General features: G+C 58.9%; 97 protein-coding genes, 12 pseudogenes and 1 other annotated feature (1 of these 110 only partly in view). Of the genes and pseudogenes, 41 read left to right on the forward strand and 68 right to left on the reverse strand.

Features of this window, described 5'->3' with window-relative positions; genetic code table 11:
* The 5 genes from A6U98_RS11845 to A6U98_RS11865 all read right to left on the reverse strand — a co-directional run.
* Window positions 1-124, reverse strand: the 5' portion of a protein-coding gene (locus A6U98_RS11845; protein ID WP_064649946.1) for a GGDEF domain-containing protein. 614 nt of this gene lie to the left of the window's left edge; 124 of the gene's 738 nt are visible here — the first part of the coding sequence; its start codon is at window positions 122-124; its stop codon lies beyond the left edge, outside the window.
* A 160-nt stretch (window positions 125-284) separates the two neighbouring features.
* Entirely contained in the window at window positions 285-1,049 is a 765-nt protein-coding gene (locus A6U98_RS11850; RefSeq protein ID WP_064649947.1) for a glutamine amidotransferase, read from the reverse strand.
* Between the two features lie 65 nt (window positions 1,050-1,114).
* Entirely contained in the window at window positions 1,115-2,119 is a 1,005-nt protein-coding gene (locus A6U98_RS11855; RefSeq protein ID WP_064649948.1) for a rhamnose ABC transporter substrate-binding protein, read from the reverse strand.
* A gap of 51 nt (window positions 2,120-2,170) precedes the next feature.
* Complete coding sequence (locus tag A6U98_RS11860; protein ID WP_064649949.1) at window positions 2,171-3,181, reverse strand: ABC transporter permease; 1,011 nt, start codon at window positions 3,179-3,181, stop codon at window positions 2,171-2,173.
* On the reverse strand, window positions 3,181-5,766 hold the full coding sequence (locus A6U98_RS11865; RefSeq protein WP_064649950.1) for an ATP-binding cassette domain-containing protein: 2,586 nt from the start codon (window positions 5,764-5,766) through the stop codon (window positions 3,181-3,183). The genes A6U98_RS11860 and A6U98_RS11865 overlap by 1 nt, the downstream gene beginning before the upstream one ends.
* A 295-nt stretch (window positions 5,767-6,061) precedes the next feature.
* On the opposite strand from A6U98_RS11865, the gene A6U98_RS11870 reads away from it, so the two are divergent.
* Both A6U98_RS11870 and A6U98_RS36750 read left to right on the forward strand, forming a co-directional pair.
* Window positions 6,062-7,294, forward strand: coding sequence for an ROK family transcriptional regulator (locus A6U98_RS11870; protein ID WP_064649951.1), 1,233 nt, complete (start codon window positions 6,062-6,064; stop codon window positions 7,292-7,294).
* A 170-nt stretch (window positions 7,295-7,464) separates the two neighbouring features.
* The gene (locus A6U98_RS36750) at window positions 7,465-7,611 is read left to right on the forward strand and encodes a hypothetical protein (protein ID WP_156667835.1); all 147 of its coding nucleotides are present in this window, start codon (window positions 7,465-7,467) and stop codon (window positions 7,609-7,611) included.
* Between the two features lie 224 nt (window positions 7,612-7,835).
* Here the strand turns inward: A6U98_RS36750 and htpG are convergent, their stop codons facing one another.
* The 16 genes and pseudogenes from htpG to A6U98_RS11940 all read right to left on the reverse strand — a co-directional run bounded on the left by htpG (window position 7,836) and on the right by A6U98_RS11940 (window position 23,208).
* Window positions 7,836-9,728: a molecular chaperone HtpG gene (htpG, locus tag A6U98_RS11875; RefSeq protein WP_064649952.1), complete on the reverse strand. Its 1,893-nt coding sequence runs from the start codon at window positions 9,726-9,728 to the stop codon at window positions 7,836-7,838.
* Between the two features lie 532 nt (window positions 9,729-10,260).
* Window positions 10,261-10,424: pseudogene (locus A6U98_RS35785) on the reverse strand (LysR family transcriptional regulator); the annotation flags it as partial.
* Between the two features lie 131 nt (window positions 10,425-10,555).
* Window positions 10,556-10,843 (reverse strand): type II toxin-antitoxin system RelE/ParE family toxin, encoded by a 288-nt coding sequence (locus tag A6U98_RS35790; RefSeq protein WP_156667836.1) that lies wholly within the window; start codon window positions 10,841-10,843, stop codon window positions 10,556-10,558.
* Window positions 10,843-11,148: pseudogene (locus A6U98_RS11880) on the reverse strand (type II toxin-antitoxin system RelB/DinJ family antitoxin); the annotation flags it as partial. The pseudogene A6U98_RS11880 and the gene A6U98_RS35790, both read right to left, overlap by 1 nt.
* A 171-nt stretch (window positions 11,149-11,319) precedes the next feature.
* A complete protein-coding gene (locus A6U98_RS11885) occupies window positions 11,320-12,681 on the reverse strand; it encodes an amidase (protein ID WP_064649954.1) in 1,362 nt (453 codons plus the stop codon).
* Between the two features lie 12 nt (window positions 12,682-12,693).
* On the reverse strand, window positions 12,694-13,914 hold the full coding sequence (locus tag A6U98_RS11890; protein WP_064649955.1) for an extracellular solute-binding protein: 1,221 nt from the start codon (window positions 13,912-13,914) through the stop codon (window positions 12,694-12,696).
* Complete coding sequence (locus tag A6U98_RS11895; protein WP_064649956.1) at window positions 13,914-14,984, reverse strand: GTP-binding protein; 1,071 nt, start codon at window positions 14,982-14,984, stop codon at window positions 13,914-13,916. The genes A6U98_RS11890 and A6U98_RS11895 overlap by 1 nt, the downstream gene beginning before the upstream one ends.
* Entirely contained in the window at window positions 14,974-15,309 is a 336-nt protein-coding gene (locus tag A6U98_RS11900; RefSeq protein WP_064649957.1) for a hypothetical protein, read from the reverse strand. The genes A6U98_RS11895 and A6U98_RS11900 overlap by 11 nt, the downstream gene beginning before the upstream one ends.
* Window positions 15,310-15,366: 57 nt before the next feature.
* Window positions 15,367-16,248, reverse strand: a complete 882-nt coding sequence (locus A6U98_RS11905) for a polysaccharide deacetylase (RefSeq protein WP_060637550.1) — start codon at window positions 16,246-16,248, stop codon at window positions 15,367-15,369.
* 41 nt (window positions 16,249-16,289) lie between these two features.
* Window positions 16,290-17,399 carry an ABC transporter ATP-binding protein gene (locus A6U98_RS11910; protein WP_064649958.1) on the reverse strand — a complete coding sequence of 370 codons (1,110 nt, stop codon included), beginning with the start codon at window positions 17,397-17,399 and terminating at the stop codon, window positions 16,290-16,292.
* A 75-nt stretch (window positions 17,400-17,474) separates the two neighbouring features.
* Complete coding sequence (locus tag A6U98_RS11915) at window positions 17,475-18,707, reverse strand: extracellular solute-binding protein (RefSeq protein ID WP_064649959.1); 1,233 nt, start codon at window positions 18,705-18,707, stop codon at window positions 17,475-17,477.
* A 110-nt stretch (window positions 18,708-18,817) separates the two neighbouring features.
* Complete coding sequence (locus A6U98_RS11920; protein WP_064649960.1) at window positions 18,818-19,585, reverse strand: SDR family NAD(P)-dependent oxidoreductase; 768 nt, start codon at window positions 19,583-19,585, stop codon at window positions 18,818-18,820.
* 13 nt (window positions 19,586-19,598) lie between these two features.
* The gene (locus tag A6U98_RS11925; protein ID WP_064649961.1) at window positions 19,599-20,345 is read right to left on the reverse strand and encodes a glucose 1-dehydrogenase; all 747 of its coding nucleotides are present in this window, start codon (window positions 20,343-20,345) and stop codon (window positions 19,599-19,601) included.
* Entirely contained in the window at window positions 20,342-21,187 is an 846-nt protein-coding gene (locus A6U98_RS11930) for an ABC transporter permease (RefSeq protein ID WP_064649962.1), read from the reverse strand. Before A6U98_RS11930 ends, A6U98_RS11925 begins: the two co-directional genes overlap by 4 nt.
* Window positions 21,188-21,189: 2 nt before the next feature.
* On the reverse strand, window positions 21,190-22,089 hold the full coding sequence (locus A6U98_RS11935; RefSeq protein ID WP_064649963.1) for an ABC transporter permease: 900 nt from the start codon (window positions 22,087-22,089) through the stop codon (window positions 21,190-21,192).
* A 45-nt stretch (window positions 22,090-22,134) separates the two neighbouring features.
* On the reverse strand, window positions 22,135-23,208 hold the full coding sequence (locus tag A6U98_RS11940) for an ABC transporter ATP-binding protein (RefSeq protein ID WP_064649964.1): 1,074 nt from the start codon (window positions 23,206-23,208) through the stop codon (window positions 22,135-22,137).
* Between the two features lie 596 nt (window positions 23,209-23,804).
* Here A6U98_RS11940 and A6U98_RS11945 point away from each other — a divergent pair.
* The gene (locus tag A6U98_RS11945; protein ID WP_064649965.1) at window positions 23,805-24,815 is read left to right on the forward strand and encodes a GntR family transcriptional regulator; all 1,011 of its coding nucleotides are present in this window, start codon (window positions 23,805-23,807) and stop codon (window positions 24,813-24,815) included.
* Window positions 24,816-24,886: 71 nt separating this feature from the next.
* On the opposite strand, the gene A6U98_RS11950 is transcribed toward A6U98_RS11945, so the two are convergent.
* From A6U98_RS11950 to A6U98_RS11970, 5 genes are read right to left on the reverse strand one after another with little or no spacing between them, the layout of a single operon-like run.
* Window positions 24,887-25,858 (reverse strand): biotin-dependent carboxyltransferase family protein, encoded by a 972-nt coding sequence (locus A6U98_RS11950; RefSeq protein ID WP_064649966.1) that lies wholly within the window; start codon window positions 25,856-25,858, stop codon window positions 24,887-24,889.
* A complete protein-coding gene (locus A6U98_RS11955) occupies window positions 25,848-26,723 on the reverse strand; it encodes a carboxyltransferase domain-containing protein (RefSeq protein WP_064649967.1) in 876 nt (291 codons plus the stop codon). Before A6U98_RS11955 ends, A6U98_RS11950 begins: the two co-directional genes overlap by 11 nt.
* The gene (locus A6U98_RS11960) at window positions 26,723-28,108 is read right to left on the reverse strand and encodes an acetyl-CoA carboxylase biotin carboxylase subunit (RefSeq protein ID WP_064649968.1); all 1,386 of its coding nucleotides are present in this window, start codon (window positions 28,106-28,108) and stop codon (window positions 26,723-26,725) included. The genes A6U98_RS11955 and A6U98_RS11960 overlap by 1 nt, the downstream gene beginning before the upstream one ends.
* Window positions 28,105-28,347, reverse strand: a complete 243-nt coding sequence (locus A6U98_RS11965) for an acetyl-CoA carboxylase (protein ID WP_064649969.1) — start codon at window positions 28,345-28,347, stop codon at window positions 28,105-28,107. Before A6U98_RS11965 ends, A6U98_RS11960 begins: the two co-directional genes overlap by 4 nt.
* A 21-nt stretch (window positions 28,348-28,368) precedes the next feature.
* A complete protein-coding gene (locus A6U98_RS11970; RefSeq protein ID WP_064649970.1) occupies window positions 28,369-29,145 on the reverse strand; it encodes a 5-oxoprolinase subunit PxpA in 777 nt (258 codons plus the stop codon).
* Between the two features lie 283 nt (window positions 29,146-29,428).
* Here A6U98_RS11970 and A6U98_RS11975 point away from each other — a divergent pair, with 283 nt between their 5' ends.
* Window positions 29,429-30,337, forward strand: a complete 909-nt coding sequence (locus A6U98_RS11975) for a LysR family transcriptional regulator (protein WP_064649971.1) — start codon at window positions 29,429-29,431, stop codon at window positions 30,335-30,337.
* 106 nt (window positions 30,338-30,443) lie between these two features.
* On the opposite strand, the gene A6U98_RS11980 is transcribed toward A6U98_RS11975, so the two are convergent.
* The 5 genes from A6U98_RS11980 to A6U98_RS37620 form a co-directional block, all read right to left on the reverse strand.
* Window positions 30,444-30,941, reverse strand: a complete 498-nt coding sequence (locus A6U98_RS11980) for a GNAT family N-acetyltransferase (RefSeq protein ID WP_064649972.1) — start codon at window positions 30,939-30,941, stop codon at window positions 30,444-30,446.
* On the reverse strand, window positions 30,938-31,234 hold the full coding sequence (locus tag A6U98_RS11985; protein WP_064649973.1) for a DUF1778 domain-containing protein: 297 nt from the start codon (window positions 31,232-31,234) through the stop codon (window positions 30,938-30,940). Before A6U98_RS11985 ends, A6U98_RS11980 begins: the two co-directional genes overlap by 4 nt.
* 349 nt (window positions 31,235-31,583) lie before the next feature.
* Window positions 31,584-31,952, reverse strand: a complete 369-nt coding sequence (locus A6U98_RS11990) for an antibiotic biosynthesis monooxygenase (RefSeq protein ID WP_064649974.1) — start codon at window positions 31,950-31,952, stop codon at window positions 31,584-31,586.
* 31 nt (window positions 31,953-31,983) lie between these two features.
* Complete coding sequence (locus A6U98_RS11995; RefSeq protein ID WP_064649975.1) at window positions 31,984-32,973, reverse strand: zinc-dependent alcohol dehydrogenase family protein; 990 nt, start codon at window positions 32,971-32,973, stop codon at window positions 31,984-31,986.
* A gap of 251 nt (window positions 32,974-33,224) precedes the next feature.
* On the reverse strand, window positions 33,225-33,500 hold the full coding sequence (locus tag A6U98_RS37620) for a hypothetical protein (protein ID WP_082933889.1): 276 nt from the start codon (window positions 33,498-33,500) through the stop codon (window positions 33,225-33,227).
* Window positions 33,501-33,912: 412 nt separating this feature from the next.
* Here A6U98_RS37620 and A6U98_RS12005 point away from each other — a divergent pair.
* Window positions 33,913-34,800 (forward strand): annotated as a pseudogene (locus tag A6U98_RS12005) (IS3 family transposase).
* Window positions 34,139-34,254 (forward strand) — a sequence feature (AL1L pseudoknot). Its footprint overlaps the pseudogene before it by 116 nt.
* A 164-nt stretch (window positions 34,801-34,964) precedes the next feature.
* Here the strand turns inward: A6U98_RS12005 and A6U98_RS12010 are convergent.
* Together A6U98_RS12010 and A6U98_RS12015 are read right to left on the reverse strand one after the other, a co-directional pair.
* The gene (locus tag A6U98_RS12010; RefSeq protein ID WP_064649976.1) at window positions 34,965-35,957 is read right to left on the reverse strand and encodes an LLM class oxidoreductase; all 993 of its coding nucleotides are present in this window, start codon (window positions 35,955-35,957) and stop codon (window positions 34,965-34,967) included.
* 62 nt (window positions 35,958-36,019) lie between these two features.
* Window positions 36,020-37,009: a zinc-dependent alcohol dehydrogenase family protein gene (locus A6U98_RS12015; RefSeq protein WP_064649977.1), complete on the reverse strand. Its 990-nt coding sequence runs from the start codon at window positions 37,007-37,009 to the stop codon at window positions 36,020-36,022.
* Window positions 37,010-37,154: 145 nt separating this feature from the next.
* On the opposite strand from A6U98_RS12015, the gene A6U98_RS12020 reads away from it, so the two are divergent.
* The gene (locus A6U98_RS12020) at window positions 37,155-38,081 is read left to right on the forward strand and encodes a LysR family transcriptional regulator (RefSeq protein ID WP_064649978.1); all 927 of its coding nucleotides are present in this window, start codon (window positions 37,155-37,157) and stop codon (window positions 38,079-38,081) included.
* Window positions 38,082-38,555: 474 nt separating this feature from the next.
* Here the strand turns inward: A6U98_RS12020 and A6U98_RS12025 are convergent, their stop codons facing one another.
* Window positions 38,556-39,296, reverse strand: a complete 741-nt coding sequence (locus tag A6U98_RS12025; RefSeq protein WP_064649979.1) for an SDR family oxidoreductase — start codon at window positions 39,294-39,296, stop codon at window positions 38,556-38,558.
* 157 nt (window positions 39,297-39,453) lie between these two features.
* Between A6U98_RS12025 and A6U98_RS12030 the strand changes: the two genes are divergently transcribed.
* The 10 genes from A6U98_RS12030 to A6U98_RS12080 all read left to right on the forward strand — a co-directional run bounded on the left by A6U98_RS12030 (window position 39,454) and on the right by A6U98_RS12080 (window position 51,133).
* Window positions 39,454-40,335 (forward strand): AraC family transcriptional regulator, encoded by an 882-nt coding sequence (locus A6U98_RS12030; protein WP_082933901.1) that lies wholly within the window; start codon window positions 39,454-39,456, stop codon window positions 40,333-40,335.
* Window positions 40,336-40,990: 655 nt separating this feature from the next.
* Window positions 40,991-42,754 carry a monovalent cation:proton antiporter-2 (CPA2) family protein gene (locus tag A6U98_RS12035; RefSeq protein WP_064649980.1) on the forward strand — a complete coding sequence of 588 codons (1,764 nt, stop codon included), beginning with the start codon at window positions 40,991-40,993 and terminating at the stop codon, window positions 42,752-42,754.
* Between the two features lie 59 nt (window positions 42,755-42,813).
* The gene (locus tag A6U98_RS12040; RefSeq protein WP_064649981.1) at window positions 42,814-43,827 is read left to right on the forward strand and encodes a homoserine dehydrogenase; all 1,014 of its coding nucleotides are present in this window, start codon (window positions 42,814-42,816) and stop codon (window positions 43,825-43,827) included.
* A 699-nt stretch (window positions 43,828-44,526) separates the two neighbouring features.
* Window positions 44,527-45,453, forward strand: coding sequence for an alpha/beta hydrolase (locus tag A6U98_RS12050; RefSeq protein WP_064649983.1), 927 nt, complete (start codon window positions 44,527-44,529; stop codon window positions 45,451-45,453).
* 314 nt (window positions 45,454-45,767) lie between these two features.
* Entirely contained in the window at window positions 45,768-46,805 is a 1,038-nt protein-coding gene (locus A6U98_RS12055) for an LLM class flavin-dependent oxidoreductase (RefSeq protein ID WP_064649984.1), read from the forward strand.
* A 33-nt stretch (window positions 46,806-46,838) separates the two neighbouring features.
* The gene (locus tag A6U98_RS12060; protein ID WP_064649985.1) at window positions 46,839-47,762 is read left to right on the forward strand and encodes a LysR family transcriptional regulator; all 924 of its coding nucleotides are present in this window, start codon (window positions 46,839-46,841) and stop codon (window positions 47,760-47,762) included.
* 108 nt (window positions 47,763-47,870) lie between these two features.
* Window positions 47,871-48,806 (forward strand): pirin family protein, encoded by a 936-nt coding sequence (locus A6U98_RS12065; protein WP_064649986.1) that lies wholly within the window; start codon window positions 47,871-47,873, stop codon window positions 48,804-48,806.
* A gap of 85 nt (window positions 48,807-48,891) precedes the next feature.
* Entirely contained in the window at window positions 48,892-50,175 is a 1,284-nt protein-coding gene (locus tag A6U98_RS12070; protein WP_064649987.1) for a DUF5996 family protein, read from the forward strand.
* Window position 50,176: 1 nt separating this feature from the next.
* On the forward strand, window positions 50,177-50,749 hold the full coding sequence (locus A6U98_RS12075; RefSeq protein WP_064649988.1) for a hypothetical protein: 573 nt from the start codon (window positions 50,177-50,179) through the stop codon (window positions 50,747-50,749).
* Window positions 50,750-50,785: 36 nt separating this feature from the next.
* Complete coding sequence (locus A6U98_RS12080) at window positions 50,786-51,133, forward strand: hypothetical protein (RefSeq protein ID WP_064650086.1); 348 nt, start codon at window positions 50,786-50,788, stop codon at window positions 51,131-51,133.
* Between the two features lie 305 nt (window positions 51,134-51,438).
* On the opposite strand, the gene A6U98_RS12085 is transcribed toward A6U98_RS12080, so the two are convergent.
* Window positions 51,439-52,335 carry a LysR family transcriptional regulator gene (locus A6U98_RS12085; RefSeq protein ID WP_064649989.1) on the reverse strand — a complete coding sequence of 299 codons (897 nt, stop codon included), beginning with the start codon at window positions 52,333-52,335 and terminating at the stop codon, window positions 51,439-51,441.
* Between the two features lie 531 nt (window positions 52,336-52,866).
* Between A6U98_RS12085 and A6U98_RS12090 the strand changes: the two genes are divergently transcribed.
* On the forward strand, window positions 52,867-54,249 hold the full coding sequence (locus A6U98_RS12090) for an alginate export family protein (RefSeq protein ID WP_245304519.1): 1,383 nt from the start codon (window positions 52,867-52,869) through the stop codon (window positions 54,247-54,249).
* An 83-nt stretch (window positions 54,250-54,332) separates the two neighbouring features.
* On the forward strand, window positions 54,333-55,148 hold the full coding sequence (locus A6U98_RS12095; protein WP_064649990.1) for a nitrilase-related carbon-nitrogen hydrolase: 816 nt from the start codon (window positions 54,333-54,335) through the stop codon (window positions 55,146-55,148).
* A 105-nt stretch (window positions 55,149-55,253) separates the two neighbouring features.
* On the opposite strand, the gene A6U98_RS12100 is transcribed toward A6U98_RS12095, so the two are convergent.
* The 4 genes from A6U98_RS12100 to A6U98_RS12115 all read right to left on the reverse strand — a co-directional run bounded on the left by A6U98_RS12100 (window position 55,254) and on the right by A6U98_RS12115 (window position 60,187).
* Complete coding sequence (locus tag A6U98_RS12100) at window positions 55,254-56,252, reverse strand: ankyrin repeat domain-containing protein (protein ID WP_064649991.1); 999 nt, start codon at window positions 56,250-56,252, stop codon at window positions 55,254-55,256.
* A 1-nt stretch (window position 56,253) separates the two neighbouring features.
* Window positions 56,254-57,243, reverse strand: coding sequence for an alpha/beta hydrolase (locus A6U98_RS12105; RefSeq protein ID WP_082933891.1), 990 nt, complete (start codon window positions 57,241-57,243; stop codon window positions 56,254-56,256).
* Between the two features lie 268 nt (window positions 57,244-57,511).
* Window positions 57,512-57,937, reverse strand: coding sequence for a nuclear transport factor 2 family protein (locus A6U98_RS12110; protein WP_064649992.1), 426 nt, complete (start codon window positions 57,935-57,937; stop codon window positions 57,512-57,514).
* 339 nt (window positions 57,938-58,276) lie between these two features.
* Window positions 58,277-60,187 carry an amidohydrolase gene (locus tag A6U98_RS12115; RefSeq protein ID WP_082933892.1) on the reverse strand — a complete coding sequence of 637 codons (1,911 nt, stop codon included), beginning with the start codon at window positions 60,185-60,187 and terminating at the stop codon, window positions 58,277-58,279.
* Window positions 60,188-60,919: 732 nt separating this feature from the next.
* On the opposite strand from A6U98_RS12115, the gene A6U98_RS12120 reads away from it, so the two are divergent.
* Together A6U98_RS12120 and A6U98_RS12125 are read left to right on the forward strand one after the other, a co-directional pair.
* A complete protein-coding gene (locus A6U98_RS12120; RefSeq protein WP_064649993.1) occupies window positions 60,920-61,519 on the forward strand; it encodes a nitroreductase family protein in 600 nt (199 codons plus the stop codon).
* Window positions 61,520-61,657: 138 nt separating this feature from the next.
* Complete coding sequence (locus A6U98_RS12125; protein ID WP_064649994.1) at window positions 61,658-62,074, forward strand: VOC family protein; 417 nt, start codon at window positions 61,658-61,660, stop codon at window positions 62,072-62,074.
* 133 nt (window positions 62,075-62,207) lie between these two features.
* Here A6U98_RS12125 and A6U98_RS12130 read toward each other — a convergent pair whose 3' ends face one another.
* Together A6U98_RS12130 and A6U98_RS12135 are read right to left on the reverse strand one after the other, a co-directional pair.
* Window positions 62,208-63,188 (reverse strand): dienelactone hydrolase, encoded by a 981-nt coding sequence (locus tag A6U98_RS12130; protein WP_064649995.1) that lies wholly within the window; start codon window positions 63,186-63,188, stop codon window positions 62,208-62,210.
* Window positions 63,185-63,979, reverse strand: a complete 795-nt coding sequence (locus A6U98_RS12135; RefSeq protein WP_064649996.1) for an SDR family oxidoreductase — start codon at window positions 63,977-63,979, stop codon at window positions 63,185-63,187. Before A6U98_RS12135 ends, A6U98_RS12130 begins: the two co-directional genes overlap by 4 nt.
* 96 nt (window positions 63,980-64,075) lie before the next feature.
* Between A6U98_RS12135 and A6U98_RS12140 the strand changes: the two genes are divergently transcribed.
* Window positions 64,076-64,975 carry an AraC family transcriptional regulator gene (locus A6U98_RS12140; RefSeq protein ID WP_064649997.1) on the forward strand — a complete coding sequence of 300 codons (900 nt, stop codon included), beginning with the start codon at window positions 64,076-64,078 and terminating at the stop codon, window positions 64,973-64,975.
* Window positions 64,976-65,315: 340 nt separating this feature from the next.
* Here A6U98_RS12140 and A6U98_RS12145 read toward each other — a convergent pair whose 3' ends face one another.
* The gene (locus tag A6U98_RS12145) at window positions 65,316-65,978 is read right to left on the reverse strand and encodes a hydrolase (protein ID WP_064649999.1); all 663 of its coding nucleotides are present in this window, start codon (window positions 65,976-65,978) and stop codon (window positions 65,316-65,318) included.
* Window positions 65,979-66,125: 147 nt separating this feature from the next.
* On the opposite strand from A6U98_RS12145, the gene A6U98_RS12150 reads away from it, so the two are divergent.
* The gene (locus A6U98_RS12150) at window positions 66,126-66,998 is read left to right on the forward strand and encodes a LysR family transcriptional regulator (RefSeq protein ID WP_064650000.1); all 873 of its coding nucleotides are present in this window, start codon (window positions 66,126-66,128) and stop codon (window positions 66,996-66,998) included.
* A 116-nt stretch (window positions 66,999-67,114) separates the two neighbouring features.
* Here the strand turns inward: A6U98_RS12150 and A6U98_RS12155 are convergent, their stop codons facing one another.
* Window positions 67,115-68,020, reverse strand: coding sequence for a LysR family transcriptional regulator (locus tag A6U98_RS12155; RefSeq protein WP_064650001.1), 906 nt, complete (start codon window positions 68,018-68,020; stop codon window positions 67,115-67,117).
* Between the two features lie 101 nt (window positions 68,021-68,121).
* On the opposite strand from A6U98_RS12155, the gene A6U98_RS12160 reads away from it, so the two are divergent.
* Both A6U98_RS12160 and A6U98_RS12165 read left to right on the forward strand, forming a co-directional pair.
* Window positions 68,122-68,862, forward strand: a complete 741-nt coding sequence (locus A6U98_RS12160) for an alpha/beta hydrolase (RefSeq protein WP_064650002.1) — start codon at window positions 68,122-68,124, stop codon at window positions 68,860-68,862.
* A gap of 144 nt (window positions 68,863-69,006) precedes the next feature.
* Entirely contained in the window at window positions 69,007-69,681 is a 675-nt protein-coding gene (locus A6U98_RS12165) for a response regulator transcription factor (protein WP_064650004.1), read from the forward strand.
* Between the two features lie 327 nt (window positions 69,682-70,008).
* Here A6U98_RS12165 and A6U98_RS12170 read toward each other — a convergent pair whose 3' ends face one another.
* The 7 genes and pseudogenes from A6U98_RS12170 to A6U98_RS12195 form a co-directional block, all read right to left on the reverse strand.
* Window positions 70,009-70,341: a hypothetical protein gene (locus tag A6U98_RS12170; protein ID WP_064650005.1), complete on the reverse strand. Its 333-nt coding sequence runs from the start codon at window positions 70,339-70,341 to the stop codon at window positions 70,009-70,011.
* Between the two features lie 648 nt (window positions 70,342-70,989).
* Entirely contained in the window at window positions 70,990-72,309 is a 1,320-nt protein-coding gene (locus tag A6U98_RS12175; protein WP_064650007.1) for a HAMP domain-containing sensor histidine kinase, read from the reverse strand.
* 277 nt (window positions 72,310-72,586) lie between these two features.
* The gene (locus tag A6U98_RS12180; protein ID WP_064650008.1) at window positions 72,587-73,531 is read right to left on the reverse strand and encodes a LysR family transcriptional regulator; all 945 of its coding nucleotides are present in this window, start codon (window positions 73,529-73,531) and stop codon (window positions 72,587-72,589) included.
* A gap of 433 nt (window positions 73,532-73,964) precedes the next feature.
* Window positions 73,965-74,876 carry an AraC family transcriptional regulator gene (locus A6U98_RS12185; RefSeq protein WP_064650009.1) on the reverse strand — a complete coding sequence of 304 codons (912 nt, stop codon included), beginning with the start codon at window positions 74,874-74,876 and terminating at the stop codon, window positions 73,965-73,967.
* Window positions 74,877-75,460: 584 nt separating this feature from the next.
* The gene (locus A6U98_RS38120; protein WP_348532678.1) at window positions 75,461-75,571 is read right to left on the reverse strand and encodes a transposase domain-containing protein; all 111 of its coding nucleotides are present in this window, start codon (window positions 75,569-75,571) and stop codon (window positions 75,461-75,463) included.
* Window positions 75,572-75,670: 99 nt separating this feature from the next.
* Window positions 75,671-76,622, reverse strand: a pseudogene (locus A6U98_RS12190) (IS66 family transposase); the annotation flags it as partial.
* A gap of 174 nt (window positions 76,623-76,796) precedes the next feature.
* Complete coding sequence (locus A6U98_RS12195) at window positions 76,797-77,258, reverse strand: helix-turn-helix domain-containing protein (RefSeq protein ID WP_064650010.1); 462 nt, start codon at window positions 77,256-77,258, stop codon at window positions 76,797-76,799.
* Between the two features lie 62 nt (window positions 77,259-77,320).
* On the opposite strand from A6U98_RS12195, the gene A6U98_RS12200 reads away from it, so the two are divergent.
* On the forward strand, window positions 77,321-78,346 hold the full coding sequence (locus tag A6U98_RS12200) for an NmrA/HSCARG family protein (RefSeq protein ID WP_082933894.1): 1,026 nt from the start codon (window positions 77,321-77,323) through the stop codon (window positions 78,344-78,346).
* A gap of 158 nt (window positions 78,347-78,504) precedes the next feature.
* Window positions 78,505-78,903 carry a nuclear transport factor 2 family protein gene (locus tag A6U98_RS12205; protein ID WP_064650012.1) on the forward strand — a complete coding sequence of 133 codons (399 nt, stop codon included), beginning with the start codon at window positions 78,505-78,507 and terminating at the stop codon, window positions 78,901-78,903.
* Between the two features lie 141 nt (window positions 78,904-79,044).
* Here the strand turns inward: A6U98_RS12205 and A6U98_RS37625 are convergent.
* A pseudogene (locus tag A6U98_RS37625) lies at window positions 79,045-79,191 on the reverse strand (IS5/IS1182 family transposase); the annotation flags it as partial.
* A gap of 175 nt (window positions 79,192-79,366) precedes the next feature.
* Here A6U98_RS37625 and A6U98_RS12215 point away from each other — a divergent pair.
* Window positions 79,367-79,816, forward strand: a complete 450-nt coding sequence (locus tag A6U98_RS12215; RefSeq protein ID WP_156667838.1) for a hypothetical protein — start codon at window positions 79,367-79,369, stop codon at window positions 79,814-79,816.
* On the opposite strand, the pseudogene A6U98_RS12220 reads toward A6U98_RS12215, so the two are convergent.
* Window positions 79,813-80,616, reverse strand: a pseudogene (locus A6U98_RS12220) (IS66 family transposase); the annotation flags it as partial. The gene A6U98_RS12215 and the pseudogene A6U98_RS12220 sit on opposite strands and share 4 nt — an antisense overlap.
* Before the next feature lie 567 nt (window positions 80,617-81,183).
* On the opposite strand from A6U98_RS12220, the gene A6U98_RS12225 reads away from it, so the two are divergent.
* Window positions 81,184-81,540, forward strand: coding sequence for a DUF3658 domain-containing protein (locus A6U98_RS12225; protein WP_280950226.1), 357 nt, complete (start codon window positions 81,184-81,186; stop codon window positions 81,538-81,540).
* Window positions 81,541-81,753: 213 nt separating this feature from the next.
* On the opposite strand, the gene A6U98_RS12230 is transcribed toward A6U98_RS12225, so the two are convergent.
* The 6 genes and pseudogenes from A6U98_RS12230 to A6U98_RS12245 form a co-directional block, all read right to left on the reverse strand.
* Window positions 81,754-81,936 carry a hypothetical protein gene (locus A6U98_RS12230; RefSeq protein ID WP_064650018.1) on the reverse strand — a complete coding sequence of 61 codons (183 nt, stop codon included), beginning with the start codon at window positions 81,934-81,936 and terminating at the stop codon, window positions 81,754-81,756.
* Window positions 81,937-82,034: 98 nt separating this feature from the next.
* Window positions 82,035-82,319 (reverse strand): hypothetical protein, encoded by a 285-nt coding sequence (locus A6U98_RS12235; protein ID WP_156667840.1) that lies wholly within the window; start codon window positions 82,317-82,319, stop codon window positions 82,035-82,037.
* Window positions 82,320-82,347: 28 nt separating this feature from the next.
* Window positions 82,348-82,941, reverse strand: coding sequence for a hypothetical protein (locus A6U98_RS38000; RefSeq protein WP_348627434.1), 594 nt, complete (start codon window positions 82,939-82,941; stop codon window positions 82,348-82,350).
* A gap of 45 nt (window positions 82,942-82,986) precedes the next feature.
* Window positions 82,987-83,442: pseudogene (locus A6U98_RS38005) on the reverse strand (NAD(+)/NADH kinase); the annotation flags it as partial.
* Between the two features lie 332 nt (window positions 83,443-83,774).
* Window positions 83,775-84,033: pseudogene (locus A6U98_RS35805) on the reverse strand (transposase domain-containing protein); the annotation flags it as partial.
* Window positions 84,034-84,415: 382 nt separating this feature from the next.
* A complete protein-coding gene (locus A6U98_RS12245; RefSeq protein ID WP_064650024.1) occupies window positions 84,416-85,327 on the reverse strand; it encodes an AraC family transcriptional regulator in 912 nt (303 codons plus the stop codon).
* Between the two features lie 368 nt (window positions 85,328-85,695).
* Here A6U98_RS12245 and A6U98_RS12250 point away from each other — a divergent pair, with 368 nt between their 5' ends.
* Together A6U98_RS12250 and A6U98_RS37630 are read left to right on the forward strand one after the other, a co-directional pair.
* Complete coding sequence (locus tag A6U98_RS12250) at window positions 85,696-86,808, forward strand: LacI family transcriptional regulator (protein ID WP_082933897.1); 1,113 nt, start codon at window positions 85,696-85,698, stop codon at window positions 86,806-86,808.
* 59 nt (window positions 86,809-86,867) lie between these two features.
* Window positions 86,868-87,043, forward strand: a pseudogene (locus A6U98_RS37630) (ABC transporter permease); the annotation flags it as partial.
* Between the two features lie 87 nt (window positions 87,044-87,130).
* On the opposite strand, the gene A6U98_RS12255 reads toward A6U98_RS37630, so the two are convergent.
* The 4 genes from A6U98_RS12255 to A6U98_RS12270 form a co-directional block, all read right to left on the reverse strand.
* The gene (locus tag A6U98_RS12255) at window positions 87,131-87,742 is read right to left on the reverse strand and encodes a hypothetical protein (RefSeq protein ID WP_064650026.1); all 612 of its coding nucleotides are present in this window, start codon (window positions 87,740-87,742) and stop codon (window positions 87,131-87,133) included.
* A gap of 106 nt (window positions 87,743-87,848) precedes the next feature.
* Complete coding sequence (locus A6U98_RS12260; RefSeq protein WP_064650027.1) at window positions 87,849-89,396, reverse strand: IS66 family transposase; 1,548 nt, start codon at window positions 89,394-89,396, stop codon at window positions 87,849-87,851.
* A 69-nt stretch (window positions 89,397-89,465) separates the two neighbouring features.
* On the reverse strand, window positions 89,466-89,819 hold the full coding sequence (tnpB, locus tag A6U98_RS12265) for an IS66 family insertion sequence element accessory protein TnpB (protein WP_064650029.1): 354 nt from the start codon (window positions 89,817-89,819) through the stop codon (window positions 89,466-89,468).
* Window positions 89,816-90,205, reverse strand: coding sequence for a transposase (locus A6U98_RS12270; RefSeq protein ID WP_064650031.1), 390 nt, complete (start codon window positions 90,203-90,205; stop codon window positions 89,816-89,818). The genes tnpB and A6U98_RS12270 overlap by 4 nt, the downstream gene beginning before the upstream one ends.
* Window positions 90,206-90,284: 79 nt before the next feature.
* Here A6U98_RS12270 and A6U98_RS37635 point away from each other — a divergent pair.
* A pseudogene (locus tag A6U98_RS37635) lies at window positions 90,285-90,414 on the forward strand (ABC transporter permease); the annotation flags it as partial.
* Window positions 90,415-90,421: 7 nt separating this feature from the next.
* Here the strand turns inward: A6U98_RS37635 and A6U98_RS12275 are convergent.
* Window positions 90,422-91,312 (reverse strand): LysR family transcriptional regulator, encoded by an 891-nt coding sequence (locus A6U98_RS12275; protein ID WP_064650033.1) that lies wholly within the window; start codon window positions 91,310-91,312, stop codon window positions 90,422-90,424.
* A gap of 125 nt (window positions 91,313-91,437) precedes the next feature.
* Here A6U98_RS12275 and A6U98_RS35815 point away from each other — a divergent pair, with 125 nt between their 5' ends.
* From A6U98_RS35815 to A6U98_RS12285, 3 genes are all read left to right on the forward strand, one after another.
* Entirely contained in the window at window positions 91,438-91,701 is a 264-nt protein-coding gene (locus A6U98_RS35815; protein WP_082933898.1) for a helix-turn-helix transcriptional regulator, read from the forward strand.
* A gap of 316 nt (window positions 91,702-92,017) precedes the next feature.
* Window positions 92,018-92,296 (forward strand): type II toxin-antitoxin system ParD family antitoxin, encoded by a 279-nt coding sequence (locus A6U98_RS12280; protein WP_017956985.1) that lies wholly within the window; start codon window positions 92,018-92,020, stop codon window positions 92,294-92,296.
* 2 nt (window positions 92,297-92,298) lie between these two features.
* Entirely contained in the window at window positions 92,299-92,592 is a 294-nt protein-coding gene (locus tag A6U98_RS12285) for a type II toxin-antitoxin system RelE/ParE family toxin (RefSeq protein ID WP_017956986.1), read from the forward strand.
* Between the two features lie 85 nt (window positions 92,593-92,677).
* On the opposite strand, the gene A6U98_RS12290 is transcribed toward A6U98_RS12285, so the two are convergent.
* A complete protein-coding gene (locus A6U98_RS12290; protein WP_064650035.1) occupies window positions 92,678-93,679 on the reverse strand; it encodes an IS30 family transposase in 1,002 nt (333 codons plus the stop codon).
* Window positions 93,680-93,907: 228 nt separating this feature from the next.
* Between A6U98_RS12290 and A6U98_RS37640 the strand changes: the two are divergent.
* From A6U98_RS37640 to A6U98_RS35825, 3 genes and pseudogenes are all read left to right on the forward strand, one after another.
* A pseudogene (locus A6U98_RS37640) lies at window positions 93,908-94,021 on the forward strand (helix-turn-helix domain-containing protein); the annotation flags it as partial.
* Window positions 94,022-94,657: 636 nt separating this feature from the next.
* Complete coding sequence (locus A6U98_RS12295) at window positions 94,658-95,641, forward strand: hypothetical protein (protein WP_064650037.1); 984 nt, start codon at window positions 94,658-94,660, stop codon at window positions 95,639-95,641.
* Between the two features lie 360 nt (window positions 95,642-96,001).
* Window positions 96,002-96,151: pseudogene (locus A6U98_RS35825) on the forward strand (IS3 family transposase); the annotation flags it as partial.
* A 59-nt stretch (window positions 96,152-96,210) separates the two neighbouring features.
* On the opposite strand, the gene A6U98_RS12300 reads toward A6U98_RS35825, so the two are convergent.
* On the reverse strand, window positions 96,211-96,432 hold the full coding sequence (locus A6U98_RS12300; protein WP_064650040.1) for a hypothetical protein: 222 nt from the start codon (window positions 96,430-96,432) through the stop codon (window positions 96,211-96,213).
* Between the two features lie 106 nt (window positions 96,433-96,538).
* Window positions 96,539-97,186 carry a hypothetical protein gene (locus A6U98_RS12305; protein WP_064650042.1) on the reverse strand — a complete coding sequence of 216 codons (648 nt, stop codon included), beginning with the start codon at window positions 97,184-97,186 and terminating at the stop codon, window positions 96,539-96,541.
* Between the two features lie 157 nt (window positions 97,187-97,343).
* Between A6U98_RS12305 and A6U98_RS36765 the strand changes: the two genes are divergently transcribed.
* From A6U98_RS36765 to A6U98_RS37150, 4 genes are all read left to right on the forward strand, one after another.
* On the forward strand, window positions 97,344-97,502 hold the full coding sequence (locus A6U98_RS36765) for a hypothetical protein (RefSeq protein ID WP_156667841.1): 159 nt from the start codon (window positions 97,344-97,346) through the stop codon (window positions 97,500-97,502).
* Between the two features lie 27 nt (window positions 97,503-97,529).
* Window positions 97,530-98,315: a hypothetical protein gene (locus A6U98_RS37145; RefSeq protein WP_064650044.1), complete on the forward strand. Its 786-nt coding sequence runs from the start codon at window positions 97,530-97,532 to the stop codon at window positions 98,313-98,315.
* A gap of 16 nt (window positions 98,316-98,331) precedes the next feature.
* Window positions 98,332-98,871, forward strand: a complete 540-nt coding sequence (locus tag A6U98_RS12315; protein ID WP_064650046.1) for a hypothetical protein — start codon at window positions 98,332-98,334, stop codon at window positions 98,869-98,871.
* 155 nt (window positions 98,872-99,026) lie between these two features.
* Window positions 99,027-99,416: a hypothetical protein gene (locus A6U98_RS37150; RefSeq protein WP_184500013.1), complete on the forward strand. Its 390-nt coding sequence runs from the start codon at window positions 99,027-99,029 to the stop codon at window positions 99,414-99,416.
* Between the two features lie 354 nt (window positions 99,417-99,770).
* Here A6U98_RS37150 and A6U98_RS12325 read toward each other — a convergent pair whose 3' ends face one another.
* Window positions 99,771-100,895 carry an RHE_PE00001 family protein gene (locus A6U98_RS12325; RefSeq protein ID WP_064650049.1) on the reverse strand — a complete coding sequence of 375 codons (1,125 nt, stop codon included), beginning with the start codon at window positions 100,893-100,895 and terminating at the stop codon, window positions 99,771-99,773.
* A gap of 29 nt (window positions 100,896-100,924) precedes the next feature.
* On the reverse strand, window positions 100,925-101,108 hold a 184-nt coding region (locus A6U98_RS37430), incomplete at its 5' end, for a hypothetical protein (RefSeq protein WP_210179347.1).

Raw genomic sequence — 101,108 nt, forward strand, 5'->3', positions numbered from 1 at the left:
TCATGAATAGCCCAGCGCCTGCCACTTGCCCGCCCAACAACGGAACAATGATCAACGTAAGAGCCAGGGAGGCGAACACTGAAAGCAGTCCAGTTAAAATAGCCTTTTCGACAATACGACGCATCAATACCACCGTGACGAAGTGAAATCGCTATGGGCTCATGAATTTAAAATGCTTTAAAACACATCGATAAAAATTGATTCATGCGTCCATTTCGTCGAGATTTCGCCGCGAATGGCCAAAATCCTCTCTTGGCTACCACATCGTTGCGACGCAGGGCGTCCTAAATTTCTCGAGCGAGCCAGCGGATCATATTGGCCATCAGCAGATCATAGCCGGGCCATCGCATGAACTCCTGGGACAGCCAGTGCGGGCCGATATCGGTCGTCCAAGCCAGGGTTCGGCCGGCGCCATAATCGCGAACCGATAGGAGCGGCATTTGTCCTGTGCGATGGCGGCAATGGATCAGTGTTTTCGTCTCAGTACCGCCGCGGGCGGCAACGCGGTTCATGCCAAGGAGACAAGGTATAGGCGATGGCACTCCCGCCAGTATCGAATGACCGATTTCATGAATGACCGGGTCCAAGCCCTCTGGCGCCTCTAAGCCATCCGGTCCGGGAAAACACTCGATAGGCAGGCATTCCTCGACAGCGGTGCCACGAAACATGGCAAGACCATCGATGCCTTGAAAGCTGCAATATCCGCCCGCCATCATCAGCGCCCCGCCTTTTTCCACCCAGTCCCTAAGAAGCTCGAGGCGATTGACGGAGCGGCGGCCCGCCCTCGTCTGCGGGGTATAGAGAAGCGACAGCGCACCCACATCGGAGAGCAGGACGACGGAATAGGCCGTAAGGCCTTCCAGTGTCGTCGGGAATTCGCTTTCGCAACGCTCGCCGCCGATCTGGACGACCGCGATGTCCTGCGCCGCGAGGCCTTGTATATAGCGCTCGGCGCCGTTGGAATAGCGTGACGATGCTCCAACCTCATATCCCTTGGCGGCAAAGGACGTGACGTGAAACGTCTCGCCGGCGAGCAACACTGGCTTCATGGTGGCCTCCCGATGTCAATTGGAACGGGTGGAGCCATGCGGCGCCACCCTTCAGCTCGAGGATTTCAGAACTTGAATTCTTCGACGTTTGCCGGCGTCACGATGTCAGCTGGTCCGAGAAGAACTTCGCCTTTTGCGCCAACCTTGTAGGAACCCAGCCTGCCGGCTTCGAAGGTCTCGCCCTCCTTGCCGGTCAATTTGCACTGCGCGACGGCCTGGGCCGCATAGTAGGTGAGATAGCCAAGATCCTTGACGTTCCACCAAATGTCCTGGACCGAGCCGTTCTGGATGTATTTCTTGATGAGGGTGGCTGGAGCAAGACCGGTCAGCTTGATCTTACCGAGAAGACCCGCCTGGTCCATGGCACGGGCAGCCGCGGGCAAGCCGATGCCTGCCGGAATGATGATGCCCTTGAGGTTCGGAAATGCCTGTGCCAGGGCCAGAGCCTGCTGCTGATTGACCTGTTCGCTCTCCTGGCCATAGGCGACTTGAACGAGCTTCATCTTGGCGTATTTCTTGTCGGCCGCCATGGTCTTCTTCATGAAGTCGATCCAGGCATTCTGGTTCGTCGCCGTGGGCGTCGACGACAGGATCGCAAACTCACCGTCGTAGTTGATCATCTGTCCCATCGATTCCAGCATCATTTCGGCCAGGCTGTCGCCGGCCGCCTGGTTGAGGAAGACGGAACGGGCGGCAGTCGACACGTCGGAATCATAGGATACGACTTTCACACCCTGCTTGGCTGCGCGGCGCAAAGCGGGGGCTACGGCATTGGCGTCGTTGGCGGAGATCGCGATGACACCGACTTTTTGCGAAACCAGATTGTTGATGAAATCGATCTGCGCCTCGGCGGTCGCCTGCGACGGAGCCTGCTTGATCGCCTTGCCGCCGATTTCCTTTGCAGCTTCTTCCGCACCTGTTTGCGCGACCTGGAAATAGGGGTCGGTGTCCAGTTTCGGCAGGAAGCCGACCGTGACCGGTTCCTTGGCGCATTCCTGCGCGTTTGCCGCCGCGATGCTTGCGATCACGCTGCCCGCGACCAGCAGGCTTCTAATAAGATGCGATGTCATGACGTTCCTCCTCAAGATATCCGGTTGAATGAAGCAGGCTAGCCCCGGAAACTACTCGCCTGCTTTGACTTTGAAATATCGCGTTCGAACGCTGGCAAAGACGCGCTCCGCCGCATTGCTGGCCAGCAGTGAAACGATGAGCAGAAGGCCGATGACCGTCCCCTGCGCGTCGCCGCCGATCTGCAGCAGACCAAGGACGTTGCGGATGGTGGCGACCAGAAGCAATGCCCACAGCACGCCGGTCAGCCGGCCACGCCCGCCGAAGACGCTGATCCCGCCCAGAAGCGCGATGGTGATGACGTCGAGTTCGATGCCGACCGCATTGTTGGCGCGGGCATTCGCCAGCCGGGCCGCGTAGACCATGCCGGCTGCCGCGCAAATCACACCAGATGTGACGAACAGGCCGAACACGGTGCGAGCCAGGCGAATGCCGGAATAACGCGCGGCGTCAGGGCTCCCTCCGATCGCATAGATGCGCCGGCCGAGCGGCATCTTTTGAAGCGATATGGCGAAAATCGGGGCAAGCAGCAGGAAGGGAAGAATAGTCTGCGGCACCGGCGATGTGCCGACAGTATCGATGCCGAAATCGAGGAAGCTGTCGGGAAAATCGTTGATGGAGTCCGAGCCGAGCAGAATATAGGCAACGCCGCGAAACAGGGCCATCGTTCCGAGCGTCACGACAAGCGAGGGAAGACCGAGCTTGGTCACCAGCACGCCGTTGAAGCCACCGCAAATTCCGCCGGCGACAAGTGTTACCGGAATGGCCAGAAGGAGTGGCGCGCCCTGCTGGATGAGCAAACCGAAGATCACGCTGGTGAGCGCCAATATGCTGCCGACGGACAGGTCGATTTCGCGCGCGATGATCAGCAGCACCATCGGCAACACGATGAGCGCCCTCTCCGAAATGCCGGCAACGGCCTGCGAAATATTGAAGACGGAAGCGAAGTTCGGCACGCCCAGGAGAGCGTAGGCGATAACGGCGATCGTCAGCGCCGCCAGGAAATTATCCCAGTTGGCAAAGCGGGTGACGAAGTCGGAATTGCGCTCGGAATTTGTGTCCATCAATGTGCTCCCTTGCGCTTGCCGGCGGCGCGGCGGGCGACGAGTGCGTCGATGCCGATGGCGGCGAGAATGACGAGGCCATAGACCCCCTGCAGCCAAAGTGGATCGACACGCACGAGTGTCAGCCCGTTGTTGATGATGAGCAGCATCAAGGCGCCGGCGGCGACGCCGAGCACCGTGCCGGAGCCGCCACGCACGGCAATTCCGCCGACGACGACAGCCGCAACCACCGTCAACTCGAAACCGTAGGCAACGCGTGCATCGACTGTGGCATAGCGCGAAGCCCAGAGCGCACCGTCGAACCCGGCCAGAAGCCCGGCTGCCGAAAACGCCATGAGGATGCGCGCCCGCGAGGGAATGCCGATGAGGCTCGCTCCGCCGGGATTGGAACCGATGGCGAACAGTTCTCGACCGATCGAGGTATTTCGCAGGATGTAGGCGACGACGAGCAGCGTGGCGATGGCAATCAGGAGGACAGCCGGAACCCCGAGAATATTTGCCGCTGTCATATCCAGCCAGGCTTGCGGCACCTGGTCGGCACTCACTTGCGTTCCGCCGGCCCAGAGGCTGTTGATGCCCCGGAAGATGGACATGGTGCCGAGCGTGACGACGATGGCCGGTACGCGGCCGTAGGTCACGATGAGCCCATTCAGGAAGCCTGCGGCGAGCCCGATCGCACAAGCCAGGACGACCCCACCCATCACGCCGATCTCGGGATGCAGATGGATCGTCGAGGCCGCTCCATAGGCTGCAAGGCCAATGATCGCAGCCACGGAAAGATCAATGCTTCGGGTGATGACAACAAGCATTTGGGCGACTGCGACGATCATCAGAAGGCCGGCATCCATTGCCAGGGCGGATAGATTTGCGCCGCTGAGCATACGTATGTTCAATATTGAAATCGGAATGACGACAGCTGCAATGGCCGCAAACAGGCCCAATTCCCGGCGGGCGAGAACCCGCCGCCATGTGCCCTGCGCCGCTCTTTCCGGGAGCTCCAATTTTTCCTCTTGATGCGGGACCGGCTTGGCGACAATCTCGCCGTCCACCTTCTTGACGATCGCGTCTGTCGCAGCGCCGATCACCTTTTCTTGCGTGGCCTCGTCGTGGAGGAATTCGGCCGTAACCAAGCCTTCTCTCAGCACGATCATCCGGTCGGCCATGCCTAGCAGTTCTGGCAGTTCGGATGAGATCAGGATGATCGCCATGCCTTTGCCGGCGAGATCAGCCATCATCGCATGCACATCGGCCTTGGTCTGAACGTCGATGCCTTGCGTCGGCTCGTCGAGGATAAGGATGCGAGGATTGGTCGCCAGCCATTTTGCCAGAACGACCTTTTGCTGGTTGCCGCCGGACAACGCGCCGACCGGCTGATCGAAGGATTTGAAACGCAGCCGAAGGCGATCGAGAAACGGCTTTGCAAGGTCAAGCTCCCTCTCGCGCGACATAAACCCGCCTCGGGTCGCCTTGTCGAGCACGGTCAACGACGCATTGTTCAGAATGGAGAAATCCATCACCAGGCTCTGCCCGATCCGGTCTTCGGAAACATAGGCGACGCCATTGTCCATGGCATCTTTCGGAGAGGCGAAGCGCAGTGCCTTGCCATCGATCCTGATTGTTCCCGCAGTCGGCTGATCGATCCCGAACAACACCCGGGCGATCTCGGTACGGCCACTGCCGACCAATCCGCCGAACCCCAGGATCTCGCCCGCTCTCAACTGAAACGACACATCCTTGAACGAGCCATCGCAGGACAACCCCTTAACATCGAGAACTACCTCGCCCGGGGAGGCGCTGTTGCGAGGATAGAGCCCGTCCAGCGCGCGCCCGACCATCATCTGAACGGCACGTTCCCGAGACAGATCAGCCGCGCCTTCCGTTCCGACATGTCGCCCGTCGCGCAGGACGGCGATACGATCGGCGACGCGATAGATCTCGTCCATGCGATGGCCGACGAACATCATCGCCACCCCTTGGGACCGGAGATTGTCCACGACTGTGAACAACCGCTCCACCTCTCGTTGGGACAGGGCCGCGGTCGGTTCGTCCATGATCAGAACGCGCGCGTCGAGCGAAAGCGCACGGGCAATTTCGACCAATTGCTGCTCTGATGTCCGAAGCCGCCCCAAGGGCGCCGTGACATCCACCTCGAGGCCGACGAGCGTAAGGAGGCGCGCCGCTTCGGCGCGCATATACAGGTGGTCAAGTTTCCAACGCAGCCCGGTCTGCCCGATGAACAGATTTTCAGCAATGCTGAGATCGGGAAAGAGACCCGGATGCTGATGCATAACCGCGACGCCGGCATGCTGGGCTTCCAGCGGGGACGCGAATGTGACGGCCTTCCCCAGAATGGAGACCTGGCCGCCATCTGGGCGATGCACGCCGGCGAGCAGCTTGACGCAGGTACTTTTGCCCGCCCCATTCTCCCCAAGCAGGGCCAGCACTTCGCCTGCGCGCAGTTGGATAGACACATCCGCAACGGCGACGGTACCGCCAAAAACCTTCGTGACGCCTTCGAGCGACGCAACGACCTGGCCGGCCTCCATCGTTGGCGCCGCGGTTCGACGGCCTGAAATTTCAAGCATCCCGAGCGTCCGACATAACCGGAATCGCTAACCCTGCACAGCACGTCATCTGTTCGATGCCTCCTCATGACCGAGAGCGTATCTCTCGCCCCAACTCCCATCGGGCATTTATTAAAGCAATTTACTATAATAATGCTTGAATGTCGTCAAGCCTCGTCTTAATGATTATCTGGGGAGACGGTTTTTGCTTCCGGCGCAATGAGTTGCGTTCATTCAGCGGTCGCGCTAGGTGTGGCGCACCGGCATGCGCTTAAAGCAAAGTGCTTTTGACTATGGTTTTCAACGGTGGAATCGGATGGCAGGAAAAGGCAGCAATTCCGTCCAGCTCCGTCACTACAACGAGCGCGTTGTCCTGGATGCCGTTCGGCGTTTCGGCCAAGCGTCGAAGGCAGAGATCGCGCGGTTCGCGCATCTTACGCCACCAGCTGTCGCTGCGATCGTCGAGGCTCTCGTCGCCGGCGGTTACCTGGTCGAAAACGGCAAACGCTTCGGCGGCAAGGGCCAGCCATCTGCCATGTACGGACTTGCCAGCAGCGGAGCCTATTCGATCGGCTTTCATATCGGCCGCAGGGCCATGGATGCCATCCTGATCGATTTTGCCGGGCAAACCTGCGCATTCGAGACCCATGACTACGACCATCCGGATCCTGAGAGCATAAGGCGTCTCGGTGGCGGGGCGATCGGGCGGTTCAGGACCCAGCTCGGGAGCGACGAAAGTTCGCGCCTGATCGGCATCGGGATATCAGCCCCTTATTTCATCGGCGGGTGGGACGAGGAGCTGGGCTTTCCCGGTGATGTCCAGCTCGCCTGGCGGTCCTTTGACCTGAAAGCCCATTTCTCAGACACGCACAATCTTCCCGTCATGATCGAGAACGACGCGTCAGCAGCCGCCGTCGCCGAACTGGTCTACGGATTGGGCAAGAAGTTTTCCGATTTCCTGCATATTTCGCTCAGCACATTCGTCGGCGGAGGGCTTGTCGTCGACGGAACGTTGCAGACCGGTCCGAACGGCAATACCGCCGCGTTCGGGCCTTTCCCGGTCACACATTCAACTTTAAGCTCCGTTCCAAAGCCGACTGGAAAATTCGAAGTCCTGCTGCATCGGGCGTCGATCTACACGCTCGTCCATCATCTTAGAACAAACGGGATAGACATAAAACGTGTCCGGGATCTCGACCCGATGCCGGCGGCCGCGCGGACCCTGGTCTCGGAATGGCAGGATGATTGCGCGGATGCCCTTGCCCAGGCAATCATCGGAAGCATTTCTGTCATCGATGTCGAAGCCATTGTCATCGATGGGCTTCTCCCCGCCCCACTGCTGATGGAGACCGTTGCCCGCGTCCGGCAATGCTTTTCGGAGATGGTGCCCCCCGGCCTGATCGCACCCACGATCGCCGCCGGCGCTCTGGGAGCCCGGGGTTCTGCGCTCGGAGCAAGCATTCTTCCGCTTTACCTGATGTTCGGGCCAGATACCGGCGTCCTTATGAAAAAGGGCAACGATAAGAAGCCGCTCTTGATTGGCTCGTAGGAAGTTGACCGTGCCCTTGGTTTTCACCAAGGCGATTGAGGTTTCAGCCACAGGCCTGTCCATTAAGGGATATATCCATGTGATTAACCATGTTGCTTAGCCTTTGATTCATCCTCACGGAGCAGTTTGCGGCCGGGATGGCTAGGAACCAGCCACAAAGGATCGAAGCTATGACCCATGCACTTGTGCTTTTCTCGGCCGTGACGGCGCTCGTGGTTTCCATTTCGGCGATCGGCACCGCGCCGGTGTCAAACAGCAAGTGGCCGGAAATCCATTCGGCAAAGACCTCCAGGCTGGTGCATACGCGCCTGCCCTGAACCGCATATTACCGGATGAATAGCGATTGCGCCGCTCGCGTATCCGCTTCATCAGGAATCCGAATGTACCTGGCCGGCTAAACATGCGCCCGCCCTTACTTTGCCGTGAAATGCGCTTTCCCCGATTTTCGACCGCTTGGTCAAAGAGGCCAGGAAACGAGGCTGGCGGTCTTTTGACGGATAAGGGATCTCGACCCAAATGGGCCAAGATCCATAGCGAACCCTTATCTGCCTTGTCCTATCGCTAAGGCAAACAGTCTTGCCTGCCGCTCAGCAAATGCCCGTGGGTTTACCGGTTTATCGCCATCAAGAATGCGCGCCTCATCGAGGAGGAGCCACGCGGCATCCTCGCGAAAGCTATGATCGTCGATCGATGCGATGTTTATAACGAGCTGACTCTGCGCGTTGATTTCTAAAATGGGCTTCGACGCCGTCTGCAGCCGCCCTGCCCCCTGGAGGATTTTCTCAAGTTGTCGATCAGGGCCGTGCTCGGAAGCAACCAGGCAGACCGCACTTTCCGTCAATCGACCGGAGACACGCACATCGGTGACCTCTTGGCCGAGAGCACCGCGTGCGAAATCGATGAAAGCGACAACCTCGGAAGAGGCGTCCTGTTTTTCCTCGTCGCTGCCCGCCTCGCCGGCGATTTCATTCAAATCGGCAAGGCCCTGGGTGACCGATTTGAATGACTTGCCCTCGAAATCAGGGACATTGGTGGGCCAGAAGCTGTCTACGGAATCGGTCAAAAGCATCACTTCGACCCCCTTGGCCCGGAAGCCCTCGAGATGTGGTGAAGCATTCAACTGCTCCAGGTTCGAGCCGCTGATGTAATAGATCGACGACTGCCCCTCCTTCATGGCGGCCACGTAGTCCGCAAGGCTCCGTGTCGCGCCTTCGACAGCAGTTGTGTGGAAACGCGCCAGCTTGAGCAATTGCGGGCGGCGCTCGAAGTCTTCGTAGATCCCTTCCTTGACGATTGCCCCGAAGAGGTCCCAGAATTTCCCGAACGTCTCGGGTTCACTGTCGGCCATTTTCTCCAGTGCAGTAAGGACCCGGCTGGTTATGCCCTTGCGGATCGCGGTGAGAACCGGGCTCTCCTGGATCATCTCGCGGGAAATGTTGAGCGGCAGATCGGACGTATCGATGATACCGCGCACGAACCGCAGGTAACGCGGCAGCAACTCGACGTCATCGGTGATGAAGACGCGCTTCACGTAGAGCTTCATCCGACCCTTGCGATCCGGATCAAACAGATCGAAGGGCTGGGAACCGGGTATGAATGCCAGCGTCGTATATTCGTGCCGGCCTTCGGCGCGAAAATGCACGGTGGTCAGCGGCTCATCATATTGACCCGAAATACCACGATAGAAGTCGTCGTAATCCTGTTTGGAAATTTCGCTCTTCTGTTTGGTCCAGAGCGCGGCTCCATCGGAGATCTGCGACGGCTCGGCCGCTTCCCTGTCGACGAGACGAATGGGAACAGGTACGTGGCCGGACTGATCGCGAATGATCTTTTCGACGGTCCATTTGTCGGTGTATCTTTTCGCATCTTCCATGAGATGTAGAACGACGCGGGTACCCCTCGTCGGCACCTCGACGGAATCGACCGCGACGATGTCGTAGCTTCCCTTACCGTCGGACGACCATTTCCAGGTTTCCTCCAGACCCGCACGCCGCGAGATCACGTCGACCTTGTCCGCCACCATGAACGAGGAGTAGAACCCGACGCCGAATTGACCGATCAGTTCAGCCTTCTCGCCGCCCTTAGTACCCTCAAGCCTCTCCATGAATGCCTTTGTCCCCGAACGCGCGATCGTACCAAGCGCGTCGATCATCTCGTTCCGGGTCATGCCAATGCCGTTGTCCTCGACAACAAGCGTCTGCGCCTCTTCGTTGAGGGTCACCAGAATTCCCGGCTGAATACCGTCGGCCGAGAGTCCCGGCTGGGAAATCGAGTCGTAACGAAGCTTTTCGCAGGCATCCGCCGCATTCGAGATCAATTCCCGGAGGAAGACATCTTTGTCGGAATAAACCGAGTGCACCATCATGTGCAGCAGCCGACTGACATCCGCTTCGAACGCATGTTGCTCAGGCTGCCGCTCTTCTACTGTCGTCATCGATAATCCCCATTTTGCAGAAGTCGCGCGTCAGATGGTTTTTCCGCTGACGGATTTCAAGCGCTCCACCTTAGCGGTTGATAGATCGGCGCCGATTGTCGGGGAACTTTAAATGGCTTGTAGAGAGCGAGAAGTTTTGCGCAACGTTGCAGACGAGTAACACGCGCATGCGAGCAGCGGCCGAAGGCGGCGCTGCCCTGCAGATACCGGTCGAAAGATCCCATTGATTGCTCAAGCCGATCCTCCCTCGTCGAGACGTGGTGTTTCAGGTGTCGCGGCGATCAACATGTACTGCGGCTAGCCGGTCGCATGCTTGCGCCGCCGTGGCTGCCATGGCAGGCGCGCCTCCTCCAAACAATGAGCATACCAGGCAAAGGCGCGTCCGCGCCGGCGCCAGTTCGCGCACGACTTGACCGGTTAAAAGGGCAGCCGCAGGAGGGTTAGCGAAGCGCCGCTCGCAACGAGCGGAACCCGGGACCGACTGCCCCCGGCAAGCCGTTCCGCTTGAATGGTACCCGTGTCGCCCCTCACCTCACCTGCCCGACCGCGCCAGCGGCCTTGCGATATCGACGATGTCGTCGCGCGAGGCGGTTGGGTCCTCCTTGTTCCAGGCGACACCTAGCCCGATCCGGAAGTCGATGCCTCTCACCGCATTCAGTTCGAGGGCCCCAAGCCCTCCGTCCATTCCGGCGCGAAATCCCTGTGCCACCAAGCGTCGTGGTTATTTTCGCGCGTGAGGGGCTCTCCACCCAAATGGTCTCCTCCATCCCACGCCTTGAACCAGTTCGAGCCACCGACCCGTTGATTCTCAGCATCGAGAACAAAGCCTAGCTCGTTGGCAAAGTGTCTGGCCATTCCTGCGCCCCATCGAGGACGCGAAGAATACGGACCGTTGTTTTGGAAATTGCATACGCCGCGACGTACGGGGTGCCGTAAATTGCCAGTTCGCGGGTGCCATCAATTCTGCCAACACGACCGCTCGCGGGAAATCTATCAACCGACGGACGGCAGCCATGATCCGTTCGTCGACTAGGCGGCTGCGGATTTTCTGCTTCTATGTATGTGAAGGTGGCGTCTCGATCCAATAACGCGAACGCAGACCAGGTAAGCTCCACGACTTGCGAGCACCCACGTTAAAGCGGACCGTCGCTCGACGCTCAGCAAAATGTGCCTCGACTTCATCATCCGCGACGTCGGGTCGAGTATCGTTCAGCGCTTCGAGTACCTTCGTAAGAAACCAAGCGTCTTGGACCTCGCTGCCCGAAAGAAGCTCCAGCGGCAGCGCCCCCTCGTTGGCCGTCCGGGAGAGTAAGATCCGAACCGCATCCGATACCTTTAGCCCCATATTTCCAAGCACTGCGGAAGCACGATCCCGAACCTCGGCATCGATACGAGTTTGTACCAGCGCGTTTGCAGCCATTGCTATCTCCACATTTCAGTCAAATGATAAGGGTGCTCTCTATGGCGATCTTTCTGAGGTGCCAACCGCATACACGCAAGCGCGGACCATCACGTTAGAAGGTAGTCCTCGCGAAGTCGGTCGAGACCGAGTGCTTCAGCAGTCAGCAAGAAAAGCACAGCCAGATTGGAGCTATCGTATGGCTTCTTCTGTGGCCAGCGCGACCGAAAGCAAATGCTCGTCGCCATTCGGCAAGCCGGAAAGCAGCAGACCGACAGGCATGCCGGCATCGCCGGCGCCACAGGGGATCGAGACACCGCAGCCGTCGAGGAAGTTGCCGATCAGCGTGTTGCGCAACGTCCTGGCATTGGTTTTCACGAAAAGCTCGTCGTCGGTCAAAAGCGGTGCGGTCAGGGGCGCGACATGCGGTAAGGTTGGCGACACGACCAGTTCGCCCGGTCCGATGCTGGACGCAAATTCCGCCATCAGATGCTCACGGGTGGCCAACGTCTCGATATAGCCTGTTAAAGTGATCGTCTCGCCCAGCCGCGTGCGAGCAACCACGCGAGGGTCCATTCCCTCGGCCTCCGGTCCCGCCAAACGCTCCCGGTGCAGCACGAAGGCTTCCGCCGTCACCAGCGGGCCGTATTTATCCATCAGCTCAAAGATTGCGGCATAGGCCGGAAACGCCTGCCGCCGAATTTTTGCCCCGGACTTTTCCAGGAGCTTCAGGGCCGCTTCGAAGGCCGACACCACGGCTGCTTCCGCATCATCGAAAACGATGGTTTCGGGAACGACGAGCGAAAGACCCTCGACCGAGCTACGGCGAATATCGGGTGCGACGAGGCCGCGCATCGCCGCATCGATCCACACCGCATCCTGCACGGTATGGCAGAGCGGCCCGAGCGAATCGAGGCTTTTCGACAACGGGAAAACACCCCGCATGGAATAGCGGCCGCGGGTTGCCTTGTAGCCGACGACGCCGTTAAAGGCTGCCGGGATGCGGACCGATCCGCCCGTGTCCGTCCCGATCGAAACCGGCACCAGTCCTGATGCCACCACAACGCCGGAGCCGGACGAAGAACCGCCGGGCAACCGTGCACCATCGGTCGAGGCCGGGTTCTGCGGCGTTCCGTAGTGAGGATTTATGCCGAGCCCTGAAAAGGCAAACTCGCTCATATTGACCCGGCCGATGCTGACCATGCCGGCCCCGGCAAGCGCCGCAACGACATCGGCGTCCCGAGTTGCGGGTACCGATGTTTTGAGCACGGTGGAGCCGGCCGTTGTTGCAAGCCCCTCGATATCGAAAAGATCCTTCCAGGCAACCGGAATGCCGTCGAGGAGGCCAAGGGAACGACCATCCCTGACGCGCTTGGACGAAGCGGCGGCTTCAGCCCTCGCCCGCTGTTCCAGCAGGGTGACGAAGATCGACTGGTCCTTGCAGCTGTCAATGGCGATAAATGTCTCCTCAGCGAGCGCCACCGGATCGAGCGCGCCGTTCTGTATCAGCACGGAAAGCTGGGCGACTGTTTTTCCACCGTGAGACGGCATCATGCGTTTCCTCTTCTACCGTCCGACAAGCTGCATCCACCGGCGGACGAGATAATTGTGTTCATCCATCGTCGTGTTCCAAACGGCGATGCAGTTTGCCCTTTGCCAGTACGACCCGCCGGCCCTTATGCTGCCCTTGTGAATTCGCACCGACCCATCCGGGCCGGGAAGATCGGTGGCGGCGGGGAGCCCCTCGTACCAGTAATCCCACTCTGCCGGCATCATGAACTGCCGGGAACGTTGCGGCGTCGAGATGTAATAACCCTGACGCGCGACGACGGCACCGGGCCAGCCCGATATCCACCAGTTCAGATATTCGTAGGCGACATCGAGCATCCGGCCACTCAGATCCTTGGACAGGCACAGACCGCCATGCCAGGCTCGGTAGCCCTCGACGGGGACCGCCTGCTCGACGGGAATGCCCTGCCCATTCAGAATGTTAATCCCCGTCGACCACATGCTCTGTACACAGGTTTCACCGTCGACCATCAACCGAGCGGCATCCTCTGCCGTTCGCCAGAACTCCCGGAAGAAACCGTCCTTCTTGCGTGCTTCCAGTAGATCGATCAGCCGGTCGATTTCGGCCACCGTCATGTTGCCGATATTGTTGAACGACATCAGTCCTGCCGCCTGCGCGGCCAGCGCAGCATCGAAAATACCGATGGCCGGCTCATCGACCAAGGAGACGCGGCCGGCCCATTTCTCGTTCAGCAGCGACGCCCAGGAGTTCATCTCGACGGCATGCTTCACCACGTCGGTACGGTAGGCGAAACTGTCGAAATTGTGCGTCGTCGGCAACATCGAAATGCGCGGCGATGGCGTATCGCCAAGCGCGAGGTTCGGCTGTACGAACAGCTTCTTGGCCGGTACATCGCCCTGTCCCAGCCGCGCGTTAGGCCCGATATGCCCGGTCTTGGTGAGATCGTTGATCTCGGACCACAGCTTGATCCGCTCGGTGCTGATCGGCTGCACGGCGCGCCAGTACCAGACGATATCCAGATTGTGGAAACACTGGTCGTAAATGTCGTAGCTTCCAGGCTCCTGCGCCGCCTTGTGCTGCGTCGTCAGGAAGTCGTTGTTATCGAAGGTGACGTCGATGCCGAGATCCTGCTCGGCCTGCAGACGTAGTTCCTCCAGCAGGGAAATCGCCGTGCCGAGTACGCGCAGTTTCGGCCTGCCTTCGAGATGGAGTGCTGGCGTGGCAGGTGGTTGCGGGTTTGGGTGATGCTTGTTCATCAAGAGGTCTGGACGTCCTGTCGTGCTGACGGTGCTCCCCCCGCCAGGGAGGACACGGGTCCTGCGAGTGTGAAGGCCTCGAAGGATCGTTTCAGCAGACTGGCATCGAGTCCGTCAACAATAAAGACGATATGCGAGCGGCGATCGTCCGAGGGCCAGGCAGCCATATGCGTGGGCGGGTGAACAAGATGCTGCACGCCATGGATGGCCACGGGCCGGGCCTCGCCCTCAAGATTGAGGATGCCCTTCACCCGCAGCACCCGTTCGCCGTGCCGGTGGAGTAACATGGTCAGCCAGACGCCGAACGCAGTCCAGTCTATGGCGCCCTCGACGCTCATGACGAAGGAGGTGACGGCCGCCTGATGGGTGCCGCCGTCTGCCGTCTCCAGCATGGCCGGCGTTTCGCAATAAAAGCCGCTCGGCGATTGAGCGATGCTGCCACGTGTGGCAACAGCCTCGTCAAACAGCCCGGCGACATCCAGCTCTCCATCGGCCGTCGATAGCAGAGCGGCATCGGGGTTGAGCCGCCGCAGCCGCTCCCGAAGAAGGTCCAGACCCTCTTCATCGGCAATGTCCGTCTTCGTCAACATCAGCCGGTCGGCGATCGCCGCTTGCCGGTTGGATTCGATATAGGTATCGAGCTGGCGCATGCCGTTGACCGCATCGACCGTCGCGATGACGTTGCCCGGCCGGAAGTGATGCCGCAGCACCGGGTCGGCCTTCAGCGTCGACAGTACGGGAAAGGGATCGGCAAGGCCGGTGCTTTCGATCACCACGCGCTTGAAATTCGGAATAAGCCCACGCTCGCGCCTGGAATGCAGGTCGCGCAGCGCATCGGCCAGTTCACCGCGAACCGTGCAGCAGAGGCATCCCGATTGCAGCAGCACCATCGTCTCGTCGATCCGCTCAAGCAGATAATGATCGAGGCCGACTTCGCCGAACTCGTTGACGAGCACGGCCGTCTCTGCCAGCGCCGGATCGGTCAGCAGCCGTTTCAGCAGCGTCGTCTTGCCCGAGCCGAGAAAGCCGGTAAGCAGGTTCACAGGGGTAAAGGCCGGGCTATTCGCCATCGCGCGCCGCCTCCATCCGCCCGATGATATCGATATTCAGCGGATCGCAGATCCGGCCTGAAAGCCGCTCGGCAGCCGGCCAGAGATGGCCGAGATCTTCGATGATCTCGCTTTTGCCGGTGCGCGTCGACAACACAAAGGCCGCCCCCTGCCAGTCCGACAGCGTCATGCCGAAGCCCGCCAACACCCGGTTTGCCACCCGCACCCGATTGGCACGCTCGCGACGCCGATCAATCCGCTCGACATTGCGCGTAAAAACACCGGGCCGCGCCACCGCATCGGCCCAGTGTTCATTTCCTCCGAGAACCCCGCACAGCGAGCACATAGTATTTCCTTGAAATATGTGAAAGGAGCGGACACCGCCCGCTCCTCGTCTTGCCGTTTACTTTTTGCGCGGAAAGCGCTTGGCGAAATCGTCGGCGATCTCGTTCATGGTCACGAACTTGACACCCGGATGCTTGCTCATATGCGCAAACAACCGCTCCAGCATCATCAGCACCTGCGGACGGCCGGCGACATCCGGATGGATGGTGATCGGGAAGACTGCATAATCCATTTCGCGATAGACCCAGTCGAACTGGTCGCGCCACATCTGCTCGATATCGTGCGGATTGACGAAACCGTGGCTGTTCGGCGCCTTCTTGATGAACATCATCGGCGGCAAGTCGTCGAGATACCAGGAAGCCGGAATTTCGATCAGGTCGGTTTCCTGGCCGCGCTTCAGGGGCACCATCCAGTCGGACGGCTTCTTCGAATAGTCGATCTTGGTCCAGCTGTCGCCGACACGCACGTAATAGGGCGTGAAATCGTTGTGCATCAGCGAGTGGTCGTACTTTATACCGCGCTCCAGCAGGAGCTCATTGGTGACGTTGGAAAACTCCCACCAAGGCGCCACGTAGCCAGTCGGCCGCTTGCCGGAAAGCTTGGTGACGAGATCGATGCACTTATCGAGAATTTCGGTTTCCTGCTCGCGGGTCATCGCGATCGGGTTCTCATGGGTATAGCCGTGAATACCGATCTCGTGGCCGGCATCGGCCACTGCCTGCATCTGCTCCGGAAAGGTCTCGATCGAATGACCGGGTATGAACCAGGTCGTCTTGATGCCGAAGCGGTCGAACAGCTTCAGCAGGCGTGGACTGCCCACCTCGCCGGCAAAAAGCCCGCGCGAAATATCGTCCGGCGAATCCTCGCCACCATACGATCCGAGCCAGCCTGCAACGGCATCAACGTCGACGCCGAAGCTGCAAAAGATTTCCTTCGCCATGGGTTATGTCTCCTTGTGGTTTCTTATCAGAAGGTGTCGTTTCAGTGGACCGGAATGACCGTGGCTTCCGCCGGATTCCACGAAAGAAGAACGCCGGAGCCGACCGGAAAGGCCTCGGGCTGATATTTGTCGATATGCGCCTCGAGCGCGACGGAGTGCCCGTCCGGCAGGCTGGCCGTCAGGTGCGAGACGTGGCCGACCACGTCGAACCGCTCGATCCGCGCATCAACGACATTGCCGCCGATCTTGGCGACAAGACGCTCGCGCAACTGGGTGTCGGCCGCATGCACCTCGATCGCTTCAGCGGGAATGACCAGATTGACCTTGGTCTTACCGGGCACAGCACCGTTGGCGCGCCCCGACAGCATGCCGACGGGCGTGGACACGGCGATATTATCTCCATGTGCGCCCTGTACTTCACCCTGGAGGATCGTGTTGCGGCCGATGAACTGCGCCACAAAGGGCGTGTTGGGTCTGGTGTAAAGCTGGTGCGGCGGGCTGATCTGCTCGACACGGCCCTGGTTCATCACGACGATGCGGTCGGACAGCGCCAGTGCTTCCGACTGCGCGTGGGTGACGAAGATGAAGGTGATGCCGAGTGTTTTCTGCAGCAGCTTCAGCTCGTTCTGGATCGCCTTGCGCAGATTGGCATCGAGCGCGCCCAGCGGTTCATCCAAAAGAAGAATATCCGGTTCGACAACGAGGCCGCGTGCCAGCGCGATGCGCTGGCGCTGGCCACCCGACAACTTGTCCGGCTTGCGATCGGCGATATCCTCCAGGCCGAGTGTCGCCAGGATGCGATCGACCTTGGCATCACGCTCCGCCCTTGCCATGCCCTTGACCTCCAGACCGTAGCCGACATTGCGGCGCACGGTCATGTGCGGAAACAACGCATAACTCTGGAAGATCATCGAGGTCGGCCGCCCCTGCGGCGACACGTCGTTCATCCGCACGCCCTTGATCATCATGTCGCCGGTGGAAATCCCCTCGAAGCCGGCAATCATCCGCAGCGTCGTCGTCTTGCCGCAGCCGGACGGTCCGAGAAACGCGATAAACTCGCCCTTGGTGACCGAAAGGTTGAAGTCGATGACGGCCGGTGTGCCGTTGTCATAGACCTTGCCAACATTTCTGAGTTCGAGGTCGTAGATCATGGGTGTTGCTCCGGACGGTGGGGGATGCGTCTGATTGTGTACCCTCCCCTTGAGAAGGGGAGGGTAGAAAGAAGCTTATGCGCTCAGGAACTCATCCCACTTCTGAATGAGGTGGTCGTATTCATCCGGCCACTGGTGCCAATAGGCGACATTGGCCGCGCGCTCCTCAAGCGATCCCCCGTCCCGAAGATCCCCTTCCTTGATGCCGCGCTCTTCCGCGCCGACCCACGGCTTGCCCTCATACCAGAAGGCATATTTCTCCGGCGCCATGACATCCTTGATGTTCGTCGACGGCGAATAGTAGCCCTGCTCCGAAACCGCGATGCCCGGCTCCCCGGAAAGCCAGTAGTCGGCGTAGGCGATAACGGCTTCCTTGTTGGTCGTACCGGCGATCATCGTTGGGCCGATCGCCCAGCCGCGATAACCTTCCTTCGGCACCGCGTACTTGCAGGGCTTGCCCTGCGCCTTGACGGCCATGACCGCCGGCTGCCAGGCGTCGCAGACGACCATTTCACCCGATGCCATCAAGTTGACGAGCTCGCCGAAATCACCCCACAGCGCGCGGAACTGACCTTCCTTCTTCTTCGAAATCAGGAATGCGGCCGCCTCGTCGATTTCCGCCGCTGTCGCATTGCCGGGGTTCTTGACATCTGAAAGGCCGAGCGTGTTCATCGCCATGATGGCCTGGCCGAAAGCGATCAGCGGATCGGTGTTGAGGCCGGACTTGCCCTTCCACTTCGGATCGAAGATCGCCGCCCAGGTATTTGCTTCCTCGGCGCTGACGACGTCGGGATTGTAGCCGATCGAATCGTAGTTATAGACGGCAGGCACCATGTTGAGCGTGGTCTGCGCCTCGTCGGCCCAGATCTGGCCGGTGATCTGCGATTTCACGTCCCATTTGTCGCTCGGCTTGGTGAACACCTCGCGAATGTTCGCCCAGTTCTTCAACGATGCGGCCGGGATCACTTCGACATTGTTGGTCATGACGATCGACGGCAGACGCTCGGCAATGATTTCCCAGCAATCATAGTCCTTCGAACCGGACAGGATCTTGGTTTGCGCATCCGGGAATGTCGCTGCCGTTCCAGAGGTGCCGCCGACGCCGGACGCCTTTTTGAATTCTTCAAGAATGCGTTCCTGAACCGTGACCGAAAGGCCGATCGTGCGCAGCTGCTGGCCAGCAAGGTCGGCCGCCTGCGCATAGGCTGCGCGCGACGACAGCAGATGCGTGCCGCCGCCGATGGCAAGCGCCATCACGCCTGCGGACCGCTTCAGAAGGGAGCGGCGATTGATTTCCATGTTGGACATGTCTCTTCTCCAGTTGATTGTTGTTCCCCGGACCCCGTTTGATCGCGGCCCCTTCCTCAGTCTCCGCAGGCCGCTGGCGGCGATAACAGCCACCATCAAGCCTCAACGGTTCAGTAGCGCCCCACGAGGAGGCCTCCATCCACGACCAGCACCTGGCCGGTCATGTATCTCGCGTCGTTCGACGCCAGAAATGCGATGACGTCCGCGATATCGTCAGGCGTACCGAGCCGCCCCATCGGGATGAATTCGGCTGCCTTTTCAGCCCCGGCCGGCCCCAGAGAATTCTCTTCGGACAGAAGCTGCGCCGTTCGGATGTATCCGGGCGCGATGCCGTTGACCCGCACGCCGTCCCGCGCCAACTCCACGGCCAGACCGCGCACGAGGCCGATGACACCGGACTTGGCCGCCGAATAATGCACATGCTCGTCCCAGCCATAGGCGATGCCCATGATCGAGGAGAGCGCGACGATGCTGCCGGATTTGCGCGAACGCATGCCGGGAGCCACCGCCCGCGCCAGGCGGAAAATGCCCTTGAGATCGATGTCGAAGGTCAGGTCCCACTTTTCGTCGGTGAGATCTGCCAGCGGCGTGCGGTGTGCGATCCCTGCATTGGCGACGACCACATCGATACCGCCGTGGCGGGCTTCTACGTCTGCCACCAGCGCCTCGGTGGCCTCGGTCGAGCGCACGTCGTAAAGCTGGAATTCGGCCGATCCGCCAGCCGACAGAATGGCCTGCGCTGTCTCCATTCCCTGCTTTTCCAGAATGTCGGTGACGATGACGTGGTCGCCACGCGCAGCAAGCGCTTTGGCCGTCGCCTGCCCGATACCGATCCCGGCGCCGGTGACGATGGCAATAGGTTTCGATGGTACCGTCATGGTTCTGTCCCTCTCACAGCATCACGTCGCCGGAATTCGGCCCGAGCGTCTGGCCGACGAATAGGCTCGCTGCCGGCGATGCGAGGAAGGCGACCGTTTCGGCCACTTCCTCAGGCTCGCCGAAACGCCCAAGCGGCAGTTCGGCCTTCTTGGCGGCGCGCCAGTCGTCGGACAGCGCCATCACCAGCGGCGTGTTGATCGGCCCCGGCGCCACGGCGTTCACCCGCACGCCGCGCTTGGAAACCTCGCGGGCCAGCGCCTTGGTCAGGCCGATGATGGCCGCCTTGGCGCTGGAATAATGCACAAGCTCGACGCCGCCGATCTGGCCAAGTTGCGAGGCGACATTGACGACGACCCCCTCGCCGCGGTCCAGCATCGCCGGCAGCACCGCCTTGGTCATCAGGAAGGTGCCGCGCACATGCACGGCGAACATCCGGTCGAAATCCTTGACCTCGAGATTTTCGAACAGCGCCTGATGGGCGATGCCGGCATTGTTGACGAGAAGATGCGTCTCGCCATGCGCCGTCACCGCAGCGGCGTGGATGGCAGCCACGTCGTCTTCGGATGACACGTCCCCGGCAATGGCGGCAGCGGTTCCGCCTGCCGCCTGAATTTCGCCGGCGACCGCATCGGCCCGGACCAGCGACAGATCGTTGACCATCACCGCGTAGCCCTCGGCCGCCAGCTTGTGGGCGATGGCCCGGCCGATACCGGAGCCGGCACCCGTGACGATCGCGGAGCGCTTTTGCGGCACCATCATGCCTCCTCCTGGATTGCCATCTGCTTGGCGCGGCGCACGGACAGCGTCATCAGCACGGCGTAGACGCCCAGCAGCGCAAAGGAGAACAGTGTGGTCAGCACCCCGAAGGCGAAGACATTCGGATGCACTTCCACCGAGAAAGTGCCGTAGATGGCCAGCGGCAGCGTCAGGTCACGGCCCGAGGCAAACAGCGTGCGCGAGAACTCGTCGTAAGACAGCGTGAAGGCGAACAGCATGGCCGACAGCACGCCCGGAAAGATCAGCGGAAAGGTGATCTTGCGGAAGGTGCGCGCCGGAGAGACCCCGAGCGACCAGGCCGCCTCCTCGACGCTGGGATCGAAGCGATTGAAAATGGCCAGCATAACCAGAAAGGCGAAGGGGAAAGTGTAGACGACGTGCAGCACGAAGGCCGTGCCCCACCAATGGCGGTCGATGCCGAGCGAGTTGGCAACCAGCGCCATGCCGAGGCCGACGAGCACGCCGGGCACCATCATGCCGAGCACGATCAGATAGAACACAAAGCCCGAGCCCTTGAACTTGCGGCGGAACGCCTGCGCTGCCGAAACACCGAGAACCGTCGAGACGACCATCGTCATCACCGCCAGCCCCATCGAGCGAACGAGCGCCTGCTCGATCGGCAACGGTGCGATGCGCGAGGGCGGCGTCAGACCGAAGAGATGCTTGTACCAGTAGGTCGACCATTCGATGATTGGAAACTGCGGTCCGCCTTCCGGCCCTGTCTGGAACGACAGGATCGCCAGAACCACGAGCGGCCCGTACAGGAAGACGAGGAAGAGCGCGGTATAGGTGCCGAGACCGAATTTGATGCCGGTTGCGTTCATGATCAGAGCTCCTTCCTGAGATCGACGATCCTAAGCAAGGCAGCGACCACGGCGCCCATGAGGATCGTCAGCACCACGCCTGCCACCGCCGCGAAGGCCCATTTGAGCGACCCGACCTGGGTAACGATGATGTTGCCGAGCAGGTTGACCTTGCGGCCCGAAAGTGCGGCCGAGGTGGCGAATTCTCCAAGAACCATAACCGAGACGAAGATGCCGCCGACGACCACGCCGGGCATCGACAGCGGCAGGATGATGGTGCGGAAGATGCGGCCGAAACTGGCACCCAGATCCTGTGCAGCCTCGATCACCGAAGGATCGATACGGCCGAGCATGAAAGCGATCGGACCGACCATGAAGACGCAGTAGATCTGCGTCATGCCGATAATGACCGACAGTTCGGAAAACAGCAGGATCTCGATCGGCTGCTGGACGACACCGATCTTCATCAAGATCAGGTTGATCGCACCTTCCTTGCCGAGCATCGGCCGCCAAGCCAAGACGCGGATAAGGAACGAGGTCCAGAAGGGGATGACGCAGAGGACCAGAAGAACGGTCTGTATCGTCTTGTTCCTGACGAACAGACCGACGAAAAGGGCGGCCGGATAGCCGACCAGCACCGTCGAGACCAGCACGATCAGCCAGATGCGCACCGTCGTCCAGAGCGCACCCAGATAGGTCTCGCTGCTGAAGAAGGTGATCCAGCTCTTCAGCGTCAGGGTCGGTTCGATCTTGAAGGTCGTCTGCGTCCAGAACGAAACATACACCATCATCAGGATCGGCAGCACCAGAAACAGCACCATCCAGAGCACGCCGGGCGCCAGCAGCCAGAGCGCGGGGCCGGAGAGCTTCCGTTTGCTGGACGTTTCGACCTGCGTTTCATCGCCAATCGCGACCATCGTCATCTCTCATTCTCCAGAACAGGGAAGGCCGTATGCGACCGGACTTTTTCAGGCAAAGACAAGAGCGTCCTCCCTCTTCCAGACCAGCGCGTAGCGGCCTTTCTCGACATAGGATTGCGGTGCGGAGCGGCTGAGGTGCGATTCCACCTCGAACACTCGGCCGTCATCGAGCGCGAAGAAAGAATTGATTGCCGCCCCGGAATATTCGCTGGCGACGAAATTGCCCTCCAGACGAACCTCCCCCTGAAGGACCGGCGCATTCTGCTCGCGAATATCGACCCGGTCGTAGCGGATCGCATAGGCAGGCTGCGATGCCGGCTGGCGAAAGCCCCCCAGCGCAAATCGTCCGGTCGGACTGACGAAAACATCGCCGGCAACACTGCCGGAAAACAGATTGTAGCAATTAAGAAAGCGCGCGACGGCAGGCGATGCCGGGCGGTTGTAGAGGAGATCGGAGTGAGCGGACTGGGCGATGTGCCCACGGTCGAGCACCAGCACCGTATCGCCCATGGCGAGCGCCTCGCTTTCGCTGCCTGTCACATGCAGGAAGGTGACGCCGCAGCGCTCGCGGATAGCACGCAGTTCGGTGCGCATCCGGGAGCGCAGATTGGCGTCGAGCGCGCCGAGCGGCTCGTCGAGCAGAACCATCTTCGGCTCGGTCACCAGCGTGCGGGCCAGAGCGACGCGCTGGCGCTGGCCACCGGAAATCTGCGTCACGGCCCGGTCTTCAAGGCCCGTCAGTCCGACCAGCGAAATGATGTCGCGCACCCTGGCTTTGACGCTTGCCGCATCGGTGACCGGGTTGAGCTCGCGGTTGACAAGGCCGAAGGCGATGTTTTCCGCGACCGAAAGATGCGGGAACAAGGCGAAATTCTGGAAGACGAAACCGATACCGCGATTGTGTGGCGCGATGTGGTCGATCCGCTTGCCGCCGAACAGGATGGCACCCTGTTCCGGCTCCTCGAAACCGGCAATCACCCGCAGAAGCGTGGTCTTGCCGGACCCGCTCGGGCCGAGAAGCGAGATATAGGCATCATCGGGCAAGGCGAGTTCGATCCTGTCCAGCGCCTTGAGGTCGCCGTAGGATTTCGAGACGTTCATCAGTTGAAGAGCTGCCGACATCGCTATCCTGCCAGTTTCAAAGGCAAGGAACATTCTTCCAGCAAAGCTTCGCCCATACCCGAACCGCTGATAGGTCCCGGCAGGCAAGCAAAAGCCGTTCGCGCAAACATCACACGCGCGTCAAGAGATGTTCCTTGCCGTTTTGATAAAGTTCCACCTGTTACGCTTCTTGCGAGCGCTTGCATTGCAAAAACTATGACACGAATGGTTTTTGTATTCAATAGGCTTTTTATAAAATCAAAACATGTCGGCTCGACGCACCCCCAAGACAGAGGGATCGCCCTTCAAAAACCAGCACATCTCTTTCGCGCCGCAGGCGATCGACGCAAATCTGAACACACTTCGCGCGGCATAATAGGACTATTTTCAACCAAACTGGCAATAAACCGCAGCAGATCATCAAGCAGCAGAGTGCTGCCTGCCTTATCGGGTCGACCTCAACCCGCGGTCGCCACCCACCCATTCATTTTCTCGACAAAATGAATTTTATCGTGCCTTTGTATTCAATAATCATTTTATTTTTGCCCTGTCCTTACTCCCGGCAAATGCGTAAAACTGGATTTAGGACATGGGCCAGAGGGAAAGCGGCGGATTTCATGACCGAAGATCGAACCAGATCGACCGCACAGAAGCGATACGAAATCGCCGAGGATATTCTGCGCAATAACATTATCGACGGCGTTCTGCCGGAGGGTCTGGTGCTGCTCGAAGGTCCCATTGCGGACATCCTGCAAATTTCGCGCGCGCCTGTTCAACGTGCGCTGCAAACCCTTGAAACCGAGGGGCTTCTGCATCGCTTCAACGGCCGGGGCTATCTCGTCGGAGCGCCGAATCGAGGCATCGAGCCCAACCGCACCGATATCAAGACGCTTGGACTGCACATTACGAGCCATGCCGACGAGGCACTTCAGAGCAGGTCGTCCTGGGAGCGCATCTACAATACCGTCGAGGCGGATGTGGCCGGATGCGTCGTGTTCGGCCAGTACCGCATCGTCGAGATCGAGCTTGCAAACCATTTCAACGTCAGCCGCACCGTCGTGCGCGACGTGCTGACCCGGCTGCGCGAGCGCGGGCTCGTGCGCAAGAACCAGAGTTCGCACTGGATCGCCGGCCCGCTGACGGCCCAGATCGTCAAAGATCACTTCGTTCTGCGGCGCATGCTGGAACCACAAGCTATCGTTGTCGGAGCAGGGCATATCGACCACGCCGTCCTGACCGATCTGTTTACCCGCCTCTCCACGCTGGAGCAGCATCAGCCGAAAGATTATCTCGGTGCGGTCGAGGCCATCCAGTCCAGCTTCATCGAAACCTGTGTTCTGGCGACACCGAACGAACGGCTGAAGGATCTGATCCGCAACAATCTTCTGCCGGTGACGGCGACCGAGCGTCTGCTTCGCCGCCTTGGCCTTCCCGGCGATCCGGCGATCATCACCGAGCTTCGGCTGATCGCCGAGCTGCTGATGCGTGGCGCGGCGACGGCCGCTGCCGCTATGATGGAGAGCCACCTCGATGCCTCCGTCAACCGCACGATCGCCCAGATGAAGATCGTTGCGATCATTCCAGGGCCGAGCGTCACGGCCGATTATCTGACGCGGGTGATGGAATAGCGGCAGCGCCGACTTGCCTTTCCCGCTGCCACAGTCGCCATGTCGCAAAGCCCGCATCGGACCGCCCTTCCTTAGGCCACTGCCGTGCGAAGGCTGGTCAACAGGGCTTGGCCTTCCGCCCGCGCCTTGAGCGCCTCGTCCATCGTCACCTTGACGAAGCGGGTGGGCGTATGAGGCTGGAGCTGGCCGATAAGATCCATGTCGGCGGAGATGACCGTTCCAACCATGAAGTAGCCGCCACCCGAGACGGCGTCGCGGTGCAGGATGATCGGTTCGGTGCCGCCGGGGACCTGAATGGAGCCATAGGGATAGCAGCTGTCGACGATGTTGGACGGATCGGAACCCGCGCCAAAAGGTTGCTCGCGCTCAACGAAATCGAGCTTGCGTCCGCCCTTGAAGCGATAACCCATGCGGTCGGCCTCGTTGGCGACTTTCCATTCGTCGGCGAAGAAGTTTTGCTGCGATTCTTCCGTGACGCGGTGCCAGTAGAGGCCCGGCAAAACGCGAAGCTCCGCCAGCACGGCCGGCTTGCGGCGCAAATCCTCGGTGACCGTCCGACCCTCGGTCGCAAAGCTGGCAGTGCCGACCGGAAGCTCGTCGCCGGCTGCGATCGCCCGGCCCTTGTAGCCGCCGAGCGCGCCGATCGGATAGGTCGAGCGGCTGCCAAGTGCTTCCGGCACATCGATGCCGCCCGAGACAGCGATGCAGATACGTGCGCCGGATCTGAGGTAGTCGAAGGTCAGGGTCTGCCCGGCCTTGACCTTGAAGGCGGTCCAGCCGGGTTGCGCGACGCCGTCGACCTTGGCCGGCATCTCGGCGCCGGTGACGGCAACCAGTGCGTCCTTGGTGAACTCGAGCTTCGGCCCGATGAAGACGGCTTCAAGCCCGGCAGCACCCTCGTCATTGCCAACGAGCAGGTTTGCCGCCCGCATCGCATAACGGTCCATCGCACCGCCGACGGGTATGCCGAGGTGGAAATAGCCGGGCCGGCCGAGATCCTGGACGGTGGTGGCGAGACCATGATGGAGAACCTTAATGGCCATTGAGCATGCCCTCCAGCGTGGCGTTGTAGCCGTCGATGTCCTTCTGGAACTCCCTGAGATCGAAGCTGACCTCGCGGATCGGCGGAGCAAACCGGCCCTTGTCGACATCCTCGACCGCCTGGTCGTAGGCATCGCGGCCGATCGGCTTGAACTTGACGATGTCGCCGGGGCGGAAGAACACCATGAAGTCTCGGAGATAGCTGGTGGTCTGGGTCGGATCGAAGATCGGCATGGGAGTGATGCCGAACATCTGGTAACCGCCGGCACCGCGCACGGAGTAGATGCAGCCGAAGCAACCGCCATGGCCGACGGTCAGTCTCGGGGTATCGGTGCGCGGGCGAAGGTATTTCGGAACCTGGATCTGCCTTTGGCGCTCGACCATCTGATACATGAACGGCAGCCCGGCGACGAAACCGACCATCGAGACGAACCAGGGCGAACCGGAATGGGCGGCGACGAAATCATCGACCGAACCGAAATTGTTGATGCGGGCGGCGTAGTCGAGATCGGTGCCCGCGGGATCCTGGTGGCGCTCGCGGAAGCGCATCAGCGTTTCGTGCGTCCAGGGGTCATTGTAGAACACCGGAATTTCGACGATGCGGGTCTTGATGACGGGTTCGGCCTTGCTGGCTGCTCCTTCGATCGACTTTACCTCCCGCAGGATATCGTCGGGGTGGATGATGTCGGGATTGAACTTGATCTGGAACGATGCGTTGGCCGGGCAGATTTCGGTCACCCCCTTGATGCCGCTTTCGCGCACCCCGGTTGCCATCGACAGACTGGTGAAAAAGGCTTCGAGCGACATCTCCTCACTGCATTCGATGAACAGATGCTCATCGCCCCCGAACGTATATCGTATGCTCATCAGGCAACCTCCGCGGTCTTGCCGGAAAGACCGGCGAATTCGGTTTCAAGCCATGTTTCGAGGAAGCGGGTGTGGAACGCGCCGCGCCGGACGCTCTCGTCGCTTACAAGCGCCAGATGCAGCGGCACCGTCGTTGGGATGCCGGTAATCGTCAGGCCTTCGAGCGCGCTCTTCAGCCGCTCAAGGCATGCGTCGCGGCTTTCGGCCCAGACGATCAGCTTGCCGACGAGCGAATCGTAGAACGGCGGGATGGAATAACCTTCGTAGAGCATAGTGTCGAAACGGATGCCTTCACCCTCGGGAACTTTCAGCGTCTCGATCCGCCCAGGTGCCGGCATGAAGTTGCGGGACGGATCCTCGGCATTGATGCGGCATTCGATGGCGTGGCCGCGCGCGACGATATCCTTCTGGGCGATCGACAGGTTGGCGCCGGCGCAGACCTTGATCATCTCCTGAACGAGGTCGATGCCGGTGATCATCTCGGTCACCGGATGCTCGACCTGGATGCGTGTGTTGACCTCGATGAAATAGAATTCGCGGGCGATCTCGTCGTAGAGATATTCGACCGTGCCGGCGCCGCGATAGCCGACCTCCCTGGCAAGCGCGACAGCGCTAGCGCACAGCTTTTCACGCACGGCCGGTGGCAGCAGGAAAGACGGCGCTTCTTCCCAGACCTTCTGGCGGCGGCGCTGCAGCGAGCACTCGCGCTCGAAGCAATGGATGAAACTTTCACCGTCTCCGAGGATCTGAACTTCGACATGACGGGCCTTGGTAATGACCTTCTCAAGATAAAGTCCGCCGTCGCCGAAGGCGGCAGCAGCTTCTGCCGAGGCCTGCGGGAAATGCCGCTCGAGATCGCCCATGTCGTCGGCGATGCGAATGCCGCGCCCGCCGCCGCCGGCAGCGGCCTTGATCATGATGGGGAAGCCGGTGTTGTTCGCGATGACGCGAGCCTCGTCGAGGCTGGCGATCCGTCCGGCACTGCCGGGAACGGTCGGCACGCCAGCGCGGGCGGCCACCGCGCGGGCGGCGACCTTGTCGCCGAGCAGGCGGATCGCGTCACCCTTCGGGCCGATGAAGGTCAGGCCGGCAGCCTCGACCGCGTCGGCGAAATCGGCATTTTCGGAGAGGAAGCCATAGCCCGGGTGCACTGCATCGACGCCGGTCGCCTTGGCCGCAGAAACAACTGCATTGATATCGAGGTAGGATTTGGCGGCGGATGGCGGGCCGATGTTGACGGCCTCGTCGGCAAGCTTCACGGCCAGCATATCGGCGTCTGCGACGCTATGAACCTGTACGGTGCGGATGCCGAGCGCCTTTGCCGCCTTGATGATACGCACCGCGATCTCGCCGCGGTTAGCAACGAGGAGCGAGCGGATGGTCATGCCTCCACCTCTGCAATCACCTGGCCGGCCATGACAGGCTCTTCATTATCGACGAGGAAGCGGATGGCCTTGCCGTCGAGGCCTGCGGGAATTTCCTGGAACGTCTTCATCACCTCGATCATGCCGATGGTGTCGGCGCTTGCGACCGCATCGCCGTCCGCCTTGAAGGGGGCCGCGTCCGGCGCCGGCGTCCGGTAGAACGTGCCCGGCAAGGGCGATCTGATTTCGAGCTTGCTCATGTCTCTCTCCGCTTAAAAGTCTCAGTGGCGTGCGATTTCCGAAATCGGCGCGATGCGGATGCCGTTGGCATTCAACGCCTCGCGCATCTGGCGCACGATATCGAGCGCGCCGAGCGTATCGGAATGGAAGCAGATGGATTCAAAGGCGATGTCGACATCGCTGCCGGTGACTGTCCTGACCTTGCCTTCCCTGCAGGCGCGCACGACCTTTCGGGCAATCGCGGCGGGATCGGGACGCCCGGCATCGCGGGTAAAGACGATCGAACCGGTGTCGTCATAATCGCGGTCCGCATAGAACTCGCGCACGACCGGCTGGCCGGCTTCCTTTGCGACACGATAGGTCGCCGAACCGCCCATGCAGAAGATGTAGGCATTGGGCTCGACGGTGCGCATGTACTGCACGAAGATCTGCGAGAGTTCGGCGTTGACAGCCATTTCCATATAGAGAGCACCGTGCGGCTTCACATGCTGCAGGCGAGCGCCGTGGCGACGCGCGAACTCTCGCAGCGCGCCGACCTGATAGACCATGTCGTTGACCAGTTCCTTTGCCGTTCCGGCGATCTTGCGGCGGCCGAAACCCTGAAGATCATTATAGCCTGGATGCGCGCCGATGCCGACGCCATGCTCCGTTGCGAGACGAACCGTCTGGTCCATGAGGTTGGGATCGCCGGCGTGAAAGCCGGCGGCGATATTTGCCGAGCTGATCAGCCCCATCAGCGTTGTGTCATCGGTATCGCCTACGCGCCACCGGCCGAAAGCTTCGCCCATGTCGCAATTGATGTCTACTGCATCGATCAACGTACTGTTCCTCGCCTGCCTGCAATGGGGCCACGTTTCCGTCTGCCGCTTTTTTGACAAAAAAGGCTAGGATGAATTAATTCATTTGAAAAATTCAATTTTTATATGCTTAGTATCTGAAAATCAGAACGCAGTGCTTAAATTTGGCGCACGTCGGAAGCATGTGATTTCAATCAGTTCGGACGAGCGTGCGCCTTTGCGTGCGGATATATGCTGCTTTTTGCGTCGGCTCTTCTGATTTTCCGATGGCATGTCTTGGATTATTGAATAGGAAGGCATCGTCATGGCGCTCAGTCTCCGACAGCTTCGTTATTTTGTCGCGACCGCGGAACTCGGCCAGATATCGCAAGCTGCGGTAGATCTTTCCATTTCGCAGTCCGCCGTGACGACAGCGATCAAGGAACTGGAGCAGACCGTCGGCGCCAGCCTGTTCATCCGTGCCCCACACGGCATGGACCTGACGGCGGCCGGGCGCCAGTTCCTGTCGCATGCCTATGACATCCTGAAAAAGGTGGATGAGGCAACGCATCTGAACGTCGTCAACAACGAAGTCGAGGGTACCCTGACGGTAGCGGCAACCTATACCGTCATCGGCTATTTTCTGCCGCTGCACATCGAACGGCTGCGGCGCCTCTTCCCCAAGCTCGATATCCAGCTCTTCGAATTGACACGCGAATCGATCGAGGAAGGTCTTCTGACCAACCGCTATGATATGTCGGTGCTACTCACCTCCAACATCCTCAACCCATCGCTTGTGACGGAAAAGGTGTTGAGTTCGACCCGTCGCCTGTGGGTGCCGACACAGCATCACCTGCTACAGGCAGATTCAGTCGGTTTGGAGGAAATCGCCGAGGAACCTTACATCATGCTGACCGTCGATGAGGCGGCCCATTCGTCGCTGAAATACTGGAGCGCCTCGCCCTACCAGCCCCAGGTGATCCTGCGCACGTCGTCCGTCGAGGCGGTGCGATCCCTTGTCGCCAACGGCCAAGGCGTGGCAATCCTCTCCGATATGGTGCACCGGCCTTGGTCACTGGAGGGTCGGCGGATCGAAACAATCAATGTGCGTGACCCGGTGCCGGCCATGGATGTTGGTCTTGCGTGGCGTAGGAACATCGAACTTTCACCGCCGATGCTCGCCTTCCGATCCTATTTCCAGCAGGCATTCCACCTGCCAGGGAATGCGCGCTAAAACTATAGCTTGTATTGCTCGCCTTGAGCGGAATCGGAACCCTCGGCACCTCATTTCTTGCGCCGAAGTTCATGATTTGGTTTCAACGATTTACCAATCAGCTTGGTCAAGAGGTCAGCGCGTTGTTGAGGTCATGCAACCCGACCAGCAGCATCATGGGGTCGGACGGGGAAGGCAGGAAGCCAACCGCTTCGTAGAAGGCTCTTGCGTCATCCGAAATCGCATGGACCAAAACGCCGCGAATCCCAAGTATCTCGGCGGCATTGATCAAGCGCAGACCTGCGTCGCGCACTAACGCCCTGCCGAAACCACGTCGCTGATAGGTTTGATCAATGGCAAGGCGTCCAAGCACGGCGACTGGTATCGGATCAGGCATGTTCCGCCGGAAACGTCCCGGCGCTTCCGATTGCTTTACCGCGCCGGAAGCGAGTGCGTAGTAGGCAATGACGCGGTTGGCCTCACACACGACGAAGGTACGCGATGCGCCGCTCGCCTGATTGGCGCGGGCGCGGAGACGCAGCCAATCGTCAAGCTCAGGGACACCAGAATGGAATTCGGCTAGCTCGTGATGATCAGCAAGTGGCGCGGGTGGGCTTAACGTCACACCTCATCCCACGGCGCTTTGGTCGACATGGTTCGTTTAAGACGCTCATTCGGCTGTGTTGGCGCATCGAGCCGGGCCAGATACTCTGCGTAGATTTCTGCGCTGACAGTAAAGGACGTCCGGTCAAGTAGTACTTCCTTGGCACGGCGCTCGGAAGCCTCCAGCATGAAATCTGTACGTGTCTTGCCTAGCATCTCAGCGGCGCGGTCAATCAAGTTGCGCGTCGCAGGCTTGATGCGCATATTCAGCGGCACGCTTGCGTCCGGGCTTTTGCGCGTGTGTGAGGTCGGCATGGGAGCTCCTGTCTACAAGGACCATATAGCGTAACGACATCATCTTTACAAGATTCGTAAAGATGATGTCGTTACGCGTTCATTCTCACCTCTTGAAAGGATGTAGGAACTGAAAGGTTCACACCTGTCGTTAACTCTGCAGGACTTCGTTGGTGCCAACTAGCGGCGCGAGCGGCGCGCCGCCAGATTTTGATCACGTAAACCCTTCGAGCACCACCTTGCCGATCGTCGAACCGCTTTCGAGCTGCTCGTGAGCGTTGTCAGGTTTGCCGCATTGGTCATCCCAAGGTCGGGATTTGCGTTCCGAAATCGGGTGGTTGTCAGAATGCCAGACAACTTTCCCGGCAGTTTAAATGCGTAAATTTCTTGGCTTGGCGGCGTTGCCTATGCTGGCGGCGGAGTCCACATCATCATGGTCGCTTGCGGCAAATGCTCCGCCTTCGAGATGATAGACCTTCGGTTCTTCCGAGAAATAATCCTGTATGCCTCTCATAAACGCCTCGTGGTCTTCGCTCGCTTCGAAGCCTTGAGTGTGATCCTCGATCGAGCGCCATCGCACGATCAGGTTGAGGACTTCGGGCGTTTCAATCCCTTGCGCAAGAATATGGCCCCGGTAACCCTCCGCGCGGCTAAGCAAAGGAAGCACTTCGGCGAATGCTTGTCTGAACGCTTCGAGTTGCTCCTTGTGAACGGGCAGCACGGCGATCTCATAAATCATGTTTGCACCTCTAGTGTTGGATGTGAGGGGGTTACGAACCTGCGCGCGTCGTGCCAGCCGACGGATCGACTGCGATCGCGATCTTGCCCCGGACACCGTTGTTCGGCGTCTCGAGCAGCGCATGGGCACGTGAGAGATCGGCGAGTGCATAGACAGCGCCAACGTGCGGCCGCAGCTGGCCACGCTCGACCAGGGTGCTCAACTCATCGAGCTTACCGCGGTTCTGTCTGGTGAAGACGAAGTGATAACTTGCGTTCTTGCCCCAGGCTTCGATCAGGTTCTGCGGCTGTGCGATATCCACGATCGAGACAATGCGGCCAAGCTGTGCGAGCACGTCCGGGCTGCGGGCCAATGTGTCGCCGCCGATCGTGTCGAACACGACATCGACTCCGCGACCATCCGTTTCCCGCATGATAGTGCTGATATAGTCTTCCTGCTTATAGTCGATGACGACATCAGCGCCGACACTACGCGCAAATTCGACGTTGTCTTCGCGTACGGTCGTGAAGACTTTGGCGCCGATGGCTTTCGCAACCTGGATCGCCACATGACCGACGCCGCCGGCACCGCCATGGATCAGGATGCTTTCGCCCACGCGCAGAGCGGCGCGGCCGACGAGGGCCTCCCACACCGTCCCGCCGACCAGGCTCAGGCTTGCCGCTTCGAGATGGGTGAGCGAGGCGGGTTTCTTCGCGATGATGTTTTCGTTCGCGACGTGGTACTCGGCATAGCTTCCCGGACCGTCGAAGATCTGCGGCGTGTACCAGACTGCGTCTCCCGGAGCGAACGCCGTCACGCCTGGACCGACGGCTTCGACAACGCCGGAAACATCATGACCGGTAATAGCCGGCAACGGCACATAGTCGCGATAGTCGCCGCGCCGAACCTGGTAGTCCAGGGGATTGATCGATGTGGCATGGACGCGAACCAGGACTTGTCCCGCCTGCGGAACGGGCTTGGGCACTTCGGAAAGCTCGAACGATTCCGGGCCGCCGAAAGAGTTGAGTATCATCGCTTTCATTTTAAATCCTCGTTTCTTGAAGGGAGTGTGCAGCAGCAGTTTTCGGGTTAGCCGCGCTGAACGCCGAATTTGTCACAGCAGACAGGCAAATACGGATCCCGGCTGCCGCAGGGCGTGCAAGCGTTTCGCGAGGCCTAGGGTTGTCCCCCATCCGCCCCAGACACGCTTTGTTGCAGAAGCTGCCCTCGGCAAGCCGCTCGTCTTAACGAGTCGGGTTTGCCGAGGGCTCTGCAGCATGCACGTGATCGGCACTATCGATTGCTCAACCGCCTACGGTTCACTAGCTCCAGCGATCGATCTTCCTTAACCTTGTAGGTTTCCTCATAGCGTGCGCCGCCTGCGTAGAAGCTGTGGGAAAAGATGCTTCCAACAGGAGACTTTTGCAGTTTTGTTTTCGGCTGGCCCTGATACGTGATGCTGCCCGGAATTGGTTCGAGGGCGCGAGCTCTTGTGGCAAGTGCCGTCTGGACTGCCAAGCTGGCCAGTAATACGCTAGTGGCAACAATCGTTCGAGTTCTTACGGTCATAATGCTTTCCTCTTTTGATCTGTACCGATGCGATCGTCGCCCGGTCTGTTTTGAGCACCAGTAGAGCTATGACGGAGGTCATATGCTGTGGTGCCGTCTTGATGGCTCCTACTTAACTTCTTGCGTTTTCTTTCGGTAGCAGCTCTGTTTTAGGATAAGTTTCAAAAAAGCTTTGAAAGCCATCGGCTTGGATGTGGACGACTGAATGTGTTCGCACGCATCGCCCAAAAGCGCAGCTTCAGCTTGAGGTGGTGAGGATGGCTCGATCAAACAGCCGCCCGCTTAACGCCAACTGACGTCTGAAAGTTGAAACGAACCGATTTGCCGGAGGCTCCAACTTCTGAGAAAGTGGAGCCAACATGCGCAATACGACCAACAAACTTCATCGGAAATCCGCGCCCGAGCAGTGCGGATGGTTCTGTATCCCCAAGGCGAGTATTCCTCGCGATGGGCAGCGGCTTCCTCGATCGCCGCCAAGATCGGCTGCTGGGCACAGACGATGAATGAATGGGTGAAGAAGGCGGAAGTGGACGATGCTTCTCGGCCTGGGCTCCCAAACGAAGTCGCCGAGAAGATGAAGGCTCTTGAGCGGGAGAACCGTGTGCTTCGGCAGGCCAATGAGATACTGTGCAAGCGTCCGCTTATTTCGCGATCGCGGAGTTCGACCGCCCATTAAAGCCGTGATCTCCTCCATCGACGGACACCCCTCGGTATCGTGGTCGAGTCGATCTGTAGACTGCTGCAGATTACCCCATCCGCCTACTACGAGAACGTTGACAAACGCCTGGCCCTGGAGCGGTTGTCAGTCCGCCCGCAGCGACATTGCGTTAAAGATCGAGATACGCCGCGTCTTCGAGGCGAACTTCCGCGTCTACGGCCTGCGCAAGGTCTGGCGGCAATTCACGCGGGAAGGCTTTGATACAGTCCGCTGCGCCGTCGCCCCGCTCATCCGATAGACTGGATCTTCAGGGTATCATTCGCGGCAAGCCGATCCGGACAAGACGGCTCCCGCCCGCTTGATCGGGTGAACCGCCAGTTCAAGGCTCCTGCGTCGCCGCCAGGCTCTGGATTTCGGATTTCACCTATGGCGCGCCTCCTCCCACAATGGGGGAGCGTATGTCTGGAATGAAAGGAGGAGTTTGACACTGCCGTGTTCCGTGGCGCAGCTTCGAAGCGGTTGAATTCGCCGCCCTGGTGTGGGTCGACTGGTTCAACCATCGACGGCTTCTGGAGCCCATCGGCAACATCCCGCCAGCCGAAGCCGCACGTACGGCTCGATGCGCCAGCCATGGCCGCATAAGTTAAACGAAATGGCCTTCGGCAACCCGGTGCGGTTCAGCTGTTTGCGCCTGAACAATCACCGGGCTGTTAATCTGTTGATGCTCAACAGGCGAAATCTCTCAAGAGGTTCCACAGGCATTCGATTGGAGAAGGTGCCAAGTACATTGACTACTCCCGCCTTGATCATTGCGCGCTGATGCTGAAATCCGGAATGACTTCGGCTCCGATTTCATCGAGCACTTCGGCTACAGGTCTCCGGCTGAACCTGAGATTCAGCGCGACATGATTGACGCCAAGGGCGCGCAGCTCTTCCAGAAGGACAGACAGCCGCCGGCGTCCGACACGATACCCGAGATGAATGCGGCTTGGCGGCGTATCCGAGTCGTCAGCCAGGTCGAGGTAGAGCGATTGGGCGAGTGGCTTGAACCCTGCCCCAAGGCGGTGAAGTGCTTCACGCCAGCCCGAGGCGACCTGCGCTTGCTGAATGGCGTCGCGCGGATACGTCAGCCAGCCATCGCTATACTCGGCGATCCAGTCCAGCGATTGCTGGCTCCGACCGGTAACGAGGGTTGGCAGTCGGGACGAAAGCGGCTTGGGCACGAGATCACCGCCGCCGCCCAGGTGGCCGTAATGTGCCGACGCATGGACAGGAAATTTCTTCGAAAGCAACGCGTCGACGTAACGGAACGCGTCACGGAAGAGTTCGCCACGCAGGCTCGCATCGCGGCCATAAGCCGGATATTCGACCGGACGGTCGCCCGAGGCGACGCCGAACACGAAGCGGCCGCCGGACAGATGATCCAATGACGCCGCCGCCTTGGCAACATCGATCGGGTGATGGAGCGGTAGGATGACGGCACCTGTCGCGAGTGCGATGGCGGACGTGCGTGCTGCGATCGTTGCGAGCCAAACGAACGGGTCGTAGATCTGCCCCAGATCGCCGAAGCTCGGATCGTTCAGCGGTACGTCGCGCGCCCAGACCGCCGCAAAGCCGAGGCGCTCGGCCCGCTGGGCAAGCTCGATCTGGTCGAGCATCGCCGGCTCAGGACCTTCGAAAGCTTCGATCGGGAAGTAGACCCCGACCGTCAACTGCCCGGGCGCGAACATCGATGCGTACCCGCGGCCGAAACGGCCGGAACCGAGTTTATTTTCGACTGAGGATGAAGCGGTGACCATCGAATTCTCCTTAGGCGGACGAACGATTTGCTCTCGTCCGTCCGCGATATTGCAGAAGTGGCTCAGGCGCCCGCCGCGCCGGAGACGTCGATCACGACCTTGCCGCGCAGGCCGCGTGTGGATCCGTTTTCCAGCAACTCGTGGGCCTCACCCATGCGGGCGAGCGGCAGCGTGGCACCGATGACGGGCTTGACCAGGCCGCGCTCGACCAGGTCGGTGAGCGCATCGAGTTTGCCGCGGTTCTGGCGTGTGAACACGAAATGGTAGGCGGCGTTCTTGCCCCAGGCTTCGATGAGGTTCTGCGGCTTGGCGATGTCGACGAGGCTGACCACGCGACCGGCATCGGCCAACGCGAGCGGGCTTCGCGTGAGCGTATCTCCGCCGATCGTGTCGAAGATGACGTTTACCCCTTCTCCTCCGGTCACCCGGGCGATCGCGTCCACGTAGTCTTCCGCGGTGAAGTCGATCGCCTCGTCGGCGCCGAGCGAACGCACGAAACCGTGGTCGCGGGCAAGCGCCGTCGTGACGACACGCGCGCCCATCGCCTTGGCCACCTGCACCGCGATCGTGCCGACGCCGCCCGCGCCGCCGTGGATGAGGATCGTCTCGCCGGAATTGAGCTGCGCGCGTTGCGCGAACGCCTCCCAGACCGTTCCGCCGACCAGGGTCAGGCTCGCCGCCTCGAGGTGCGTGAGGTTGCGGGGCTTACGGCCGACGAGCTCGACGTCTGCGACGTGCTGCTCTGCGTACGAACCAGCGCCGCCGAAGATCTTCGGCGTGTAGTAAACCTCGTCACCGACTACGAACTCGCGAACGTCCGAACCCACTTCTTCGATGACGCCCGAAATATCGTGGCCGATAATCGCGGGCAACGGCACGTAGGCCGTATAGTCGCCACGACGGATCTGGTAGTCGAGCGGGTTGACGGCCGTGGCATGCACTCTCACGCGCACCTGGCGCGGACCGACCGCCGGCACCGGAACGTCGCGCACTTCAAACGCGTCGGGGCCGCCGAAACGGGTCAGGACGGCTGCCTTCATCGTATTGGTCATGGGTGATATCCTTTCACTGGTTGAGGGATGAGGAGCCGGCTGAGCCATGGCGTCCTCTCGATGCAGATTATTTGCTCTTCCGCCGTTGCATTGAGTAGCGGCCCTGTTTTAGGATCAGTTTCAAATCTTTCTTGAAAGCGGATCCATGGATGTCGACGATCTGAACCTCTTCGTGCGCATCGCCCAGCTCAGCAGCATCAGCGCGGCGGCTCGTGACCTCGGTCTTTCTCCTGCGGCGGCCAGCGCGAGACTGGCGGCGCTCGAGCGAAGGCTGAGCGCCCGGCTTCTCCATCGCACGACGCGTCAGGCGACCTTGACCGAAGACGGTCTTGCCTTCCTGCCTCATGCGGAACATGTCGTACTTGCCGCAGACTCTGCTCGGGCGGCGCTTGGGAGGGAGCAAGCCGCGCCGCGCGGCACGCTTCGGGTGGCGGCACCGGCTTCGTTCGCGCGGATGCATATCGTACCGGGCCTTCCCGACTTCTGTAGCCGGTATCCTGGACTCGCCCTTGACTTGCGCATTTCGGACAGCATCGTCGATCTCGTTGAAGGCGCCTTCGACGTGGCGGTTCGTTATACCGATCTGAGCGATTCGTCCTTCGTCGCGCGGCGGCTTGCGCCGGACAATCGCGTGCTGGTTGCCTCGCCTGGATACTTGAAGCAACGCGGGCAGCCGACGACGCCGGACGACCTGGTGGACCATGCTTGCCTTGTCGTCGGCACGCTCGATCTCTGGACCTTTCGAGGGAAAGATGCGGAACCGATAGAGCGGCGTGTGACCCCGAGCCTTCGCATTAACGACGGCAGCGCCGTGCGCGACGCGGCCTCTGCCGGGCTTGGTATCGCTTTGATGGCCACATGGTGCGCGGCGGACGAGCTGCGCTCTGGCACCCTTGTACCGGCTCTTCCCGCCTACCCGCTGATCTCAACCCAAACGCTGTGGGCACTTTATCCGAGCTCCCGCGAGCTGGCACCGAAGGTGCGGGTCTTCATCGACTGGCTCGTGGAGCGATTTGGACATCAACCGTACTGGGATTCTGGGCTGGAAAAACTTCTGGTCGGCGATCCCTGACCAATACTCCACCGAGGGCCTGAAGCGCACCTCCATGCGGCTTAAAAGCAAGCTCACAAAAGACGTGACGCTGATGTGTCTTCGCCGAAGCGAGGCTTGCCTCGGCACGTCCAAGACAACCCTCTGTGTGACCTGTCCCTGATATGCGGGAACTATCAGGCATTACAACCGTCCTTGGCTTTCATCTGGCGGACCGTCCTGCCCATGCCTCGCAGTCTCAGGCAGAGTCTGAATTTGTCCTCGGGAGACCTTATCGCAATTTGGAAGCGCTGCGATTTCGCATGCCGCAGCCTGGCCAACGCGTCGCTTCGATGCTTCGCGTTGGCCGCACTCGTACATGGCCGTGCTTTAACTGAGTTGCGTCGGCAACCTCTCCACGGAGCTCCGCACCACGCCGTGTAGCGGGCCGTTGCAGTTAGCTTGCAGCTTTACAAGCTTCATCAAAGTTGAACTGGACGGCAGCGGTCGTATTCCTCAAGCGTTAGCGCCACCGTCTACCGTGAGCGTCGCGCCGTTGATCATGTCCGCATTCGAGCTCGCTAGAAACGCTACCATGTGCGCGACCTCGCGGGCATCCGCGAAACGCCCGATCGATGAAAGGCTTCGTTGAAAATCAGCACTCGGACCATCTGCCGGATTTGCCTCGGTGTCGGTTGATCCGGGCGAAACCAGGTTGACAGTTACACCTTGCGCCCCGAGTTCTCGGGACAAGCCACGTGTGAAAGAATGCAACGCCGACTTTGACATTGCGTAGGCCGTCACGCCGGGAAATGGTACGCGGTCTCCGAGCGCCGAGCCAACCGAAATTATACGACCGCCCTTGACGAGGTGCGGGATGACAGCTTTCGAGAACGCGACAGGACCGCGCACGTTGACATCCATAAGAGTTTGGAACTGGTCCAGATCGAGATCAGCGATCGGTCCGGCCAGCCCTATGGCTGCGCTGTTTACCAGGATGTCCAGGCCACCCAGCTTATCGACAGCCGCAGCAACGGCGTGTTTTGCGGAGTCCGCGTCGGCGCTGTCTGCCTGCACGGCCAGCGCGCGCCGCCCGAGTGCTTCGATCTTGGCGACCACAGCCTCGGCGCGATCGGGCGATTTGTTATAGGTGATTGCCACGTCTGCACCGTTTTCGGCCAGCACCACCGCGATCGCGGCGCCAATACCGCGGGAGCCGCCGGTAACAAGGGCCCGTTTTCCATTGATATCAATCATGTCGTATCCTCTTGCTGCATACTGAGAGGGCTCGACGAGCCGGCGGGTCACCGACTTCGCCCCTCCAGCCCGTTCTTAGGCGGGCATGCCGAGGATTAGGATCTACGATCGCACCAAAGGCTTGCCTAATCCTGCCAAATGGATCATGCAATTGAACATGAGAGCGTCTACGAACTTGATCGACAGCTTGCTGAACGATTTGGCACCGGTCGTCGCCGGCCGAACGGGAACCTCCGGGATTTCGACGTCTGTGCCCCGTGTGACAGTGTGGACGAGCACGGTAACGACCCTGCCCACGCCGGCCGTTTTCGAGCCCATGTTTTACGCCGTCATACAGGGGACTAAGCTGCTCATCATGGGCGCCAACCGCTTCGAACTGGAGGCAGGCGCTTGCGCGGCGTCGTCTTTCGGCCTGCCTTTCCTTCACCAGTTCACCGTTGCCACGTCGGCCCTGCCTTACGTTGCCATCAGCCTGCACCTCGATACGACGTTGCTCACCAACGTCATTCTCAGTATGCCCAAACGAGAGGATCGCTGGAGCTGTGCCGTTGCGGCCGGAGATCTAAGCGGTCCGGCGGGTGAGGCTTTCGCTAGGCTTGTCGGGCTGATGAAAACTCCCGACGACATCGGCGTGCTGGGGCCTCATTACGAAAGCGAGCTTTACTACCGCCTGCTCCAGAGTACGATGGGCGACACCTTGCGCCAGATTGGTCAGCGGAAGAAGAGGTTCCAGCAACTCAAAACGTCTGCGGATTGGCTTGCCTCGAACTACAGCGAGCCGGTCGATATCCGCCATCTTGCATCCTCCGCCGGAATGAGCGTCACTTCGTTTCATCGGCACTTCAAAAGGGTCACCGGCTTTAGCCCTCTCGCTTTCCAGCGTCACATCCGTCTTCTGGAAGCACGGAAGCTCTTGGCCGGTGGACTGGCCAACGTGTCGCGTGTCGCTTACGACGTTGGCTACGTCAGCCCGTCGCAGTTCAGCCGCGAGTATAAAAGCATGTTCGGCATTCCGCCTGTTGCCGACCTGCAGCGGTGAAACCCCGGCCTGCGTCTTCGGCCTCATAGGAAGGTCCGGCGAGCAGCACCGGTCCATCGAGAGTGTCGATCAGGTCGGAGACGAAACGGGCGTTGGCGGATAAGCTGCGCAGCAGATTGGCGACCGCGACAGTCTTATACCCGCCTTGCCGAAGTCGCGAGATCCCGCCGTTCCAGATTGAGGAGTCGGCGAACGCGCCATGGACGATAACGACCGTAGGCTTCGCTGGCTGCGCGACGGCCGTCCCGGACAGAAGGGCGCTCTCGAGCATTGCCGTGACTGCAAGGTGGGACATGAAGCCTCCTAGTTTGCCTTTTTTCTCTCGACGAAGAAATCGGCTGAGACAGACTTGGACGGCGACGCAACAGCGATCGCCTGCGAAGGTTCACAAAAATTTGGCACATCAGCTAGAGGTTCTGCGTTCCTCAGTCTGCGACGCAGTGTTTCAGGTACTGCGGCTACCAAGGCACCCCCCTTTATCGCTAACGGTAACTTCCGCGAAATCGCCGATGAGCGACCGCGACATGAACAGTTATTCTTTGAGTCGATGCTTTGCGATTGCGCAGCCCCTGTGTGTCGCGCAGCGGCACAACACACAGGGTAACGGCGTGCCCGGCCAGGCCGGTCGGTCACGCGTCACAGGAAAGGCGATCGCATGGCTGAAGCGAGCTTGGGGCAGACGATCGTTCCTGCGATTGTGCTGATGGGAGCAGCCGTCGTCTCCGTTCCCTTGTTCCGTCGGCTCGGCCTCGGATCCGTCCTGGGCTACTTCGCCGCCGGCGTGCTTGTCGGCCCTTCGGCGCTTGGCTTGTTCAGCGACGCCCTTTCGATTCTGCATTTCTCGGAACTCGGGGTGGTAATGTTTCTGTTCGTGATCGGACTGGAATTGCGCCCCCACAAGCTCTGGGCCATGCGCGGTCACATTTTCGGGCTGGGGCTCGCGCAGGTGGCATTGGCAACGGCCTGCCTCTCTTTGACAGGCACGATCGTCTTCGGTCTACCCAGCCCGGTGGCGTTCATCGCTGGAGCAGGCTTTGTCCTTTCCTCGACGGCTGTCATCATGTCGGTCCTCCAGGATCGCGGCGAGATCTCAAGTGTCGAAGGCCAGAAATCGGTCTCGATCCTCCTATTCGAGGATCTCATGATCGTCCCGCTTCTGGCAGTGGTCGCTTTCTTGTCGCCACTGTCCCGGGAACAGTCGGGCTGGATGGACGCCGTGCGGGCGCTTGCCGCGGTGCTCGTGCTTCTCGGCGTATCGAGATGGGGCCTGAACCCTTTCTTTGCCTTGCTGGCCCGGGCGCGAACGCGTGAAGTCATGACGGCAGGCGCGCTGCTGGTTGTGCTGGGCGCGGCTCTGCTGATGGACGTAGCCGGCCTGACCATGGCGATGGGTGCGTTTCTCGCGGGCGTCATGCTGTCGACGTCCAGCTACCGGCATCAAATCGAAAGCGACATCGAACCGTTTCGCGGCCTGCTGATGGGCCTGTTCTTCCTGGCTGTCGGCATGTCACTCGACCTCTCCATCGCCGCTGCGGAATGGCAGCGTCTGCTGTTCATGCTGATCGCATTCACGGTCGCCAAGGGCCTCGTGGTTTACGTGGTCGCGCAGCTTTTCGGCACCGCTCATCACCATGCTCTGCACCGAACGTCAATGTTCCTGCAGGGCGGAGAATTTGCCTTCGTGCTCTACGCCGCGGCGACCACCGGCGGCGTGATCGACGACCGCAACAACGCGCTGTTCACTACCGTAGTAATTCTCTCGATGGCGCTGACTCCGTTACTCATGATCGCGGCAGATCGTCTTTTGAAAACCAAGGCGTCGATGGACGGCATCGACGTCGCGCAGGACCTGAACGGAAAGGTCCTGATGATAGGGTTCGGGCGCTTCGGACAGGTTGCCTCGCAACTGCTTCTTTCCAAAGGGGTGAGCCTTTCCGTCATCGATACAAGCCCGGACAGCATCAAAGATGCGGCGCGATTCGGCTTCAAGGTATTTTTCGGCGACGGCACCCGTCTCGACACGCTACGTCATTCCGGTGCGGCAACCGCCGACGCGATCATTATCTGCATCGACGATCCGAAAGCCGTCATGCAGATAGTGGAACTTGCACGGCATGAGTTTCCACGCGCCAAGGTTCTCGTGCGCAGCTATGACCGCATCCATTCGGTCGAGTTGATCCGCGCTGGCGTCGATATACAGATCCGAGAGACGGTGGAATCGGCCTATCTCATGGGGCAGGAAGGGCTAAGGGCGTTAGGCTTCGGCGACCCGGATATCGAAGATGCCGCAAAGGACATCCGTCGACGTGACCTCGCGCGCCTCACGGAGCAGGTGCAGGGCGAACATATGTCGGGACGCGATCGCCTTCACATCCAACCGGCCGCACAACCGCCGAACGAAGTCTCGGTTTCGAAATAGAAGAGGCATCGCGTTCGTACGCTCGGAGCCAGGTATAGGTCTGAACAAGGAGTTGAGCCATGCGAACCCTCAGGGTTGCCATCGCAGGTCTGGGGGGCGTAGGGCGAGCGACGGCCGAACTGCTTTTGTCCCGCCGCGCGCGCTATAGGCACATTCACGGAGCGGATGTCCGCCTCGTGGCGGCCTGTGGATCGCAATCCGGCCTGAGTGACGAAGAAGGCCTCGAAGCGGACCGGCTGCAGCGCCTCGAGAACGGGCTTACCGGTCCGGACTTCATCGCGGCAAGCGGCGCCGATATCCTCATCGAAGCCGGGCCGAGCGACTTCCGCACCGGCGGGCCGGGGCTCGCCTATATCGGTTCGTCGCTTTCGGCCGGGCGGGACACCATCGTCATTTCAAAAGGCGCGCTCATTCATAGCGGGCGACGACTGCGTGACCTTGCCAGGGACTCGGGCGCGTATCTAAAGCTCAGCGGCGCGGCAGCAGCCGCTCTGCCGACGATCGACCTTGTAGAGCACAGCCTCAAGGGCTGTGAAGTGCTCGAGGTTGAGGGCATTCTCAACGCCACTACGAACTATCTGCTGGACGCGATGACGACACGCGGGATCGGCTTCGACGAAGCGTTGCTGGAGGCACAGCAAGGCGGTTTTGCCGAAGCCGACCCACGAAATGACACGGAGGGCTGGGATACTGCCTGCAAGCTGCTGATCCTCGCCAATTTTGCCCTCGACGCCGACCTCACTATGGCCGACGTCGCAGTCGAAGGCATCCAGTCGGTGACCGCGGATCGTATCAACGCTTGGCGAAGAGAAGGCCTCGTTCCGAAACTAGTCGGCAGTCTCAAACGATCCGACAACAAATTCCGTGCGGAGGTCGGTATCAAGGCTTATCCGCCTGCCGATGCATTTGCGAACGTGCACGGCAAGGGCAAGGCGATACGCATCACCACAGACGCGATGGGTGAAACAATCGCCATCGGATCCGGCAGGGAACCGCTCGCTACCGCCGGCGCCGCACTAAAGGATCTCGAGCACATACTGACGGCACGGATTCCAAAAACACGGCCGGAGTAGAAGCCATGACCTTTATGAACCGCGGCTCGAAGCCGATTCCCTATGTTGCCTTTGATGATCTCGAGAGGTTGGAAGCTCCTATCGACGCAGTCGGCTATAACCACGTGTGCGAGTGTGCTGCGGAGCGGGATGTCAAGTGGCTTGACCTATCCGGCGCTAGCCTTCCCTTGGCTCCGTATTCCGAGATCGGTTTCCAGTCCCATCCGGTTTCGTCGACACGCGGGAGACCGGAGTGCCGAACGCCCACTGTCGCCGGCTGACCGGCAGCCGGCGACAGCTTCGGCGCGCTATCGCCAGCCGCCGCTCTCGACGCCGTGATCTATGGCAAGTCCGCCAATGGGATCGAACAGTCGAAGATCGACCTGGCCAGATCCCTTATGCTCCGTCTACCGTGGCGCTGCGAGACCTGCCGGCTCTCAATTCGCAAGGCGATACAGTCACGCTCCGGATGGTTGCCGGCTCCTCCACCCAGTCCGCCGCAACGAGGTTCGGTCTTCGGGTCGCACTCGGCGTCCCGCGAAGAGGTCCGGGCGCCGCCTACGTTCGTAAGGCTACGCAGCGGTCGCCTCTCTCCCGCCCGCGAGTGACGGAAGCGGCCTGCCTGACGAGTAGCTTTTTCCGAGGGGCGAGGAACGACAGACGATGCGGACCGCTTCCCTGGAACAGGGAACATCCTGAGATCAGATAGAGGGCAATGCCATGAAACGAACCACTTTCAAGAACGGACACACCGAGGTCGTCGGAAACCTCCATCTTCCACCTGACTTCTACGAAAGCCGTTCGTATCCGGCGCTCGTTCTAGCGACGCCTGGAAGTAGCGTGAAAGAGCAGGTCGGCGCGATCTATGCGGAAAGACTGGCCGCGCGCGGATTCCTGGCCCTGACTTTCGACCCGTCGTATCAGGGCGAAAGCGGTGGAGAGCCAAGGGATTTGGAGGACCCGGCCACCCGTGTCGAGGACATTCATTGCGCCGTCGATCATCTGATGACGCTGCCGTATGTAAGCGAAGAGCAGGTCGGACTTCTGGGCATTTGCGCAGGCGGCGGTTACGCGGTGAACGCGGCCCTGGCCGAGCGCCGTTTCAAGGCGGTCGGAACGGTCGTCGCCAACGATATCGGTGAAGCATTGCGCCGGTTGCTCCCAGACTACCGTCAGACTCTCATGGAGGTGTCCAGCCAACGCACCGTCGAAGCGCGCGGCGGCGGTCTGCGGAGGGATCCTTGGATCCCGGACAGCCTTAAAGAAGCTGAAGACGCCGGAATAACAGACACAGAGGTGCTCGAAGCTGTCGCGTTCTATCGGGAATCACAATACCGCCATCCGAATTCGTCGAACCGGCTGATCTTCAACAGCTACGGTCGCATCCTGAAGTTCGACGCGTTTGGTCTCGTGCCCGATCTCCTGACGCAGCCCCTTCAGGTCATTGTCGGCGGCCGATCAGGGAAAACGGGGCAGTACGAAGCCGGACAACGTCTTTTCGATCTGTCCCCTGCGAAAGAGAAGCATTTTCTAGTCGTAGAAGGAGCAGGCCATTACGACATGTACTACAAAGACATATACGTAAGCCAGGCTATCGCTCGGCTGGCGGAATTCTTTCAGAAACACCTGGTTGATCAGAGCTTCTGATGCGCCCCGGTCATATAGCAGCGCCGCGCCCGAGATACCGACACCGCTTGGACGCACGACGTGCGATCAGCACCTCCGGGCAACTGCGTTCCACATTTTGCGACACAGCTTCGCAGAAAGACGCACTATCGCTTGAGCTACGGAAATGACACTTTCGGCTTTGGCGAGGGTCTCAGCCGGGGTGTGACGCTCGAACGCGGAGATTTCGAGGAGGGCCGGGTAGCCGGAGGAACCGCCGGCCTATTGCCGGGCGCAGTTCGTGCGCCTCAGTGGATCCGCGGCGCATTCCGCCGTGCAACTTCCAAAGGACGATCATGCAGATTGGTATAGATAGCTTTGCAGCCACCCTACCCGATCCTTCGACAGGTCGGGTTCAGTCGGCGACCATTCGGATGGCAGAGCTGCTTGAGGAAGTTGAAGTCGCGGACCGCGTCGGACTGGACGTTTTCGGGATCGGTGAACATCACCGCAGCGAATTCCTCGATTCCGCTCCTGCGGTCATACTGGCTGCTGCGGCGGCCCGCACCAGCCGGATCAGACTGACGAGCGCGGTGACGATCCTGAGTGCCGCCGATCCCGTGCGGGTCTTCCAGCAGTTTGCGACCCTCGACCTCATATCGGGGGGGCGTGCGGAGATCGTCGTCGGTCGGGGATCATTCGTCGAGGCTTACCCTTTATTCGGCTTGGACACGCGTGACTACGATGACCTTTTCGCGGAAAAGCTCGATCTCCTGCTTGCGTTGCAGGAGTCGACGAGTGTCACATGGGAGGGGCGTTTCCGTCCTCCGCTCAGCGGACAGAGCATCTTTCCACGCCCTCATCAACAGAGACTTCCGATATGGATCGGCGTAGGCGGCACCCCGCAATCATTCGCCCGCGCCGGCGCACTCGGCCTTCCACTGATGCTCGCAGTCATCGGCGGAGACTTCGGGCGCTTCCGTCCGCTTGTCGATCTCTATCGCGAAGCTGGTAAGCGCTCAGGGCACAGTGCCGAGACGCTCAAGATCGGTATCCATGCGATGGGTTTCGTCGGCGACACTGATGCCGTGGCCAAGGACGCCTTTTTCCCGGGGTGGGCGTATTTGACGACAACCATTGGGATGGAGCGCGGCTGGTCGCCGCCGACGCGTCAGCAGTTCGAAGCCATGGCGGGGCCGGAGGGTGCGTTCCTGGTAGGTAGTCCGGACACTGTGGCGGCCAAAATGCTGCAGGCGAGCGAGACACTCGGTGGCGTGTCGCGCATCACCTTCCAGATGAGCACTGCCGCATTGGATACCGCGGGGATGAAACGGTCGATAGAACTGCTGGGCACCGAAGTGGCGCCGATTGTGAGAGCAGCACGAGGGACTTGATACCCAGAATCATTCGCATCACGGGGACACTAGATGGACATCGAAGATCTGCGGACCTTTGTCGAAGTTGCCGATTCCGGAGGTGTGTCACCAGCAGCGCGGCGCTTGGGAATTTCCAAATCGATGGTCAGTCGGCGGCTGACCAGGCTCGAGGGCGAACTCGGTGTTCAGCTTCTCGCGCGCACCACCCGTGGCGCGAACCTTACCGAAGCGGGTGTCACGTTCAGGGATTACGCGGCGAAAACCTGCGTCGAGATAGAAATCGCCCGCGAAGCGGTTCTGCCTGAGGGTGACCTGCGCGGGCGCTTGAGGGTCGCCATTCCGCTGACATGGGCTCCGATGCATTTCGTCTCCGTGCTGGCGGACATGGCGCGCCGCCATCCGCAACTTCAGATCCATGCCGAATATTGCGATCGCCAAGTCGATCTTGTAAGCGACGGTTTCGACTGTGCGATCAGGGCCGGCACTCTGGCTGATTCCGACGTGGTCGCCAAGCGCGTGGGCGGGATCTCCTGCAAGCTCGTCGCTAGCCCGGATTACGTCAGGCTTCACGGTTCGCCCGAAACACCGGACGATATCACGAACCACCAAGCATTGCTGGGTGCCGAGGCATGGCGTTTCATGGACGACGACAAAATCGTCACTGTGCAGCCACAGGGTCGTTTTAGCTCCAACAACGGCGCGGCAATCGCCAAAGCGGCGGCCGCTGGCCTCGGTATCGCCTGGCTTCCGGATTGCGTAACCAACATGTATCTCGCGTCCGGCGCGCTGGTTCCGATCATGACCCGCTACCCGCTTCCCGTCGGGGACGTTCATGTCGTAAGGCCGTCCAGTCCGCATCCGCCGCGCAAGGTGCGCATTCTCTGCGAATTCCTGATCGCGTCTTTTGAAAGGCTTCGAAATCCGTCGGATGCAGAGGTCCATCTCGCGACGCCGCCCAGCGCTCCTTTTCTCTAACCAGGGCACCACGGCCTGAAGCTGGGGCGATACTGCGTCACACCAGCTCCCCAGCAACGAAGCACATAGCGTAACTTATATCGCCACAAACAGGAAAGGTGACCGCACATGAGTTGGAACCCCGCAATTGAACCGGGCTGCCCTGACGAGGTGAGCATCGATGCCATTGAGACCCTCATCGTTCCCCGCGCCCGCGACCTGGGTGGCTTCGAAGTTCGGCGAGCCCTTCCCTCTCCGAATCGGCAGATGGTCGGTCCGTTCATCTTCTTCGATCAGGCGGGTCCGGCCGAACTGCTGTCAGGTCAGGGTATCGATGTCCGTCCCCACCCGCATATCGGGCTTGGCACGGTGACCTATCTGTATCGCGGCGAGTTCCACCACCGCGACAGCACCGGAGCCGATCAGATCATCCGCCCGGGCGAGCTGAACTGGATGGTCGCAGGACGGGGAGTAACGCATTCGGAACGCACCACGTCTACCGCCCGCAGCGGCCCCAACAGCATGTTCGGAATCCAGACCTGGCTGGCATTGCCCGAGAGAGACGAAGACATGGAGCCGACGTTCGATCACTATGACAAGGAGGCGTTGCCGGTCATAGAGGACGGGGGCGCCTCCGTACGGCTCATCTTGGGCGACGCGTACGGTCAGACCGCGCCCGCGAAATTGCTTTCCGAAGCATTCTATGCGGATGTTGCACTGAGCCCGGGGAGCCGGCTGCCGTTGCCCGACAACCACGAGGACAGAGGCGTCTACATCGTCGAAGGTTCGATCTCGATCGCCGGACAGCAGTTCGAGGCATCGCAGATGATGGTGTTCCGTCCTGGCGACAGGATTACCGTCGCGGCGGGTGAGCGCGGCGCGCGCCTAATGGTACTCGGTGGCGCAACGCTCTCGGGTCCACGTTACATCTGGTGGAATTTCGTTGCCTCGTCGAAAGAACGTATCGAGGCTGCCAAGGCGGAGTGGCGAGCGGAGAACTGGGGCCAGGGACGCTTCGACCTCCCGGTCGATGATCGTCACGAGCATATCCCGCTTCCCGATTGAGGCCGGAACGCGATCGCCCGGACGCACCAGGCCCATCCAGACAGGCCTTAACCATTCGGCCTTTTCATAACGATTGGACAATCAAATGAGCAGCAAATGGCCCGACCTCGACTACCTCAGCTGGCGTGACACCTGTTCCGCACTGCATCTCTACCTTCAGGTCGTCGGCAAGTACCGCCTGGCGCATACGCCGTGGCTAAATCATTCCTGGAATGCGACCTTCTACATCACGCCTTCCGGTGTATCGTCCTCGCTGATCCCCGATGGCGCGGGCATCGAAGTCACTTTCGACTTTCACGATCATGTAGTGTCGGGTACGAGCGGAGACGGGCGCAAGGCCGCGTTTGCGCTCGGGGAGTCGACGGTCGCGGAAGTTCACGGAAAGTTCACCCGGCTGATCTCCGAACTCGGCGGCACGCCCTCCTTTCATGGTCAGCCGAACGAAGTGGCAGATCCAGTGCCTTTCGCCGAGGATCATCGGGACCGACCTTACGATCGTGATGCCGTCCGGAATTTCCATCAGGGCCTGCTGGCGATCGACAGGGTCTTCAAGACATTCCGGACATCCTTCCTCGGGAAATCTAGCCCCGTGCACCTCTTCTGGGGAAGTTTCGACCTGGCCGTCACACGCTTCTCCGGACGTCCGGCGCCGATCCACCCTGGCGGCGTTCCGGCCCTGCCGGACGACGTGGCCCAGGAAGCCTATGACCATGAGGTATCTTCGGCGGGCTTCTGGCCCGGCGGCGGCGGCATAGACTATCCGGCGTTCTACGCCTATGCCTATCCCGCACCGAGCGGCTTCAGAGCGGCGCCTGTTCAGCCGGATGCGGTTTTCTGGCACGACGGTCTATCCGAATTCATCCTGCCCTATGACGCAGTCCGGACCGCAACCGATCCTGACGCAGCGCTTCTGTCCTTTCTGGTTTCGACCTATGAAGCTGCCGCCAATCTCGGAGGTTGGGACAGGGCTTCACTCGAATGCAGCCACGGCGAGCGCGGCAAAGTGCGAGAGCTGAAGGCACAGGCTCCATGGGCGGAGGCGGCGGTCTCGACGGTCAACGGCGAGGTCGAGCGGGACGACGGCCCGTCGAAGGGACGTTACCGCATCGTGGTCGACGGCGTCGAAGCCGAGATGACCTATAGTCGCGCCGGCGCGGAAATCATCATCATCGACCACACCGACGTGCCTGCGGAGTTGAGGGGCCGCAAGGTCGGTGAGCGCCTTGTTCGTCAGGCGGTGGAGGATGCTCGCCACGAGGGGCTCTCGATAATTCCCCTCTGCCCTTTCGCCAAAGCGCAGATCGAAAGACATCCGGAGTGGCAGGACGTGCTTCGCAAGCAAGCAGGCGTGCGCCGTATTGGAGGATAACATGAACAAGGAATCCAACCTGGTCGTCGAGGCAGACAAACTCCTGATGGCCGCTGTCTACGAGGCGATCGACAACGCTGTCAGGGCGGCCGGGCCCGAACTTCAGGCGGCCGGTTCACGCATCCCGCCCCGCGATTACTTCGCAGATGGCGTCATGCGCCACCTGTTCCTTCGTTTGTGCGGAGCCGACCCGGAAGAAAACACGGGAGGTGATTCCGAAACCGCATGGAAGATTTTGTATGCCGGACGTAGCGTTGCGCGTCGTTGGGAAAGGGAACGCGGCAGTCGGCCGACGTTGCGGATGAAGAAAGACCGCCCGGAGGACATCGAAAAGAACGAAAGTGAGCGCCAGCAACTTGCACTGTCCGCAGAGAACTTCGCCTTGACGACGATCATTCGAGAATTGGTTAGCCACGCGCGTGCATCGGATCCGGAAATCACAGATCGCCTCAAAGCAGCAGTTCACGCACGCCACGCGAGGCTTGAGCCCTTATCCGACACGGACCGCGAGTTTACCGAAAGAGCAAAGCGGTTCGTAACCCTTCTCACCTTTCCGCCGGACCAAGAGCGGTAAGTCCGCTCGGGAATATGAAAGCTGATGGAGTTCGTCATGACAAACAGTTGTCCTGTTCTTACGCCTTCCGAAAGAAAGATCGTCGACGTCATCAAGAGTGCGGACAAGGCATTGGCTGACGCGGTGTGTCGGGCTTTGGAAGACGCGGTTAAGACAGCTGCCGAAGAGATGCGCGCAGTCGGACAGGAAGAATCCGCCCCGGCAATGCAATATTTTGCGAGCGTAATCCACCAGAGAATGTACTGTTTGATGTGTGGTGCAGATCCAGACACGCTGAAAGGCGGCGATCCCGAAATCGCTTACCACGTCATCCGGAACAGTCAGAATATCGCCAGGCACTACTGGTCGGCGGATATCGAACCATACCCGCCAAAACCTGTGTGATCATTCCCACGCATGCGTCTCAGCAAAGGTATCGGGTTCGGGCCAACACGAGAGGGCAGATCTTCACCTTCGCGGGCAGGAAAAGCCAGCCTTTGGAGGCGGATCGCCAGAAAAAAGCCGCTTCTCGGGCGGTCTCTGGTGTGCTGAACACGCACAAACCCGCCACGCTACGTGCGCGGCATCATTATCGTGACGTTAATTGGGCTGTGGTTCATCACTCCACTACTTATCACTTCGTGAGCGTTCCGTGGAGAGGAACTCTATTATGCATAAACCGACACTGCCATAGGGTGGAAGCAGACCGGCTAAGCGGATCGCTCGGCCTCGCCGTTCCGCGGGCTTCCAAAGCATTCGATGAGCATCTCTGTTAGTACGCTCACTTTTCTCGTCGGATATCGACCGGGCGGTCTTACAACGAAGATGGCGGCTGGCGGGATTGGATAACGCGTCATGATTGGCACCAAGGCGCCTGACGAGAAGTGATCGGTGACGAGCGGCTCCGGCAGATACGCGATTCCGATCCCGGCCAGAGCGGCCGCTACCAGCGATACGCCGTTGTCTGCGACGAACCGTCCCGGCGGCCGTAGCGTCACGATCTTGTCGCCATCCATAAACTGCCAGGTTTCAGCCTCCCGCGACACGATCTGGTGGTTCAAGATCTCGTCCGGCCGCTCGGGAGCGCCGTGAGCTTCGATGTAGGCCGGGCTAGCAACGAGCTTTCCAAACAGCGGCCCAATGCGTCTGGCGACCAGATTGGAGTCCTGCAGATATCCGACCCGTATTGCGCAGTCGAAACCCTCTCCGACAAGATCGACGAAGCGGTCGGTATACGACGAGTTGATCTGGAGCTGGGGGTGCCGTGCAGCCATCTGGGACAGCACGGGAGCAAAGTGCGTCGGGCCAAAAGACAGTGGCGCAGCGACCCTCATACGACCTCGGAGCTCGCCAGCCGGCAGGATCGTCTCCCGCGCTACATCCAGTTCCGCGGAAATACGAGCTGCGTATTCCTTGAAGGTAGAACCTGCTTCGGTAAGCGCTAGTCCTCGAGTCGTCCTCGCGAGTAACTGTGTGCCGAGCTCCGCCTCAAGCTGGGTAATTCGCCGGCTGACCATGGATTTGGAAATGCCCAATCGCAAGGCTGCAGACGATACGCCGCCTGAATCGGCGACCTCGACGAATATCCTTAAATCCTCGATTTCCATTCGGCGTTCCCTGACCCGCAACACAGCGTCACAAGACCGAGGACTACCGGACCGCACTGTATAATGAAAGAGTAAATCAAGCGCACCCGATGTGAAGGTGTCCCTCGCGTAAGATCTGAACGAATTGCCAAAAGACGACAAACCTATGACCTCGTAACGTCGTCGAATCTTCCCTTCGCCCCGGAGATCGCCGTCCCGTTCCGCACGATTATCAGCGCTATCGGCTGACCGAACTTCACGAACATGATCTTCAGGCTGTCGTCGACGATTGGGCGGTCCGAGCTGATGAAAACGTTCGCGTTCAACAATCCTCGCCGGCGTAGTCGAGGATCGACGCTGCAAGCCCAGCAAGATTACCACCGAAGTCTTTTGTCGGCATGCGGCAGCGACCCATAGGAAATGATGATGCGAATCGCGAAATTGGGCATATTCAACCTTGGAAGCGTGTGGCACGACGCCGGACAAGGTAGTAAGCAGCGGTCGAGACCCGCCTGCTTTGCGCCTTGGGCAAGGAAGCTGAGCTTATCGCTAATCGTCCTCGTCCTCTGTCAAACGGGTCAAGAGTCCGCATTCGCTGGCGAAGAAGCGTCCTTGGCGAAGAGGCCCACGATGAAACTCGACCGATCGCAGGAAGACTGGTCGCTTCTCGCGGATCCGAATTTGCGGACCCAGCCGCTGGATCGCCTCAAATATATTCCGTTATTTCCTTTCGATCCCGACAGCTATATTTCTCTGGGTGTCAATATCCGAGAAGTCTTCGACGTCAGCGATGCGCCAGCTTTCGGAACCGTGGCGGTTAATCCAGAAGATTCCTTTCTGCTGCAGCGCGCACAGTTCCATATCGACGTCCACCTGAATGAAAACTGGCAGTTGTTCACCCAGTTCGAGGATGTCCGTGCGTTCAACAAGACGGCGATAGGTCCTAACGACGCGAACCGAACTGACCTTCGACTGGCATTTGTCGGTTACCAGCAAGAGACCGACGCCGGAACGTTCAGGGCAAGAGTCGGCCGTCAGGACTTCGCGTTCGATCTAGAGCGGTTTGTATCCACACGCGATGGTCCGAACGTGCGCCAGTCCTTCGATGCGATCTGGGCCGGATGGGAAACGGACCAGTGGCGCTTCTATGGACTTGTCAGTCAGCCCGTACAGTACCGAGACGACCGGTCTTTCGACGACCGGTCAAGCAGCGCCCTGCGGTTCAGCGGCGTCAGGGTCGAGCGACAGCTGTCTCCGACGACGGAGGCTTCCGCCTATTACGCGCTTTACCAACGTGACGACGCCGGCTTCCTCACCGCTTCAGGCGACGAAGACAGGCATGTGCTCAACATTCGGTCGGCCGGAACCTATGCCGGTTTCGACTGGGACGCGGAAGCGATGGGCCAGATCGGACAGGTCGGATCAGCCGACATCCTGGCATGGGGTTTGGGAGTACGAACCGGCTATACCTTCGAGGCGGCTTCAATGTCGCCTCGGATCGGCCTGCAGTTCGACTTGGCTTCTGGTGACAGGAAAGCGGATGACGGCAGCCTTGGCACCTTTAATCCGCTGTTTCCAAACGGTTTTTATTTCTCGCTCGGCGGGCATACCGGTTACACCAACCTTATCCACCTCAAACCGTCGATCACGGTTAAGCCGACAGAGGCGTTGACCCTGATGGCCGGTGTCGGACTGCTGTGGCGGCAAACGACGGACGACGCGGTCTACACGCTGCCGAGCGTTCCAGTCGCCGGAACCGCGGGCATGGGAACATCTTGGACAGGGTCCTACCTGCAACTGAGAGCCGACTACAGGTTCAATCCGAACCTCACTGGCTCACTTGAAGCCGTCCATTACCAGGTCGGCTCCACGCTTCAGAATGCGGGAGGCCATGACAGCAATTACTTTCGAGCGGAAATGAAATATGCATGGTAGCGGACGGACATCGATGAGAAGTTTTACTGCGGTCATATGTCTCCGCGTTTATTCAGCCGTTTCGCCGATAAGAGAGGCCTCGGATGGTTAAGGCATGGTCAGTCGAATGGCCGGAAGGACTGCTTCCGGGCGATGCGGCTTGGGAAGAGATCACCAGGCAATTTGCCGACGCCGAGAACGACATCCTCATAACGAATGAGATGCCATTTGGCTTCTGGCAGCCAACGCGGCGTCCTTTCGATGTCCATGCTGCACGAGAATGGGCTGCGCTGCACGAGCGAGCTCTGGATACATTGTCTCGTCTCCCGGTCGCCGCGGTGATCTCCTCGCGCCCCGTCTTTACCGGTAACCGCTTGGTGAACGAGGGATTTGTGCTTATCGAAGGTCGATACGATTTTCTTCACCAGAAGCACTACTTTCCGTCCGAAGCCGGCTGGGAGGAAGAATCTTGGTTCGAGCTGCAGCGCCCTGGTTTCGATGTGGTCAAAGTTGCCGGGGTCAAGGTCGGAATGTTGATATGCACGGAGTTGATGTTCGTGGATAAGGCACGACACCTCGGAAAGGCCGGTGCCGATCTGATCGCGGTGCCGCGCGCGACCGGCGTCGATCACCGCATGTGGAAGACTGCCGCAAGCATGGCCGGCATTGCGAGTGGGGCTTGCATCGTGAGTTCCAACCGCGTCGGAAGTCGTCCAGGGAGCAAGCTCGTTTTTGGGGGCCGCGGGTTTACCGTCGATTCTGACGGCTTCGAGGTCTCCACAACATCTGCCGAAAAGCCGTCGATCGCCTTGGAGATCGACTTGACGCTCACCTCTGCCGCCAAGTGCAGATACCCGGTATATGTCAAGGAACCAGACCCCACCGATTCCATCGTTCCTACCTTCAGGACTGCGTCATAGGGAGGTTACCACCCCACTGTTCAGTTCCGCACCGGCTGTCCTGCCAGCGGCGCAAGGCCATGTCGTGAGCAGATCGGAACTACACCGAACGGGGGCTGGTCGAGCTTACTCGCTTTCAGCGAGGAAAGACGCGATATCATCATATCCGTAGAGGAGGGCCAGCTGGCTCGGTTTCAGACCGGCATGGCTTTCCAGGTCCAGACGCGCGCCTGCGGCGATCAAGGATCGCACGGCGTTTAGATGGCCGTGCCACACGGCGTCGTGAATTGCCGTCAGGCCATTGTAGGGTCCCTGCGCATCTACGCGAGGGGTTGGCGTTTCGCTCCTGGTGGAAGCAAGCATCTCGATGACATTCGCATGGCCGAAGTAGGCCGCCTCGTGGTAAAGGGTACCTTTCATGAGACCGACCGGCTGCTCGATGTCTGCTCCTGATTGCCGAAGGAGGTCAACAATTGCCGTGTGCCCCTCGCGCGCTGCGATCCCCACGGGAGTATAGTCATCGTCGGGGGTCCCGATAATTGGCATCCTCTGATCGACGTCGATCCCCGCGGAGATCAATCGCTTCACTCCCTCATAGTCACCCGCTTTGGCTGCTATTACGAGACCGCATTGCCGGACGAGATTTTCATCAGCGTGAACCTTGTCCCGGATCACGCGCGCGATCGCTTCGAGTCCGTCGCTTTCCGCAAGGTCTAGCGCTGTCTGACCCCAGTGGTTTCTGACGCCCGGTCTTGCGCCGTATGCTAGCAGCGTCCGCACCCCACCTTCCTGTTTATGGAGAACCGCGTCCATCAACGCCGTATGTCCCAATATGGGCGACTGTAGATCGACGAATGCGCCGTTCTCGAGAAGTAGGACAATGACGGCAGCATCCCCGGATTGAGCGGCCTTGTGAAGCGCCGCTGCGCCCATGCGTGGCTCAAGGAGCAGCGCGTCCGCCCCTGCAGCCAGCAGCAGTTCCACCATCTGCGGCTGCCCCAACCCGGCCGCGATCATCAGCGGCGTGAACCCTTCAGCATCGCGATCGTTGACTCCCGACGCCGACCGAATGAGGCTCTCAGCCCTGGCAAGATCGCCGGCGCGTATTGCGGACAGCAGTTCCATGTCAGATCTCGCTTCGAAAATGGTCTTGAAGGAACTTGCGCAACTCCGCATTGAAGCGGTCTGCCGCTTCGTGCTGCACCCAGTGACCGGTGCCGCCCAGACGAACGACGTCGACCAGCCCCGGCCAGCTTGCGCGCAGGTCATCCATTTCCGGGTTGTCCGAATGGAAGAACTTACACAGACCATCGTCTGCACCCCAGACGTACAGACTTGGCTGCCGGATGGGGGCGTTCTTGAAAGCGGACAGTAGTTCGAAGTTGCGTGGAACCGCACGGTAGTAGTTTAGGCCCGTTTCAAACCCCGACTGGGCGAACGCAGCCACCGTGCGACTGAAATAATCGGGATCAGCCCAATGTGGAGGGGCCGTAGGCGCGGGCCGTAGCATATGCTTTGCCGGATCTATAGGATCCCAGCGCTGTTCCGGCGGAGGGCTGGCTGAAAGCCAGTGAAGGACGCTGGCGATACTCCTCTTTGCAGGCTCGAATCTTTTCCCCGTATCCGGCTCGTCGAAAGCAAGCGCGTAATACCGCTCGCCCAACCCGCGCGCGCGTAAACTTTGGTTGAGGCTTTCTTCGCCTCGCGGCGCATAAGGGATGCTAACGCTGACGAGCGCCCGGAACCGATCAGGCCGCATCAGCATCGCCTTCTGGGCATGATCCGCTCCCCAGTCATGGCCCACAAGGGCGCAAGCGGGTATTTCCAGGGCATCGAGAAGACCAATAAAATCGCCGACGATATGCGGAGATGTGTACTGTTCGATCTCCGGCGGAGAATAGCTTGCGCCAAACCCGCGCATGTCAAGTGCCACGCCCCGGTATCCTTGTTCGGCAACCGCGCTGAGCTGGCTCCGCCAGGTGTCTGCCGTGTCGGGAAAGCCGTGAGCGAAGAGAACCGCCGGCCCCTGTCCTTGCTCGAGTACGCGAAAGCGATTTCCACCGAGGTTGATCATTCGCTCTGATACATCGCGAATGCGAGCGGCGTATGCTGCCATGAATTATCTCCTCGAAGGTTTACTGGCGCGGTTTGGAGGCTCCGCTTTTATTAGACGAAGCCGCTTTCGCCTCCCTCGTGAGGAGGATCCTGCACACTTCCCCCCACCGTTGATTGAGACCCGGCGAGGGCCACTGGAAAGGCACTGAATGATGACCCCACGACTGTAAAACGGTCAGGTCATTCCGCACGCCCCGCCGACTGTCGCGGACTGGGCGGTAGTTGATTGAACCACTTGAGTACGGACGCACCGTTTGATTACGCTCCGTTCACTTCGGCAGCGGGATCGTCGACGCGAAGGCATAGCGCGCGATCTTCCATTTGTCGTCGCCCTTTCGGAAGATGAACAGTTCGTGGTTGGCATCGGGAACTCGCTGGTTGGCCGCGATCACGGTCACGTGTCCCCTCGAATTCGTACGGACGAAAGCCCAGTCCGGAGAGACCTGCACGACCTCTTCGACCATCAACTCCGTGTCGAAACTGATCGCCTGGAAGATGCCGTCATAGGCCGCCCGGATCGCGTCAGCACCGACGGTCGCAGGGCTGTTCGGTGCCATGAAAACGCCGTCGGACTGGAATACCGACAGAACGGTCGCGGTGTCTGAGGCGTTCAGTGCGGTCTCGTATGTCTGTAAGACGTCCTCGATCTCAGCCTGCACGAGGGCGTCTATGAGGGACTGCTTGAGCCTTTTCATCACTTGATCTCCTTGGCGATCGAATCCTGATAATAGCCATGACTCATCTTCTGATCAGACCTATGCTTGAGAGCATCAACGGCTACGGTCTGGATTGGGAAGTGCAGCCGTCGTAGAGTTTCAACCAGCGAGGCACTCGCTGCACACGAAGGAAATCAGGCCGATAAAGCTCAGGTGAGCAAGTTCGATGCGGCTTCCAGACGCGACGCGGAATAATGGAAGTGCTCACGGCTTCCCACTTGTTACATTCAAGCGGCGCGGGTGATCGGCCCGCCGCCCGACTGCGGTCGAGAAACGGTTTCGACGAAGTAGAAGAGCAGAAAAATCTTTTGATTCTTCTCACTTCTCGCCGTAGTAGGTGCCGAAATATTTCACGGGCGACCAGGTCGGAAGGATCGGCGGCAGTTGGGGCGTCAGCGCGCTATAATCCTTCGCACCGTATACGACCCTCCCGTCCATCACTGTCAGAACGGACGAAACGGACTTAATTTCCTCTTCCGGCACGGAAAAATAGTCCCTGTCGAGAATCGCGAAATCCGCAAGATTGCCTGGTGCTATCTGGCCCATTTCGGATTCCGTATTCATGAACCACGCGGCGCCGGTGGTGAATAGTTTCAGCGCATCGGTACGGGAAAGGCGGTTGTCACTCGCTAGAGCTTCGGATCCGGACACGGACTTTCCAGAAACCATCCAGCTTAACGCGACCCATGGATTGTAAGTCGCCGCCCGGAAAGCGTCGGTGGTCATTGCCAGAGGGATACCGCTATCTTTAAGCTTGCTCAGGCGCGGGGTGTACAGCGCCTTCTCGCGGCCATATGTCTTGATGAACCCATCCGCGTGCAATGCCATCTTGGCGTCCAGGGCAATACCACCGCCTAAATTCTTCACCCGCTGGATGTTCTCAGGGCTGATGGTTTCGGCGTGTTCGAGACTCCATTTCAGACCGTCGAGCGGGATCGTCGCGTTCACCTCTTCCAGCGCGTCGAGGAACGGAGTGATGTTCTCGTTATAGGTAATGTGCAAACGGAACGGGACGCGCCGCTTGACGAGCTTGCTGACATCCTGCTCGACAAAGCGCTTCATCGTCTCCGGCTTTATGATCACCGCAGGACGATCGAAGTTCTCATGATCGTGAACTTCTCCACTCAGAACCTCCCCTGCGCCTCGATATTCGTGCCCGTGTTCCAGAGTGGGGTGAAGGTTTTGGCCCGTGCTTATCGGCGCGGTTTTCGTGATCGCCTCGACTTCCAGATCCACCATGTTCACAGGCCCCCCGTTGCCGAGCTGCAGGTCCACAAACGGCATGCGCACGTTGAGACGGTTGTCTCGCGCGAGGACGTCGACTCTAGCCTGGGCCTCCGGATAGGGCCACCTGCCTCCGTTGTCGATGATCGAGGTCACGCCGAACCGATTCAGGCCGTGGATGCTGCTGATCATCGAACTGACCTGTTCGTCGAACGTGGGCTGCGGCACCATGCTCTCAAGTGCGAGGAACAACCACGTGTAGCCACGGACCACGCCGGTGAAGTTACCGCGGTCATCTCTGTCGAACTCGGTGTCCGGCACCTTCGGAAACCGGTCGGTACCCACGCCAAGAGTTTCCATAGCCCGCTTGTTCAAGAAGGCCTGGTTATAAGCGTACTGCACGATCAGCGGGCGGTCGGGCACTGCCTTCTGCAGTTCTTCCAAAGTCGGGAAACGGTTCTCCTCGAACTGGTAGGGGGACCAGCCGCCGATCACTTTGACCCACTGTCCCTCCGGCGTGCGCGCGGCCTGTTCGCTCAGCATCGCCAATCCCCGTTTGAGAGATGGAACTCCGTCCCACCGAACGTTGTAATTGTAGGCCAGATCGTTGAGGACGTGAATATGGGCATCGATGATACCGGGGATCACTCTCCGGCTCCGTGCGTCGACCACCTTGGTCGCGGAGCTCTTCAGAGCGAGGATTTCCGCATCCGAGGCGACGGAATAGATCCGGCCGTCCTTGACAGCCAATGCCGAGGCTTCAGGCTGCGCACGGCTTCCAGTGAATATCTTGGCGTTAATGACGATCAAATCGGCACCACGCTGCTCCTGCGACGTCTGCGCATGAGCGGCGGAGAAACTTGAAACGGTTGCCAGCGCAATCAAGATTCTCTTGATGCTCTGGAATTCTCGCGACTGAGGTCCCGGTTCGCGGGCGGTGATCGGTATGCTCTTCCGAGCGTGCGATAAATGAAGACGTCTTGCGACGCCGTTACGGAAGGTCATGGAGCATATCCTCTATTGCTCGTGCGCTGAGGCGCAGCCACCAGGCTTACGTTGCGGGAAACCCTGCGAAGAGAACCTGTCACCCTATTCAGCAACTCGATAGCCCATGACCGCGTAACTCTGTGTTGCAGGAAAAGGAACGGCAACTGGTGCCGACCTGCGTAACCTAGCGCGAAGATTTATCGCCACTTGGGCTCGGGCAGTTGAGGGCCCACGGGTTTCGGCAGAGCTTCTGCCAAAATGGATGGCGGCTTCGTGGGCGGCAAGTTTCGAAGGCACAGGCGCCTGCCAATGTGCTTCGTACAAGACTTACTTGAAGAATGGCCATGAAGGTCGCGTGCGTAGGCGTGACTATGAGACCCGACATTGCGTTTCTCCGGATCAGGAACGACACGACGTCACCGCCCGTGCAGCAGGCGACGGTAACGTTCCAACTTTTGCAACTGTCTTTTGCACTTGTGGGGACTATCCGTCGGCGGCTACTGCCGTAGATTAATGCGGTGAAGTCGGATCCGAGTGCTACTTCTCGTCTGCGAATAGCCGGTCCGCGAACTTGATCAATAGTGGCCTGCCCAGCGTCCGTGTGATGTTTCCCACAAAAACTAGAACGTTACCGAGATTGAAAAGGCGAAGGACTCACGAGCGCGCTTCACCAGCGGTGATATCACACGGCTCGAAGGCGCTAGGCCAGCACACCCGTCCACGTTCAATCCTGCCCCGTAGAGGATAATCATGACAACCAGCAACAGTCGCGAATCGGAGTACCCGATTGACGTACTTTTTCTCAATCGCTGGTCTCCCCGCGCCTTCACCAACGAGACGATGCCGGAGAGGGATTTGCTGACGATCCTGGAAGCCGGCCGATGGGCGCCGTCTTCGTCTAACCATCAGCCTTGGCGGTTCGTCTACGCACTGCGCGGCTCGGAAGACTGGGAAAGATTCCTTGGCCTGCTGATCGAATTCAACCGCAGCTGGGTGAAGTCCGCCGCCGCTCTGGTGTTTGTCCTTTCGCGAACACACACGGGGGAGCCTAGCTCGGCCGACCAGAAGCCGATTTATAGCCATTCGTTCGACACTGGTGCTGCCTGGGCGTCAGTCGCGTTACAGGCACACCTGTCAGGTTATCAAGCGCACGGCATGACCGGTGTCGACTTCGACAGGGTGCCCGAAGCTCTCGGTGTTCCGGACGGGTTTCGCGTCGAATGCGCCGTCGCCATCGGCAGGATCGGCGACAGGAACCAACTGCCCCAGGGTTTGCGCGAACGCGAGGTTCCGAGCCCGCGCAGGCCGCTTTCGGATCTGGCGTTCAAGGGGAATTTCGCAGCGAAGTAACTCAAAGGTCCGAGCAGGCAGCCGGTGTCAGGTATCCGGACTGGAGACAGTGCTTTATCGGCTTGTCGAGTTTCCGTATCCGATGTTGTCCATCTGACGTCGGAATCTCACACCGACCGAAGTAACGATAGGATTTCCATGTCAAGGCACGTCAGTCGTCTCCACCACGTGGGTATCGTCGTCCAGAACCTGGAGGCAAGTGTTACCTGGTATTTGGATCATCTCGGGTTCGAGCACCAATCCAGCTTCAATCTGCCTGGCGCGGAGGTGGCGATGATTGCTCGAGGGCACGCCCGGCTCGAACTATTCCAGGTGGAGGGAGCTGCGCCTATGGCGGACCAACAAAAAGAGCTTGAGACGGTCCTTAATCTCGGTGGCGTGAATCATTTCGCTCTGGTTGTGGAAGATCTCGATGGGACTGTCGCCGCTCTCGCGGCAAAAGGCGTCGAGATCGTCATATCGCCGTCCCGTGTTCCTGATCAATCGGGCGATCGTTTCGCGTACATTCGCGACAATGAAAGAATGTTCGTGGAGTTGTACCAATCGGCGTCTTGACGTTTCCGCGGCGTCATTTCTGGCTCTGGCAGTGATCCGAGGCCGGGTTCCCATTGCCAACAACCTCCCGGGAGCCGCGGGCAAGGGCGCAGCTCGACCGTCTCCGGGACATTCACAAATCGCGCGCGCCTTCTCAGGCGCGGCCGTCGAGCTCGTTCATAGATTTACGATCACTCTCACGGACGGTGAGATTCGCAAGAGCCGCCGCCGGTCCGTCGACCGCCGCGCGAGCCTTCGCCCACGCGGAGAGATCTTCATGGAGCGCCGTTCGAAGCCAGGCGAGCGTCAGGCGTTTTGTGGCTTCCAGTACGTCAGGCGCTTCAATCTCGGTTTCTTTCGCGTCAATTCCGGCAATGCCGCCCAACCCATGCCCCACACCGCGCATCATCAAAAGGGCGTCCGCGCCAGGACCATCGTGAAATGCGTCCGCGTGCCACGCCGGTCCTCTGGTCGTAAAATGCGGATCGTCGCCATCCCCGCACACGACGAGGCTGCGGGTGCTTAATCGCGAGAAGTCGACGTCGAAGAACGGAAAACGTGTGGCGTTCGATCCGGTTAGATCCTTTCCACCGCGCCCTGGAGCCGCCATCAGTATGCCGGCACTGATGCGTGGATCGGAAAGATCCTCCCCGCCAATCCGCGCGCCTAACAGCAGCCCGACGGTGTGGCCGCCAAACGAATGGCCGGCCGCTGCGATCCGTGAGCGATCCAACTGTCCTGCAATCGCAAGCGCCTGGCGTTCGACATCAGGCAGACGGTCGAGGATCACCTTCATTTCCTGAACGCGCTCACGCCAGAAAAAGGGCGCACCCGGAGCATCTGCCGGCAGGCCACCGACGCGGGAACTGGCATGCGTCGGCTGTATGACCGCGAAGCCGCGTTCAGACCAGAATTGTGCAAGCGGTGCGTAGCCGTCCTTCGAAGGGATATAGTTGGACGGGCCGAACCCATGCGACAGTAAAACGATCGGAAAGCCACCACCGCTGGCAGGAGCGGTTAATCGCAGTTCAAGCGGTTCACGACCGTCCATCGGCAGACGGATCGGGCTGTAGGAGACCGTGAGCACGGCTTCAGGGGTTGGGATGTGACGGGCGAGGTCGATCAGATTGTTCATTTCAGATTTCCGTGCTCGGCCAGGTCTACGCGTCGGTTGGCCGCGTGGTGCGCCTCGCGAAACCATGTTTGCGCATCCGCGCCTGCTGGAGCTTTCATCGGCGCGTTCGGCTCCGTGACCGCGCGCCAGACAGTATGCGCCACATCCTCCGGCGTCGTGAATTCGGTGCCGGATCGTAGTGTCTTGAGATAATCCTGAACGAACGCAGCATATGGTTCGGGAATATCCATGCCCATCCGGGCGACTGCGTTCTTCCCGAAACCAGTCGTGGGGGCGGAACCGGGCAGGACCAGTTTGGCTCGCACTCCAAAAAGAGCAGTCTCCAACGCTAGACTTTCGGTGAACGCGTTCAACGCGGCCTTGCTTGCCGAGTAGACCGAAAGCGCGGGAAGCGGCCGTATGGTGACACTCGAACTGACGTTGACGATAACGCCTGATCGACGCTCCCGCATCAGCGGAAGAACTGCCCTGGTCATTGCCATCGCGCCGATGACGTTCGTCTCGAACAGCTCGCGGATCTTCAACACGTCGGCACCTTCCAGGACGTTGAGCATGCCGACCCCGGCATTGTTGACCAGAGCGTCGATAGGTCCTGCGGCATCGACGGCTAGTTGGATGCTCGCCGCGTCGGTGACGTCCAACGCGAGAATTTCCAGCTGGTCGCTAGGCGGGAGAAGGTCATTGCGTGGTCTGCGCATCGTTGCAACAACGTCCCAACCTTTGGACAGGAACGTGTTTGCAATGGCGAGACCGAAGCCGGAAGAGCAACCGGTGATAAGGATCTTTGGCATGTGGTGCCTCCTGTATATTCGACTGGCGTGAAGATGGACTGTCCTTCTTGGACTTGCTATTTCTAATCGTCCGAAAATTTTTAGCAGAAGTCCGAAATGACCGACCCCGTCGCAGAAATCGTTTCCCTGCTCAAACCGAGCCCGTCTATTTCCAAGCTGGTAGTCGGCGGAGGTCGATGGCTCGTCGAGCGCACCGAAGTCGGAAGCCCTTTTTATTGCGCGGTTGTAGAAGGACGCTGCGTGATAACGATCGTCGGGCACGAGCCGATGATCCTGGCGGCCGGTGACTTTGTACTCGTTCCTGAACTTCGTTCGTTTACCATCAGCAGCATGACCCCCCCGCCGCGGGGAGCACTGGCGCAGCGGCTGGAAATCAGCCCGGGAACTTTCCGGCTCGGAGACCCCGCGGCTCCCGCCGAGGTCGTGGCGATGGTCGGCCATTGTGCGTTTGGCTCGGACCACAAGGCTCTTCTCGTTTCGCTGCTTCCGGAGACAATTCACGTCCGCGGCGAGCAACGGCTGACGCAGCTCGTCCGGATGATCAATGACGAGACAAGAGCTGATCGCGCGGCGCGCGACATGGTGCTTCGCCGGTTGCTGGAGGTGCTGTTGATCGAAGCGATACGCTCGATGGCCGGTCCGGAAGCCTCGCCTGGCCTCTTGCGCGGAATGGCCGACCCGCAGCTTGCTCCCACCCTCCGGCGCATTCATGCGGATCCGGGACGTGGCATCACGGTGGAAGGCCTGGCGCAGGATGCTGCCATGTCCCGCTCAAGTTTTTTCGAGCGTTTCCGTCGAGAAGTTGGTGTTGCACCGATGGAGTACGCCACGGGCTGGCGCATGGCCATGGCGAAGGAGCTACTTCGCACTGATGTCGCGGTAGCAGAGGTCGCGGAACGCGTGGGATACGGCTCGGCGAGTGCGTTCAGTGTCGCGTTCACCCGCCACGTGGGTAAGTCGCCCGCTAGCTTTGCCCGCGAAAGCACCGCCGCGTGATGGCCAACTTACTCCAGAGCAATGGCTTATAACTGTGAGCGAAGATGCTGATGCCTAGTGCGCGGGCGGCGATCTCCTCAATTCCGGGCCGCCCCGAGCCATTTTTCGATCCTGAATTTCGGCCGATCCGGCGACGTGAAAATTCGAGGAGGACACGTTCATCTTGAGCACGAAGGGATTTCCTTGGGTCGGGGTTTCTGTCAAAGACAATGATGATGGCCTTGTGCTTTTCACGCATCGTCATCTCTCGCACCAGTCCCAATCGAGGCGGGAATGACGGAGGCTCTTCGCGGTGCGCTTGTCACGACGTCGCTTCGGAACTTCCGTCATCCCTTTGCCCTTATACGCCGCTTCCCGGCGAGCTCGGCACCGGCGTGTTGAGCAATTGCTGCTCCCAAAGATAGGCGATCCCGCTGCCCCCGACGTGCTGCACTACGACCTCGGTCACCTTCGCGGCCTGCTCGGCACGAGCCCAGTCACGTTGCCATTCGGACGCAAGAGCGAGCCAGGTCATCACGTTGACGCCTGCGGCGATCATACGCTGGATCGCCACCTGGTGTGCTTCGGCAGAGACGCCGCCGGATGCGTCGGTGATGACCGTGACGTCCCATCCCTCGCCCGCGGCCTGAATTGCGGGCATCGCAACGCACACCTCGGTCCACAGACCCGCAATGATCAGCTGCTTACGACCTGTCGCCTTCACGGTATCCACAACCTTTTGGTCCTGCCAGGTATTAATAAACGTTCGGTCGATGATTTCCTGATCGGGAAAGACGGCGGCGATTTGGGGAAACAGGTTGCCGCCCCTCTCGGCGATGACCGTGGTGAGAATCGTCGGGACGTCATAGGCTTTCGCTGCTTTTGCCAAACCGACCGTGTTGTTGACCACCATTGTCGGTTCGTGACTGTTCACGTTAGCCAGCTGGTAGGGCTGGTGGTCGATCAGTACCAGCACTGAGTCTTCGGGGCGAAGGAGCGAGTCGAGGCCGTTGCGAAGGGTCATTTGAAAAATTCCTGTTTTGGCGGTTCATCAGGTGTGTTGCGGGGACAGCTTCCGCGGAGAGACTATCCACGCTGAGCCTGTCATTCCCGCGATCGACGCGGTAGTGCTGAAATGTGTTAAGCGGTGTCGCAGAATGAGGAACGGATAATGGAAATCGAGGACCTGAAGGCGTTCGTCGAAGTCGCCGACGCTGGCGGAGTGACGGTTGCTGCGGCACGGCTTGGCGTCTCCAAGTCGATGGTCAGTCGACGCGTTGCCCGGCTGGAAGCGCATCTTGGAACCCGACTTTTCGCCAGGACATCCCGAGGGACAGTCCTCAATGAAGCCGGAGCCACGTTCCGTGACTACGCCGCCAGGGTGGCTGCCGAAATCGACGCCGGGCGTGAAACCATCTCTCCCGCAGGCGAGCTTCGCGGGCGCCTGCGAGTTGCGGCGCCGCTATCTTTCGGCCCGACGCATTTCGCCCCAATCCTCGCTCAGATGGCGCGGGAACATCCGCAGCTCCACGTCCAGTCCTGTTACACGGACCGCTTTGTGGATCTCGTCGCTGAAGGCTTCGATTGCGCGATCCGAGTTGGTACCCTTTCGGAATCCAATCTTGTCGCAATACGAATAGGTCCGATCTACGGAAAGTTCGTCGCGAGCCCTGACTACATCGAAGCCCACGGTTCTCCAGAGACGCCGGACGAACTCCTCGACCATCAGGCGCTCTTGCACGGCGCCGAGACTTGGCACGTTACAGACGGTGACACGATCGTGACAATCCACCCGCAGGGTCGGTTCAAGGCTGACAATGGCGTTGCTCTCGTGGCGGCCGCTTTAGCCGGTATCGGCATTGCCAGAGTGCCTGACGGTCTGACGAATGAACATATCGCGTCGGGAGCCCTCGTTCCGGTCATGACACGCCACCCCCCTCCTCCGGGCGGCGTCTTCGTACTGCGCCCTCCGGGTCAATATCCGTCCAGGAAAGTCCGCGTGCTGATCGAGATGATGACCGCCTGTTTCGGAGGTGAAACCTGAAACAGTCTGGCCGTGCTGGCGGTCGTAGCCGACAGACACGTCCGACGCCGACGGACATGAGCCAACCGCAGGCACATCAGCCCGGATCGCTAATTCGGACGCTTCTAAGCACAGCTTCATCTGCCGAACCGGTATATGCTGTTCAAATGGTCGATCACAGACCTGAATGCCGGGGCGGTCCGAACCCTATTAGGATAATAGAGACTGAAGCCCGGCAGATCAGGCAGCCAATCCGTCAAGACACTCACCAGCCTCCCCAACTCGATGTCGGCGCGCACCTGCGATCGAAAAACGTATGCTAGTCCAAGTCCGTCGAGTGCCGCAGCGCGGATCGCTTCACCGTCATTGAACACAAGCGCTCCGTCGGTCCCGTAATCAGCTTTCTTTTTGCCCTTGGCCAGCGGCCATCTGTAGAGCCTGCCCGAGCTGACGAAACGGTAACCGATGCAAGTGTGACTGGCGAGGTCTTCTGGTTTGACCGGCACCCCCCTTCTCTGCAGATAGTCGGATGAGGCGACAATAGTGACCGGACTGGACGGCGTCAGGGGGACGGAAACCATGTCCTTCTCCACCAGCGTATTGAACCTGATGCCGCCGTCGAAGCCGTCGGAGACAATGTCGCTCAGACCTTCATCGATCGAGACCTCGACCGAGACGTTCGGAAACTTGTCTCTAAACGATCTCAGAGTGGGCCTGAAAATCGTCTCGAAGGCGAAAGGAACCATGGTCAGGCGGACGGAACCCGAAACAGTCGCGCGCATCTCCTGGATATTCGCCAAGCCGTTACCAATGTCCTGGAAGGCCGGCACCAGCGTATCGAGCAGTTTCTGGCCTGCCTGTGTCAGTGAAACCTTTCTTGTCGTTCGCGCGAACAGCGCCAACCCGAGACGCCGCTCGAGCTGACTGACCGCGTAGCTCAGCGAGGACTGCGAAATTCCGAGTTCCGCAGCTGCAGCGGTAAAGTTGCGGTGTCGTGCGACCGTTTCGAAGACGGCGAGGTCACGTAGGACGAGGCGGTCCATTTATCTAGCTCATCGATATCCACATGCGAATTGCACGGCCTAATAGATGGCGGCGGTAAGGTCTATCTTCCTCCCATCACATTTCACACGCCGAGGACAAAATGACCACTACGAAATCCATGTTCGCCCTTCTTGCAGGAATTATGGTCTCCGGCCCCGCCTATGCCGATGCACGCAATGTCGTTCTGGTCCATGGCGCAACCATGGACGGTTCCGGGTGGAAGCAGGTTTATGACATTCTCAAGGCCAAGGGTCTTTCAGTCAGCGTCGTGCAGTTGCCCCATACAAGCCTTGCCGCCGACGTCGCGGCGACCCGATTGATTCTACGACAGCAGAACGGTCCGACTGTTCTGGTCGGTCATAGCTACGGAGGGGCGGTCATCACTGAGGCAGGCACCGAAGATACAGTGAAGGCGATGGTTTATGTCGCAGCGCTTCAACCGGACATCGGTGAAAATCTCACCGAACTTGCCAAGCGCTTCCCCATGAAGATCGACATGAAGATGCTCGACGCTCGGAGCTTCGTTCCGGCTGCCGGTTCCTATCACAACAGTATCGCCGCGGATCTCCCGAAGGACATCACCGATTTTATGTCCGCATCAGCAAAACCTATGACGCTCGAGCCTTATCAGGCGAGGTTCCAGCACGCTGCCTGGCATGAAAAGCCGACATTCGGCGTCGTGTCGACCGAAGACAAAGTGATCCCACCGGAGCTGATGCGTTGGATGTACGCGCGCGCAGGGACCGAGACGACAGACATCAAGTCCAGCCATATGGTCTATATCTCTCATGCCGTGGAGACAGCCGACGTCATCCTCAAGGCCGTCGCCGCGGTAGACTGACAGAGGCAGAAAAGGCGGGTCGAACAAAGGACCACCCGGCAGATGACATCTCAAGGCCCGCCTTCCGTTTTTGCTTCTCCTCTTCAACTTCCTACATGGGGTGGCGACGCTCTCGAAGCTCAGGGCGCCTTGGAAGGGAAAAACATGAGGATTCTGCTTATCGAGGATGAAGTCGAGTTCGCTAAAGCCTTGCGAGTTGCGCTTGGCCGCGACGGCTTTGTGGTGGATTGGGTGGACAGCGTATCGCTTGCCACTGAGGCGTCTAGGTCGCGTGCGCACGAACTCATCCTGCTTGACCGTACGCTCCCTGACGGTGACGGCCTCAGCCTGATTCCGCGGTTCCGAGCCGATAATCCGGGTGTACCGATCATTGTTCTAAGTGCTCGAGGAGAACTCTTGGAACGGGTTGCCGGACTAGATGAGGGCGCTGACGATTATCTGGTCAAGCCTGTCGATCTTGAAGAAATGCTAGCACGCATTCGTGCCGTCCGGCGCCGTCCGCATGAGCTCGCACCGGACGAAGTCAACATCGGCGAACTCGTTTTCGACGTAGCGTTCGGTGAAGCACACGTGCGTCAAACGCGGGTGAAGTTGCAGAGGCGCGAAAAAAGCGTCCTAACAGCGTTGGTCCGTAGACGTGGCCGCGTCGTCTTGCGCGAGTCTCTTGAGGAGGCCGTGTACGGCTACGACGACGCTATCGAATCGAATACGCTCGACTCCCATATTTCGCGCCTTCGGCGAAAGCTGAGCGATGTCGGAGCTGGCGTCGAGATTCATACGGTCAGAGGAGTGGGCTATCTGCTCAGGGCAGCGGATTGAGATTACCGAAATTCACTAAAATCTCAGAGTGTCTTTCGGACGGTGTAGCCATCCTCGGGATATCCGTGGCAGCCTTCAGCCTTGTGACCTTTTTTGTGGACTGAACCGGTCCGGTGGTTATGCCACGTCTCCTCCCGGCTTTTGGATTGTCGGGGAGAGACGCCGCCGAAGTCCGTATCCGAGAACTCTCGTCTTGACGGGTTTGCCGTCTGAGGCCTCGCGGTGCGCGTTTCGCGCTGCTGTTCGGGCGCGTCAGCAAGAAGCTTGATTACCCCTGAACTGAAGGCCGCCTCTGGCCTCGGACCGATCCCAGAGGCAGCACGGCTTCTATCGCCGGCACTCGCGCCGGTCGGGATTGCGCTTGCAGCGGTCCCAGCGCGCGCGATCGGCCATGACCTGGGCATTTTTCGCAATCTCCTGCGTCATCCGAGTCCGCTCCAGCGAATCCATTTGAGCGCTGTCGCGGCGACGCTGCTGTTCCAGCATGCAGTCCGTGTAAGCCTGCGACCCATAGGGCGCCCCAAAGCTCTCGCACGTCCCAGTGTCCCTGTAATGCCGCTCCTCGGCTGATACACACCCTGTCACGGTAACGCCGAGGAGGGCGATGGAGAGGATCGTCGTCGCAGTGCGGCGGTATTCGACATAAGGGCGTTTCAGCATTCTGTTGATCTCCGTGAGGGCTGGCGCCGGCAATTGTTGCTGGCATGGTCCATGGATAGAGGGACGTCGCTCGACGGCCTCCTAAGAAGTCAAAAATCAGTCGAAGATTGCAGCAACATTGTCCGGGTTGGAAATTGACAGGCGAACCGCCTGATCGAGGATCCCTGCCCGCAGGGCCATCGGCAATAAATGGAGCACTGCCTATCGGTCCTCTCGTAGGCGACTGGTGAACCGACGTGGAACGGGCGGAAGGGTAGAGTTTCATGAGGCATCCATGACGCCGTCGCGATCTAGAGAAGCGGCGAGAAGCGTGAGCCCGGGCCACCGCGAAAGCACCGATAGCGACGAAACCTCCCGCCGTCGAAACCGACAATACCGAGGATGACGGGATCGATTTAAGACAGGAGCCCCAGCGACAGGCCGAACAAGGCAAGAAGCAAGATATAGGACTGGAGCCCCGTGATCATCTCCGGCCAGCCGGAACGTTGCCGTCCATCATCCGTCATCAAATCAACCTCACGCAAGACAGGGCAGCGTCCTACGGTGGCGCCGAGCTGCAGAAAGCTACGAGATGGAGACGTCGAACCGCATCTCGCACCGCCAATGAAATAACAGGGAAACTTTGCGCCTACGTTTGCTCCGCCGCAGCTAAGGCATCGACCGGAAATCCAGTCTGACGATCGCACCGCCGCCGGGAGAATCTGCGATGCTGATGCGACCTCCATGATAGTCGGCGACCTGCTTCACTAGGTTAAGGCCGAGGCCGACGCCGGTAGAGTGCGGGCGCATGCGATAGAAGGGTTCAAGCACCCTGCTGCGCTCCGCCCTCGGAATGCCGTTACCGTTGTCCCGAACTTCCAACGAGGCTCCGTCGACCCGCACGATCACTTCGTTGCCGCCGTGATTAGCGGCATTCTGGATGAGATTGGTAAGCGCGCGCTCGATTGATCCCGCGTCGCCCCGTATCAGGCCGCGCCTTACGACGACCACCTCGATTGTCCTACCCGTCGCGATCAGCACTGGCGCAAGGTCGGCAGCAACGCGACGTGCAAGGACGCCGAGGTCGATCCGGCCAGCCGTTGGGCCATTGTCCAGCCGATGAAGATCGAGCAACTGCTCGGAAAGGGTGGCGAGCCGTGATACGTCCGGCAAGAGCGAACGCAGTCCTTGGTCGGTCGAGGCATCGATCTTCATTCTCAAGATCGCGACCGGCGTTCGCAGTTCATGTGCCGCCGAGGCGATGAAGCGGCGCTGGTGATCGTGGCCTTCGTCGAGACGGCCGAGTGCTTCGTTGAAGGCGCGGACCAGCGGCGCGATCTCGCGCGGCACCTTGTCTTCTGAAAGACGGACGCCCCGCTGCTCCGCGTCAATCCGCTCCGCTTCCTCTGCCGTCTTTGTTATACCTGCCAAGACGCGTTTGACGATAACCGGCGTTGCGATGGCCGAGATCAGCGCCAGAATGAGGAAAATCGTCGTGGCGACCACGTTCGATGCGATTATGATAAGCGCCGTGAACGGCCGGACACGGCCGTGCGCGATGATCCTCATCTCCCCCGCCGGTCCCGTTCCTCGTCGCAGGATAGCGGACAGCGTGAACGGCGCGAATTCGCCGCGCAGATCCGCAGACGCCAGCTTGTCAAGATGTGGGACGAGCGCGGCGACTTCCGCCGGTACGCGGCCGACGGTCACTACTTCGCCGTCGGCAAGACGTGCGGCGAACCACAGATCCGGCGCCTCCTCTCGAAGTCTGGCAAGTTCGGGCGTCACGGTAACGACGGCCATGCCGGCCGCGTTGCGGGTGACGGAACGGGCGGCAACGTCGATGACCGTTTCCTCGACATACATCCCGTCGAGAGCGGAGTTCATGAAAAAGATGACGAAGCCGATTGCGGCGGCTGCGACCGCTAGAAATTGAAGAGCGAGCTGGCCTGCGATGAGACGCGTCTTCAGGGATGGCTGACGGCGCATCACCTCCAAACCTTGAGCAGACAGCCCACTCCCTTCGCCTTAATGATATCGCCCACGCAAAGTGCACCGTTGAGTTTTCGATTCCGGCGCGAGGTGTGCTGATAGAGTGCGTCGGGCTCGATGACTTTATCAGATCCGCAGCTGGCTTCATGAAGCGGCTCGCGTACGAAAAGTCGCCCACCCGTCGTGACGCGGCAGAGAACGGCAGCGCATCTCGTCGCTCCGGAGCCAGCCGCATACGGCTCACGCTTAGTACACCAGGATCTAGCGCGCGACGTCAGTGCGTCAGCTCCAGCTCACCCGAAGCGCTGCGATGAGGTTTTTGAGGCCCTGGCTTGCCAGCAACCTGATGACTCCGGTTCGTCACGAGCGATCTTGCCAAGAGGTCAGAGAAGACGCGGACTTTTGCCGTAGTATAAGGACTGCTTGGTCTCAAAAGGAAAATCCCAGCTGCGGGTATAGGATAGCTGTCCATGATCGGAATGAGCGCGCCAGATGCCAGATATTGGTGAGTGACGAAGTCAGGAAGATAAGCGATGCCAAGACCGGCCACAGCAGCACTGGCAAGTGCGTTGCTGCTGTCGGCTTTGAAGTGACCGTCGGGCTGGAAAGTAATGATCTTTCCGTGCTCATTGAGGTTCCAGGCTTGGGTGCCTGTTAAGGTCTTGTGAAAGGAAAGTTCATCTGGCGTCTCGGGCGAGCCGTGCAGCGCGACGTAGTCCGGGCTGGCGACAAGCTTATAGTTGATCACGCCTACTCGCCTTGCAAGTAGGCTTGAGTCGCGGAGGACTCCTACTCGGATGGCGCAATCGAAACCTTCTGCGACTAAATCGACAACGCGGTCGCTATACGTCACGTCTATCCTCAGATCTGGATGGTGATGAGCCATGTCCGCGAGTACCGGCGTGAAGTGCAATTCACCATCGCATAGTGGTACCGCGACACGAAGCCGTCCGCGAAGTTCATTCTCAAGTCGGATGGCGTCCAGTGCCATTTCCATCTCAGCACTGGCGCGCACTGCATATTCTCTGAAGCTCTCGCCTGCTTCCGTGAGGAAAATCCCTCTTGTGGATCGCGACAGCAATTGCACTCCAAGCCCTGCTTCGAGACGCGCAAGCCGCCGGCTGATTACCGACTTAGACAAACCCAGGCGAAACGCCGCGGCCGAGACGCCACCGGCATCGGCTACTTCCACAAACGTTCGCAGTTCATCGATATGCATTAATTCTCTTCCTATTATCGGGCGAGGCTGTCCATGAAATGACGCGCGGTATCGGCAGCGCGTCGTTGTTGTAAGTCCAAGGGCAATGGACTGCGTTCAATGAAAAGCCCGAGCGATCTCCTGCTTCGGCCAAGCGTAGCGAACGTTTGGACGGAAGGCGGTGCGGAAATTGCTGCGACGGTGCCGATCTTGCGATCGACTTCTCAAACCGTCGTGATCCGATCAGTTCAAGGGGGTTGGCTTAAAGGGTGAACCCCCCTCTTCTGCTTTCCGTTATGACACGGAGAATTGAAGGGAACGGCCGCAATGGGTAGCTATCCGGTCGAGAAGCTTAACGATCTCTGGGGAGAGATCCGTCTCTCGGGCACTGCCCGGCAAATCACGATAGTCCAGGAATGACATGTTTCAGCGCTACTACAGAACCACGCAACGGCTAGCGGATCAGCGGCTCGGAATTGCTCGAGCGGACCGCTCGGCGGTAGTCGGTAGGCGTCATCTTATGAACTCTGCTGAACACCCGGGTCAAGACTTGATTTGACGAGTATCCGACCTCCAATGCGACGTCTGTGATTGAAAGTTCTGTCTGCGCGAGTAGCTCGCAGGCTTTTTCCATCCTCATCCGCGTCAGGTATACTCGAGGCGGTACGCCAAGGCTCTGCTTGAACATGCGCGAGAAATGGAAGGTCGAAAGCTGCGCCTCAGCGGCTAGTTCGTCGAGGCTGACATCCTCCGAGAGCCTTGCCCGCATGAATTCCAGAGAGCGTCGTTCTGCCCATGGAGCAAGACCCCCTTTCGGAGGCTTGAGTGGCCCTCCTCCTAATCGATAGAGTTCCGCGAGGATTTCGCATCCTGCGGCGCGCGCAAGTAGACGTGATGGCGCCCCCTCCGAGTCACTGAGCGCCCAAAGGCCGCGAAGCGCCGATCTGATAGCTGGCGAAGAAAATGTCCCGCCGCCGATACCAAGGCGGTTGAACGAGAACTTGCCGTCAGTCGCTTCATCGAGAGCGCTCTGCCACTGCACGATAGGAAAAGACAAGCTACGAAGCCTATGGGGGGTTTCCACCATGACTTTGTTGGCGAAGTCGGGCGCAGCAGGAAAGAAACTGCCCGTTTCGCTCAATACGTCGAAGCGCCCCCACCCCAGGTCGCCGCTGACTCGGTTGCCGCCAAGCAGACACTGGTAGAGCACGAAATCCGGGACGGCCGGGTCGGACATGTCTCCGGCAGGCTGAACCGCCTCGAGAAGATTGAGAACTCCACCAGGAGATCTCATAGTGTGCACGTAGGGAGCTAAGTGGCCCTCGGCGTACCATTGAGCAAAAGATGAATAAACGGGCGAGCTCAAAGGCAAGTCTCCAATGATCTGGCTATCGAACTGTCAGATTCAGGCGCGAGAAAAACTGGCCCGAAGCACGTCACCGTCTATCGTCCTTCAGGACGCATCCGGGTTGCGCAACGTTGTCAAAGCTACACAGTCTTAATTTGCCCCATCGAAGAGTCGATGTAGCTTCCTCCTATGAGGATTACCCGTTCGGTTTCGGTTTACAATAATTTTTTTGCCTTTCTCCTTAGTGAAATAAAGTCGACAACGATCCTCGCGCATAGTGTGGGACGGACCTCTGCATGAACGGCAGGTGATGGCGCTCGTCGTCGTCGCAACCGTTCTTCTCGGTGATTATCGGCGTGCAACCGGGTCATCAGCTTCCACCGGCGTCTGTATGTAAACCTTGTTTTGCGTGCGACAGATCCAGGGAACGTCGCTCGAGCGGATCAACAGCCAGTGGATCAGGAGTCATCATACTTCTCCACTCGCTCGTCCCGCCATATGCCTCGCGGTCTGTCGTTCCGGTTTTTAGTAACATCGTGTGTCATTCAACTGGGCTATCCTTGGCATAGGAGCGATGACAGTAAGCGACAAGCCGGGCCCGTTCAGGCGCCGTAGTTCCATGGCATGAGCGCGTCGATTTCACTGCTGGGCCATCCATTCGCAAGGCGCTCAAGCGTCTGGGTCAACCAAGCTTGCGGATCGACGGCATTCATCTTTGCCGTTTGCAGGAGCGTCGCGATGGTCGCCCAAGTTCGGCCGCCACCGTCGCTTCCAGCGAATAGACTATTTTTTCTCGTGATCGCTTGGGGTCTGATTGCTCGCTCGACTATGTTGGAGTCGAGTTCGATGCGGCCGTCGGTCAGGAAGCGCTCGAAGATGTTTCGACGCGAGATGGCATACCGCAGAGCTTCGGCGAGTTTGGATTTTCCAGAGACCCGCGGCAGGGTCGCCTGCCAGAGAGTGAAGAGGTCACGGACGATCGCTGCGGAGATCTCCTGGCGTGCAGCGACACGAGCTTCAGGGCTTTGGCAGCGCACACGCTCCTCGATCTCCCATAACCTCGCCATACGCTCGACGGTGTCTGTAGCGACTTTCGAGCTCTTTGCGACATGCAACTCGTAGAATTTTCTCCGGCTGTGGGACGAGCTTGTTATAGGCAGCATATCCATCGACCTGCAGGATTCCACGATAGCCGCTCAGGTGTCGTGCGACACACTCGGTGGCTCGACTGTCCTCGAAGCGATAGGCTACCATCGGTGGACCGCTGCCCCCGAAGGTTCGGTCATCCCTAGCATAGGCCCAAAGCCACGCTGTCTTCGCTGATCCGGAACCAGGCGCAAGTGTTGGCAAGGTCGTTTCGTCGGCAAAGATCCGTTCGGCCTTCTTGATTTCGCTCAGGATATAGTCGGCGAGGATATTGAGTTCGAACCCGACCTTACCCATCCATTGTGCCATGAGCTTGCGGTTGAGTTCGACCTTATCGCGTGCGTAGATGGCTTCCTGGCGATAGAGCGGCAGGCCATCGGCATATTTGGAGACGGCGATCTGGGCCAGGAGTGCTTCCGTCGGAATGCCGCCTTCGATGATGTGTGCCGGAGCCGCCGCCTGGATGACGCCGTCATCGTTGCGAAAGGCATACTTGGGACGACGAGTGACGATCACCCGGAACTTCGCAGCGACGACGTCCAGCCGCTCGGAGACATCTTCTCCAATCAGGATTTTCGTCTCACCCGCATGCTCTGGCAGGTCTTCCGGCTCGATCACGACCTCGACGCGCTCGAGATGCGGCGCAAACCCCTTACGTGGTCGTGGAGCGCGCTTGCTGTCCGCGCTGCCGCGGCCTTTCGTAACCTGAGCGAGCGTTGAGTGTTCGCGATACCAGAGGCTTCACCGCGAGATTCCGGCAAACCGGCAAACTCACCGCGACGAGACTGCAAATCATGGCCCTTCCGTAGAATGTGACTCACCTGTAGCCGCGGCCCAGCGATCAAGCTTACCTAGCAAAGCCTTATGAGACCGAGGTCTGCAATTTCCCGTGTCGCAGGTAATGCCATGCAACGCCTGAAGCCTCTCCCCCCATTCGCACATGCTAACCAGTAACGGCTCCAGTGAGAACCCAAGTTCCGTCAGTTCATACTCAACCTTGGGGGGCACTTCGGGATAAATAATCCGGCTGATAATGCCGTCGGCTTCCAACTCCCTCAGTTGAAGCGTGATCATTCGCGGTGTCGCTGCAGGAATGAGGCGACAGATCGCGTTAAATCTCATTTTGCCGTCGAGCAATTGAAATAGAATGACGGGTTTCCAGACGCCACCAATGACCGAGATCGTCGCCTCAACCGCGCATCCGGTCTTCGTCGCTGCGCGACGTGTCCGCTTCGTGGGGGTACTATCATTCATGATACTACATGCTCTCTTTGTACGTACTTACTAAGCAGGCATCTTACTCTTATGTAGCTCGCATGGAAAGACGGTTGCATCGAAACCAAGGTGCGCGTTTCCAATGGCTGAACCTACACGAGGAACTAAGCTTCGATGTCTCAAGAACAAAAACCGCTGTCTCGGTTGTCGGCGCAACCAGCAAACAGGGACGCAGCGTTGCGACGACGTTGCTCAAAAGCAATCAGTATCGGGTCCGCGCCCTGACCAGAAACCGCGATTCAGCGGAAGCCCGTAGCTTGGCGGATCTGGGTGCGGAAATTGTTGTCGCGCCCCTCGGTCTTGGTCATCAAAAGGAACTTGTCGCAGCATTCCAGGGTGCCGACGGCGCCTATCTGATGACGCCTCAGCTTGAACCGCAAAACAACGCCGAGTTTGCGCTTGGCAAACAGCTTGCCGACGCCGCGGTCGAGGCCGGCGTGGGCCACATCGTTTTTTCGACTTTGGAAAATGTCGACAAGATCACCGCGTGCAAGAAATATACGCCGCACTTCACCGACAAGGCTTTGGTTGCTGACTACATTCGGACTTTGCCCGTTACGCATTCGTTCGTGTCGCTCGCATTCTTCTACACGAACCTCCTAGAATATTACGTTCCCCAGATGAAAGGGGACACGCTTCTCATGCCGATCTATCTTCCCGAAGACTTCCGTGCACCGTTTGTCGACCCGACGACGGCGACGGGACCGGCCGTGCTCTCTGTCTTGTCCGACCCGGACACCTTCAAGGGCAAGACACTTCCGATCGTGGGTGATATCATTTCGCCTCGCGAGATAGTCGAGACATTTCAGCGAGTAACGGGCATCAAAGCCGAATACCGCAGCGCCTTCAAGCGTGACGAACTCCTGCATTACTTTCCTGGTTTCGGCGCCAATGATCTCCTCGTGCAGGAGCTGATCGGCATGGTCGAATATGCAGTCGAATACGGCTATTTTGGCAAGGAACACGATCTGGATTGGAGCCGCCGCTTGAACCCGGAAACGCTCTCCTGGGAAAAGTTCCTCCAAACCTCGGGCTGGCGCGGCGGTAAGCACCAGTTTGGGCTCTGACAAACCTGATTACCCCCACATCGGAGATATCTGATCCCGCCTCACCTAAAAGTCCGGCCCCAGCCGCAATTCCCGCCGCGGGCCGGACATCGCTTAAACTCAAACTCAAACCCCAACTCCAACTCCAACTCCAACTCCAACTAAGATTGTGGACCGAAATGAGCGTTGAAGACAACAAGCGCGTCGTGCGCGAGTTCTGCGACCACTTCAAGAAGTCGAATGCTGACGGCCTGATTGAAGCGATGACAGACGATGCGACCTGGTGGGTCAACGGCAAGCCGCACCTCTTTCCGTCATCGGGCACGAAGACAAAAGATGAGGCTGCAAAAATGTTCCGCAACATGCTTTCAGCCTATACCGACGGCCTCGATATGCAGATCGTCAGCATCATCGGCGAAGGCGACATCGTCGCAGTCGAAACCCGTTCGCATGCCACGACTAAATCCGGGAAAGTGTACGAAAACGAGTACGCTATCTTCTTTACGATCCAAGATGACAAGATTGCAAAGGTGCGCGAATACACAGACTTGCTCCACGTCCTAGAAGTGTTTGGTTGATGGCTAGTTTTCGCGCCGTGGTACGGCGCGACGGAGAACCGGCGCTCTCAATTCTTGCGAGACCAAAAGAGAATCGAGACCAGACTGGACTGACTCCGTCGATACTTTGGTGGCCTATGATCCAGGCTCAGGACTCATAACTCACAGCCAGAAGATAACAGCGGCCGCGATGCACATGCTTGAGAAGAAGGTATGCGCGCAGCGGTCGTAGCGTGTGTAGATGCGCCGCCAGTCCTTGAGCTTGCTGAACATGTTCTCAATTTTATGGCGTTTCCAGTGTAACCGCTGTTCCAGACCCGCATTGTCTTGCCTACAGGTCTCTGATCGAGCTTCTCCATGGCGAGCGAGTGGATTGAAAGGCTTGCCACTCATATTGGGTAACCTTGTAGAGACGTAATAAAGCCAGAGCCGTTGCCATCGAGAAGTGCTCCTATATCCTCTGGTCGGCGGCAAGAGAGTTAGGTTGCAGATGTCCAGAAGAAACCAGTTCAAAGGGATTTGCCACGACATTCTCGGAACATTTGTTAGCCGGTACAATGATCACGATGGTTATTGGTCTTTGGGCCAGTACGTTGCGCTCCTCGAACGTCTCGGCGAAGGCCAACTTCAGCTCAAGCTGAGGGATGCGACTGAGACTTCTGACGGTCGCGTCATCACTGTGTCAGAGGAGTATTATCGGGGCGCGGTTCTGCGAATGATGGAGGCAAATTCGATGCCGAAAGTGTGGCTCGCGAATGCAACCATCAAGGTTTCCATCATTGCCCCAGCCAAAGTCGCTTGCGAAATTGAAATTGTTTCTGATCTCGGCCGGGCTTACCGGAGCGAACGCACCATAACGGTTCGGCCTCATGACCCCGTCATTGAGCTGCGGAGAACAGATAGATTCGGCCCTTCAAACCAAAAAGGCCGCTAAATTTGGGCTGCTTTGTTCATCCAATTCCACGGCAATAGGTCGTCGATCTGGCTTTGCTTGTGGTCGTTCACGATGGCGGTGAGGATACTCGTCAAATACGCAAACGGCTCGACGGTATTGAGCTTGCAGGTCTCGATCAGCGAGGCGATGGTTGCCCAGTTCTCAGCTCCCGCGTCGTGCCCGGCGAAGAGAGCATTCTTCCTGTTCAAGGCTATTGGCCGAATGGTTCGCTCGACGCTGTTGTTGTCGATCTCGATGCGGCCGTCGGTCAGGAAGAGCCTTAGGCCGTCCCAAAATTTGGCGATGTAGGCCAAAGCTTCGCCGAGCGGGGACTTCGTGGCGACACGGGCACGGTGATGGACAAGCCAGCCCTGCATGTCGGCGACCAGTGGCGCTGACCGCTTCTGCCGTCAAGCAAGCCGAGCCTGCGGATCAAGGCCGCGCAACTCGGCCTCGATGCGATACAGTTCACCGATCCGCTTGACGCCGTCCTCGGCAACAGGTGCTGATCCGTTACGGGTGATCTCCACCAGCTTGCGGCGAGCGTGTGCCCAGCAATAGGCAAGCCGAATGTCCGGGCCAATCCGGTCTGGTGCAATCAGCCTGTTATATCCGGCATAGCCATCGACCTGCAGGCTGCCGGAGAAGCCCTGTAATATGCGTTCGGCATGAATGCCCCCTCGACCGGGAGCAAAGGTGAAGGCGACGCCCGGCGGAACACTACCATTCCATGCGCGATCATCCCGTGCCAACACCCAGAAGTATCCGGTCTTGGTTTTGCGCGAGCCGGGATCAAGCACCGTGGGATTCAAGAACTCCTGCCGTGGAACCATCGGCCACTCCGGTAACGCAACATAGGCGGCCGCAGGTCTGCCGCAACCGAGCAGTTCATATGCTTCGAGTTTACTGGTATTGCTCTCACTCTCAGATTTCATGCGATTGCGTGGAGCTTCCAATGAAGACAACCCATATTATTCCAGGTGATTCAGCCGCGGGGTCGTTGCGAGAGGCTCTTCGCATTGCAGGCCGTGATGACGACTTACTGGTGTTTCAGGATGATCTGAGTTGCGGCCCCATCGCAGACATGGCCCCATCTGCACGAGCAGTTTGGCGGCAGATGGATGGCTGGGATATTGAGAACAGCCTTCACGCCTTCTGGTTGAACGCGAGCAAGGCAGATCGGTTGGTCGTCTGGTTTGGGCGACATTCAGCTAGAGAAATGGCTTTTCGCCTAGCGTGGGCATGGCGAATGGCGGGACGTCACTACCATGTCATTGATGTGACAGGCCTTCGGGTGCCTGTCAGATGGGGCAATGGCACTGACGGAGTGATCCAGTCAAGCCGTTTCGATCATACCTGGCAACGGGCTGGCTACGCTTTTCGGTCGCGAAAGAAACGTTTCTGCTAATGAAGACATTCTGAACCAGCGGAGATGGGAAAAGCTTATGGCCGACAATGCACCGTTCCGTGTCGTAACAGCAGATGGTCTCGCGTCCGCACCTATCGATCACTTTGATGCTTTGCTACTGGCGCAGGCAAATTCGGAATGGAAAAAGGTTGCTTTTATAATCGGCAACGCTCTCGGTCTGAGTAGTGACCCATATTTACAGGTCGGCGACATGGCATTGCATGAGCGCGTCATCAATTTGGTTGAGGAAGGTGCCCTTATCGCAGATGGCGATCCCTCGGAAATGAGGACTTGCCAAGTCCGCCTGCCAAGCTAAGCCATCACGGCAATCGGCAAATACTGCCGTGCAGTCGCCAACCTTACAAGCTGAAACACAACATTTGTGGACGTACCCCTCGTTTTGATTCATTGAGATCGAAAGGAGAGTAAGCGGTGTGCCGCTTACGCGTCGCCAGGATATGTATCTGCAATTTTATGCCAGGCTCTTTGATCGATAGGATCAATGTGTGCGCGAAGTGACCCCGCGCATTCAAGTGTTATGCTGGTCATACGAGCTATAGAAGCTCGGGTCCTTCTCAAACACATCGTGGTTTTCGGAGGACTTGACGGGCTTCTCCTTCATTGTCTTTCGACGGAAAGCAAAAAGAAAAACCGCAGCCAGCAGGGCGATCCCGCCAGCGACTCCAACAAGCACGGCAATGAACGTCGTCATGACTCTGCCCTCTCTCGATTTCGCCATGTTATGTCATGTCACCAAAAGGGGCAATTAAGGGAGGCTTCAGGTCCGCAAATGGCGCCCCCCTTCCTCGGTTATTCAACCGGACAATTCCACGGCAAAAGCTTATCGATCTGGCCCTGCTTGTGACCGTTGACGACTTCGGTGGTAGTGTTTCTAGCGAGGATATCGGTAATATGACGGCGCAACTCGCGCTCACTAAGCGCCGGGGGCAAATCGAGCGGGCGTGCGAGCCGATGATCCCGAGGGATTTGCGCGAACAATTCTTCAATGGAGGTGACACCGATCGCATCCAGCATCTCCTGCTGAATCGCCGGCACCGAGTTAGCCATGTACGGGTGTGCAGACACGTCTCTCACAGAGATTTCTCCTTTTTGAGCAGTTTGACTAGGCCCGAACCTTGACCAACATGGTGCGGCCGGGAGCGGTTATGACGGGAATGTAGCCTGCCATAATTGCGTCGATTTCGGCGTCGCCGGTGTCAACCTGGAGAGCACCAGAGGGCAAATTGATAAGCTTCTCGGCAGTTGAGATTATTTTGATGTTGTCACGTCCCACTCTTCGGATTACTTCAGCGCTGATCTGTTGGTTACCGCGACCGAAAAGGCTGCCCTGACCGCCGAGCACGCTGAAAACGATCTCGGCCCGTCGACCTTCGATAATGCTCAAAAGGGTCTTCTCATCGAGGTCGAGGCCGATGACCTCACGATCCAGAAGCGCGTCCACACCCAACAGTGTTGTCTTAATGCCGAGAGCTTCAGCCACGCGACGGGTGGTCGTTCCCGGCCCGAGAATGTAAACTTGACCATCGCGCATTCCCTTGGCTATTTGTCGTGCCACCGCATCTAGCGTCTCGTTTTCTCCTGGGACCGAGCCGGCCTTTGCGTTTTGTGCAAGGCGGCGTTCAAATGGGCTCGGCGCATGGCCATAAAGCTGCGCCGAGATCGAGCCGGCACGAAACGCATCTTCATCCAAGTCCATCACTTCGGCGTCGCGCACTTGCGCACTCGCGCTGCCAGACAGGAACAATGCGGCGAGATGACCTGCGTTTGCTGGAGTCGTGCCAAAGACGGCCGAATGCATCTTCACTCCTGCAGGGATACCGAAAATCGGCACTTTTCGTCCGCTTTCGCTAAGTATATCGCGTGCCGTGCCGTCTCCTCCTGCAAATAGAATCAAGTCGACGCCCTCGGTCACCATCGATCCGACGGCCGAGCGAGTATCCGCGCTCGTCGACAAACCTGTGTTCGAAAGATGCAATACCTTGGGTTCAATGCCAGCTAAGCGCGCCACCTGCTCACCCATTGCCCCGGCAACCGTTAAAACGTTCACTTGTGGCAAGGATGCAGTTAAGCGGATCAGTGCTTTAGCTGCTCTTTCGCCCGCAACCTGCAAGGCGCCGCGTCGCATAGCTTCACGAACAGTCGCTTCCCGATCTGTACCCTTTAGACCAACGCTCCCGCCCATCCCCGCAACTGGGTTGACAACGAATCCTAATAGCGGACCCGCCCGGTTGAGGTGATTTTTTGATCGAGATGTGCCATGCGTATCTCCGTCGTTAGCGGATCGGTCTCACGGTGAGATCGGTTAAGGGCGCGTTGCCAGACACCATTTTCGCCGGTCAGGTGGACTGAACATTACTTTACGTTTTTGCGAAGGGCGGCGCCGAGGCTGCTACGAAGGCGCCAATCTTGCGCTATCGTATTCGGTTTGGTTTGTGAGGCATGTTTTGGAGACGAAGAGGATTGGTCGAAACAGAGACCGCACGCATTAATCGAAAGCGCGATTTTCGATGCGCCTTGACGACTTCTTCACTATTGGGCATTTGTCTTCGAGTAGTTGAACGGCAAAAGGTCGCCGATTTCGGCCTCTTCTTGCGCTGCTGCAACTCTGTGAGCAGGTGGCGCAGCCGGGCGAGCGGGTCGACGCGACAGCCGCGGCAGGTCATTATAATACTTTAGATCACGCCGCTGGCCTGGCTCCGTCGACGGTATCGCTGAACAGCGACGATTTCCTGCCATTGGCAAAAACTCTGATCTCGCTCTCCAGAATGTTGTTATCGATCGGCATCTGCCAAGGACAACCCTCGGCTTGATCATGAGTGACGTGAACTATCGGCTAGATTGGCGATGAAGCTCCTTGATCTCCGTTCGCATTGAGATGCGATGGTGCCAGACGACACCACACGAGTGGCTCAGGCCACCGCTTCTCGCGCGGACCCAATGTGCTCGGCCTGCAGTTTCATCCAGAGGTCCTTGCGGTTCGAGCACTGGCTTCTGGGTCACGCCAATGAACTGGCCGCGGCTGGAATCGCCCCCAGCAAAGCTGCGCCGCAATGCCGGGCGACATGCCCGCAGGTTTGAACAAGCCGGCACCGTCCTGCTTACCGGATGGCTGGCGGCCCTGGGGCGGTAGTTCCCTGGCAAGCCTTCTCCTTAATTCGCGCCATTGGAATTCACTGCAGCACGATCGAACGCACCGGGTGACGCACCGCCCGACGATAGTCGGACGGACTCATGTGCAAGTGCTTGAGGAAGACCCGTGCGAGGACCTGGTTCGACGAGTATCCCACCTCCTGCGCGATCTCGGTGACCTGAAGGTCAGTCGTCTCAAGGAGGTCGCAGGCTTTTTCCACTCGCAGCCGCGTCAGATGGACCCGGGGCGGCACGCCGACGCTTTGCTTGAACATGCGTGCGAAATGGAACGGAGACAGCCGAACCTCGGCCGCCAGTTCGTCGAGGCTGATGTCCTCCGAAAGCCGCTCCCGCATGAGCTCCAGGCAGCGCCGCTGGGCCCATGGGGCAAGGCCTCCCCGCGCCGATGTGAATGGTGAGCCGACCAGACGACAAAGCTCGGCCAGGATCTCGCAACCGGCGGCTTGCGCCAGAAGCCGCGACGGCGCGCCCTCCTCGTCACAAAGGCGCCAAAGATTGCGCTGTGCGGACTGGATTATAGTCGACGTGAACGGCCCGCGATGCAATGCTCCGAAATCGAGGGAGGAAACACGATCCAGGGTGTTTTCAAGAAGGCGCGTCCAGTACCCAATCGGAAAGGCTATGGTGCGGATATGGTGGTGGTTGTCGATGCTGATCGAGTTCGCGAAGTTTGGCGCGGCCAGCAAAAAGTTGCCCGGTCGGCTTGTCGCACTGAAACGCCCTGAGCCAAGGTCGGCTGTAACGCCAAAGCCGCCCATCATGTCGTAGTGCAGCACGAGGTCAGGCACAGGTGGGTCGGACATGTCTCCGGCCGGTGGCGCGCCTTCCAACAGATTGAGCATACCGCCGGACGATTTCATCGTGCGCACATAGGATGCGAGGTGGCCTTCGCAGTACCATTGCGTATAGGACGAATAGGCGGCCATGCTCATTGCTGTATCTCCTCTCGGACGGCGGCATTTTGCTTATCGAGAGTCCGCACGCTGCGCCGCGGAGAGCCCTGATCCTTGCCAACACGCTGGTTGTGCCGCCATTGGGCGGACGGCTTCGTCTTCATAATCTTGACCCAATAGCCGCTCGGACCGCCCGTCCGACCCGCGAACCGGAGGATTGCGGTCGTCGAGATAAGCGATAATTTTCGAGTTACATCGTTTCATATTAATTATGTATCGTTGCAACTGCGATTTGTCAAAGTTGTTGTCCAATCGCTTAGATGACCAGATGTAAGAGTGAGTCGTCCGGCGACTGGCTCGGTGCACAGGCGTGATCCGGTGGGAAAATCTGTCCAAGCCCGTTGGAAATGACCCGGAACGACAGTAAAGTGAATGGACTCGTCGAGACGAAGCAGACCGGAATCAGGGCGCATCGATTGGAATCCCGCAAGAAACCGACGCTGAAAACCATCGCGACTGCATTGGGTTTGGGCGTCACGACTGTCTCTCGTGCCATTCGTGACGATGTCAAAATCGCTGCCGCGACTCGAAAAGCCGTTCAGGATATGGCGCGCGAACTTTGCTACCATCCAAGCCGGGCGGGTCTGCGGCTGCGGACCGGAAAAACGAACGTACTCAGCCTTGTCCTGGATACCGAAGAGCAAATTGGCAGCTTCCTGTCGCAGATCATTTTCGGCATTACCGAGGGTCTCGAGGGCACGCCCTATAATCTCATCGTCATGCCCTATCCCAAGCACAGCGATCCGGTCGCGCCAATCAGGCACCTGGTCGAGAGCGAAGCCGTCGACGGGATCATCATTTCTCGAATCCAGCCGGCGGACCCAAGGGTCAGGTACATGATCGAGCAGGGCATGCACTTCGTGACCCATGGCCGGACGCAAATGGGTGTCGAACATCCCTATGTCGATTTCGACAACGAAGCTTTTGCCAGAATATCGGTAGAGTGCCTTGCCAACCTTGGTCGCAAACGTCTGTCGCTGCTGGCGCCGCCCGCAGGCCTGAGCTTTCACGACCACACGAGGCATGGCTTCGAGGCGGCGATGGTTGAGCACGGGCTAGAGGAGGTGCCGATTCAGGGCATCTCAAACGACAGCTCGATCCAGCAGATCAGGCTCGCCGTCAGAAAACTCATGCAGCAAAGCCCGGCGCCGGACGGGTTGATCAGTAGTTCCGGCGGGGTCAGCGGCACGGGCGGCGCCATTTTGGCAATACAGGCCGGCCTTAAGGATGTCGGCGCCATCATCGGGCGCGACGTCGACATCGTCACCAAGCAGTTGTTCGCAAACCTTCCAATCTTCGGCGACGAGTTCTACGTTGTCCATGAGGACGTACGAAAAACGGGCCGAGATTTGGCGACGGCGCTGGTTGGGTCGATCGAGGGCAAGCCCATTTCGGAGCTGCAGACGCTCGTCGTTCCGACGAAGGTCTCGCTACAGTCTACGACCGACCGAGACGAATGATCGTCTGGATCTCTATCGCAATATCTGGGCTTGCCTGCGTGGCGAAGCGGAGAAGAGCGATGAACGTCGTGACTGAACGCATTATCGAGCTCGGTATGCTGGTTTTTACTTTCGGCGGCTGGCAGCTCGACGTCTTCTATTTTTCGCCCCCCTCGATATCTTCAACCACATCGTCAGCTGGATCGTTGACCCAGGCTTTTACAAACATGTCTCGATAACCATGACGGAAACTGTAAGCGTTGTGCCAGTCTCACCTAGAAAATAAACTTTGGATGAAATGTCTGGGGGTAGAAGACGCGGCAAATATGTATCGAACGGAGCGCTAATTGTCTGATCGCCGTCCTAAGGGGGCATTCAAGTCGCGATGCCGCCCGGTTTCGATTTGAAGCTTAGCTTCAGGAAAGACGTGGGCCATAATTACCCGCTTCCGGTTTGTGCTAATCGTCCATGGCACTTGTACTGAGGACTTGTCGAGAAAGCGGCGCAATTTTTTCCACCAACGCTTGGCATCAGGGTGTGCAGGCTTTCCAATGGACTTGTAACGATCTTCAAGCCAGTTGAATTCCGATCTGGCGAGACTTCCTGGTGCTTCCTGACCAGCCTCAGCGAAGCTGAATGTATAAGGTCCCGGCAAATTGCCACCAAACCATGGCGACGTTTGGCCACTGTGCTGCATCGTCTGGAACCAACCCGCGAATGGATCGGCGACGATCTCATCAGGAATATTGCGGTCACCAGACGGAATGTTGAGCGCCCCGCTTTTGACATGCCAAAGCGCGTATATCTGCTCTTCCAGCACGTCAATGGCATCGACTGCCTTCCACTGGCAGATGCGGTCCTGTTCTGAAATTTTGACGATCCACGCGATATGTGGCTCGTCGTTGATCCAGGTTCGGATTAAATCGGCGTCATTTTTGGTCGCATAGATAATCATATTCACGCCTTAAAAAGCCGGAGAAGTCCCTTTTGAAATCTGGCGATAGATATTTGTGATAATAAAGCAATCCGCAATTGGCTGATTGCATCATAGGTGGGAGTCGTTATGCATGCCAAGGTAAGAGTTCATTGATCTTGCTCTGTTTGTGACCGTTGACGATGGCCGAGAGCGTACTTGTTAGATAGGCATACGGATCAACAGCGTTGAGCTTGCATGTCTCGATAATGGAGGCGATGATCGCCCAGTTCTCAGCTCCAGCGTCGTGCCCGGCAAAGAGAGCATTCTTCCTGTTCAAGGCTATTGGCCGAATGGTTCGCTCAACACTGTTGTTGTCGATCTCGATGCGGCCGTCGGTCAGGAAGAGCTTCAGGCCATCCCAGTATTTGGCGATGTAGGCCAAAGCTTCGCCGAGCGGGGACTTCGTGGCGACACGGGCACGGTGATGGACAAGCCAGACCTTCATGTCGGCGACCATTGGCGCTGACCGCTCTTGCCGTCCAGCAAGACGAGCCTGCGGATCAAGGCCACGCAATTCGGCTTCGATGCGATATAGTTCACCGATCCGCCTCACGCCCTCCTCGGCAATTGGCGCTGCACCATTGCGCGTGATCTCGACCAGCTTACGCCGTGCATGCGCCCAACAATAGGCAAGTCGAATGTCTGATCCGACACGGTCAGCCGCGATCAGCCTGTTGTATCCGGCATAGCCATCCACCTGCAGGATTCCGGAGAAGCCCTGCAATATCCATTCGGCATGAGAGCCCCCGCGACCTGGAGCGTAGGTAAAGGCGACGCCTGGCGGACCGCTGCCGCCCCAAGGGCGATCATCCCGCGCCAGCGCCCAGAAGTATCCAGTCTTCGTCTTGCGAGAACCGGGATCGAGAACCGGGGCACGGGTCTCGTCCATGAACAGCTTGGTCGAGCCCTTCAGATCGGCAATCAGCGCATCGAAGACCGGACGCAGTTCATAGGCTGCCCGGCCGACCCAATCGGCAAGTGTGGAGCGGTCGAGATCAACGCCCTGGCGGCTCATGATCTGGGCCTGCCGATAAGGCGGAAGGTGATCGGCATATTTGGAGACCAGCACATGGGCGATGGTCGCTTCCGTCGGTAGGCCTGCCTGGATCAGGCGAGCCGGAGCTGGGGCCTGAACGACGCCATCAGTGCAGGCCCGGCACGCATATTTGGGACGGCGGGTGACGATGACGCGGAACTGCGCCGGGACCACATCAAGCCGCTCGGAGACATCCTCGCCAATGCAATGCAGGCAACCGCCGCAGCCGCACGTCAGGCTTTCCGGCTCGATCACCTCTTCGACACGGGGAAGATGCTTTGGAAGAGAGCCGCGATTGATCGCGCGTGACTTGGTAATCCTGTTCCCAGCAGGAGCATCCGCCTCATCCTCGGCATGGATCGCGGCCATGGCCGTTTCCAGGTCTTCCAGTGCCAGATCGAACTGGTCGGGATCGGTCTTCTCGGACTTGCGCCCGAAGGCTGCCTGCTTGAAGGACGCGACCAGCTTCTCAAGCCGTTCGATCCGCTCATCCTTGCGGGCAATCTGGGCATCCTTGCCTGCCTCCCGTGCCTGTGCGGCAATCAGCATCGCCTTCAGGGCAGCAACATCATCGGGAAGGTCGGCGGTATCAAGCATGGCCGGAACCTATCAAATCCCGCGCCGATTTGCCTTTGGAATTTGCCGTGCTGAGTCATCGTGCCGCAGCTATTCGACGGTCTCCGGCGTTCTCGTCTGGACGGCATGAACTCGACGCCAATCAAGCCCCGCAAACAGGGCTTCGAACTGGGTGTGGGTCAGCGTCATCAGTCCATCCTTGATACCGGGCCAGGTAAAGGTGTGCTCTTCCAGCCTCTTGTAGGCCATGACGATACCGGAGCCGTCCCAGTAGATCAGCTTCAACCGGTCCGCTTTGCGAGATCGGAACACGAAAACTGTTCCGGTGAACGGGTCCTTGTGCAGCTCATTCTTCACAAGCGCCGCCAGTCCGTCATGCCCCTTGCGGAAGTCGACTGGTTTGGTCGCTACCATTATCCGAACGCGATTCGATGGAAAGATCATGTCGCCGCTGCCAGGGCACGCGCGATGGCCGCAATCCGGGCAGCAGACGCACCTTCCTCAAGACGGATGGTGACAGGGCCGACGACAATCTCAGCGCGGGAGACTGCTTTGGCAGTCGGCGGCTTCGTTGCGGGCATCTCGACAACCATGGCCGCGAATTCGACTGCGTCTTCCGGCTCGGGCAAGACCAGCTTGCCCTGCCGCGCCAGTGTTCGCCAGGACGACAGGTGGTTGGCCTTCATCCCGTGACGTTCCGCGACTTCGTTTACCGTCACGCCCGGACGCAAGCTCTCCGAAACGATCTGTGCCTTGACATCGTCCGGCCATTGACGGTGAGCCTCACGTCGACTCCGCCGTGCTGTGAGAACCTCCAATGTAGTGTCCATGGAGAAACTCCTTGTTGCTCGTCCATGGAAACTCGATCACAGATCAGGCGACAGCGGCAATGTGGGGGCAGAACATCGGTTACCGGAAACAGTGCTCGGTTATATCATCGGCACGGGTCTTGGTGTCGCCGCCGGTGTCTGGCTCGGACTCAGCCGCAGCGCGGCGAGGCTTCGATCCGTTCATTATGGGTCTGAACGCCATTCTGCGCGCTTGCCTCACCTGCCCGGCCGAGCCAGTGACCGTGCGATATCGACGATGTCGTCGCGCGAGGCGGTCGGGTCCTCCTTGTTCCAGGCAACACCGAGCCCGATCCGGAAGTCGATGCCTCTGACCGCCTTCAGCTCGAAGGCCCGGTTCGGCAGGCCCTCGGTCCATTCTGGCGCGAAGCCGATGCCAAGGCCTGCCGAGACCAGCGACACCAGCGAATAGGTGTCGTCGCAGCTATAGGCGATATTGCCGGTCAGATCATATTCCTCGAACTTCTCGTTGAAGTACCGCTCGGTGTAGGAGAGGTTCTTGCGATTGAAAGCGATGATCTTCTCCCCGCGCAGATCGTCGATGGCGATCTCCGCCTGCTCCGCCAAGCGGTTGGTTCTGGCGACCGCCAGGAGATAACGCTCATGGGCGATCGAGGAGAAGCGCAAGGAGCCAATGTTTTCCACCGGCCGGATGAAGCCGAGATTGATCTGGCCGTTCTCCAGGCCGCGAATGATGTCGCCGGTATTGCCGCTTGATATATGGATGCGGATATCCGGGTATTTGCGGGCGATCTTCGCAAGAAACGCCGGCAGCACGCCGGTGGTCGCCGGATAGACGGTGCCGATCCTGATCTGGCGGATGGTCCTGCCGGCCACCGCCCTGGTGATCTCGGCAGAAAGATCGACTTCGCTCAGGATCCCGACGCAGCGCTCGTGGAAGATCTCCCCTGCCCGCGTCAGTTCCACCCGCCGGGTCGAGCGGATGAACAGCGCGCAGCCGAGCTCGCGCTCCAGCGCCTGCACATGGTTGGACAACGCCGGCTGGGCGATGCGCACCTTGGCGGCCGCCCGGCCGAAATGCAGTTCCTCGGCCACCGCGACGAAATAGGAGAGCTGGCGTAGTTCCATTTTCGCGTCTCCTCTTCAAGCCCTGCGCCCTCGCCGTATCGTTTCAAAGACCAAGCTAGAGCACAATGATAATATGTCGGATATATCCGATGGATTAATGCAATGCAAGATGGTGGCCATAACATATGGACACTCGCGCACGCATAGCCTGGAACCTGCGAAATCTCAGGGTCTCCCAGAAAGTCACACAGGAGAATCTCGCTGTGGACGCGCAGGTGGATCGAACCGTCATTAGCGATTTGGAGAGAGGTAAGCACAACGCCTCCATTGATCTTATGGATCGCCTCGCTGTTGCGCTATCCGTTGACATTTCTACCTTTTTCTCTGAACCGTCACCGTCCGCGGGGACGCCAGAACCAATGAGGGCGGGACGAAAGCCGAAGTCTTGATCTCTGGTGCAAGGCGCCTCGTAGCGCCGTCGTTCAGTGTTACTGATTTTCGCAGAACGGTCAGACGCTCGCGGTAGGAAATCGCTATGCCACGAAGCGTCGTGGTTGAACTCGCGCGTGAGGGCTCTCCACCCAAATGTCTTCTCATCCCACGCCTTGAATAGATTCGAACTTACGACCACTGTTGGGCTGGCTTGGACGGAATGGATAATCAATCGGTTGCCTGTGTTGTGTGCTGCTCCGAATGCAATAGTCATCACTTGCGTACGGTACGCTAATCGCATACCCTTCCGCGCTAAATCGGAGGCTGGAAACTATGGCGACGGTCGAGAAAATCACGATTGCACTGACATCCGAAATGGCGGGCTTTGTGCGAAGCGCGGTCGATGCTGGCGAATATGCATCGACGAGTGAAGCCATCCGTGATGCCGTCCGCGAGTGGAAGGAGCGACGTGATTTGCTCGGCTACACCGTCGAGGATCTGCGAGCGCTCGTGCAGGAGGGCATCGAAAGCGGCCCAAGTTCGCGCACGACAATGGCAGAAGTAAAAGCTGCAGCGCGCGAACGATTAAAATCTTCACGACATGAACTCTAACCATGCTTCCAGTTATCCGAACCAATCGTGCGGACGAGGACCTGATCGAGATATGGTCCTACATAGCCGTTGGCAACATATCTGCAGCTGACCGTGTTCTTGACGCGATTGAAGCACGCTGGGACAATCTCGCCCGACACCCCTACTCGGGAGTTGCGCGCGACGATATCGCGCCTGGCATTCGGCATCTCATCTCAGGTGAGTATCTGACTCTTTATCGGCTCAGTGGCAGTGCCATTGAAATCGTCCGCGTCCTGCACGGGCGCCGAAAGATATCCTCCAAAGATATTACATAAGCGGCGGGCTAACGGGACCCTTCATAGAGACCCCGGATGGAGAAGCTAACCCAAGTGCATCATGCCCATTTTGCAGGGTAGGGGATCACGCCTCATCCTGCAAATGCGCCATGAACACCTCGGCTGGTGTCTTGTAGCCGAGGCATTTACGGGGTTGGTCGTTGAGATGACGTGCGAGTTGGATCAGGTCGTGTTGTGACACGGCTGCCAGATCCGTAGCGCCTGGCATGAAACGGCGAATGCGCTTGTTGGTATTCTCGACTGTCCCTTTTTGCCACGGTGCACTCGGGTCGCAGAACCAGCTACGCGCACCGATCCCTTCTTCCAAAGCCCTGGATCCGGCAAACTCGGTACCGCGATCAAATGTGAAGCTTTGACGCGCTAACGCCGATAAAGGAGAAAACGCTCTGATGATCTTGTCCATGATCGGGCGTGAGTGCCGGCTCGGATTCTTGATGAGAACCGTATAGCGGCTTCGGCGCTCCACGAGGGACGTGACATTGGCATGTCCGAGTGGGCGTTCAAAGATGAGGAGGTCGCCCTCCCAATGCCCAAACCGTGATCTATCTCCAATAAAATCAGGACGTTGGGATATGCGATGCGTGGCTGGGAACGCACCGTCGCGCGGCTTCCTGGAGCGCAGTGGACGACGTTTGCGGCGCGCTTCCGGTAGATACTGATAGAGGCCTAGCCCATAATCTTCCTTGCTGTAGATGAAGCGATAGATTGTCTCTTTGCAGACGCGAACAAGACTGAGCCTCTCCGACAACAGCCGCCCGGCGATCTGCTCTGGAGACCAGCGTGCCTCCAACTGGTTGATGATCTCCGAGCGTAAATTCGGGTGGCGCCGCAGCTTTCTCAGCCGGCGTCGCCGCTCCTTGGAGATATCGTGAGCAACCGTGCTGTAGTAGCCGTCGTAGTCCGGCAGTTCGCGATCACGAAACGTATTGCGCTTGATCTCGCGGTAAATCGTCGAGCGGTGACGGCCAAGCTGACGGGCCATCTCGTTGACGGCAACTTTTGCCGCCACCAGTTGATGTAGGCGTCGCCGGTCGGCGAGGGTGATTTGCGTATAGCATCTGGACATGCCAAAATCTCCGAAGTGAAGCCATTGAAATTACTGGCATGTCGCACTTGGAAATAGAATGTACCGGATGGCACGTGTGTCAGGCGTAAGCAGATTTATGGAACTTGCCCAGTTCTGATGGGAGGTTCAAGGATGAATTGCGACTGTGAATAATACCAACGGGTCATTACTCGCAAAGAACACGCAATGGATCTCACCCGCAGGATTGCTCGGTGGTGAGCGACCGGGCTGAGTGCCACCGTCATCGCCGAGAACCTCGGCCGGCATCGTTCGACGATTTCCCGTGAGCTCAAGCGGAATGCTTTTGAGGATCCGCAGATGCCGGATCTAAGCGGCTACTATCGCCGGGGCGCTTGGTTTATCAAGTGCGCCAGACGAAACCCTACCAGTCGCACACGTTCTTGAGCTATATCGGCGAAGGCGGTATACCGGCCCCGTCCAGAACTCCACCCAGCAATCATGACCTTCGACTGTTGGTTTCTATCGCCCGAGAGAAGTTCGCCGTCGCGGCGCGGCGAAGCAAAGCTGTTGAAACTTCATTTTCACGAATAACGCGGCATGCCTTTTTGGCGTCATCGACATCTGTCGCTTAAAGTCGATGTTGACCTCCAAGTCGCGAGTAGCTTATTAGCGGCTGGCAGCCACAATCTGCCGCGCCAAAGCCAAACTTGGTTGACCTCCTTGAGGACGGCGATCGGGCGCCTGAGCGGCCTCAGGGCTTTACAACAGGAACACTTTATCTGCGATCCGATTAGGAAATGCGCGGACTAAGCACCGAGCCGCTACTCACCCTTTACAGTTTGTGACGGCACCGCAACCACGCTTCCGACAACCGACGACACCGCCGCCATCCAGACCATTCTCGATGCTGGCAACATCTTCAACATCCCACACGGCAAGCTCTGCAAGATCACGCAATCGCTTGTCATCACCCGCAATGATTCCGGTTTAGTCGGTGACGGCAGCGGCGGCCTCTACATGGCTGCGGCCAACTTCAACAACACCTCGCTCGCCTTTAGCGACCGATACGGCACACACACCGTCGGCATCTATGCTCATGGCCTCTTGGCGGCGCCGTGGACCCCACTCGTCCATCCCGTCATCAAGGGCATCCGCGTCGTGTCGGAGGTCCAGCAGGGCCGATCCCTGAGTGCGGTGGTGGTGCAGAACGCGACACAGGCCAAGGTGATCGGCAACGAAATCCAGGGCTTCCCGCTCGGTATCGGTGTCCGTATCCAAAGCTGCGTGCTCGGTTGCGAGGTGGCGGAAAACTACATCCACGACTTTGTCGACAACACCACTGGATGGGCTGTCTCTTCGGTGCCTCAGATCACCGATATCGAAGTCGATAACGACATCTGGAACAACGTGTCGTCGTACCACGTCATCATTCGCGACAACACGATCCGCAACATGCTGGTCGGTGCGGCCTTCCTGGCTGTTTATGGCTACCAGACCGACTGCATCAACACCCCCCGCGTGACAACCTATAATACATCGATCACGGGGAACCACCTCGACACCTGCGCCGAGGGCGTCGACAATTTTAGCATCCACGCGGTCATCAACGATAACGTGGTGATGAACACCTATAACTTCGGCATCAAAAACGTCCACGGCGCCAGCTTCGTCTCGGTCAACGACAACACCACCACCAACTATGGTTTCGCCGGCATCGTCGTCGCGGACAGCTCGGCGGCCGGTGATAGCAATGTCGATAACATCATTGTCTCCGGAAACAACGTGTCGTTCGGCAACTACGGTGGAAACTGGGGTGGGCACGACAATGCAGCCATATTGGTCGGCATGAACGGCACCACCTCGATCCCGGTCAACATCTTCGTCACTGGGAACATCCTGCGGCCGGCGAACGGTGAGTATGCGCTGAACATCACGACAAACTCCGGCGTGACCGTCAGCGGCAACCTGTCGCTCTCGGGAACGAAGGGCGTCAGCAAGTAAGGATCAGAAGACCGTGGCCACCTTCACGTTTCCGCAAGTGGCAAAGCTACTCAAGGCGCATGAAGGTGGCCATAGCAACGTTCCGCGTGCCCTCGGGAGACCGACAAACTTCCGGGTCACAATTTACGACTTCCGCCGCTATGGACCCCACCTGCCACCGCTGCCGATGTCCGGATCTCAGTGGGATCCGGAACGAGATTGGAGGCTGCGACGCATCCCGAACACCTCGACGATTCAGATTGGCCTCTCGAGAGACGCCGTATCCCGTTATGTCAACGACTGGATCTCTGCGACACCCGAAAGGACCGCGGCCCCTCTCTCGCGCCGTCAGTAAAAATGAAAACTGAGCCTGCCGTTCCGATGAAGCGGGAACGGATACCGTGGGAGGTCTACCGGTCCCGCGACGAAGTCCGCAAGAACGTGTTCGATTACATCGAGATGTTCTATAATCCGAAGCGCAAGCATGTCGGAAATGGGATGCTGTCGCCGGTCGGGTTTGAACGGAAGTAGAAGCCGTAACCCGACGGTGTCTACAAAACTCGGCGCTGCCACTGCACTCTCGGCGGCAACTACATAGCCGGCATTAGCCGGACTTCATTTTGCTCAAGGTCAACGTGAACAATAAATTCCGGTGGGTCAATCACAGCATTTGGGTCAGATGCGCCTTCAACAGCTAGTGTCACTCGATACCTCCCGTCATCAAGGTGTTGAGCGGAGATGGGCTCTTCAAAGCGAAGTCCTCGTTCGATCGCGAAAGCTTTCGCTGCGGAGATTGCTTGATTCTCGGACATTACATACATTTTTCCTATTGTCCCCTCAATCTGTTCACATAGTCGATCGAGAATCGACGCTCTGCGTCCGTGTACGCAGACCAAGATCTGTTAGCTTGAAGCCGCTCTAGCACTGAAGCCTCTCGGCCGAGTCAGCCCATATCTCTATATGCCTCGAAGCCCATCTTTTTAAAGTCGAGATAATGCGAAAGTTCAAGCTTGACCTGCAAGACGGTTGGATTTTCCGGGAGCAGCAACTGCCCAGAGCCATTGGCCCTTGCCATGAATCCGGGATTACCTTCTGTTCCAAAGACAGAGACGTTTCGCCGCTCCAGATACCCAACCAGGCTCTGCAATCTCTCGGGCGGATATAGGCGGCCCCCAAACACCGGCCCATCCCCCATGTTGGCAAGGACGCCCCCCCTGCGGCACCGCCTTTGATGGCACCCGATCCTATCAGGCCCAATCCCGAGGCGCCGATCCGGCTGCGCGAGAGAAGATTGTGATTGGTGTCGTAGCTGTAGGCTTCGTCGAGCGTGTTGTCGCCGGCATTGTCGGCTTTGGTCAGGCGAGAGAGATCGTCATAGCTATATTCCCAGCTGTCGGTTGGCATCTCATCGGGCCCGACGATCTTCGTGATCCGGCCGAGCCGGTCGCGAGTGTACTGATTGTCCATCAGCACCGTCGTTCCCTTCGCCGTCGTCACCCGGTCCAGCCAGCGCCGCGTGGGCGAATAGGTGAAGGTGGTCGTCACGCCATTCAGATACTTGATCACACTCGTCTGGCCGTCGACCTCGTAGCTGGTCGAGTCGATCAGCCCTGGGATTCCTCGAAAGCAGATCGGCGTCGTTATAAAGCCAGGGCAAGGTCCTCTTGCCGACGACGAGGGTGGTCGGCATATAGCTCATCGCCGTGGTCTTGCCCGTCGGCCCATGCTCGACGGCAGCCGAGCTCGCCAGGCCGTCGATGACCGTGCGGGTGGTGACCTTATCGCCGGCGCCGTGGCCGACAAATGGTACCGGCTGAACGGCGAAGCCTTTGCCAAGGCCGAGGCCCTGGGTTGGCGGCCGGACGACGGCCAAGTTCGATAACGAATAGATTTAAGCGGGGGCTTATTCATGAGATTTTTTTCCGGTGGATTTCTGATCCGGGCTCTCAGTCTGATGCTTGTTTGCAGCATGCTGTCGGTATCGTTCGGATCGGGGGCAAATGCGCGGTTTATTTCACTGGACGACTGGAACCCTACCAAAAAGGGCGTTGGTACCAATCGTTATGCCTATGCCAAGAACGATCCAATTAACAAAAGTGACGCTAATGGCCATGTAGCCATTGTTGATGACGCAATAGGGGTCGGGCTCGCGACGCTGGCGGTAGCAGCACTTTCCTATACCTATGCTGATGCCGCAGACGACGGCAAGTTGAATGGTTCGGTTGGCGATGGTCTCGGGGCCGCAATCACCGACAGCTTTAGTGGGTTAAGCGATCGCTTATTCGGCATTGCAAAGGTGGAGGCGGAAGACTCGGGCAGCAAAACGAAATCACCGCCTAATCCCAATGGAGCGAAGGGTAGGGAGGATCACCAACAAAAAGTCAAGGAGCTAGCGGAGCAAGCCCAGGAAGAAGCGTTACCGGGGCAAACCGTCGTTGTTGAGGGAAAAATCAGTGCTGATGGATCAAATCGCCGTCCCGATGTTCAAATTCAAGACGAATCTGGTGCAACCATTTCCGTGAAAGAAGCCGAGAGAAACCCCAATGGAAAAGGAACAGAAATCGCGAAGCGGAGTATGATCGCCTTGGCATCAAAAATGAAACTTTTGGTGTGGGAAAAGGCGAGGGCGAAGGAAAAAGTGACAACAGCGGTCGCGAATACGAAACGCAGCAAAAAAATTCGCGTCACTAACTAATTAACTGGATACCTGAATGGCTGAGACACAGTTGGTTGTTACAGAAGAACGCTTAAACGAACTCATGGCTTTGATTTTTGCTGGATGTCAGGTTGCTGTAGACGGTGAGAGCAAAGTTATTCCGAACTTTGATGAAATACGGCATAACGTCATGAACCGTATGGTACAATTGTTCGTTAAAAATTCCGTTTTCTCTAATGAAGATTTTACGTTTCGGGTCACTTCCAATAATGCTGCGAATCGAGGAGGCTATTTTGTAGATCAGTTTGCAGGTGACGGTCACATCAAGATTCTGACGCTTCCACTTATCTTTAAAGAGAGGATTATATTTAGACTGTCGATTGCTTACCAAAGCTTTTATATTGATAGAAACGGGAAACATGTCGAACCTTCGAAGGAGCTCAAGGATTTCTACAATTTTCTAGTCAGTTTGACAGGAAAAATGACCAAGAGAACGAAGATATTCGAAAATAGGTTTATGAAAGTACAGGTTGTCTTGTTGAATGACGAGCGTGAGTTGGTTGAAGCTGTAAAATATTCATTCAAGAGACCCTAGCCGTTCTTTGGCAAAGAGTGAGCTGCAGGGATCTCTATTTCCATTATAAATATCGACTAAAAATTGTGGAAATTGCAAACATTTGGGACGTGCGGGATGCACTCTGACAATCAGTAACGTATTATTTGCGGTACAAGAAATGCGCGAGTCTTTCCATGAAATCTGTGGTGCCTGTTTGTCTGCTCGGCTTGCTGTTGCTTGCCGCCTGTAGCTCTACGGACTCGGTTGAGGATGTCCTCGCGGTAAAACTGAATGAGTTGGATTCCACCGGCAAACCTTTTCCCGCGTCTCATTATTCCTCGCGCGTGATTGGTGGATCTCCTTCCGACGAGAGTTTCAACGGCGCCATGGCATCCGCCGCAAGATCCGCATCGACCAGCATTAGGCCGCGAAACAGCGCCTGTGCTTTCGCCGCCGGCATGCCGACATGCACACCGGCCTTTCGGGCGGCCGCGTCGGCGGCCGACAACCAGCGCTTCGAACCGCTCTATACGCCGTTGCGGCATCCCGCGTTAGCCCGATCAGGCCTTTCCGCTGCAATGTGAAAATCTTAGTCTGCGGTGTTTTGATTTCGAGGACGCCATGACTGCTCGCTGACGGATCATCGCCCGGATGAATCAGGAAATCCGGCTCGCTTTTCCCCGGACGGCCGAGCGGAATGATATGGGCCGGCATCAACTTAATGGCAAACCTTCGGATAGAATGAACGGATTTGCGGCGAAAAACTTCTGCCAAATGGGTTCAGGATGCTTTGTTTTTAGCATCCACCGAAAGTCATCCCGCGCGTTCTTCAATTGGTTACGGGTAGGATACTCGGAGAGATTTTTGAACTTCGACATGGTTATGGGGGCTCGGCTGCGATCTGAATTTTGACTATGCCAAATGCTTCTCAACTTTGCCTAAACGCTCCACGCCCGAAACCTCCCCCTGCCCGTCATCTCTCGCAAGCCAAGCTCCAAAACAATCCGCCGCGCCGCCTGCGGCGTAACGTCGAGCGTCTTCGCCACCATTTTTGCCGACACCAACGGTTTGGCCATCACCAACTCAACCAGCTCCGGCAGTTTTGAAGATGTCCGGCGCCCTTCCAGCTTTCGCTGCATCATCGTTCTCGCCAGCGCCAGCCTGTCATGCTCCTTGAGCCCGATCTCCGCGGCCGCGATCAGTCCGTGGGCGATGGCCAGCATCCGGGTTTCCCGGTCGCGATGCCGGCGCCGGTCGACGGAAATGGATTTGAGACCGAGGTTGACGGCGGCGACATGGGTGCCCGTGGTGACGTCGGCCTGGCGCAGGATGGAGGCGGCAAATAGCCGGCCGAGCCAGGGTGCATGCTGCAGGACGGCAAGCTCGTTCCAGGCATCGAGGGCGACGATGGCCTGCAGCACCGCCGGCAAGTGTTCGGCCTGACGCAACACGCCGCGCCATTCATCGAGCCGGGCATCCTCGTCCCAGTCGAGATCATAGACCAGCGGATCGGCCGGAGCCCGGCCGGGCATCTTGGCTTGCGCGATGGCCGCCTCCGAACTGGCCAGCACCGCATCGATGGCGGCATAGTCAACGCCGGGCAGGTTCTCGGCATCATCACCATCATCCCCCTCCCCTTCCGGATCGACTGCGACCGCGGGCCGAATGATGCCGGTCGGCTCCACCTCAGCGCCGGTCAGATTGATGTCCGACGTCTGCCGAAGCGTCCGCAAACCGTCGCCTGACAGAGCCCAATCCGGCGGCTGGGCGGCGATGCGCCGGCGAGTGCGCAGCACGTCGCGGGCGATTGTCAGCTCATGGGTGGGTGTGCGAATATCGCGGGTGGCATCATGAAGGACGAGGTCCTCGAGGTGGACGAGTTCGCCGTCGATCCAGAGCGAGGCACAGGCATCGGTGAATTGGGTGCGCTCGAGGAAGCCCTGCCCCACTGGCGAACGGGCGATGCGCTCGTCCAGACGCGTGAGCCCGACACCGGCGTCGAAAGCCGGCCGCATCAGGGCTGTCATGCTGATTTTCTCGAGATCATAAGCCATTGAATTTATGGTAAATGACTTGCTAAAGGAAATCTATCTCAACGTTGCGGTTCGCCACTGGATATGATGCCCCAGCGCACCGCTGGCCATCGATAAGTACTGGTTATCGATGGTAGATTGATTTCAGGGCGCAAATCAGCGTGTCGGTCGCCCTGGATGACCGGAAATCCCTGGGTTTCCGGCCGTTTTGGCAGATTTCGGCTAGGATCGGTGGAACGGTAG

Origin of the sequence: Rhizobium sp. WYCCWR10014, from assembly GCF_001657485.1 — a bacterium.
In the GTDB taxonomy this organism is placed as follows: Bacteria; Pseudomonadota; Alphaproteobacteria; order Rhizobiales; family Rhizobiaceae; genus Rhizobium.

Coding starts and splice junctions, on each gene's coding strand:
- A6U98_RS12255 (WP_064650026.1), bottom strand. CDS start 87,742: ATGATTATCTATGCGACCAAAAATGACGCCGATTTAATCCGAACCTGG.
- A6U98_RS12275 (WP_064650033.1), bottom strand. CDS start 91,312: ATGGAACTACGCCAGCTCTCCTATTTCGTCGCGGTGGCCGAGGAACTG.
- A6U98_RS12050 (WP_064649983.1), top strand. CDS start 44,527: ATGAAACGAACCACTTTCAAGAACGGACACACCGAGGTCGTCGGAAAC.
- A6U98_RS11925 (WP_064649961.1), bottom strand. CDS start 20,345: ATGATGGTGCCGCAAAAGCGCTCCGCGATCGTCACGGGTGCCGGCTCC.
- A6U98_RS12080 (WP_064650086.1), top strand. CDS start 50,786: ATGACAAACAGTTGTCCTGTTCTTACGCCTTCCGAAAGAAAGATCGTC.
- A6U98_RS12230 (WP_064650018.1), bottom strand. CDS start 81,936: ATGACGACGTTCATTGCCGTGCTTGTTGGAGTCGCTGGCGGGATCGCC.
- A6U98_RS12130 (WP_064649995.1), bottom strand. CDS start 63,188: ATGAACAATCTGATCGACCTCGCCCGTCACATCCCAACCCCTGAAGCC.
- A6U98_RS11910 (WP_064649958.1), bottom strand. CDS start 17,399: ATGATCTACGACCTCGAACTCAGAAATGTTGGCAAGGTCTATGACAAC.
- htpG (WP_064649952.1), bottom strand. CDS start 9,728: ATGACGACAGTAGAAGAGCGGCAGCCTGAGCAACATGCGTTCGAAGCG.
- A6U98_RS38120 (WP_348532678.1), bottom strand. CDS start 75,571: ATGAATGCCGTCGATCCGCAAGCTTGGTTGACCCAGACGCTTGAGCGC.
- A6U98_RS11915 (WP_064649959.1), bottom strand. CDS start 18,707: ATGTCCAACATGGAAATCAATCGCCGCTCCCTTCTGAAGCGGTCCGCA.
- A6U98_RS12245 (WP_064650024.1), bottom strand. CDS start 85,327: ATGAGCATGGCCGCCTATTCGTCCTATACGCAATGGTACTGCGAAGGC.
- tnpB (WP_064650029.1), bottom strand. CDS start 89,819: ATGATCTTTCCATCGAATCGCGTTCGGATAATGGTAGCGACCAAACCA.
- A6U98_RS12010 (WP_064649976.1), bottom strand. CDS start 35,957: ATGGTCACCGCTTCATCCTCAGTCGAAAATAAACTCGGTTCCGGCCGT.
- A6U98_RS12165 (WP_064650004.1), top strand. CDS start 69,007: ATGAGGATTCTGCTTATCGAGGATGAAGTCGAGTTCGCTAAAGCCTTG.
- A6U98_RS12200 (WP_082933894.1), top strand. CDS start 77,321: ATGGAAAGACGGTTGCATCGAAACCAAGGTGCGCGTTTCCAATGGCTG.
- A6U98_RS12060 (WP_064649985.1), top strand. CDS start 46,839: ATGGACATCGAAGATCTGCGGACCTTTGTCGAAGTTGCCGATTCCGGA.
- A6U98_RS12155 (WP_064650001.1), bottom strand. CDS start 68,020: ATGGACCGCCTCGTCCTACGTGACCTCGCCGTCTTCGAAACGGTCGCA.
- A6U98_RS12300 (WP_064650040.1), bottom strand. CDS start 96,432: ATGTCCGAGAATCAAGCAATCTCCGCAGCGAAAGCTTTCGCGATCGAA.
- A6U98_RS11930 (WP_064649962.1), bottom strand. CDS start 21,187: ATGAACGCAACCGGCATCAAATTCGGTCTCGGCACCTATACCGCGCTC.
- A6U98_RS12290 (WP_064650035.1), bottom strand. CDS start 93,679: ATGTCCAGATGCTATACGCAAATCACCCTCGCCGACCGGCGACGCCTA.
- A6U98_RS12180 (WP_064650008.1), bottom strand. CDS start 73,531: ATGCATATCGATGAACTGCGAACGTTTGTGGAAGTAGCCGATGCCGGT.
- A6U98_RS37150 (WP_184500013.1), top strand. CDS start 99,027: ATGAAATCTGTGGTGCCTGTTTGTCTGCTCGGCTTGCTGTTGCTTGCC.
- A6U98_RS12315 (WP_064650046.1), top strand. CDS start 98,332: ATGGCTGAGACACAGTTGGTTGTTACAGAAGAACGCTTAAACGAACTC.
- A6U98_RS11940 (WP_064649964.1), bottom strand. CDS start 23,208: ATGTCGGCAGCTCTTCAACTGATGAACGTCTCGAAATCCTACGGCGAC.
- A6U98_RS12205 (WP_064650012.1), top strand. CDS start 78,505: ATGAGCGTTGAAGACAACAAGCGCGTCGTGCGCGAGTTCTGCGACCAC.
- A6U98_RS12085 (WP_064649989.1), bottom strand. CDS start 52,335: ATGGAAATCGAGGATTTAAGGATATTCGTCGAGGTCGCCGATTCAGGC.
- A6U98_RS12280 (WP_017956985.1), top strand. CDS start 92,018: ATGGCGACGGTCGAGAAAATCACGATTGCACTGACATCCGAAATGGCG.
- A6U98_RS12105 (WP_082933891.1), bottom strand. CDS start 57,243: ATGGCAGCATACGCCGCTCGCATTCGCGATGTATCAGAGCGAATGATC.
- A6U98_RS11885 (WP_064649954.1), bottom strand. CDS start 12,681: ATGATGCCGTCTCACGGTGGAAAAACAGTCGCCCAGCTTTCCGTGCTG.
- A6U98_RS12035 (WP_064649980.1), top strand. CDS start 40,991: ATGGCTGAAGCGAGCTTGGGGCAGACGATCGTTCCTGCGATTGTGCTG.
- A6U98_RS12170 (WP_064650005.1), bottom strand. CDS start 70,341: ATGCTGAAACGCCCTTATGTCGAATACCGCCGCACTGCGACGACGATC.
- A6U98_RS12285 (WP_017956986.1), top strand. CDS start 92,299: ATGCTTCCAGTTATCCGAACCAATCGTGCGGACGAGGACCTGATCGAG.
- A6U98_RS11890 (WP_064649955.1), bottom strand. CDS start 13,914: ATGAACAAGCATCACCCAAACCCGCAACCACCTGCCACGCCAGCACTC.
- A6U98_RS11985 (WP_064649973.1), bottom strand. CDS start 31,234: ATGCCGACCTCACACACGCGCAAAAGCCCGGACGCAAGCGTGCCGCTG.
- A6U98_RS11850 (WP_064649947.1), bottom strand. CDS start 1,049: ATGAAGCCAGTGTTGCTCGCCGGCGAGACGTTTCACGTCACGTCCTTT.
- A6U98_RS12145 (WP_064649999.1), bottom strand. CDS start 65,978: ATGACCCTTCGCAACGGCCTCGACTCGCTCCTTCGCCCCGAAGACTCA.
- A6U98_RS11860 (WP_064649949.1), bottom strand. CDS start 3,181: ATGGACACAAATTCCGAGCGCAATTCCGACTTCGTCACCCGCTTTGCC.
- A6U98_RS12295 (WP_064650037.1), top strand. CDS start 94,658: ATGGCTGCGGCCAACTTCAACAACACCTCGCTCGCCTTTAGCGACCGA.
- A6U98_RS35815 (WP_082933898.1), top strand. CDS start 91,438: ATGGACACTCGCGCACGCATAGCCTGGAACCTGCGAAATCTCAGGGTC.
- A6U98_RS12140 (WP_064649997.1), top strand. CDS start 64,076: ATGACCGACCCCGTCGCAGAAATCGTTTCCCTGCTCAAACCGAGCCCG.
- A6U98_RS12070 (WP_064649987.1), top strand. CDS start 48,892: ATGAGCAGCAAATGGCCCGACCTCGACTACCTCAGCTGGCGTGACACC.
- A6U98_RS11960 (WP_064649968.1), bottom strand. CDS start 28,108: ATGACCATCCGCTCGCTCCTCGTTGCTAACCGCGGCGAGATCGCGGTG.
- A6U98_RS12095 (WP_064649990.1), top strand. CDS start 54,333: ATGGTTAAGGCATGGTCAGTCGAATGGCCGGAAGGACTGCTTCCGGGC.
- A6U98_RS11935 (WP_064649963.1), bottom strand. CDS start 22,089: ATGACGATGGTCGCGATTGGCGATGAAACGCAGGTCGAAACGTCCAGC.
- A6U98_RS12025 (WP_064649979.1), bottom strand. CDS start 39,296: ATGATTGATATCAATGGAAAACGGGCCCTTGTTACCGGCGGCTCCCGC.
- A6U98_RS11905 (WP_060637550.1), bottom strand. CDS start 16,248: ATGGCGAAGGAAATCTTTTGCAGCTTCGGCGTCGACGTTGATGCCGTT.
- A6U98_RS11975 (WP_064649971.1), top strand. CDS start 29,429: ATGGCGCTCAGTCTCCGACAGCTTCGTTATTTTGTCGCGACCGCGGAA.
- A6U98_RS12020 (WP_064649978.1), top strand. CDS start 37,155: ATGGATGTCGACGATCTGAACCTCTTCGTGCGCATCGCCCAGCTCAGC.
- A6U98_RS11895 (WP_064649956.1), bottom strand. CDS start 14,984: ATGGCGAATAGCCCGGCCTTTACCCCTGTGAACCTGCTTACCGGCTTT.
- A6U98_RS12125 (WP_064649994.1), top strand. CDS start 61,658: ATGTCAAGGCACGTCAGTCGTCTCCACCACGTGGGTATCGTCGTCCAG.
- A6U98_RS37145 (WP_064650044.1), top strand. CDS start 97,530: ATGAGATTTTTTTCCGGTGGATTTCTGATCCGGGCTCTCAGTCTGATG.
- A6U98_RS12065 (WP_064649986.1), top strand. CDS start 47,871: ATGAGTTGGAACCCCGCAATTGAACCGGGCTGCCCTGACGAGGTGAGC.
- A6U98_RS36765 (WP_156667841.1), top strand. CDS start 97,344: ATGCTCGACGGCAGCCGAGCTCGCCAGGCCGTCGATGACCGTGCGGGT.
- A6U98_RS11990 (WP_064649974.1), bottom strand. CDS start 31,952: ATGATTTATGAGATCGCCGTGCTGCCCGTTCACAAGGAGCAACTCGAA.
- A6U98_RS11865 (WP_064649950.1), bottom strand. CDS start 5,766: ATGCTTGAAATTTCAGGCCGTCGAACCGCGGCGCCAACGATGGAGGCC.
- A6U98_RS12040 (WP_064649981.1), top strand. CDS start 42,814: ATGCGAACCCTCAGGGTTGCCATCGCAGGTCTGGGGGGCGTAGGGCGA.
- A6U98_RS11900 (WP_064649957.1), bottom strand. CDS start 15,309: ATGTGCTCGCTGTGCGGGGTTCTCGGAGGAAATGAACACTGGGCCGAT.
- A6U98_RS12055 (WP_064649984.1), top strand. CDS start 45,768: ATGCAGATTGGTATAGATAGCTTTGCAGCCACCCTACCCGATCCTTCG.
- A6U98_RS12015 (WP_064649977.1), bottom strand. CDS start 37,009: ATGACCAATACGATGAAGGCAGCCGTCCTGACCCGTTTCGGCGGCCCC.
- A6U98_RS12030 (WP_082933901.1), top strand. CDS start 39,454: ATGAGAGCGTCTACGAACTTGATCGACAGCTTGCTGAACGATTTGGCA.
- A6U98_RS12110 (WP_064649992.1), bottom strand. CDS start 57,937: ATGAAAAGGCTCAAGCAGTCCCTCATAGACGCCCTCGTGCAGGCTGAG.
- A6U98_RS12100 (WP_064649991.1), bottom strand. CDS start 56,252: ATGGAACTGCTGTCCGCAATACGCGCCGGCGATCTTGCCAGGGCTGAG.
- A6U98_RS11920 (WP_064649960.1), bottom strand. CDS start 19,585: ATGACGGTACCATCGAAACCTATTGCCATCGTCACCGGCGCCGGGATC.
- A6U98_RS12150 (WP_064650000.1), top strand. CDS start 66,126: ATGGAAATCGAGGACCTGAAGGCGTTCGTCGAAGTCGCCGACGCTGGC.
- A6U98_RS12195 (WP_064650010.1), bottom strand. CDS start 77,258: ATGAATGATAGTACCCCCACGAAGCGGACACGTCGCGCAGCGACGAAG.
- A6U98_RS12270 (WP_064650031.1), bottom strand. CDS start 90,205: ATGGACACTACATTGGAGGTTCTCACAGCACGGCGGAGTCGACGTGAG.
- A6U98_RS12115 (WP_082933892.1), bottom strand. CDS start 60,187: ATGACCTTCCGTAACGGCGTCGCAAGACGTCTTCATTTATCGCACGCT.
- A6U98_RS12250 (WP_082933897.1), top strand. CDS start 85,696: ATGACCCGGAACGACAGTAAAGTGAATGGACTCGTCGAGACGAAGCAG.
- A6U98_RS11965 (WP_064649969.1), bottom strand. CDS start 28,347: ATGAGCAAGCTCGAAATCAGATCGCCCTTGCCGGGCACGTTCTACCGG.
- A6U98_RS11870 (WP_064649951.1), top strand. CDS start 6,062: ATGGCAGGAAAAGGCAGCAATTCCGTCCAGCTCCGTCACTACAACGAG.
- A6U98_RS11855 (WP_064649948.1), bottom strand. CDS start 2,119: ATGACATCGCATCTTATTAGAAGCCTGCTGGTCGCGGGCAGCGTGATC.
- A6U98_RS12135 (WP_064649996.1), bottom strand. CDS start 63,979: ATGCCAAAGATCCTTATCACCGGTTGCTCTTCCGGCTTCGGTCTCGCC.
- A6U98_RS38000 (WP_348627434.1), bottom strand. CDS start 82,941: ATGGACTTGGATGAAGATGCGTTTCGTGCCGGCTCGATCTCGGCGCAG.
- A6U98_RS37620 (WP_082933889.1), bottom strand. CDS start 33,500: ATGACCGTAAGAACTCGAACGATTGTTGCCACTAGCGTATTACTGGCC.
- A6U98_RS12160 (WP_064650002.1), top strand. CDS start 68,122: ATGACCACTACGAAATCCATGTTCGCCCTTCTTGCAGGAATTATGGTC.
- A6U98_RS11950 (WP_064649966.1), bottom strand. CDS start 25,858: ATGGCCATTAAGGTTCTCCATCATGGTCTCGCCACCACCGTCCAGGAT.
- A6U98_RS36750 (WP_156667835.1), top strand. CDS start 7,465: ATGACCCATGCACTTGTGCTTTTCTCGGCCGTGACGGCGCTCGTGGTT.
- A6U98_RS12260 (WP_064650027.1), bottom strand. CDS start 89,396: ATGCTTGATACCGCCGACCTTCCCGATGATGTTGCTGCCCTGAAGGCG.
- A6U98_RS12075 (WP_064649988.1), top strand. CDS start 50,177: ATGAACAAGGAATCCAACCTGGTCGTCGAGGCAGACAAACTCCTGATG.
- A6U98_RS11955 (WP_064649967.1), bottom strand. CDS start 26,723: ATGAGCATACGATATACGTTCGGGGGCGATGAGCATCTGTTCATCGAA.
- A6U98_RS12175 (WP_064650007.1), bottom strand. CDS start 72,309: ATGCGCCGTCAGCCATCCCTGAAGACGCGTCTCATCGCAGGCCAGCTC.
- A6U98_RS12120 (WP_064649993.1), top strand. CDS start 60,920: ATGACAACCAGCAACAGTCGCGAATCGGAGTACCCGATTGACGTACTT.
- A6U98_RS11945 (WP_064649965.1), top strand. CDS start 23,805: ATGACCGAAGATCGAACCAGATCGACCGCACAGAAGCGATACGAAATC.
- A6U98_RS11995 (WP_064649975.1), bottom strand. CDS start 32,973: ATGAAAGCGATGATACTCAACTCTTTCGGCGGCCCGGAATCGTTCGAG.